Origin of the sequence: Streptomyces sp. NPDC058637 (assembly GCF_042717325.1) — a bacterium.
Classification (GTDB): Bacteria; Actinomycetota; Actinomycetes; order Streptomycetales; family Streptomycetaceae; genus Streptomyces.
On record NZ_JBHXRD010000013.1, the window covers coordinates 112,049 to 197,898 of the forward strand.

Consider the following 85,850-nt stretch of genomic DNA (forward strand, 5'->3'; position numbering starts at 1 on the left):
GGAGAGCGCGACGGCCTTCTACCGGACCGTGTTCGGCTGGACGGTCGACGCGACGGAGCGGTACACCCACTGGGGCGTGGACGGCGCCGAGTTCGGGGGCATGAAGGCGATGGGCGAGGACGAGCAGGCCGATACGCCATCCCGCTGGCTGCCGTACTTCACGGTCGTCGACGTGGAGGCCACGGCGGCCACGGCGCTGGGGGCGGGCGGCGAGCCGATCGTGCCGCCGATCCGCATCCCGCGCGGACCGGCCGTCGCGGTGCTCGCCGATCCGCAGGGGGCCGTCTTCGGCGTCCACGCGCCGTAGGGCCCGCCGCCCTGCGGGGCGGGGTCCGCTCAGCCGAAGCCGCGGGCGTCCTGCTTGAGTGCGGTGTCGACGGTCAGCGCCGTCGCCACGACGAGGCTCAGCAGCGGTTCGGGCAGCTGGTAGTGGATCTGCAGGACGTAGTTGTCCGCCGTGGTGAACATGGTCTTCGCGAGCCCTTCCCAGGTCTTGGTGATCCGGGCGATCTCGGCGTCGTCGTGGTCGACGATGGCGAAGTTCCAGGCGCGCCAGTTCTCCGCCTTGATGGAGCCGACCTGCCGGCCGTCGACCATCATGGCGAAGTTGATCTTGCCGATGGCGTTCTGCTGGACGATCTCACCGACGGGCTGCCCGTCCGGGCGCTGCACGACGACACGGGACTTGATGAACTTCGCGGGGCGGGTCAGGAGCAGCACCGGCTGCCCGTACGCGTCGCGGATCTCCAGCCGGTGCGTCAGGTACTGGTCGATGCTGGAGACGAACCTGAGGACCTTGCGCAGCGCGCTCTGGCCGACCTGGACGACCGAACCGACGGTGGCGCCCTGCTGGTCGAAGACGCGGTACTCGTTGGTGAGCTCGACCAGCTTGGCCTTCTGGTTCACGACGAGGACCTGCTGGTTGAACAACGACCCGGCACTGGGCACACCCTGCTGCGGTGCCGTCTGCCGCTGCGGGACGCCCTGCTGGGGCATGCCCTGCTGCGGGAAGCCCTGCTGAGGCATGTCCTGCTGCGGTGCCGTCTGCTGCTGCGGCACGGCAGCCTGCGCCGGAGCCTGCGCGGCGGCGGCCTGACCCTGGGCCGGATGCGTGTGCTCGGTCCACCGGGAACCGTCCCAGTAGCGCAGCAGCTGGGGCGCGCCATGAGGATCCGGATGCCAGCCCGCAGGTATGTTCGATTGCGTGGTCACCGAGGCACACTATCCTGCCAACCTGTGGCCCCACACTCATTGAATCTTCACGCACCGTACGATGGCGGCGATGACCAGGCGGACTGAGCGGACGGCGCGACGGGGCGGGTTCACCCCGTTCGTCGTGCTGGGTTGGCTCCTCGCGCTGGTGGCCGTGTTCTTCTGCTGCGCCCCCTCCGCCACGGCCGCGCCCAGGACCGAGGCGCCCGCCGCGTCCGCCGTCCGGGCCTTCACCCCGGTGCCGTCCGCCGCCGTGTCGGTCGTCAGGGCCGAGGCCCCGGACGAGCGCGGTCCCGGCAGTTCCTGCCACGGCGCGACGAGCCATTCGACGCCCGTCGTGCTCCCGGGCCCCACCGCCCCTGTCGCGCTCCCCCGCACCTCGGTCGTCGTTCCGGCGGATCCGCCCACCGGAGCCGCCGTCATCAGAGGTCCCTCCCACGACGGTGCGGGTTGTGTCGATCGTCTCCGTCTGCAGGTCCAACGGGTCTAGAGGCCTCCGGGCCCGCCCCTCCCCCGCCATGACCGGCGCCGGGGGCGGCCTCCCCCGTGCCCTTTCCCCCGCCCGCATCGCGCGTGTCCCGCGCCTGCGTTCCGCTGAACCCGAGGACCCTGACATGGCTTCCGCCAAGAACCAGAACAGCCCTGCCGCCGCACGCCGCGCCAAGCTCGAGGAGGCCCGCCGCAAGGAACGGGCCATCGAGCGCCGGAGCCGCGTCATCACCATCACCGCCGCCGTCGTCGTGGTCGCCGGACTGGTCGCCGGGGGCGGCTATCTGATGTCCGCCGCCGACGAGCAGGACCAGGCCGAGGAGCAGGCCAGGACCTCCCCCGTCACCGGCGAGCGGTCCTGGGACAAGCTGGAGCAGGACCATGTCCAGACCCCGGTCGACTACCCGATGAACCCGCCCGTCGGCGGGGACCACAACCCGGTCTGGATGAACTGCGACGCGGACGTCTACACCGAGGCGATACCGAACGAGAACGCGGTGCATTCGCTGGAGCACGGCGCCGTCTGGGTCACGTACAACGACAAGGCGAAGGACGCCGACGTCGAGGCGCTCGCCGAGCGGGTCGGCAAGACGCCTTACTCCCTGATGAGCCCGGTGGCCGACCAGAAGGACCCGCTGATGCTCAGTGCGTGGGGCAAGCAGCTCACGGTGAAGAGCGCCACCGACGCACGGGTCGCGCAGTTCTTCACCAAGTACGTCCAGGGCGCGCAGACCCCCGAGCCGGGTGCCGCCTGCAGCGGCGGGGTCGCCAGGTGACCTCGGCCGTGCGCGCGCCCCGTTCGCTGCTGGTGGCCGGTGCCGTGGTGTTCCTGGTGGCGGTGGGACTGGTGCTGGTGATGGTCGTACGGCCGTCCTCGGCCTCCCCGCCCGCGTCGGGTTCCGGGGCGTCCGCCCCTGCCGAGGCATCGGCCGACGTGGGCTTCGCCCGGGACATGTCGATCCACCATCAGCAGGCGGTGGAGATGTCGTTCGTCGTCCGGGACCGCACGGACGACGAGGACGTCCGGCGGCTCGCGTACGACATCATCAACACCCAGGCCAACCAGCGCGGCATGATGCTCGGCTGGCTGGAGACGTGGGACAGGCCCAAGAGTTCGGACCGGCCGCCCATGGACTGGATGGGGCACAAGGTCACGCCCGCCGACGGTTCCCTGATGCCGGGCATGGCCACCGACACGCAGCTGGACCGGCTGCGGGCGGCCGAGGGCCGGGCCGCCGAGGTGCTGTTCCTCCGGCTGATGACCGTCCACCATCGCGCGGGCGCCGACATGGCGCGGGCGGCGGCCGGTGCTGCGGGCACGGACGAGATCAGGAACCTGGCGGCGGGCATGGTCCGTGGCCAGGAGTCCGAGATCGCCCTCATGGCGGACATGCTGAAGGCCCGGGGCGAGCGGCCCTGAGCCCGTCCGGGCCCGGTCCGGGCCCGGTGGCGCGCGTCGCCGCCGGGGCCGGACCGTCTCACGAGGGGCCCGAATTCATCTTCCGCCCGTTTACCCCACACCGATCCGACATCTGAACACCGCGCCGTCGCCGGACACTTCCTGGCAAGTCATGAACATGCCCCTCTCACGACAGGACGCATCCGTGCGTATGCACCGCTCCCCGCGCCTCACGGCCACCGCCCTGATGGGCGCGGCCCTCATCACGCTCGTCCCGCTGTCCTCCGCCCAGGCGAGGTCGCTGCCGGCCGTCGGCGCCACGGCCGAGACGAAGGCGCTGTACGACGACGAGGCGGGCGGCAACGCCAATGCCGACGACCCGGCGATCTGGCGCAACGGCGCCGACCCCGATCGCAGCCTGGTCGTCGCGACCGCGAAGGAGGGCGGGCTCCGGGTCTACGGCCTGGACGCCGCGCTCGTGCAGTCGATTCCGGCACCGTCGGCGGCCACCGAGGACGACGCGCCGGGCCGTTTCAACAACGTGGACCTCGTCACCGGGCTGCGCACGCCCACGGGCCGCGCCGACGTGGCCGTGGTGAGCGACCGGGGCAACGACCGCCTCCGCGTCTACCGCATCGACCCCTCGCGCCCCGGACAGCCGCTGAAGGACGTCACGGACCCGGCCGCCGCCCCGGTCTTCTCGGCGGACCAGGCCGAGATCAACGACCAGAGGACCGCGTACGGGCTGGCCGCCTGGCAGGACCGCGGCACCGGACGCTCGTACGCCCTCGTCAGCCGGCGCAACACCACCGATCTCGCCCTGCTGGAACTGCTTCCGACGGCGTCGGGCACGGTCGGCTACAAGAAGATCCGCACACTCTCCCTGCCGTCCTCGTTCCGGCTGCCGAACGGCACGTCGTGGACCCCGTGCGGTGAGCCGGGCGAGCTGCCGCAGGTCGAGGGCATGGTCGTCGACCCGGCGAACGGCACGCTCTACGCGGGCCAGGAGGACGTCGGCGTCTGGCGCGTCCCGGCGAGCCTCGACGGCCGCCCGGTCCTGGTGGACAAGGTCCGCGAGTACGGCGTCCCGGGGACGTACGACCCCGGGACCGAGGAGTGCGCGCCCGGCACCGACCCCGGTTTCGGCGGCAAGCGGCTGGCGGCCGACGTCGAGGGGCTGACGCTCTTCCGCGAGTCCGACGGCGACGGCTACCTGATGGCGTCCAGCCAGGGTGACGACACCTTCGCCCTGTACGACCGGGAGATCTCCGAGAACAACGAGTACGAGGGCGGCTTCCGGATCACCGCCGTGTCGGACGACCTCGACGGCAGCGAGGAGTGCGACGGCGCCGCCGTGCTGAACGAGCCCCTCGGCCGCCGCTACCCGAACGGGCTGCTGGTCGTCCAGGACGGGCACGAGACCTCGGCGTCGGGCGACGGGGAAGGCCGGGAGGCGACCGGCTTCAAGTTCGTCGACCTGGGTGCGGTGACGGACGCGGCGGACATGTAACCCTCCGCCCGGCCTACTGCCGGGGCTCGTCGGTGGGGATGAGCCCGCGCACCGCGGGCACCTCCCCACCATGCATCACATAGGCTCGACGATGATATGAAGACCTACCTCACGCCCCTGGGGTCCAAGGCGGACAAGGACACCGTGCGACGCCACAACCTGAGTCTCGTGCTGCGCGCGGTACGGGAAGAGGGCGAGGCCGGTGAGGCGACCAGGGCCGGTGTGTCGGCTCGGGTCGGGCTCACCCGGGCCGCGGTGTCCTCCCTGGTCGAGCAGCTTCTCGACAGCGGTTTCCTCACCGAGTCGGGCAAGACCTTCAGCGGGCAGGCCGGGCGCCCCGGCACCGCCCTGAAGGTGGCACGCACCGGCCCCGCCGGGCTCGGCGTGGAGGTCAACATCGACTACGTCTCGGTGTGCGTCGTGGATCTGGCCGGCACCGGCCGGGTCAGGCAGACCGAGCACCTGGACAATCGCGGCGCCCCGCCCGACGAGGTGCTGGCCAGGGCCGCCCGGATCGCCGCGCGCACCCTGGACTCGGCACGGGAGCAGGAGCTGTACCCGGTCGGAGCCACGCTCGCGCTGCCGGGTCTCGTCTCGGGCGGCTCGGTGCGCCAGGCGCCGAACCTGGGCTGGAACCAGGTCCCGGCCGAGTCCCTGTTCGCCGAGTCACTGGCCGGGCTGCGCCCCGGCACGGACCCGCTGCCGGTGCGCTCGGAGAACGAGGCGAATCTGGCGGCGCTGGCGGAGCTGTGGTTCGGCGGGCTCGACCCGATTCGCACCTTCCTGTATCTGACGGGCGAGATCGGGGTCGGTGGCGCCCTGGTCCTGGACGGCCAACTGCTGCGCGGCGCACACGGTTTCGCCGGGGAGATCGGCCATGTGATGGTCGACCCGACGGGCCCGGAGTGCCGCTGCGGCTCCCGTGGCTGCCTGGAGCAGTACGCGGGTCAGTCCGCACTGCTGCGGGCGGCCGGGGTCGAGGAGTCCGGCGGCGGTGCGGCCGGGGTGCTGGAGCTGGAGCGGCGCGCCCAGGCGGGCGACGCGCGGGCCGTCGCGGCGGTGGGTGACGCCGGACGGATGCTGGGGCGGGTGCTGTCCGGCGCGGTCAATCTGTTCGACCCGGACGCGGTGGTGCTCGGCGGGATGTACCGGGGGCTGATGCCGTGGCTCTCGGCGCCCGCCAACGAGGAGCTGACGGACCGGGTGGTGTCCGGCCTCTGGTCGCGGGGCGGCGGCCGGCTGCGGGCCTCGTCCGTCGCGGGTGACGCGGCGCGGGGCGCGGCGGCCCTGGTGGTGCAGGACGTGCTGGCCGACCCGGTGGCGTACGTCCGGCCGACGGACCGTTCCGAGGGCTGAGGCTCCAGGGCGGGGGCTTCCCGCCGAGGCGGGCCGCGACCGGCACGCCTCGGCGGGGATCCGGCCTGGGCGTATATTTGTTCAGTCGCCTGACTAATCTGGTTCGGGGCGGTCGACCACACCACCTCTTCGCGCGACGAAACACGGGAGACCTCTGTTCCGGACTCCCCCCATCACGTAATTTGTTTGTCGCACGATCAAAATCGGCCTGACCGGAACCGCACACTCACCACCCGCACGAGAAGAGGTAGCCCATGCCGCCGCGTACCGTCGTCATCGGCGTGGACAGCTCCACCCAGTCCACCAAAGCGGCAGTCACCGACACCGAGACCGGTGAGCTGCTCGCCGTCGGCCGCGCCCCGCACGTGGTCACGGGCGAGGGCGGGGCGCGCGAGAGCGACCCCGAGGTCTGGTGGCGGGCGCTGTGCGACGCCGTCGCCGCCGGACTCAAGGAATCCGGCCTCTCCGCGTCCTGCGTCGTCGGTATCGCCGTCGCCGGACAGCAGCACGGCCTCGTGACCCTGGACCGCTCCGGCCGGCCGCTGCGCCCGGCGCTGCTGTGGAACGACACCCGTTCCGCCCCGCAGTCCGCCGCGCTGATCGCCGCCCTGGGCGGGCCGGAGGCCTGGACCGCGCGGACCGGTTCGGTGCCGGTCGCCGCCATGACGGCCACGAAGTGGCAGTGGCTGCGCGAGAACGACCCGGCGAACGCCGAGGCGACCGCCGCCGTGCGACTGCCCCACGACTTCCTGACCGAGCGGCTCGCCGGCACAGCGGCGACCGACCCGGGCGACGCCTCGGGCACCTGCTGGTACTCGACCGACACCGGCGGCTACGACGCCGAGCTCCTCGATCTGCTCGGCCTGGACGTCTCGATGCTGCCCCCGCTCGCCGCCACCGGCGCGACCCGCATCGGTTCTCTGACTGCCTCCGCGGCCGAGGCGCTCGGCCTGCCGGCCGGGATCGCCGTCGCGGCCGGCACCGGTGACAACATGAGCGCCGCCGTGGGCCTCGGACTGGGCGGCGCCGGGCTCCTGGACCACCCCGTCCTCAGCCTCGGCACGTCCGGCACGGTCTTCGCCGCGTCCCGGACCCGGCCGGACTCCACCGCGCTGTCCGGCTTCGCGGCAGCGGACGGTACGTACCTCCCGCTGGCCTGCACGCTCAACTGCACCCTGGCCGTCGACAAGGTCGCCGCCCTGCTCGGCCTGCACCGCGACGACGCGGTTCCCGGCGGCGAGGCCGTCCTCCTCCCCTACCTGGACGGCGAGCGCACCCCGGACGTGCCCACCGCCTCCGGTCTCCTCACCGGGCTCCGGCACGACACCACTCCGCAGCAACTGCTGGGCGCCGCCTACGAGGGCGCGGCCTTCACCGTGCTGCGCGCGCTCGACGAACTCCTGCGGGCGTGCGGCCTCGACCCGGCCGACCCCGAGGTCGCCGGCCGGCCGTTGCGGCTGATCGGAGGCGGCGCCCAGGGCCGCACCTGGGTGGAGACGGTGCGCCGCCTCTCCGGGCGGCCCCTGATCGTGCCCGGCAGCGGTGAACTGGTCGCGCTGGGCGCCGCGGCGCTCGCCGCGTCCGCGGCCGGCGACGGCGACCCGGTGGCCGTGGCGACCCGCTGGAACGCGAAGGCCGAGGACGCCGAACTCCCGCCCGTGGAACGGGACACGGAGGCCTGGGACCGCATCGGTTCGGTGCTGGACCGGGCGGCCGGACCGCTGCTGGGCGGTTGAGCCGAGGGTAGGTGTCACCGTACGCCCGACCGGTTTTGGGGATGGCCGCGGATCTTCAATAGGATCCGTCGATGATCATAAGAAAACGGCTGACGGCCGGGGTGGGCATCCTGCTCGCCACCCTGGCCGCCGGGCTCGGCACCGCGCTCCCTGCCGCCGCCGACGAACCCTCCTCCGCCGCCTCCCCCAAGGTCGAACTCGTCCTGGACGTCAGCGGTTCCATGCGTGCCCGCGACATCGACGGGCAGTCCCGGATATCGGCCGCCAAGCAGGCCTTCAACGACGTGCTGGACGCGGTGCCCGAGGAGGTGCAGCTCGGCATCCGGACGCTCGGCGCCGACTACCCGGGCGACGACCGCGCGACCGGCTGCAAGGACACCAAGCAGCTCTACCCGGTCGGCCCGCTCGACCGCACCGAGGCCAAGGCCGCGGTCGCCACGCTCGCCCCGACCGGCTGGACCCCGATCGGGCCCGCACTGCTCGGCGCGGCCGACGATCTGGAGGGCGGGGACTCCACCCGCCGGATCGTCCTGATCACCGACGGCGAGGACACCTGCGGCCCGCTCGACCCGTGCGAGGTCGCGCGCGAGATCGCCGCCCGCGGGATCCACCTGGTCATCGACACGCTGGGCCTGGTGCCCGACGCCAAGATCCGGCAGCAGCTGACCTGCATCGCCGAGGCAACCGGCGGTACGTACACTGCCGTCCAGCACACCGACGAACTCTCGGGCAGGGTAAAGCAGTTGGTGGAGCGGGCCGCGGAGCCCGTCGTCACCCCGGTGGCCACGGAGGGCGCGGGCAGCTGTTCCGCGGCCCCCAGGTTGGAGCCCGGTCTCTACACCGACCGGCAGGAGTTCGGCAAGCACCGCTGGTACCGGGTGGACGTGCTGCCCGGCCAGGAGCTGCGCGCCGCGGTGAGCGTGGCGGCGGACCGCGCCGTGAACAACGACTACGGCGTTCTGCTGCGCGCGGTGACCGTGCACGGCCGTGAGATCGTCCGGGGCGCGGAGTCCGGCACCGGGCGCACCGATGCCGTCTCCTCCGGCCTGCGCTACCCGAAGGCCGAACAGGACGACGTGGACGGTGACGTCAAGCCCGCCGCCGAGACCGTCTGCCTCCAGCTCAGCAACTCCTTCTCGGCGCCCGAGTCCGTGAAGACCACCCCGGGCATGCCCGTCGAGCTGACCATCGATCTGGTGGGCGCACCCGAAGACGCCGCCGACGTGGCCGCGTTCGGCCTGGGCCGCGGCTGGTGGCTGCTGGGTGTCATGGTCCTGACCGGACTGGTCGCGGGCCTGCTGTTCGGCTGGATCTCGCGCTGGCGTGTCGCCGTATGGAGGACCAACTGATGCGTACCACCATCCGCAGCAACGGCGTGAGGCGCGGCCTCGTGGGCGCTCTCCTCGCCGGCGTCACCCTGTTGACCTCCGCGGGCGGGGCCGTCGCGGACGACCCCTCGGCGAGTGCGAGCCCCGCCGAGGGCGAGGCGGCGGGGCCGACGGAGGCGGGTACGACCTTCCGTACCGCCACGGCGATCCAGCAGGAGCGGACCGCCACCGCGGACGCCTCCACGGGTGACTACCTGTACTGGGTGTTCCCCGCCGACGCCGGCCAACGCCCCACCGTCCGGGCGAAGGTCACCCTGCCCGAGGACGCGGCCCGCAAGGGCACGTCGACCTGGCAGGTCGACGTGTACGACGGACTGCGCCGCCGCCAGGCCTGCGTGTACGGCCACCAGACCAGGAAGGCTGCGCCGGACGCGACCGCCGTCGAGCTGTCCTGTGTGCTGCGCCCGGTGCGTGCCTGGTCCGATCCGTGGGCGAACGACCCGCTGCCCGGCAGCTACTACGTACGTCTGACGGTCGTCGACGCGGCCGAGGAGGACCTGGGCCTGCCGGTGCACGTCGAGACGGAGGTGACCTCCCTCGACACGGGCGGGGCCCACGACGTGGACGGCGCGCTCGCCGAACCGCTGGTGCCCGGCGCGTCCTCGGTCGAGCAGGCCGCCGACGGTGACGACGGTGCGGACGGACCCCGGGTCTCGCTCGGCAGCGAGCCGGAGGACGGCTGGGCCTCCGGCTGGTGGACCGACCGCTGGCTATGGACGGTGGGCGGCGGCGTACTCGCGTCGCTGGCGGCCGTGTTCGGCTACGGCCTGACCCGCGGCGGCGGGCGGCCGTCCCGGGTGCCGCCGGGCGTCTGACTTCGAGGGACGCCGTCCTGAAGGACCGCGTGAGGGCCGCGGGCCGGGGTGTCATCCCCCGGCCTGCGGCCCTTTCGCGTGGGGCGGTCCCGAGGACGGGGGCGGTATCGCGCCACCGCCTCCGCACACCCGTTCCGGCGTGAGAGATTGGCAACGCACCACAGGTGCACGGCGGATGACAGGAGCCCCATGTCCACGGAAACCGGTGCGGATGTCGGAACCGAGCCGCGCGGCCGGCTGCCCGTGCCGGGCCCCAGAGGGCTTCCCCTCCTCGGGAGCCTGCCTCGGTTCGGGAAGGATCCGCTCGGCTTCTTCGAGCGGCTGCGCGGCTACGGGACCATGGTGAGCTGGCGGTTCGGCCGCAACGACTGTGTGTTCATCTCCGATCCCGAGTACATCGGCGAACTCCTCACGGAGACGGAGCGCACCTTCGACCAGCCCCTGCTGGGCATCGCGTTCCGTACGGTGATGGGCAACGGCGTGGTCGTCGCACGGGGTTCCGACTGGCGGCGCAAGCGCTCGCTGGTGCAGCCGTCCGTACGGCCCAAGCAGGTGAAGTCGTACGCCGTGACGATGACGGCGAGCACCATGGAGCTCGCGGACACCTGGGCGGGCGGCGAACGCGTCGACGTCAAGCGGGAGATGGCGGCGCTGACGCAGAAGATCGCGGTCCGCACGATCTTCGGTGTGGACACCCCGGCCGACGCCGAGTCGATGGGCCGGGCCATGGACATCGCCCAGCAGGAGATCGGCAAGGAGTTCAGCGGCCTCGGCGCCGTCCTGCCCGACTGGGTCCCGACGCCGGGCCGGGCCAGGATCAGGAAGGCCGCCGCGGTGATCGACGCCGAGGTGGGCCGGGTGGTGGCCCGTCACCGCGAGGGGGACGGGGAGCGTCCCGACCTGCTGAGCCGGCTGCTCACCGCGGTGGACGAGACGGGGGCGCACCTCACCGACCAGGAGATCCGCGACGAGACGGTCACCCTCTACATCGGCGGCCACGAGACGACCAGCTCCACCCTGGTGTGGGCCTGGTATCTGCTGTCGAGGAACCCCGGGGCGCGGGCCACCCTCGCCGAGGAGCTGGACCGGGTGCTCGGCGACCGGGAGCCCGGCATCGACGACTATGCGCAACTGACGTACGCCCAGGCCGTGGTGAAGGAGACCCTGCGGCTGTACCCGACGATCTGGCTGGTGACCGGGGTCGCCAAGGAAGGGGCCCGGATCGGCGGCGTACCGATGCCGGTGGGCACCCGGGTGTGGAGCAGCCAGTGGGCCACGCACCGGGACGAGCGGTGGTTCCCGCGGCCGGAGGAATTCCGCCCGGAGCGCTGGGACCCCGAGCACGGCGACGAGATCCCGGAGTACGCCTGGTTCCCGTTCGGCGGCGGGCCCCGGGTGTGCCTCGGTACGCGCTTCGCGATGGTCGAGTCGGTCCTGATCCTGGCCGTGCTGGCGCGCCGCTTCGAGCTGGAGGTGGACCCGGGCATCATCAACCCCGTACCGACGCTGACACTGCAGCCGGACCGGGAGGTCATGGCGACGGTGCGGGCGCGCGCCATACCCCGGGGTTGACCTCAAGCTTCCTTGAGGTCATAGCGTGCCATGCGTACGGAACCCGACTCCGGAGGCACTCGCATGGACATGGAAGTCACCGCGTGGACATCGCTCCACAGTGCGATGAACGCGCAGGAGGACCGCAGGCCCTTCACCCGTGCCACACTGCGCCGCATCGCGGCGTTCGCCCGGCCGCACCGGGGGCGGATCGGCCGCTTCCTGCTGCTGAGTGTGGTCACCGCCCTGCTCGCGGTGGCCACACCGGTGCTCGCCGGCCGCGTCGTGAACGCGATCGTGCGGGGCGACGGGAGCGGCACGGTCACCCGGCTCGCCCTGCTCATCGCCCTCATCGCCGTCTGCGAGGCGGGGCTCGGCCTGCTCACCCGGTGGCTGTCCGCCACGCTGGGCGAAGGACTGATCCTCGATCTGCGGACCGCCGTCTTCGACCACGTGCAGCGGATGCCGGTCGCCTTCTTCACCCGGACCCGCACCGGTGCGCTGGTCAGCAGGCTCAACAACGACGTGATCGGGGCGCAGCGGGCGTTCAGCAACACGCTCTCGGGGGTCGTCTCCAACATCGTCACCCTGCTGCTGACCCTGGCCGTGATGCTCACCATCTCCTGGCAGATCACCCTGCTCGCCCTGGTCCTGCTGCCGGTGTTCGTCGTACCGGCACGCCGGATGGGCTCCCGCATGGCGGCGCTCCAGCGGGAGGCCGCGGGCCACAACGCGACCATGGGCACCCAGATGACGGAGCGCTTCTCGGCACCGGGGGCGACGCTCGTCAAGCTCTTCGGGCGTCCCTCCGAGGAGTCCGCCGCGTTCGCCGCCCGCGCGGGCCGGGTCCGTGACATCGGCATCCGGACGGCGATGCTGCAGTCCACCTTCATCACGGCACTCACCCTGGTGTCCGCGCTGGCCCTGGCCCTGGTCTACGGCCTGGGCGGTTACCACGCGCTGAGCGGCAGCCTGGAGCCCGGTGCCGTGGTGGCCCTCGCCCTGCTCCTCACCCGGCTGTACGCCCCGCTGACGGCGCTGGCCGGTGCCCGGGTCGAGGTGATGAGCGCGATGGTCAGCTTCGAGCGGGTCTTCGAGATCCTCGACCTGAAGCCGCTGATCGCGGAGAAGCCGGACGCCCGCCGGGTGCCGGACGGGCCGGTGTCCGTCGAGTTCGACGGGGTGTCCTTCGGCTACCCGGCCGCCGACAAGGTCTCCCTCGCCTCGCTGGAGGAGGTCGCGACGCTCGACACCCGGGGCGGTACCCAGGTCCTGCACGACGTGTCCTTCACCGCCGCACCGGGCCGGATGGTCGCGCTCGTCGGCTCGTCCGGTGCGGGGAAGTCGACGATCGCGCAGTTGCTGCCGCGGCTGTACGACACCGACGAGGGTGCCGTACGGCTGAACGGCGTCGACGTACGCGATCTGACCGCGGACTCGATCCGCGAGACGCTCGGCATGGTCACCCAGGACGGGCACCTCTTCCACGAGTCGGTGCGCGCCAACCTGCTGCTCGCCCGGCCCGACGCGAGCGAGGACGACATCTGGGACGCGCTGCGCCGCTCCCGCCTGGACGGGCTCGTGGCCTCGCTGCCCGCGGGTCTGGACACGGTCGTCGGCGAACGCGGCTACCGGCTCTCCGGTGGGGAGCGGCAGCGGCTGACGATCGCCCGGCTGCTGCTGGCCCGTCAGCGGGTCGTGATCCTGGACGAGGCGACCGCGCACCTGGACTCCACTTCGGAGGCGGCCGTCCAGGAGGCCCTGGCCGAAGCCCTGGAGGGCCGTACGGCCGTGGTGATCGCGCACCGGCTCTCGACGGTGCGGGCCGCCGATCTGATCCTGGTCGTGGAGGAGGGCCGGGTCGTCGAACGGGGCACCCACGAGGAGCTGCTGGCCGTCGGGGGGCGTTACGAGGAGCTGTACCGCACCCAGTTCGAGCGGCCCGGAACGGAGGAGGTGGCCCGGCCCGTCGGCTGACCGCCGCATCCCACGGACTCCGCTCCGTGCCCCCACCGTGCGGCCTGATGTGGTTCAGGTGCGGAGCCGGACCAGGCGCTCCGCACCTCGGTGCTTCCGTCGACCTCGACCACTCTGCCGCCTGATCGCCGCCCTCGGCTCCGGACCCTCACCGCTCGCCTGGGGGCACGCTCATCGCCAGGAGCGCGGTGTCGTCGTCGAGTCCCTCGCCGAAGGAGTCCAGGAGTGCGACAAGGGCTTCGACGGTACCGGCGGCCGAGGTGGGGGCGAGGGACCGCGCGAAGTCCAGGAGCGCCTCGTCGCCGTAGCGTTCACCCGCGTTCCCGGTACGCGCCTCGGTCAGTCCGTCGGTGTGGAGCAGCAGGGTGTCACCGGGGCCCAGGTGCATGGTGGTGGTGGTGAACTGCGCGTCCCGCACGACGCCGACCAGCTGGCCGCCCGGCGTCGGCACGGGGTCGGCGCTGCCGTCGGCACGCAGCAGCACGGCAGGGGGGTGGCCGCCACCGGCCAGGACGACATGGAATCCCGCGTCGTTCCCCACGGGGGTGAGCAGGCCGAAAATCACCGTGCAGAAGGTCGGTTCGTCCGCATGGAAATGCTGGTCGAGCGCGGTGTTGAGGTTGCCCAGGACCGTGGCCGGTACGGGATCGGAGACCGCTGCGGCGCGCAGGGTGTACCGCGCCAGGGACGTCACCACTGCCGCCCCGGCACCCTTGCCGCGCACGTCCCCGATGAAGAACCCCCAGCGTCCGGCGGCCAGCGGGAACAGATCGTAGAAGTCACCGCCCACCTCGTCGGGGGAGGCGAAGTGGTAGTGCGCGGCGACGTCCAGGCCCGGAACCGGTTCGAGAGCCGGCGGGATCAGGGTGCGCTGCAGGGTCGTGGCAAGGCGCTGCAGGCGTTCGCGGTCGTGCTCGGCCTCCTGCCGGGCTCGCAGGAGTTCACGCTCGTAGGCACGCCTGTCCCGGGCGTCCAGGAGGGTGGTGCGGATCAGCAGGGGTTCGCCGTCGCTCCCCTGCTTGACGGTGGAGGTGACCAGGACGGGCAGCCGGCTGCCGTCCGCGGCCTTGAGTTCCAGGGCGATGCCGTTGACCTCGCCCTGCATCCGCAGCAGCGGTGAGAAGTGCGTCTCGTGGTACAGCCTGCCGCCGATGGTCAGCAGGTCGGAGAACTGTCTGTGGCCGACCAGTTCGTCGCGACGGTAGCCGAGCCATTTCAGCAGCGTTCCGTTGACCTTGGCGATCCGCCCGTCCATCAGTGTGGAGAGGTAGCCGCACGGCGCGTTCTCGTACAGGTCCTCGACGCTGTCCTCCAGCAGGGCCGAGAACGACAGCTGCTCCTGGTCACGGTCCCCTGCCGCCCACAGCCCGTCGGTGTCGCCGTCGCCCGGGGACACCGTCACGGCCCCTGCACGAAAGCGATGATCGCCTCGGCCGTCTCCTCGGGGGCGCTCAACTGGGGGCAATGGCCCGTCGAGTCCAGAGTGACCAGTTCACTGCCGGGGATCTGCGCGTGGACGAAGGCGCCCACCTCGCGGGGGGCCATCGTGTCGTGCGCGCTCTCGGCGATGAGCGTCGGAACGGTCACCTCGGCGAGATCCGCCCGGTTGTCGGACAGGAAGGTCGCTCGCGCGAAGACCCGGGCGATCTCCGGATCCGTTCGGCAGAAGCTGTTGGTCAGCTCCTCACCCAGTTCGGGACGCTCCGGGTTCCCCATGATCACCGGTGCCATTGTCGCGGACCAGCCCAGGTAGTTGCTGTCCAGCGACTCGAGCAGTTCGTCGATGTCCTGCTCGCTGAATCCGCCCCGGTAGTCGCCGTCATCGATGTATGACGGCGAGGGGGTGAGGAGGACCAGCCTGTCGAAGAGCCCGGGCTCCTGGACGGCGGCAAGAACACCGATCATGGAGCTGACCGAATGCCCGACGAAGGTCAGGGGACCGAGGCCCAGCTCCTGGCAGATCTCGATCACGTCCTGCGAGTAGCCGTCCAGGGTGGAGTACCGCTCGGGGCTCCACGCGGACACATCGGAATGCCCGGCCCCCACATGATCGAAGCGGACCACACGGAAGTGCTTTTCCAGTGCGGGCGCGACGAGACGCCACAGGTTCTGATCGCATCCGAATCCGTGGGCGAGCATCACCACCGGGCCGCTCTCCCGGCCCGTCACCCGTACCCGGTTCCTCTTCCGCACGTCCATGGGACCATCCTGGCACCCCCGGCACATGACGGCCTGGTCTGCCGGAGGAAGGCCGCCCACCCGTGTGGATCACCCTGCGTGACCGCCGACGTGCGCTCACGACGGGAGCGCGGGTCGGCTGCCGCCCCGGTCACCATCCCGGTCACGCTGCGCGAGGGCGGCCACCGACGCTCCCGCGCTGACCGACCGGGCCCGTGGCCTGCGCCGCTAGGTGAACCGCAGCTCCGCCGGATGTGTCACCCGCCGCAGGAACGGCAACGATGTCGCTGCGGCCAGCAGGCAGGCCGCATAGACGCCCACGGGGACGAGGAGCGGGAGCAGCGGTACTGCCCCGCCGACGACGCCGGCGTAGCACACGTACACCACTGTCCCTCCGAGTCCCGCGAGCAGGAGCGCCGGTGCCAGCGGGAGCGCGGTCTCCAGGAGCGCGGCCCGGGCCAGGACGGCGTGCGGCACCCCGGCCGCGGCCTGGACGGCGAGGCCCTTTCGGCGGGTGGCCAGTGACTCCGCGGTCCCTACGGCGAGTCCGCAGAGGCTGATCGCCAGGGCGACCAGGACGGCGGCTCCGGCCACGCCGATGCCGGCGGTGTAGAACCTCAGGTCCATCGCCAGGTGGTCCTTCGCGTGCAGGTCGGCGAGCAGAACGGCCCGCACTCCCACGAAGCCCACCCCGACGACGGTGACCAGCAGGAGCGCGGCGTGGGTGCGCGCGGCCGCCCAGGGGTCCTGCGCGAGGCGGCTCGCGGCGATGAGAACCGCCGGATGTTGCGCACGCGGGGTGAGCCGTCGGCCCAGGAAGGACGCCGATGCCCCGGCCGTCCAGATGGCGCCCGCCCCGGTGACGAACACCAGGGCCAGGACCAGCAGCGGGAACGCCACGAAGCTGAGGCTGCTGGGGGTGAGCACGAGCAGGCCCGCCACGGCGATCAGTACGCCCGCGAACAGGAAGCCGAACACCGCCCGGCGCCCCCGGTCCGGGCCCGTGCGGCGCATCTGGTCGAGCGGCGAGGCGACCACGTGACGCAGGGCGAAGACACTGACCAGGGCGGCGGCCACGGGCACGGCGAGGACGATCGCCGTGAAGCCCACCCAGGCCACTGGGGGCGGCGCGTACCCCGTGACGGCGAGCAGTACGGCGAAGACGGCGAATGCTGCCAGCGCCCCGGGCAGCGAGGGAAACGTGGACTCGGCCGCGGCGATCCTCCGTACCCGCGCGGAGGACGCCCCGGTGAGCCGCATCGCGGCCGCCCGCCGGTGGCGGTGTACGGCGCCGATGCGGGCGCACTGGCCGAGGAACCCCAGCACGGGGATCAGGAGGAGCAGGAGCGCGAGCACCACACCGGCGCGCTCGCCGGGCCGGTTGAGCAGGCCGTGTCCGTACGGGATCGACACCTGCCCCGGTACGGCGGCGATCGTCACCGCCCCGAGCGCGAATCCCGTCGCAGCCACGGCGCCCAGCGCGGTGAGCAGGATCCTCCACCACTCGCGGCGCTCCGAGCCGCGCGCGAGAATCCAGGCGATGCGGATGTCAGCCTTCATGGCGAGCGACCTCCTGATCGGTGACGGATGCGGATCCGGAACGCACGGTCCCGTCCCGCAGCCACACCTCTCGGTCCGCGTACGCGGCGGTCTGCGCGTCATGGGTGATCAGCAGGACCGCGGTGCCCGATTCCCGGGCGGCGTGCACCAGGGCGGTCATCACCTGTTCGCCGGCGAGCGAGTCGAGGGCGCCGGTTGGTTCGTCGGCGAAGACGGCCTTCGGCCCGGTGACCAGGGCCCGTGCCAGTGCGACCCGTTGGCTCTGGCCGCCACTCATCCCACCGGGGCGCAGGTCCGCCTGGCCGCGGATCCCGAAGCGCTCCAGCCACTCGCCGGCCTGCTCGTTCGCCGGGCCTCGGCGGATCCCCGAGAGCAGCAGGGGCAGTGCCACATTGTCGAGCGCGGTGAGCTCGGGGATCAGCTGTCCGAACTGGAACACCACCCCGAATTCGCCGCGCCGCAGCTCGCTGAGCCGTTCCTCGGACGCCCGGTCGAGCTGCTCTCTCCCGTAGCTGACGACGCCCTCGTCGGGCCGCACGATCCCAGCCAGGCAGTGCAGCAGGGTGGATTTCCCGCTGCCGCTGGTACCGGTGACGGCGAGGATCTCGCCCGCGTGGAGGTCGAGCGAGGCGCCTCGCAGTGCCTCGGTCCGGCCGTACGACTTCTTCAGACCGCGTGCCGTGATCAGCGCGGTCTCCCCCCGGAAGAGCTGTCCGTCCGGTGTTCTCATGATGCGTTGACCTCCGCGGTCAGGGTGTCGATGCGGGCGGCGGTGGTGGTCATCCACCGCACGTCGGCGTCGAGATGGGCAAGCGCGTAGTCGGCCGAAAGCACCGTGCTGAGATCGGCGCCCGGTGTGGTCTTGAGTGCGGTGAGCTCGCGCATCCGCTCCATGTGGGCGGCACGCTGGGCCAGCAGGTGCGTCGCCGCGTCCGGTGTCCGGCCGTCGCGCGCCGGCCGGGTGCCGGCTGCCGCGACCAGGATCGAGACGACGACCTTCGCGAAGATCTCGTTCGTCACGAAGGGGGCCGGAGCGGTGATCTCGCCGGCCCACCGGGCCAGTTCAAGCGATCCCTCGTCCGTGGAACGGTAGAGGGTGCGCTCGGGACCGCCGTCGGAATCGGTGCCCTCGACGGCGGCCAGCCCGTCCCGGACGAGGCGTTGCAGAGTCGTGTAGACCTGCCCGTAGGCGAGCGGGCGGGCCTGCGGGAAGCGTGCGTCGTACTGTCGCTTGAGGTCGTAGCCGTGGCAGGGACCGGCGGCGAGCAGGCCCAGGAGGACATGGCGGGTGCTCATGGCCTGACTATATACTCGGTACATGTACTGAGTGAATAGTCATAGGGGAACGACAACGGGAAGCGGATGGCGGGACGAAGGCCGTGAGCGCGCGGAAGGGCCTCGGCCGCCGTGGCGGCCGAGGCCCTTTCCGATGGGGCTCCCCGGGTCAGGTCACCTGTCCAGCCACTTCTTCCAGGTGTCCGGGTTCTCCTCGATCCAGCGCTCGGCGGCCTCGTCGGGCGCCAGCCGTTCGGAGGCGATCAGTTCGGAGACCTCGTTCTGGTCCTTCTCCGACCAGTTGAACCTCTTGAGGAAGGCCGCCGCGTCCCCGCCCCGCCGGGAGAAGTCCGCGTTGAGGTACTTCTGGAGCGGGGTCGTCGGGTAGGCGCAGTCGATGTCCTCCGGAGCCTTGGCCGCGCACGCGTCGGAGTACTCCGGGAGTTCCACCTCGACCATCGGCACCTCGTTGAACAGCCACTGCGGCTGGTACCAGTAGCTCAGGAAGGGCTTCTCCTCCTTGGCGAACTGCTGGATCTGGGTGATCTGCGCGGCCTCGGAGCCTGCGAAGACGACCTTGTAGTCCAGGCCGAGGTTCTTCACCAGCGCCTTGTCGTTGGTGACGTAGGACGGCGAACCGTCCATCAGCTGGCCCTTGTCGCCGCTCTCGGGGGTGCGCAGCTCGTCGGCGTACTTGTCGAGGTTCTTCCACTCGGTGACGTCGGGGTGCTCGTCCGCCCAGTACTTCGGGACGTACCAGCCGATGTGGCCCGTGACGCCGAGGTCGCCGCCGGGGACGATGGTCTTCTTGTCCTCGATGTACAGCATCTCCTGGTCCGGATGGCCCCAGTCCTCCAGGATGGCGTCCACCCGGCCCTGGCTGAGGGCGTCCCAGGCGGGGACCTCGTCGGTCTGTACGAGGTCGACGCGGTAGCCCAGTTCGTCCTCCAGGAGTTTCCGGGCGACGGCCACGTTGGCCTGGGCGCCGACCCAGGACTGCACGGAGAGCGTGACGGTCCTGATGTCGGCGGGGGCCGCGAACGGGGACGCCTGCTTGGTCATGTCCGCGGCGCCGCAGCCGGTGCCGGCCAGCAGGGCGGCGGCCGAGGCCACGGCCGCGGAGGTGCGCAGGCGTGCGCGGGTCCGGGTGCGAGCCATGTCAGCTCTCCTCATGCCGGCGGCGGGTGGTGGGCTGGGTGACCCGGTCCAGCATCAGTCCCAGGCAGACGATGGCCCCGCCGGCGACGAGGCCGGTGGCGAGGTCGCCCTGGGCGAGGCCGAACACGACCTCGTAGCCCAGCGCGCCGGAGCCGACGAGACCGCCGATGATGACGACGGCGAGGACCAGGACGACGCCCTGGTTGACGGCGAGCAGCAGGGCGGGCCTGGCCAGTGGCAGCTGGACCTGGCGCAGTTGCTGTCCGGGCGTGGCGCCGAGTGAGCGGGCGCACTCCATCGCGGCGGGGTCCACGCCCCGCAGGCCCTGGGTGGTGATGCGGACGACGGCGGGCAGCGCGTAGACGACGGCCGCGGCGGCGGCGGGGGCGCGGCCGACGCCGAAGAGGGCGACGACGGGGATCAGGTAGACGAACTGCGGCATCGTCTGGAAGACGTCCAGGACGGGGCGCAGCATTCGTTCGAGTCGGGAGCTGCGTGCGGCGCCGATGGCGACGGTGAAGCCCAGGACGAGGGTGACGGCGACGGCCGCGAGTACCTGGCTGAGCGTGTCCATGGAGAGTTCCCAGACGCCGAGGACTCCGATGGCGGCCATGGCGAGCACGGCGGTGAGCGCGGTGCGCCAGGTGCCGATGGTCCAGGCGAGTGCGGCGACGATCAGCAGGACGGACCACCAGGGCAGGCCCTGCAGTCCCCCGGCACTGTTCCGCGCCGGTGGACCGGGATGGAGCACACCAGCGGCCTGGACACCTCTCCGGTCCGGCGGAATGTATGCCGAGCGATTCACCCTGGGTGACATGACTCACGAGCGGCACCGGCACCGGTGCGGATGTGTCTCTCACAGGTCACGGCCGCGTCGCCGCGCGTGCCGGGGGAGCACGGCGAACTTGAGGCCTCGGGCTCCGTACGCGTGATCGCCGTCCCGGGCCCGGCGGGCCCACCGATGTGCGGGGCTTCTCACACCCTTCTCCTCCCGGGACCGACGGGCATGGGGGCATGGGGGCCGCGGGTGGGGACCGGCCCCGAAGACCGGACCGGGGACCGAGAATCCGGCTGAGGACCGGCAACACGGCCGGGGCGCGAGTGCGACCGGCTGGCGGCGGGCACGGTGGGAACGGCCGGCGGCCCGGTGTGTCCGTACACACCGGGCCGCCGTCTTCGTGGAACGCCCTGGTCAGGCGACGGTCACCGTCCCCGTCCCCTCCTCCGTCGCGCCGGAGTCCTCGACGCTCACGCGGTACGCACGGTCGGTCCCCTCGGCGGTGACGTGCACCCCGGAGCCGTCCCGTACGACGTGGAACGCCGCGGCACGGGCACCCGTGAGGTCCGGCACGGTGACGGTCCGCTCACCGCCGCCGGAGCCGAACACCCGCAGGGTGAGGCCGTCCAGCCAGTCGCTGTCCGGGCGCTGGTCGTCGGCGCCCCACGGGAGTACGGCGCCGTCCCTGGCCAGCAGGGGCAGGCTGTCGAAGCCGTGCGTCTCGTGCCGCCATGCGGGGCCGGTGATCCGTTCGCCGGTGAGCAGCGAGGTCCAGGTGCCCTCCGGGACGTAGTACTCGACCTCGCCGTCCTCCGTGAAGACCGGGGCGACCAGCAGGTCCGGGCCGAGCATGTACTGCCGGTCCAGGGTGCGGGTGGCCGGGTCGCCGGGGAACTCGACCAGCATGGGGCGCATCATCGGGACGCCCGTGCGGTGGGCCTCGGTGGCCACTCCGTACAGGTAGGGCATCAGACGGTGCTTGAGCAGGGTGAACTTCCGTGTCACGTCCACCGCTTCCTCGCCGAACGCCCACGGCACCCGGTAGGAGACGTTGCCGTGCAGCCTGCTGTGCGAGGAGAGCAGGCCGAAGGCGAGCCAGCGCTTGAAGACCGCCGGGTCGGGGGTCCCCTCGAAGCCGCCGATGTCGTGGCTCCAGAAGCCGAAGCCGGACAGCGACAGGGAGAGGCCACCGCGCAGGGACTCGGCCATCGCGCCGAACGAGGCGAAGCAGTCGCCGCCCCAGTGCACGGGGAACTGCTGGCCGCCGGCTGTGGCGGAGCGGGCGAAGAGGACCGCCTCGCCCGTGCCGCGCTCCTTCTCCAGGAGTTCGAAGACGGTGCGGTTGTAGAGCTGCGCGTAGTAGTTGTGCATGCGCTCCGGGTCGGAGCCGTCGTGCCAGACGACGTCCGTGGGGATGCGCTCGCCGAAGTCCGTCTTGAAGCAGTCGACGCCCTGGTCGAGGAGCATCCGCAGCTTGCTGTCGTACCAGTCGCGGGCAGCCGGGCTGGTGAAGTCGACCAGCGCCATGCCGGGCTGCCACAGGTCCCACTGCCAGATGTCGCCGTTGGGCCGCCGCACCAGGTGGCCGAGCTCGGCGCCTTCCGCGAACAGCACCGACTTCTGGGCGATGTACGGGTTGATCCACATGCTGATGCGCAGCCCGCGCGCCTTGAGCCGGGCCAGCATGCCTTCCGGGTCGGGGAAGACCTCGGGGTCCCAGAGGAAGTCCGACCACTGGTACTCACGCATCCAGAAGCAGTCGAAGTGGAAGACGCTGAGCGGGATGTCCCGTTCGGCCATCCCGTCGACGAAGGAGGTGACGGTCTCCTCGTCGTAGGACGTGCAGAACGAGGTGGTCAGCCAGAGGCCGAACGACCAGGCCGGCGGCAGGGCCGGGCGGCCGGTGAGGGCCGTGTAGCGGGCCAGGACGTCCTTGGGCGTGGGGCCGGCGACGATGTAGTACTCCAGCGTCTGGTCCTCGACGCTGAACTGCACCTGCCCGACGGACTCCGAGCCCACCTCGAAGGAGACCTTGCCGGGGTGGTTGACGAAGACGCCGTAGCCGCGCGAGGAGAGGTAGAACGGGATGTTCTTGTACGCCTGGTCGCTGCTGGTGCCGCCGTCGGCCTGCCAGATGTCGACGGTCTGGCCGTTCTTGACGTACGGGGTGAACCGCTCGCCGAGGCCGTAGACGTTCTCCCCGACGCCCAGCGCGAGTTGGGTGATCATGTGGTGGGCACCGTCGGGCGTGGTGGCGAAGGCCGTGCCCTTGGCGTCGACTCCGGTGAGGCGCCGCCCGTCCGCGTCGAGGAACGAGATGCCCCAGGGCCCGTCGCCGTCCATGCGCAACGTCAGCGGACCGCTGGTGAGTTCGGTGACGGCGCCGTCCCTGCGGGTGCGGGCGGCGGGTGCGGTGCCGTCGCCCGCCCCCGGCAGGAGGTCGAAGTCGGGGCCGCGCCGGGCCTTCCCGGCGTGGTGGGTGGTGCGTACGCCGATGACGCCTTCGGCCGGGGAGAAGCATTCGACGGTGATCAGCGGGGTGTTGAGCGTGTCGCCGCGGGCCGCCACCCGCTTGACTGCGGCGTACGCGGTGAACCGGCCTTCCTCGACGCGCAGATCGCGGATCTCGGTCGCGTAGGAGGCGCTGACGCCCTCACGCATGAGCCAGAAGCCGTCGGTGAACCTCATGAGGACTCCTTGCCGTGTTCACGGGGAAGCGGTCGGGGGGCGGGGGCGTGCCGCACGGCCGTCATGCGGTGAACCCGAGGCCGGCGAGGCGGACGGATCCCCGCAGGGTGACGCGCACGTCGTGCACCCCGGCGATGTCGAGCGGGGTCTCGACGGTGCGGTAGTCGTACGGTCCGGTCGTGGCGGGGACCACGAGCTCGGCCGTCCGCCCGTCCACCGTCAGCGAGACGGACCCGGCACCCGCGGCCAAGGCGGTGACCGCCCGCACGCCGCCGCCGAAGTCGCAGGCACGGAAGAGCAGTTGGCCGGTGTCCTCGACGGGGGTGACGGTGTCGCCCGCCACCTTCGTACGGTCGAGGATCTCCGTGCCCTGCTGCTCGTCGTAGTCGGCGGCCTCCAGGCCGTGCGTCACGACGGGGCGCGGGCCGGACGGCTCGCCGTCGACGACCGTGGTGGTGGTGAGCCGGATGTCGGTGCTGGAGGCGCCGGCCAGGATCTCGTACGTGCCGGGCTCGACGGTCCAGCGGCCGTGCGCCACGCTCCAATGGCCGAGCTCCGCCACGGGCACGAGGAGTTCGACACGTTCGGCGGCGCCCGGCGCGAGGTGCACGCGTCGGTGGCCGACCAGCTTGCGCAGCGGGAGGCCGGCGGCGGGGGCCGCCGCCCGGACGTAGAGCTGGGCCACCTCGTCGGCGGCGCCCGCCCCGTCGTTGGTGACGGTCAGCGACACCCGCAGATCCTCGCCGTCCGCCTCCGCCGTCAGGCCGCTGTAGGTGAAGTTGGCGTAGGCCAGCCCGTGTCCGAAGGGGAAGAGGGGGGTGCCGTCGAAGTACAGGTACGTCTGGCGGGAGCCGATGATGTCGTAGTCGAGCAGGCCCGGCAGGTCGGCGTCGCAGGCGTACCAGGTCTGCGGGAGCCGGCCGGCCGGGGACACGTCGCCGGCGAGGATGCGGGCGAGCGCGGTGCCCGCCGCCTGGCCGCCGTGCGCGGTCCACAGCAGGGCGGGCAGTTCGGCCGCCGCGTCGGTGACCGCGTAGGGGTAGGCGGAGGTGAGGACGAGGACGGTGCGCGGGTTGGCGGCGCGCGCGGTGCGCCACAGCCGGTCCTGCTGTGCGGGCAGGTCCAGGGTCGTGCGGTCCTCGGTCTCGCGGCCGTTGATGTGGGGGTCGTTGCCGGCGACGACGATCACGGTGTCGGCGGCTGCCGCGACCCGGGCCACGGCGTCCTCGCCGCGCTCGACGGTCTGTGTCGTGAAGACCGTGGCGTCGGCGGCGGGAATCTTTTCGCCGGACACGGCAACCTTCGCGCCGTCGGCGGCGACTGTGACGTATCCACCGGTCCCGATGTGCAGAAGGCGGTGCCCGCCGTCGTGTCCCTCCACCGCTTCCAGGCGGAACGTCTCCTGGACGATCCAGCCGCCCGGCTCGTCCGCGGACGCCCGGACGTATCCGTCGTCGGCGACCGAGAGGTAGAGGCCTTCGTCGGTACGGAAGGTGAGGACGCCGTCGCCCCAGTCGACGAGGGCCAGGTCGGTGGCGGTGTCGCCGCAGGTCAGCGGCGGCAGGTCGGTGCGGCCGGCGAGGAGTGCCGGGTCGAGGGCGCCTTCCGCGCCGCGGGCCTCGCCACCCTTGGCGGGAGCGGTCTCGGGTACCCGCAGCCAGCCGTCGGCGCACCGCAGCCGGACGCGGTCGGCGCCTTCGGCGAAGAGGACGTTGTCCGCGCCGTACCGCTCACGGAGCCCGTCCAGCGGGGTGGAGCGGTGCAGCAGCGTGCCGCTGTACCAGTCGAGCTTGCAGGCGTCGGCGAGGAGTCCGACGACGGCGACGGTCCGGCCCTCGCGCGGTTCCAGGGGCAGCAGTCCGTCGTTCTTGAGCAGGACGACGGACTGTTCCGCGGCTTCCAGGGCGAGCGCCCGGTGCCCGGCGGTGTCGAAGTCGGTGACGTCCGCGTAGGGGTCGAGTTCCGGGTCGAACTCGCCGAGCGCGAAGCGCAGGGCGAGCAGTCTGCGGACGGCCGTGTCGATGTCGCTCTCGTCGAGCAGGCCCTTGGCGAGTGCGTCGCGGATCCGGCCGGTCATGACCGTGGAGTCCTGGCCGTGGTCGGTGAAGCTGTCGACGCCGGCCTTCAGGGAGGCGGCGGTGGCTTCCTCGTGGGTGTCGAAGTAGTGCTCGGAGTCGACCAGGTTGGAGGGCGCGCCCGCGTCCGAGCAGACGACGAGCGGCTGTTCGGTCCAGCCGCGCAGCTGCTGTCCCAGGAGCGGGGAGACGTGGTTGGGGCGGCCGTTGACCAGGTTGTAGGCGGGCATGACACCGGCCACCGCTCCGGCCTTCACCGCGTCGCGGAAGGCGCGCAGGTCGTACTCGTGCAGGACGCGCGGGCGGACCGAGGAGGAGGCGGTGTCGCGGTCGGTCTCGTTGTTGTGGGCGAGCCAGTGCTTGAGGACGGGGGCGGTGCGCCAGTAGCGGGTGTCGTCGCCGCGCAGGCCCCGGGTGTAGGCGACGGCGATGGCGGAGGTGAGCGCCGGGTCCTCGGCGTACCCCTCCTCGCCGCGGCCCCACAGCGGGTGACGCAGCAGGTTCACTGTCGGGGCCCAGACGTTGAGGCCGACGCGGTCGTCCTGGGCGCGCTTGGCACGTACCTCGTTGCCGACGGCCTCGCCGACCCGGCGGACCAGCTCGTCGTTCCAGGTGGCGCCGAGCCCGACGGCCTGGGGGAAGACCGTGGCGGGTCCCATCCAGGCGACTCCGTGCAGGACCTCCTGTCCGGTACGGAACGGACCGATCCCCAGACGCTCCACCGCGGGGGCGAACTGGTGCAGCATCGCGATCCGCTCGTCGAGCGTGAGCCGCCCGAGCAGGTCGTCGGTGCGCAGGGCGAAGGAGAGCTGCGGGTCGCGGAAGGGAAGCGGATGGTCCGTCACGTGCGGGTCCCCTTGGAGAGGTGGGAGGTTTTCCGGTCTTCAAGCCGCGAAAGGACCCTCGATCCGAGGAGAAGATCTTTCGAAGCGCTTCGATGCTCTGCGGCCGACCCCGTGGGTGTCAAGGGCACAGCATCCTCAACCGGGTGCATCTCGGGCACGTCGCGCCGGAAACGGTTCGGAAACAGGTCGGAGGAATCTGGAAACGGACTCTTGTGCGACCGGTCCCCTTCACTTAACCTCGCTGCAACATCGAAGCGCTTCGACAGTATCGAACCGCTTCATCTCGGCCGGAGATGTCGCAGCCGGCTCGGCCAGTAACGCCCCACCTCAGACACAGGAACCGAACGGCGGTCGCCCGCCGTGTGTCGTCCTGGTGCGCCTCGAAGGGTTGACGCAATGACGCCGAATTCCTCCCCCTCCTCCACCGCCCCGAGCCGGAGAAGCTTCCTCGCATCGGGTGCCTTCGCCGCAGTGGCCGTGGCCGGCGGAGCGCCGCTGCTCGCCGCGTGCGGCGGCAGCGGTTCCGCCTCGGGGAGCAAGGAGGGCACGACGACGGGCAAGGCACTGAAGAAGGTCATGCCGAGCTACGCCCCGACGAACCTGGTCCAGCCCGACGTGCAGAGCGTCAACGGCTCGAGCCCCGGCTTCACCAAGCTGCCCGACCCGCTGGTCACCTCGGTGAAGTCCGCACCGGGCAAGGGGTCGTCCTTCCGGGTCATGACCCCGCTGTGGGGCACCGTCCCGAAGAAGGACAACCCGTACTACTCGGCCGTGAACAAGGCGGTCGGCGCGAAGCTCAGCTTCGACCCTCAGGACGGCAACACCTACCAGGACAAGATCGGCGCGGTCCTGGCCGGCTCCGAGATCCCTGACGTCATGACCATCCCCGGCTGGAACATGCAGGGGCAGATCCGCAACGCGATCACCGCGAAGTTCGCCGACCTGGGGCCCTACCTGGCGGGCGACGCCGTCAAGAAGTACCCGAATTTGGCCAACATCCCGACCGGCGCCTGGCAGTACTCCGTCTTCGGCGGCAAGCTGCGCGGGCTGCCCATGCCCAACCCGGTCATCGGCAACGCGTTCTTCTACCGCAAGGACCTCGTCGGCTCCGGAGCCCTGCCCGCGAGCGCCGACGACCTGCTCGCCTTCGGCAAGGAGTACACCGCCCCGAAGAGCAAGGTGTGGGCGTTCGACGACCTCTGGACGTGTATCCAGAAGATCTACGGCCTGCTGCCCGACGCCCCGCACTACTGGCAGCTGGAGAACGGCAAGCTGGTCCACAAGATCGAGACGCAGGAGTACCGCGAGGCCCTGGCCTTCGCCCGCAAGCTGCACGACGGCGGGTACGTCCACCCGGACGCCGAGGCCAACAAGGACGCCGACTCCAAGATCCGCTTCACCAGCGGCCACGTCCTCATGTACAACGACGGCACCGGCGGCTGGAAGGGCATGGTCTCCGAACAGGCCGCCGCCAACCCGAAGTTCGACATGCAGGCACTGGACTTCTTCGCCGCGGACGGCGGCAGGCCCACTCTGTGGCAGGACGACCCGGCGGGAATCTTCACCTTCCTCAGCAAGGACCTGCCCAAGGAGAAGATCGAGGAGTTCCTCGGGATCGCCGACTTCGCCGCGGCGCCGTACGGCACCGAGGAGTTCATGCTGACGAACTACGGCGTCCAGGACACCCACTACAAGGTCGAGGGCGGGGTGCCGACCTTCACCCCGAAGGGCATCCAGGAGGCCCAGCCCGCCACCCTCCTCTACATCGCCTCCCCGCCGCACACCATCGCCTTCCCCGACGAGCCGCAGCTCGTGCAGGACTACGCCGGCTGGATGGCCCGCCAGGCCCCGCACATCAAGAAGCCGCTCTTCTTCGGCATGCAGGTCGTGGAGCCCCAGCGCTACGCCTCCCTGTACACGCCCTTCGACGACCTCCAGAAGGACATCCGGCGCGGCCGCAAGAAGGTCAGCGATGTCGACGCCGCGGTGACCACCTGGAAGAACAGCGGCGGCGACAAGCTCCGCGACTGGTACCAGGACCTCCTCGAGAAGAACGGCTCCGGCGTCTGACCCGTACGCCACACCTGCACGCACGCACAACGACAGCAGGCCGCCGGGCGCGAGGAGCCCGGCGGCCGGGGTGGAGAGCACGACATGGGGAGCACAGGGTGAAGCCTCGGGCCACGGTGGCGACCGACGCGGACCGCACGGCGGGGCGGGCGACCGTACCCTCCGGCGAGGACAGCAGCGACGACGACGGCGCGCAGGGCCGCACACGGGCGAGCGGGACACCCGCCCGGCCGCCGAAGCGGAGCGGCAGGAAGACGAAGGCCCCGGCCGCACCGGGCGGCATCACCCGGCGCCTGCGCTTCCGCCGGGACCGCACGCTGATCCTGATGACCGTGCCGGCCATGGTGCTGCTGCTGGTCTTCAACTACATCCCGCTGCTCGGGAACGTCGTGGCCTTCCAGGACTACGACGTCTACGACCTGGGCATCACCGGCAGCCCCTTCGTCGGCTTCGACAACTTCACCCGGATCTTCGAGGACCACCGCTTCTGGGAAGTCCTGCTGAACACGCTGGTCATCTTCATGACCCAGCTGCTCCTCTTCTTCCCCATCCCGATCGCCATCGCCCTGCTGGTCAACACGATCATGAGCGCGAGGGTGCGGGCCTGGGTCCAGGCGATCGTCTACCTGCCGCACTTCTTCTCCTGGGTGCTCGTCGTCACCGTCTTCCAGCAGATGTTCGGAGGCGCCGGTCTGGTCGCGCAGTGGTTGCGCGAGCACGGCCACGAGGGCTTCGACCTGATGACCAACCCGGGCTTCTTCAAGTTCCTGGTGACGTCCCAGGCGATCTGGAAGGACGCCGGCTGGGGCGTCATCGTCTTCCTCGCCGCGCTCGCCGCAGTCAACACCGATCTGTACGAGGCCGCGGCCGTGGACGGCGCGGGCCGCTGGCGCCGCATGTGGCACGTCACCCTGCCCGCGCTGCGCCCCGTCATCGCCCTGCTGCTCGTGCTGCGGGTCGGCAGCGCGCTGAACCTCGACTTCGAGCAGATCCTGCTCCAGCGCGACCAGGTGGGCGCGGGCGCGTCCGAGATCCTCGACACCTACATCTGGTGGACGGGCATCAAAACCGGCGACTTCGGCTACGCGGCCGCCGCCGGAATCTTCAAGGGACTGTTCAGCGTCGCCATGGTGCTGGGAGCCAACAAGGTCGCCCACATGATGGGCGAGCAGGGGGTGTACTCCAAGAAATGACGACTCTCCTGGACATGGAAAAGGACGGCAACCCGCCGGCGCGGCCCACTGCCGTACGGACGCAGACCCCGCTCCAGCGCGCCCTGCGCACCGAACCGCGCCCGGTGTGGGAGGAGGAGCCCACCAAGGCGGGCCTCGCCTTCAAGGGGGTGGGACTCTTCGCGATCTGCGCGGTGATCCTCGGACCCATCTGGGTGGTCGTGGTCACCAGCCTCTCGGACACCAAGGCGATCAACGACGCGGGCGGTCTGGTCGTCTGGCCGAAGAGCATCACGTTCATCGCGTACAAGGAACTGCTCAGCGGTGGCGCGGTCACCCGTGCCGCACTGGTGAGCATCGGCCTGACGGTCGTCGGCACAGTGTTCAGCATGGTGATATCGGTACTGTGCGCCTACGGGCTGAGCCGCAGGGACTCCTACGCGCACCGGCCGCTGCTGATGACCATGATGGCGACGATGTTCTTCGGCGCGGGCCTCATCCCGACCTACCTGCTGGTCACGGGCATCGGCCTGAGCGACAGTTACTGGTCGATGATCCTGCCGAGTGCCATCAGCGTCTTCAACATCCTGGTCCTGCGCGGCTTCTTCATGGACACCGCGCCCGAGCTGATCGACGCGGCGCGCATCGACGGCGCCGGCGAGTGGCGGATCCTGCTGCAGATCATCATGCCGCTGTCCCGTGCGGTGATCGCGGTGATCTCGCTGTTCTACGCGGTGGGCTACTGGAGCCAGTGGTTCAACGCGATGCTCTACATCCAGGACAGCGACAAGTACCCGCTGCAGATGATCCTGCGCCAGCTCGTCCTCCAGCACCAGGTGCCGCCCGGCGCCATGGGCGCGGCGGTCAGCAGCGGACAGATCAACAGCCTGGCTGTGCAGATGGCGGTGATGGTCCTGGCGCTGATCCCGGTGGCCGTGCTGTCGCCGTTCGTCCAGAAGCACTTCCAGAAGGGCATGCTCACCGGCGCCGTCAAGGGCTGATCTCCACCACTCCCCCGCTCCCCACCGGAAGGTGTGTTCGTCATGCGCGCTTCGTCCGACCCGCGGCCCGAACCCGCACAGCCAGACGCGCCCCGGCGCCGGACCGTGCTCGCCGGGGCGGCGGCGGTGGCCGCCACCGCCGCCGTGCTGCCCTCGGCCGCCCCGGCCGTGGCGGCCCGCCGTCCGAGGCGGACCCAGCCGCACCGCTGGCGTACGGCGGTGATCGGCGGGACCGGGTTCGTGACGGGCATCCTCTTCCACCCGGCGGTCCGGGGCCTGGCGTACGCCCGTACGGACATCGGCGGTGCCTACCGGTGGGACGACACCGCGGCCCGCTGGACGGCGCTGACGGACCATCTCGGCTGGGACGACTGGAATCTGCTGGGCGTCGAGGCCCTGGCCGTCGATCCGGCACACCCGGACCGGCTGTATCTCGCGCTCGGCACCTACGCGCAGTCGTGGGCCGGTCCGGGCGCGGTGCTCAGGTCCGAGGACCGGGGCGCCACCTGGACGCGTACGGACCTCGCGGTGCGGCTGGGGGCGAACGAGGACGGCCGGGGCGCCGGCGAACGGCTCCTGGTCGACCCGCGTGACAGCGAGACGCTGTGGCTGGGCACCCGGCACGACGGGCTGCTGCGCTCCACGGACCGCGGGGCGACCTGGGCGGCTGACACCGCGTTCCCGGCCGCCGCGTCGGCGAACGGCCAGGGCGTCACGCTCCTGGTGGCCGCGGGCCGGACGGTGTACGCGGGCTGGGGCGACGGCGGAACCGCTCTGTACCGTACGGACTCCGCCGGTGGCTGGGAGCCCGTCCCCGGTCAGCCGTCCACCGGCACGGCGGCGTCGAAGGTGCCGATCCGAGCCGCGTACGACGCCCAGACCCGTGCGCTGTACGTGAGTTACGCGGACGGCCCGGGGCCCAACAACCAGTCCGACGGCTCGGTGCACCGGCTCGACACGGTGACCGGCACCTGGACGGACGTCACCCCGGTCGCGCCGGGCGGCGGTGACGCGTTCGGCTACGGCGGGGTGGCGGTCGACGCGGGCCGGCCGGGCACGGTGGTCGTCTCCACGAACAACCGCTGGGGGCCGGTGGACACCCTGTTCCGCTCCACGGACGGGGGCGCGAACTGGACCTCGCTCAAGGACTCCGCGGTCCTGGACGCGTCGGAGACGCCGTATCTGAGGTGGGGCGGCGAGACGCCCAAGTTCGGCTGGTGGATCCAGGCCGTGGCCGTCGACCCGTACGACTCCCGGCACATCGTGTACGGCACCGGCGCGACGATCTTCGGTACGCGTGACCTGGTGCGCTGGGCACCGGAGATCCGAGGTCTGGAGGAGTCGGCGGTCCGGCAGCTGATCGCACCGCCGTCGGGGGCCCGGCTGCTCAGCGGGCTGGGTGACATCGGGGTGATGTACCACGAGTCCCTGACCGCCTCCCCGTCGCGCGGCATGGCGTCGAACCCGGTCTTCGGTACGGCGACGGGCCTCGCCCTGGCCACGCTGAAGCCCTCGTACGTCGTGCGGACGGGCTGGCCCTCGGGCGGCGCCGCCGGAGCGTACTCCCGCGACGGGGGCGCGAGCTGGCAGCCGTTCGCCACCCAGCCGGAGCTCGCCGCGTCCGCCCCCGGACCGGTCGCGGTCTCGGCGGACGGGGCGACGCTGCTGTGGTCGTTCATCCACTGGGACGGTACGAAGTACGCCGCGCACCGCTCGACGGACGGCGGCGCGACCTGGGCCGAGGTCGCCACGTTCCCCAAGGGCGGCACCCCGGTCGCCGACCCGCTCGACCCGGCGCGCTTCTACGTGTACGACACGGACACCGGGACGGTGTTCCGCTCCACCGACCGGGGTGCCACCTTCACCCCGGGCGCCGGGCGACTGCCCTCCGGCGACGTGCAGTTCCGCATCGCCGCCGCACCCGGCCGCTCCGGCGACCTGTGGCTGTCGGCCAAGGACCACGGGCTGCTGCGCTCGGTGGACGGCGGTCTGACGTTCACGGTGGTGGCCGGCTGCCAGGCCTCGCACGCCCTCGGCTTCGGCCGGTCCGCGAGGAAGGGCCGCGGCGGATATCCGGCGGTCTTCCAGACCGGACGCGTCCTGGCCACGCACGACGGCGTGGCGGTGCTCCGCTCCGACGACGCGGGCAGGACCTGGGTCCGCGTCAACGACGACTCCCACCAGTGGGGGTGGACCGGCGAGGTCATCACCGGCGACCCCCGCGTCCACGGCCGCGTCTACCTGGGCACCAACGGCCGTGGCATCCAGTACGCGGATCCCGAATGAGGAACGAGAAGTCCATGCCGTCCCTGCACGACGCCACCCGTGGCCGCGTCCTCTTCGGAGGCGACTACAACCCCGAGCAGTGGCCCGAGGAGGTGTGGGCCGACGACGTCCGGCTGATGGAGGAGGCCGGGGTCAACTCCGTCACCCTCGGCGTGTTCTCCTGGGCGAAGATCGAACCACGCCCGGGAGCACGGGAGTTCGGCTGGCTGGACCGGCTGATGGACCTCCTCCACGCGCACGGCATCGGTGTCGTCCTCGCCACCCCGACGGCCTCGCCGCCGCCGTGGATGGGCGCCCTGCATCCGGAGACGCTGCCGCGCGCCGAGGACGGCACGCTCGTGTCGTACGGCTCGCGGCAGCACTTCTGCCCGAGCTCACCGGTCTACCGGCGTTACGCCACCGCGCTCACCGAGGACCTCGCCGCACGGTACGCGGACCACCCGGCGCTCACCGTCTGGCACATCAACAACGAGTACTGCACGCACTGCTGGTGCGACGCGACGGCCGCCCACTTCCGCCGCTGGCTGGCCGACCGGTACGGCACCGTCGACGCGCTCAACGAGGCCTGGGGCACAGCCTTCTGGAGCCAGCGCTACGACACCTGGGCGGAGATCCTGCCGCCGCGCCGCGCGCAGTACATGAAGAACCCGGCGCAGGTGCTGGACTTCAAGCGGTTCACCTCCGACGCCCTGATGGAGTGCTACGTCGCCGAGCGGGACATCGTCGCCCGGCACACCCCGCACATCCCGGTGACGACCAACTTCATGCCGTTGTGGGCCGGCCAGGACGGCTGGGCGTGGGCGGAGCAGGAGGACGTCGTCTCCGTCGACATCTATCCGGACCCGACCGACCCGCTGGGCGGCCAGTACAACGCGATGCTCGCCGACATGACCCGCTCGCAGGCCGCCGGACCGTGGATGCTGATGGAGCAGGCGGCGGGCGGGGTCAACTGGCGGGAGGTCAACCATCCCAAGCCGGCCGGCCTCAACCGGCTCTGGTCGCTGCAGGCCGTGGCCCGGGGCGCGGACGCCGTCTGCTACTTCCAGTGGCGGCAGTCCCGGCAGGGCTCGGAGAAGTTCCACTCCGGGATGCTGACGCACGCGGGCGAGCACGGCCGTACGTTCCGGGAGATCAAGCGGATCGGTGCCGAACTCGCCCTGATCGGCGCCGAGGTGAGTGACGCGGCGGTCCCGGCCGAGGTCGCGGTGCTCCACGACTGGGATTCCTGGTGGGCGAGCACCCAGGAGGGCCGCCCCTCCACACGGGTCGCGTACCCGGAGCTCGTGCAGGCCTGGCACCGGGGGCTGTGGGAGAGCGGGATCGCGACGGAGTTCGCCCGGCCGGAGGCGGACCTGAGCGCCTTCCGCATGGTGGTCGTGCCCCAGCTGTACCTGCTGACCGACGCGGCGATCGACAACCTGGTCACCTACGCCCGGGCGGGCGGCACGCTCGTCTGCGGCTTCTTCACCGGTGTCGCGGACGTGGACGACCGGATCAGGCCGGGCGGCATGGACGGCCGGCTGCGTGAGCTGTTCGGCATCCGTACGGTGCACGAGTGGTGGCCGCTGGACGCGGACGGGTCGGTGGAGTGCGACGGGTTCCGGGGCGGCCTGTGGTCGGAGGAGCTGGAGGTCGACGGCACGGCGGAGACGGTGTCCGCGTACCGGGGCGGTGAGCTGGACGGCCTGCCGGCGGTGCTCCGCAAGGGCACGGCCTGGTACGTCTCCACGCTGCCCGAGCCGGCGGCCCTGCGTGAACTGCTCGGCGGGGCGGCGGCGGGCGCGGGTGTGCGTCCGGTCGTGGAAGGGCTGCCCGACGGGGTGGAGGCGGTGCGCCGCGGCGGTCTGCTCTTCCTCCTCCACCACAGCCGTTCCACGGTCACGGTGAAGCTGCCGGGCCGCCGTCTCGACCTGCTCACGGGCGTCGAGGCCGACGGCGTCGTGGAGCTGGGGCGTTACGGGGTGGCCGTTCTCAGAGACCTCTCCGCATGATCGACGGGACGTGGGAGCCGGCCCCCGCCGCCCGCTGGGAGGACGCCTTCCTCAGCGGCAACGGGCGGCACGGCGCGATGGTGTACGGCGATCCGGCGGACGACCGCGTGATCGTCAACCACCACACGCTGGTGCGGCCCAACGGCAGTGAGGACGTCCGGCCGCCCGAGCTCGCCGACCGCCTCGGGCGCCTCCAGGACGCGCTGCTGTCCGGGGACACCAAGGCGTCGGAGGAGTTCGGCGCGGGCCGCCCGCTGCTGTGGGTGCAGCCCTTCCACCCGGCGTTCCGCACCGGCGTCCGCCGTGGCCGGGGGCTGCACGAGTCGGTCGCCGGCTACCGGCGCGAGGTCGACTTCACGACGGGCGAGGTGACGGCGTCGTACGAGGCGTGGCGCAGCCGTGTCTTCGTGTCGCGGGCCGACGACGTGATCGTGCAGCACATCACCGACCTCGGGCTGAGCGCGGACGTCCTCCTGGACCACGCCCTGCCCGGCGCCCCGGCCCAGCTGGCGGTCGGCCGTTCGACGGTGCTGACCCCGGACGGCGCGAACCTCGCACTGCGGGTGGGCTACCCGGGCAGCGACCTGTCGTACACGGGGGTCACCGTGGTCCGGGCCGACGGCGGAACGGTGACCGTGGCGGGCGAGGGCGTCCGGGTCGAGGGGGCACGGAGCCTCACGCTGACGACCCGGGTGCGGCGCGGGGCGGGCGACCCCGGCCTCGGCGCCCTGTGGGCGGACCTGCCGCACGAGGACTACGCCACCCTGCTGGCCCGCCATCAGCCGCTGCACCGCGCGGCGTTCGGGCGTACGTCCCTCACGCTGCGGGACGCGGCCCGGGACCGGGAGCTGCCGGGCAGCGAACTGCTCCGCAGCCCGAGGAGCCCGGCGCTCCTGGAGCGCCTGTTCGCGGCGGGCCGCTACCATCTGCTGTCCTCCTCGGGGCAGTTGCCGCCCCGCCTGACCGGGCTGTGGACCGGTGACTGGGACACGGCCTGGTCGGGGGCGTTCACCACGAACGCCAACCTCAACCTCCAGATCTCCTCGGCCGCCACGGCCGCCCTCCCGGAGGTCACCGAGGCCCATGCCGCGCTGGTGCACGGGCAGTTGGCGGACTGGCAGGACAACGCGCGGGCGATCTTCGGGGCCCGGGGCATCGTGGCGCCGTCCCACACGGACGGCGAGTCGGGCCACACCCGGCACTTCCAGCGCGCCTATCCGCTGCACCTGTGGACGGCCGGCGCGGACTGGCTGCTGCAGCCGCTCCTCGAACACGCCGAGGTGACCACGGGCACCGCGGACCCCCGCCTGGCCGGCGCCCTGGTCGAGGCGGCGCTGTTCTACGAGGACTTCCTCGGCCGCGAGGACCCGGACGGGAACATCGCGGTCGTCCCCTCCTACTCCCCGGAGAACCGGCCGGCGAACGCGAGCTGGGGCACGGTCAACGCCACGATGGACATCGCGGCGGCCCGGCACGCCCTGACCACGGCAGCCGGTGTCGCCCCGGACCACCCGTCCGCCGGACACTGGCGGGCGCTCGCCGCCCGGCTCCCGGCGTATCTGGTGAACGAGGACGGGGCGCTCGCGGAATGGGCGTGGCCGGGCCTGGAGGAGACGTACGACCACCGCCACCTCAGCCACCTGTACCCGGTGTGGCCGCTGGACGAGATCAATCCGTACGACACCCCGGGGCTGGCGGCGGCGGCGCACCGCGCGCTGGAGCTGCGCGGGTCGGAGAACGACTCCGCGCACGGGCATCTGCACCATGCGCTCATCGCGGCCCGGCTGCGGGACCCGTCGCGGGTGTCGGCGGCGCTGGACGCGGTGCTGGGCGGCGACTTCTTCCACGACTCGCTGATGAGCGCGCACTACCCGTCCCGCAACGTGTACAACGCGGACGCGGCCCACACGCTCCCGTCCGCCGTGATCGAGTCGCTCGTCCAGTCGGCCCCGGAGCGCCTCGTCCTGCTCCCGGCCCTTCCCGCGGCGTACCCGGCGGGTGAACTACGCGGTGTGCGGACCCGGTTCGGCGCCCGGCTGGACCTGAGCTGGTCGGCCGAGGGCGCCACCGCGGTCCTGCACCCCACCCGCGACGCCCGCGTCGATGTGCGTACGGGCGACGGGCTCGCCCTCACCGAGACCCGCGCCGCGAACCTCCGGGTCCCGCTGGACCTGGCGGCCGGCGTGGACCGCGTCCTCACCCTGGGGCCGCGGTAGCTGTTTCCCCCCACCGACCCCCCACCCATGGAAGGGACACCATGGCACGACGCACCCTGACCAAGCTCCTGCTGGCCCCCGCGACAGCGGTGGCCGCTCTGATCGGCTTCGCCGCGGCACCGGCCCACGCGGCGGTCTGGTCCTCATCGGACCAGTGGGGCAACTACACCACGTCCGACAACTACATCCTCTACAACAACATCTGGGGCTCCGGAGCGGGCGCGCAGTCCATCTGGGCCAACTCCTCCAGCAACTGGGGCGTCTGGGCCGACCACCCGAACACCGGCGGCATCAAGTCGTACCCCAACGCCAAGAAGATCGTGAACAAGCCGATCACCTCGCTGTCGTCGCTGACCAGCCGCTACAACGTCACCGTCCCGTCGTCCGGCGCCTACAACACGTCGTACGACATCTGGGACACGGACTACGACTACGAGGTCATGCTCTGGGTCAACCACAACGGCGCCGTGGGCCCGCTCGGCACCTCACAGGGGACGGTGACCCTGGGCGGTCACACCTGGGCCGTCCACAAGGGTGACAACGGGGCCAACGAGGTCTTCTCGTTCCTGCGGACCTCGGACTCCTCCTCGGGCACGGTGAACATCCTGCCGATCCTGAAGTGGATCAAGGACACCAAGGGCTGGTGGGGCAACGAGACCATCGGCGACGTCCAGTTCGGCTACGAGATCACCTCGTCGCAGGGCGGTCTGGACTTCAGGACCAACTCGTTCGACGTCTCGTCGAGCTGATCCCCCGGGCCCTCACGTACGGGCGGAGCCGGTCCCCCAGCGGGGACCGGCTCGTCCTGGTCCGAAGGGGTTCAGGCAGGCGCCGGTCCCGTGCTCGCCCGTACGGTCAGCTCCGGGGCCAGCAGGTCGACCTCGTCGGTGCCTCGGCCCGCGAGCTTGGCCACCACCTGCTCGACCGCCCCGCGCCCCATCTCCTGTGCCGGGATGGCGACGGAGGTGAGCCGCACCGAGGCCTGGGTGGCCACCTGTTCGGGGCAGATCGCCACGACGGAGACGTCCTCGGGCACGGCACGGCCCTGCTGCTGGAGCAGGTTGAGCAGCGGTTCGACGGCGGCCTCGTTCTGCACGATGAAGCCGGTGGTGCCCGGCCGTTCGTCGTAGACCCTGGCCAGGGTGCCGGCCATCGCCGCGTACCCTCCCTCGCAGGGCCGGTGCAGGACCCGCACGCCCGTCTCCTGCGCCTTGGCCCGTATGCCGTCCACGGTCCGCTCGGCGAAGCCGGTGTGGCGCTCGTAGACGGCGGCGGCCTCACCGATCACGGCGATCTCACGGTGTCCGAGGCCGGCGAGGTGTTCGACGCAGAGCGCCCCGGTGGCCTCGAAGTCGAGGTCCACGCAGGTCAGTCCGTCGGTGTCGGCCGGCAACCCGATGAGGACGGCGGTCCGGCCGGACTCCCTGAGGAGCGGAAGCCGCTCGTCGTGCATCTCGACGTCCATCAGGATCATCGCGTCCGCGAGCGAGCTCCCGGCGATCCGCCGGACCGCCGCGGGCCCTTCCTCCCCGGTGAGGAGCAGGACGTCGTAGCCGTGTGTACGGGCGGTGGTGGCGACGGCGATCGCGATCTCCATCATCACCGGTACGTACATGTCGGTGCGCAGCGGCACCATGAGCGCGATGATGTTGGTCCGGCTGCTGGCGAGCGCTCGCGCCCCCGCGTTGGGGTGGTAGCCGAGCTTCTGGATGCTGAGCTCCACGCGCTCCCGGGTGGAGGCGGAGATCGACCGCTTCCCGCTGAGGACATAGCTCACCGTGCTCGCGGAGACTCCGGCGTGCTGGGCGACCTCGGCAAGCGTGACCATTCAGCTCTCCATTGCAGATGAGGACGGTAAAGGAGAGGTGAAGCGCTTCGACAGCACTCCCGACTCTACTCTTCACACTCTGACATGCACAGACAGTGTCGAGCCTAGACTCGCCCACAGGGACTGTCCAGAGTGGAGTCGAAGCGCTTCGATCGACTGCTGCCCTCTTCATCACACCGTGTCTCAGGACGCCGACGGTGTCCAGCCGGCGAGCCAGTCCGCGGTCTCCTGGGCCGTGGCCTGGGAATCCGAGAGCTGCGGCCGGTTGCCGCTCGCCGAACCCGCGCCCGGTCCGGTGTTCTTGTACTCGGCGAAGCGGTCGTCCTTCCAGGAGAAGCCGCTCATGTCGGTCCACGGGGCGGATTTGACCGCGGCACTCAGCGTGGTGTCGCGGAAGGTGGCCATCGGGTCGAGGGAGGCGTCCTGGCCCGCGTGCCAGGGTCGCCCGAGGTAGAAGCTCGCCGCGGAGACGTCCCCGTTGACGGTCGAGTTGTTGATCAGGAAGCCCCTGCGGTCGGCGGCGGTGCTGGGTGCGGTGATGTAGCCGGCGGAGCTGCCGTCCCATCGCTTCTTCAGGGTGATGACGGACTTGTCGATCACCGCGCTGGCCCGTCCGAAGATGAAGTCGACGTTGCCGACGACGTAGGAGTTGCTCATGTACACACGGCCGAGCGTGGCCTTGGACGCGGTGTCGAGCAGCAGGGTGTCCTGGTCGCCGGTGACGATGACGGAGTCGAGGAAGACCTTGTCCGCGGCCGTGCGCAGGGCGACGGCCTGGAGTCCGCTCATGTTCTGGTTGGCGGCCTCGTCGAAGTCGTTGGAGATCGTGAGGTTGCGGGCCTGGAAGCCGTTCGCCTCGGCCGCGACGGTGGCGCTGCCGCCCGTGCCGTAGGGGCCCGAACCGTCGGGCTTCTGGGTGCCCGAGGCGTTGTTGTGGACGATGACGGTGTCGTTGCGGCTCGATCCGCTGCCCTGGAGGGTGACGTTCTGTTTGGTGGAGGGGATCTTCACGGTCCCGCGGTAGGTGCCGGGCTTGACGGAGACGACGACCCGCGCGGTGTTGCCGGCCGGGATCGCGTTCACCGCGGCCTGCACGGTCGTGTACTGCCCGGTGCCGTCCTTGGCGACGGTGAGGGTGGTCGCCGCCACGGCACCGGACGCCGACCCGTGCGCCTGCACCGACACGACGGCCAGGAGCGTCGTCGCTCCAGCCGCCAGGGCGCGGCGCCGTGCGGGGTGGGCCTCGGTACGCCGTCGATTCGCTGCCATGACCTGGTCCGTTCCGTCGGGAAGAGGTGGGGGTTCCTGGCAGTAGTCGCCGCAGCGGCCCGAAAGGTTGCCGGGTTCCGGGAAGCGGCGGATGTCCTGGCCCGGGCCCACTGCCTCACACCCCGCCTCACGCCCCGCCTCAGCTCCTGCGGAAGCGTAGATCCCCCGCCCGGACCCGACTGTGAGACCCCGCCGCCCGCAGCACCACGTCGAGCGCCCCGGCCGGATCGGCCGCGTACACGTTGCTGAACCAGGCCATGTTGGCCTCGACCACCGCCCACCTCTCGGTGTCCCGGCCGCCCGTCCCCCGCATCTGCCCGACGTCGACCACCACCCCGCCGGGCAACGTGTCCCCGCACGCCTCGGCCAGCCGTCGCGCGAAGTCACGGATCCCGGCCTCGTCCGGGTGCCCCGGCAGCGGCGCCGGGTCCAGCCGGCCGAAGGTGGCGTACCGGGAGCCGGTCCGTATCTCCCCGTCGAGCAGGAACAGCCTGAACTCCGCCGCCCAGGTGACCACTTCGCTGACCTGCACCAGCGGGTCGTCCGGGTGGGCGGGCTCCGGGAGCGCGCCGCCGTCCTCGTACACCGCCGCCGGAAAGCTCTTGTCCGTGGGCGGCTTGACGAAGCGGGGTTCCGTCCCGCGGCGGGCCTCCGACAGCCGGACGCGCCTGATCCCGCGCCCGGTGAACGCGTACGGCAGCGCGTCCAGCCAGTCCTCGTCCGGCTCCAGAAGTGTCACGCCCAAGGGTCCGGCCACGCCTGCCGCGAAGTGCGGGCCGCCGTAGTAGTGCGCGTCCCCTCTTTCCCTGAGCCGGTCCGGCACGCCGTCCCGGGGCAGGATCACGACCTCCGCACCCCGGTCGCGCGCCGCCCCGGCCAGGAGGCCGGCGGTGGTGGAACGGTGCGGGGCGAGTGCGAGGAGCGGGGCCATGTGACAGCACCCTAGCCAGGCGGGGTGAACCGGCGACGCGGAGATCCGGACAGCGTCACCGCCCTCGCCGAGATCCTCGGCGTCTCCATCGGCACGCTCTGCGACCACGTCCCGGAGCTGAGATATCTCCCGCGTCCCGAACCAGTTGGAGGGGACCAGCCGGCTGACCCCCACCGCTCCTCGCGGTGGGCGTCAGCGGCACGAGCTCCGACCACGGCCTTCTATTCGGTGCGCAAGGCCGTGGCGGTGCGGGCCCTTGCGGCCCAGCCTGCGGGCAGGAGCGCGCCCAGGGCGGCGATGAGCGGGCCGCCGAGTGCGAGCGGGAGGAGCTCGGCGGCGTCGTAGACGGCGATGACGGAGTCGGGGAGACGGAGCCCCGCGCCGCCGCCCATCGCGGGCATGACCCAGCTGTGCAGGGTCACACCGAGCGGCACGCCCAGTGCGCCCGCGACAAGTCCGGTCACGACGACCGAGGTGAGGACCATCGCGACGGTCTGCCCAGGGGTCATGCCGAGCGCCTTGTGGACACCGATCTCCCGGACACGCTCACGGGTGTCGAGCAGTACGCCGTTGAGCACGCCGATCGCGGCGACGGTGACGAGCATCAGCGTGAGGATCGCGGCCAGCGAGTTCAGCGTGACGACCATGTCGCTGCCGTCTCCGAGCCCGCCGATCCGGGCAGTGGCTCCCAGCGGCGCCAGATCCCTGTTCAGAGCGTCCACGTAACCGGTGACGTCGGTGCCCGACGCCACCGCGATGTGATGACTCGTCTCCGTCAGGTCGGGACGCGCGCCTTCGAGGTTCGCGGCGTCGGTGAAGACCTGCATGCCGGAGTTACGGGGGTCGAGGACCTCGCCGACGATCCGGACCGTGACGGGCCTGTCCAGGCCGTTCACGGTGACGGTGTCACCGATGCGGGTACCTGTGGCGGCCAGGAAGGCGGTCGGGACCGCCGCTTCGCCGGGCCTGTCGATCCAGCGGCCCGAGACCATCGTGTAGCCGCCCCAGGAGGCGTCACCGGTGAAGGCGATCACGTCGACGGTGCCGGTCACGCCGGCCACGGTCGCGCGTACCGTCGCGGCGCTGTAGTGCTTCGCGGTTCCCGCGCCGGCCTCGACGGCCGCGGCGACCGCGGCGGGATCGGCTCCGAGCTCCTTGTCCGAAGCAGGACCCCGCGGGCCGAAGTCCGGCATGGGGGCGGGCACGGTGACATCGGCGGCGTCGTGTGCCTTCGCCTTCATCACCTCGCCGAGCGAGTCCACCATCCCCACGGTGAACGTGACCGCGATGGTGCCGAAGAGCACCGCCGTGCCCATGGCCAGCGCGCGGGCGGGCCGTGCGAAGGGTCTGACCAGGCCGAGCGCGACGGGTCGCGGCAGCGGAAGCCGGCCTGCCGAGCGGGCCGCCCACCGGCCACGCCGCGTCGACGTCCCGCGCCTGACGGCGAGCGCCTCGACCGTACGCAGCCGGCCGGCCCGCCAGGCGCTCGCCCACGCGGTCACCGCGACCAGGCCGAGCACCCCGGCGATCACCACGGCGTCCACCCAGGGGGCGATGGTCAGGGAGGAGGAGCCGTAGACCTCCCCGGTCTCGGCCAGTACGGGGATGGCCAGCAGGTGGCCGGCGACAACGCCGAGTGCCGTGCCGGCCGAGGCCGGGATCAGCGCCTGGCCGGTGTAGGCCCGCACGACTTGGTTCGGAGCGAAACCGACAGCCTTGAGGATGCCGATGCGGCGGGTTCCCGCGCCGACGGCCGCCGCGACGATGTTGCCCACGATCAGCACGGACATGACCAGGCCGAGGGCCCCGAACGCGATGAGGAACGGGACGTAGAGGGCGGTGTCGCGCTCTGCGTTCTTCTTGACGGTGAGCCAGGACTGATTGCCCACGGCGGCTCCCGTCGGCAGGCCTTTCGTCACGGCCTTGCCGCCCGCGCTGATCTGCGCGGCGGTTGCCGCGTCGGTGAAGCGGTAGAGCATCTGGTAGCCGCCGCTGCCCGGCGCGGTGAGCGCGGGCATCTGGGACGGCACCACCCACGCGTCGGCGGTCCGCGTCACCGAGCGGGCCACCCCGACCACCTTCAGCGTCGGCCCGCCGGACAGGGCGGGGAACGTGAGCTTCATGCCCAGGGCCGGCACGAGCGAGGAGTCGACGGACAGCACGATCTCGCCGACGCGCGTGGGCCACCGCCCCTCCCGCAGCGCCACCTCGTCCACGACCCGGCCGGGATCACCCCGGCCGACCACGGTCATCGGCCATCCGTCGCCCGCCCCGTCCGTCTTCGGGGCGACCGTCGCCGTACGGAACGGTCCTGCCGCACGGCTCACCCCTTCGGTGTCGGCCGACTCGGACAGCCGCCCGGCGCCGACCTGCCCCGCGTCGTACTCGACGGACAGGTGCGCGCCGCGCTGCTCGGCGAAGGCATCCGCGAAAGGCGCGCCGGAGACCACGAGCAGCGATCCGCCGAGGACGGAGGCGGCCACCGCCATCATCGTGGCGAGCCCGATCACCAGCGTCTGCACGCGGCGCCGGCCCACCCCCGAGCGCACCACCTGGCCGAGGGCGCTCATCGAACGGCCTCGGGCGACATGAGGTCCTCGGTGATCCGGCCGTCAGCGATCCGGACCGTACGGTTCGTGCAGGACCGGGCCAGGGCCAGGTCGTGGGTGACCACGACGATGGTCTGGCCCTCGGCGTTGAGGTCGGTGAGCAGCTTGCTGACGTCCTGTCCGGCGGCCGTGTCCAACGCCCCGGTCGGCTCGTCGGCCAGGAGCAGCGGCGGCCGGTTCATCAGCGCACGTGCCACCGCGACGCGCTGCCGTTCGCCGCCGGACAGCCTCCCGGGGTAGGCGTGGGCGTGCCGGTCGATGCCGAGGGCTTCCAGGAGTTCCGCTGCCCGACGGCCCGCCGCGCCACGTGCCGTGCCCGCGAGGCGTGCGGGCAGGACGACGTTGTCGGTGACGGTCAGGTCGTCGAGGAGGTTGAAGAACTGGAAGACCATGCCGATCTTCGACCGCCGGTAGCGGGCCGCTCCGGCCTCGCTGAGGCGGTCCACCCGCGTTCCGTCCACGGTGACGGTCCCCGTGTCGGGCCGGTCCAGGCCCGCGATCAGATTGAGCAGTGTGGACTTGCCGCTGCCGGAGGGGCCGAGGACCGCGACGGCCTCGCCGGGCCGCACGGTCAGCGACGCCTCGTACAGGGCGGGCGGGCCGTCGTCGTAGCGGCGGCTCACCTCGCGCAGTTCGATCACCGGCGTGGTCATGGAAGGGCTCCTTCGACAGGGGTGCCGGATGGGGAATCCGGCTCCCGGAACGCTAGGAGCCGGCCCTGCCGCCGCGCGTCGCCCGCTCGGACCCTTTGCCGTACGGCATCGGGATGACCTGCGGAAACGTCATCCTTTCGATGTAGGCGTCCGATGTATGCCGGGCTCCGAGAACGGCCGCTGAGGCGGACTCCGATGAGTCCGACTGCAACGACAATGAACCAGTGATGAACGTACGTACGATGTCGGCGCGGCTGCGGGGCGTGGTCCACGACGCCAGACGTCCGACCGGCCCGCCGCTGCGACTCAGCCGTCGTGCCTGGCAGTTCGACGTGCTCGTGGCGCTGATGCTCGGCGTCACCACGGTCTATTACGGCATCGACAACGCGGACAACGTCGTCGTGCGGGAGATCGCCGGCGTGCGGCACGTCATGCCGCGCCCGTCCGGCCCCGGCGGCATGGCCTTCATGGTGGCCCTCGCGGCCGTGGCCTCGGGCGCCCTGGCGCTGCGCCGCCGCTTCCCGCTCGCCGTGCTGTGCGTCGTGACGGCCGCGGTACTGGCGACACCACAGAGCGTCATGCGGCTGACGTTCTACGCGTTCGTGATCGCCGTCTACAGCGCCGCCGTACACAGCCCCCGTCGGGTGGCGGCCCTGGCCACGCTGCCGGTGTCGGTCCTCCTGGTCGGCACCTCGGGGAACTCGGTGACACCGATCATCCCCAACCAGTACATCGCCCTGCTGATCCTGGTCCCGATGGCAGGAGCCGCTCTCGGGCTGCGCACCTGGAAACTCCGGACCGACGAGGGCCGTACCCGCCTCTCCGCCCTGGAACGCGAACAGGCCGAGGCGCTGCGTCGGGCGGTCGAGCACGAGCGCGCGAGGATCGCCCGCGAGCTGCACGACGTCGTCACGCACAACGTCAGCGTGATGGTCATCCAGGCCGGCGCCGCCCGCAAGATCATGAAGATCTCCCCCGACCAGGCGGGAGAGGCGCTGCTCGCCGTCGAGGCCGGCGGGCGGGCGGCCATGACCGAACTGCGTCACGTCATGGGGCTACTCACCATGCCCGACGAGGACAAGGACGGCGGTCCGGAGGTGGACGGAAGTACGGACCTGACCCCGCAGCCCGGCCTCGACCAGCTGGAATCGTTGGTCGGAAGGGTCCGGGACGCAGGCCTCACGGTCGGTCTCACCGTGGCAGGCCCGCCCTGCCCCCTCCCGCCCGGCCTCGAACTCGCCGCCTACCGCGTGGCCCAGGAGGCACTGACGAACACGGTGAAGCACGCGTCCGGCTCCACCGCCGCCGTCACCGTCGAATACGGCCCGGACCACCTTCGGGTGGAGGTCACCGACACCGGTGGCCACCCGGTTGCCGACGCGGCCGCCGGGAACGGCCGGGGCCTGATCGGCCTGCGCGAGCGCCTCGCCGTCTACGGCGGAACCCTGCATGCCGGCCGGCGCCTGACCGGCGGGTACCGTGTCGAGGCGCTCATCCCCCTGGAGGCACCGTGACCGAGCAGCCGCCGCGTGTGCTCCTGGCCGACGACCAGACCCTGGTCCGTACCGGATTCCGGATGATCCTCGGCGCCGACGGCATCGACGTCGTCGCCGAGGCGGCCAACGGGGCCGAAGCCGTCGAAGCGGCCCGCCGCACCCGGCCCGACGTGGTCCTGATGGATGTACGGATGCCCGAGATGGACGGCCTGGAAGCCACCCGCCGCATCCTCAGGGGCGCCCCCGGCGAACCCCGTGTCATCATCCTGACCACCTTCGACCTCGACCGGTACGTCTACGCGGCGTTGGCCGCGGGGGCCAGCGGCTTCCTCCTCAAGGACGTCACCCCCGAGCACCTGGCCTCGGCCGTCCGCACGGTCCGCACCGGCGACGCCCTACTCGCGCCCGCCATCACCCGCCGCCTCGTGCGGAGGTTCGCCCAGCCCGGCAGCGACACCGCCGCTCTCCACCGCGACCTCGCCCCGCTCACCCCGCGCGAGCTGGAAGTCCTTGGCCTTCTGGCCCGAGGACTGAGCAATGCCGAACTCGCCACCCGCCTTCACCTGTCCGAGGCGACCGTCAAGACACACGTCGCCCGTATCCTCGCCAAGCTCGGACTTCGCGACCGTGTCCAGGCCGTCATCGTCGCCTACGAGACCGGTCTGGTCAGTGTCGGCGCGGGCGAGGCCGCCCAGCAGCCCACCGAGCGGGCGTAGCGGTCGCCCGATGTCGAACGGCTCGCCCAGGCAATCGCCGACGCCGCCCGGCGAGACGGCGAAGCCTGGCCCTCCCCTCCCAGCTCATCTTCGGGAGCTGCCTCACTGCTCACCTGCACCCGGCCACGACGTTGGGCGCATCGTCGGGTCGGGGTGAGATTCACGGTTCCGACTTGACCCTCACGTTGCGTGAGGCCGGAGGGTGGGACGCATGAGTGACTACTACAACGCGTTCGAGATGAGTCCCGTACCCACCCCCGGCCCGGACGCGGTTCCGCCGGAGCCGTTCCGTGGCATCTACGGAATGCCCGCGTTCGTGACGATCCCCACGAGCGATCTGGCGGCGTCGGTGGACTTCTGGACTCGTGGACTCGGCTTCTTCGAACTGTTCAGCGTCCCCGGCACGATCGTGCATCTGCGCCGGTGGGCGTTCCAGGACGTACTTCTCGTCTCGGCGGCGAGCGTTCCGGAGCAGCCTCCAGCGATGAGCTTCAGTTTCTCGGGCGTGCTCAGCCAGGTCGATTCCCTTGCCGAGTCATGCCGCGCGTTGCGCCCGAACTCGGTCGACGGTCCACGGGACACTTTCTGGAACACCCGCGACGTGGAGGTGATCACCCCCGAGAACGCACGGGTCGTCTTCACTGCGGCGAAACCCTTTGATCCGGCCGGCCAGGAGGCGCGGAACCTCGAGGCCATCGGGATCACCCCACCCGGCGACGGTCGCGGCGACAATGGGAAGCATGCCTGATACCACTGACGCCGGGGGCCTGACCGTCGGTCAGGTCTCGACGCGTCTGGACGTGACAGTCCGCGCCCTGCACCACTGGGACGAGATCGGTCTGGCGCGACCGTCGCTGCGCACGGCTGCCGGATACCGGCTCTACACCCCTGACGATCTGGAGCGCCTGCACCGCATCGTCGTCTACCGTGAGCTCGGCCTCGGCCTGGACAGGATCCGGACCGTCCTGGACGACTCGACCGCGGACGTGCCCGGCGCATTGCGCGCGCAGCGCACCCAGGTCGCCGAACGGATCGACCGCCTCCGCCAGCTCGGCGCCGGACTGGACCGGATGATCGACGCCCATGAGCGCGGCCTGCTGCTGACCACCGAGCAGCAGGCCGCGATCTTCGGCCCCCGGTGGGACCCGGACGGGCCGGCCCAAGCCCGTCAGCGCTACGGAGACACGACGCAATGGCGGCAGTACGCCGAACGCTCAGCCTCTCGCAGTCCGGAGGAATGGCAGGCCATCGCCGACGACATCGCCGGCCTCGACCGCGCCCTCGGGGATGCGATGGATGCCGGCGTCACACCTGGCAGCCCGGAAGCGAGTCAACTCGTCGAGCGGCACCGGGAAGTATTCGCTTCGTACTTTCCCCTCACCAGACAGATGCAGGTCTGTCTCGGCCGCATGTACGAGGCCGAGCCGGGATTCGCCGCCCACTACGACGGCATCCGCGCCGGCCTCGCCACATGGCTCCGTCGCATCATCGACGCCGACGCGCGCGCCCACAGCATCGACCCCGACACCGCGACCTGGCACGGGCCTGAGTGAATCGGCTGATGACCGACCCCGTCTCCCATGGCAGCGGCCTCGTCGGATGTCCGAACCTGCCGGTACTCGCTGAGAGGAAAGCTGGATTTCCTCTGCATACCGAAGGCGGGTCAGGTCAGCTCAACGAATCGGTGGACGCGAAAGGACGTCAGCTGGTCGGGTTCTATGCTTGCCGAGTCCACCCGGAAGCGGCCGGCGCCGAGTTCGAGAACGGTGCAGTCCGTGAGTGTCCCGACCTCAGTACCGAAGTAGGCGGCGTCGAACATGATGAGCTTGCCAGTGGTCCTCATCACCGGGCCTTCGTCCCACTCAGCGGTGGGAAGCCCAGCCAGGATGATGTCAGCGACGCCCTCCTCGCTCTCCGCGTGGCACCAGCGGACGAGCACTCGGTGCGCGGGAAGGTAGGTGGTGGAGAGCGGTTCGTCGCCGAGGACGAGCGCCTCGCCTCCGTCGGGTAGTTCGAGGACTCCGACGAGCTTCATGACCGCGCAGGCCCGGTCGTAGTCGCCCTCCGTTCCCGACCAGTGTGACAACGCGTCGGATGGAACCACGATGAACGGGCCGCCCCCCGTCTCCAGCCACGTCAACGACATGCCGCCTCCAACTCCAGGAGCTCGGTTCCGGGGCGACAGCGTATGCGCCGGGTCGGACAGGGCGGCCTGGTAACTCCGTTTGGGTCGGACGTGCCCGCTGACCGGCGTCGAGCAGGTCGCGACGCCGGCGACGGCCGGGGCGGTGTGAACGGCACTGGCGGTCCGGCACAACCTGTCGGACCACGTTCTCCGCGTGGATGGCGGAATCGCACCCCCGCTTTCCCCGCGACGGTCTCGCCGCGCGGTTCGCGGACCACCCCGACGGGAACTACCGTCGGCTGGCCGTCCGGGACCCGGCCGCTACGCCGGTGCTGATCGAACGGCTCAGTCATGACTCCGCAGTCCGGACGCGCCAGGCGGCGGCCGGCGACCCGCGCCTGCCGCTCCACCGGCTCCGCGAAGCCCTTCACATTCCTGGACTGGCCTTCAGCGCGGGGGCCGACGCGGGGCTCCCTGAGGGTGAGATGGCCACCGTCCTGGACCGGGCCGGCGTTCCCGCCTGACCACCGAGCCGGCCCCTCTGGCACCGGGCTTGAATCGAATCCCCGCCCCCTGGAGCAGCACGGGCGTGGACCTCCAGCAGCTCGACACGACCATCCCCGACCGGGCCGTCATCGACCTCATCGGCGCGGCCGGCGCCGGCGCGGCTTCGGTCCGGCTGGGTTTCACCTGGGCGCTGTCTGACAAATGACCACCGCGGTGGACACGGCTCGGCTCCAGCGGTCGGGAGGTTGCGGTGTCGTGCGGGCTCAGGTGTCGTGGCGGTCCAGGGTGTCGGCGATGCGATCGGCGAGGGCGTGGCGTAGTCGGGGGCAGTCGTTCAGCGGTGAGGGCGTCGTACAGCCACAGGCCGTCGGCGGCGGGGCGGGCGATGAACTGGTCGAGCGCTTCCGGGTCGTCGGCGTCGGTGGCGGCCAGGGGCGGGGCCCGTCGCTCCATGACCGCCCCCCACGGGGCCGGGCGGCCCGGGTCCTGGGGCGTCAGGCCGCCGGGGTGAGTTTCCACTGCTGGCAGGTGTTGTTCAGCCAGGTCCACTGCCGTACGTCGGTGCCGTCGGCCGCCGAGCAGTCCGCCACGTCGGCGACCTTCCCGGTGGCCTGGTTGACGATGCGCACCCAGCCGCCGGCGTCGGTGGTGACGAAGCGGAAGCGCTGGCAGGTGTTGTCGAGCCACGACCACTGACGGAGGTCGGCGCCGTCGGCCGCCGAGCAGTCCGCCGTGTCGAGCACCTTGCCCGTCGCGGCGTTCACCAGCCTGCTCGTGTCGTCGCCCCGGTCCTCGACGCGCCACCGTTGCTTCGTACTGCCGTCGCACGTCCACTGCTGGACGTTCGCCCCGTCGGCGGTCGACGCGCCGTTCACGTCGAGGCACTTCCCGGTGGCCCGGCTGACCACCGTGTACGCGGTCGGCGTGGCCGCCGTCTCGCCGGAGGGCCCGGCCAGGGTCGTACCGAGGGCGACGGGTGTGCCGAGGTTCGGGGTGCCGTCGCTGTTCCAGCCGAACTTCTGCGCCCGCGCCGTACGTCCGTTGTCGCAGCCGTCGGACGCCGAGTCGTTGGCGTGGTAGACGATCCAGCTCTCCGTGCCGTCGGGCGAGGTGAAGAAGCCGTTGTGGCCCGGGCCGTACACCCCGGCGGCGTTGTTCCGCTGGAAGACCGGGGTGGGCTTCTTCGTCCAGGAGGACGCGGAGAGCGGGTTCGAGCCGGTCAGGGTGAGCTGCCCCAGCTTGTAGTCGGGGGTCCAGCAGCCGCTGGCGGAGTAGACGACGAAGGTCTTCCCGCCCCGCTGGAGGACCTCTGCCCCTTCGTTGACCGTGCCGCCCGACTTCTCCCAGTCGTGGGTGGGTGTCGAGATCGTCGAGAAGGAACCGCTGAGCGTGTACGGGTTCGACATCGGCGCGATCACCAGGTTCTGCGTGCCGCCGCCGCTCGCGCTGCCCAGCAGGTACATCGAGCCGTTGACGGTGAGCACGCTCGGGTCCAGCATCCAGGTGCTGCCCAGCTGGTTCCGGTACGTGTAGGGCCCCATCGGGTCGGAGCCCGCGCTCTGCAGCACGTGCACCCGTTGCGTGGGGTTGTAGTCGGCGATGTTCTGGCCCGCGACGTGGTACAGGTACCAGCGGCCGCCCGAGTAGTGCAGTTCGGGCGCCCAGATGTTGCAGCAGCGTGAGGCGGCGTCGCCCTGCCACACCTGCACGCTCGGCGCGGTCGCGAGCCCGGCGAGCGTGGGGGACTTGCGCATGGTGATGACGTCGGTCCAACTCGTCGACACCAGGTAGTAGTTGCCGTCGTGGTAGGAGATCCAGGGATCGGCGCCCTTCTGCGCCTTGACCGGGTTGGTGAACGGACGTCCTTCGGCCGCCGACGCCGATGTCGACTGCCCGAGGGCGAGGGCGAGCAGGAGAGCGCTCAGCAGGGTCAGTAGGCGACGGGCCATCCGCTGCTCCAGTTCAGTAGGTTGACGCCGAGTTTCGGGGTGCCGTTGTCCTGGCCGTCGTAGTAGTGGTAGACGAGCAGGTCGCCGTCGGAGTCCGCCAGGATCGACTGGCCGCCGGGGCCGATGTACCGGCCGTGCGACTCCATGACGGGGGTACCGCCGTTGCTGAGCATGCCGACGCCGTTGCGGTCCCTGTAGGGCCCGGTGACACTCGTCGACCTGCCCACCTTGATCTTGTACGTGGAGCCGGTGCCGGCGCAGCAGGTGTCGTACGAGGCGAAGAGGTAGTAGTAGCCGTTGCGCTTCACGATCGAGGGCGCCTCGACGGCCTTGGTCCCGGTGGGGCGGGAGGCGAGGGAGCGGCGCGCGGTGGCCCCGGCGTACTGCTTGCCGGTCGACGGGTCGACGCGGATCATCTTGATCCCGGTCCACCACGAGCCGAAGGACAGCCACCACTTGCCGTCGTCGTCCACGAAGAGATTGGGGTCGATGGCGTTGTAGTCGCTCGACGAGTTCGAGGTGTAGACGATGCCGTAGTCGCTCCAGCTGCCCGCCAGGCCGGTGGTGGAGCCGGCGAGCCCGATGGCCGAGGTGTTGGAGCCGAAGGACGAGACGGCGTAGTACATCAGGTACTTGCCGCCCCGGTAGGAGATGTCGGGAGCCCAGGGGTCCGAGGCGGACGAGTAGTTCTTCCACCAGTTCGGTTTCGTGGTGAAGGCGTTGCCCGACCGGCCGAAGGCGGTGCGGTCGGTGGAGGTGCGGAGCTGGAGGCCTTCTCCGGTGGAGTAGAGCAGGTACTGGCCGGACGAGCTCCGGATCATGGACGGGTCGTGGACGACGATGTCGCCGTTGACGACACCGGGGTTGGGGTACGCGGAGGCGCTGCCCGGCACGAGGGCCATCAGGAGCGCTGCGGGGAGAACGGCGAGGGTCCTTCTCAGGGTGCGGCTCATGAGGAGGTCTCCTCCTTCGGTCGTGGGGTGGGGCGCGAGGGCGGTACAGGCGGGCACCGGTTGGTCGCCACCGCCGACGCATCCGTTGCCATGCCCATGCCATCAATGCGCGTTCGATATACCGAATAACGCTCGGCACTTCGGACGGGACCGTAGAATCGAACACGTCTTGCGTCAACGGATCGCGCACGGATTCGCCGAATACCCGCCCCATGTCCGACATCACGAACAGCGGTGCCCCCAGGCGTGGTTGGTGGGCCGGGCGCGACAGGGTCGTCGCGTCCGGCCCACCGGCCCGCTTGCCCGCCGGCCCGTTAGAGCCCGTAGGACAAGTCCCCGCGGGCGGTGCGCTGCGGGCGGGGCGCCGTGGTCGCGCACAGTGCGCCGCCCTCGGTGCCGACGTTCACCAGCCCGGTGGCCTCACCGTCGAGGCCCACGAACCGCAGCGCGTGCCAGCGCGGCAGCCAGAAGACCCTGCCTCGGTGCCCGGCGAGCAACTCCCGCAGATCCGCGGGGGCGTGCATCCAGACCTCGGGCAGGTCGCCCGCGTGGTCGAAGGCGGCGCGCAGTGCGAGCCAGCCGTCGTCCCGCACATCGCTGGAGGTCAGCAGCAGCTCGACGGCCTGGCCGGGCTCCTGCGCGCACTTCTTGGCGTGGATCCAGTGCACGTGGTGGCCGGGGGCGTACCGCGTGCAGCCGTCGTGGTGAATGAGGTGGGGGAGCATGGGCCGTCGCCCGCCTTCCGGGGTCGTGGACCCCGGGGGCCCGTCCCCGGTGGTCCGCTGTTCCCCGCGCGGTGCCGCGCGGAGCGGGTCGTCACCCGGAGCACCCGCAGCGGAGCGGGGTGCCGTCCAGCGAGCCGGGGCTTACCGCTGGAACTCATGACCCACGGAAAGCGTAACAGGAGCCGAGAGACCGTCAGGATCCCTGCACAGCACCGGCGCACGGACACACACCGCAGGGCTCGGCGCACTCACTCGCCCCGGCCCGCACGCCCCTGCCTGGCTCGGCGCACGCCCTGCCTGGCCCCCCGCGCGCCCCGGCGCACGCACCCGTACCGCCCCGCACGTCCCAGCCCCGGCCGCCCCGTCCCCTCGCACCCCGGGCCGGCACCCGCACCCCCCGCGCTCCCCCGCCCCGGCAGCCCGCGCCTCAGCCGTGCAGCAGCACCGGAAACGCCTCCATGTCGTTCTGCGTCATCACCGGCAGCTTGCGGATCTCCTCGTCCGGTACGGCGAGCTTCAGCCCCGGGAAGCGGCCGAACAGCGCGGGCAGCGCGATGCCCGCCTCCACCCGGGACAGCGCGGCACCTGGGCAGATGTGCGGCCCGTGGCCGAACGTCATGTGCCGGATCGGAGTCGGGCGGGTGATGTCGAAGGCGTCGGCGTCCTCGCCGTGCTGCGCGGCGTCGCGACCGATGGCCCGGTAGGAGATCACCACGCCCTCCCCCTTGGCTATCACCTGCTCACCGACCTGGATGTCCTCCGTGGCGAACCGCATCAGCAGATGCGTGGTGGGGGTGTCCCAGCGCAGCGTCTCCTCGACCACCGTGTCCCAGGGGATCTCCCCGTCCAGTACCTTCCGCAGCTGGTCGGGGTGGGCGAGCAGCGCCCGTACGGCGTTGAGTATGAGCCCGATCGTGGTCTCGTGCCCGGCCGCCACCATGGCCTTGAGGTTGCCGACGACCTCCTCCTCGGTGAGCGGTTCGCCGCCCTCCTCCGCGAGGATCAGCGCACTGGTGAGGTCGTCGGTGGTGCGGGCCTTCTTCTCCCGCACGAGCTCCGCGTAGAAGACGTCCAGTTCCGCGATGAGCGCCATGCGCTCCTCCTGCGGGGTGAGCATGGAGAAGAACGCCTTGTAGCGCTTCGTCAGCATCGGGTGCTGCGCCTCGTCCACCCCCATCAGCAGGCCCACCACCCGCATCGGCAGCGGCTGGGCGAACACCGCCTTGAGGTCGACGACGCCGTCCTTGCCCTGTTCGGCGAGCGCGTCCAGGAGTTCCTCGGTGAACCTCTCGATGGCCGGGCGGATCGCCTCCAGCCTGCGCGGGGTGAGGGCCTGCGAGGTCTTCGTCCGCAGCCGGCGGTGCTCCTCGCCGTCCACGGTGAACATGGAGCGCCCCGCGTCGATCATGCCGATCAGCGGCCAGGCGTGCGTGACCTCACCGTTCTGCCAGAGCCCCCACGCGCCCAGGTCCTTCACCAGCCGTGTGTCGACGAGGAGTTGACGTGCCTCCGCGTGGCGGGTGACGGTCCAGGCGGGCACCCCGAGGAGCTCGATACGGGCCAGCGGGGCGCCGCCCCTGGTCAGCTGTTCGGTCTCACCGTCGAGGTCCTGGACCAGGGGGTCGACGACCACGGTCGCGTGCGGGCAGTTCACAACAGGTCTCCTGTCGTACGTACGGGAACGAACCGGACGGGCAGCGCGTTCATCCCGCGCAGGAAGGCGGAGGGCCGTCGCACGAGTTCCTGGGGCGGTACGGCGAGCTGGAGGTCGGGCAGCCGGTCGAGGATGACCTCGATCCCGGTGCGGGCGATGGTCTCGGCGATCTCCTGCGCCGGGAAGGGGCAGCGGTACTCGCCGTGGCTGAAGGCGAGGTGCGCCGCGTTACTGCCGTGCGACGCGGCGCCGGGGCCCAGGTCCTGGCGTATCAGCGGGTCGGTGTTGGCCGCGCCCAGGCCCAGCAGGAGCATGTCCCCGGCCTTGATCGTCCGTCCGCCGAGCTGTGTGTCACGGACCGCCCAGCGGCCGGCCAGGATCTGGGTGGGGCTCTCCTCCCACAGGACCTCGTTCATCGCGTCGCCGATGCTGCGCCGGCCGCCGGCGAGCGAGTCGGCGAACTGGTCCTCGGTGAGCATCAGGCGCAGCGAGTTGCTGATCCAGTCGGCGGTGGTGAGGTGGCCCGCCGCCGTGATCGCCATCAGGTCGAGCGCGTACTCCTCGTCCGTGAACGGCGCGGGATCCGCGAGCATCCGCGAGGTGATGTCGTCCCCCGGCTCGGCCCGCTTGGCCGCCACGAGCCGCCGCATGTGCTCGCCGAACCGCCCGTACGCCTCCTGCGCCCCGGGCCCTCCGTCGGCCAGGTCCTTCAGGACGCGGGCGATGTCCGCGCCCTCCGCGTCGGGGAAGCCGACGAGCCGGGCGAGGACGAGCACGGGCAGCGGCTCGGCGAATTCGGCGACGAGGTCGGCCGTGCCCCGGCCGCACATGCCGTCGACGAGCCGGTCGGCGAGCTGCTCGCAGTGCCCCCGGATCTCGAACGGGTCCGCACCCTCCAGCGCGGGCACCACCATCTCGGCGTGCCGCCGGTGCTCGGCCCCCGCGGTGAAGTAGATGGACGGCATGGGCCGCCCCACCATGGGGAGCAGCGGCCAGTCCTCGGGGATGTGCTCCCACTGGTTCCACAGCCCGACGTCCCGCGGGAACAGCTCACCGTCGCTGGTGACCTGGTGGAGTTCCCGGTAGCCGACGACCAGCCAGGCGGGGAAGCCGCCGGGGAGCTCGACGGGGACCACGGGCCCGTACGCGTGGCGCATCGTCCGGTACAGGCCCTGCGGGTCGGTGTGGAAGTCCGGCCCGCCGAGCGGCACGGGAGCGGGGGCGGCGTGCGCGGGGCAGCCGCCGGACGCGGGCGCGGTGGATAAGAAGGGGCTCGTCATCGTACGGACTCCTGGCAGACGGCTTCGCGCGTTGCGGCCATACGATCAACGCGCGACCACTATAAGGAGGTTGAGTGAAGCATTGGGTTACAGTCGCGCCCATTTCCCGACTGTTCACGATCACATCGGTGTGGCATGGATCACCGGAACCCCGCGTCCGGTCCGACGGGACAGCTGGTGCGAGCGGACTGTCGGGAGCGCACGCGCGAACGGATCGGGGCGGGCGACCGCGATCCAAGAGCAGAGCACCCTGCTCGGGATCGCCACGAACAGGGCGCGCGACGCCGCGAGAAACCGGCGGCGACGGCCTGACAGCTGCGGGGCCGCGCGGGGTGTACGCCGGGTGCACGCGACATACACCCTGTGAAGGTCTGCTCCTGAATGGTCGGGTTCCTCGTGCTCCCTTGCGGGTGTCGCCGCCCCCCGGCTAACTAGATGATCATGAGCCTCTTCAGCCGTAGTTCCACCCTCCGACGTACAGCGGCACCGACCGTCCCGGCGGCCCCCACGGCCGAGGTGGTCCCGGATCCGGGCCTGGCGGCTCTCACCGGGGAGTGGATGATCGATCCCGCTCACAGCAGGATCGGCTTCTCGGTGCGGCACGCCATGGTGACGACGGTGCGCGGTTCCTTCACGGAGTACGAGAGCCGCCTCCGCTTCGACGGCCGGGACCCGTCCCGTTCCGGGGCCGAGATCGCACTGGCCACCGCGAGCGTCGACACGGGTGTGGGGCAGCGGGACGCCCATCTGGTCGGCCGTGACTTCCTGGACGCGTCGAGGCACCCGCGGATCACCTTCACCAGCACGGCCGTGGACCTCGCGAGCAAGGACGTCTACCGCATGACCGGCGACCTGACCATCAGGGGAACCACCCGCCCCGTGGTCCTGGAGCTCACCTACATCGGCCACGTGACCGATCCGTTCGGGTACGAACGCGTCGGCTTCGACGGGACCACCACCATCAACCGTTCCGACTGGGGCCTGACCTACAACGCCAGGCTGGCCGAGGGCGGAGCCATGGTGAGCGAGAGGCTCCGCCTCCAGTTCGACATCGCCGCCATCCGCGCCACCGGCTGACCGCCCGGCCTCACACCGGCTGACCGCCCGGCCTCACACACCGGCTGACCGCCCGGCCTCACACACGCGTCACCGCACAGGTGGTGACGCGCTCCGCGTCGTCACCGACGGCGAGGCGTGGTCGACAGGTCCGCGACCACGCACGCCTTCCGCCCCGCCGGGGATCCGCGTCGCGTGGTTGTGAGGGCAGGGACAAGACCATGTCCGAATAACGCCTTATGCCTGCGCCTCTCCTCACAACGACCGGCCGTTCCCCGTCAGGCCTGCGGTGCCACCCGGCCCGGTCTGCGCGGCATCCGCAGACGCGCCTTCCCACGCTTCGCTGCGCAGACGGTCTCCGGTGAGGAATCATTCTGATCATGGCTCAGCTCGAAGCGCGCGAATTACCCCTGCACAAGGTCTTCTGCAGTGACTACGACTTCCGGATTCCGGACTACCAGCGCCCTTATGCGTGGCAGACCGAACAGGCCCAGCAACTCCTCGCCGATCTCGAGGAAGCCCTTCTACGCGGCGACGGGGAGCCCTACTTCCTCGGGTCCTTGGTGCTCGTCAAGGACAGCCGCGCCGCCGAGGCCGACGTCATCGACGGCCAGCAGAGGCTGACGACCCTGACCATCCTGCTGGCCGTCATGCGCGATCTGGCTCAGCAGCCCGATGTGGTGACCAACCTGGTGGCGATGATCTCCGAGCCCGGGAACACCGTGCTCGGACTGAAGGCCAAGCCCCGGCTCACCCTGCGCCCCCGGGACGCCGACTTCTTCCACCAGCACATCCAGACTTCCGGTTCCATCAAGACCCTCCTGGAACTGAACCCGCACAACCTGAGAACCGACGCGCAGAGGGCCGTCCAGGCCAACGCGCGGGTCCTGCACACCGCCCTGTCCGGCTGGACCGACGACCAGCGCCTCGCCCTGTGCACGTTGATGGGCGTCCAGACCTTCCTGGTCGCCGTCAGCACCCCGGATCTGGACAGCGCGCACCGGATCTTCAGCGTCATGAACTCCCGAGGCCTGGATCTTTCGCCTGCCGACATCTTCAAGGCGCAGATCATCGGAGAGATCGACGAACAGGTCTCGGAGACCTACGCCAGGCGATGGGAAGACGCGGAGGAGAGCCTCGGCCGCGAGGAATTCTCCGACCTCTTCATGCATATCCGCATGATCTTCTCCGGCGAGCGGGCACGGCAGGAACTGCTCAAGGAGTTCCAGGCACAGGTCCTCACCCACTACAAGGGAGGACGGGCCAAGGAGTTCGTCGACGAGGTACTCGTTCCCTACGCCGAGGCGTCCGCGGTGATCCGCGACAAGACGTATGCGGCCGGGGACGGGTCGCCACAGGTCAACCTGTGGTTCCGCCGACTGCTGCAGCTGGACAACAACGACTGGTGGCCGGCCGCGTTGTGGGCGCTTCGGTCCCACGGGGACGATCCCGTATGGCTGGGTTCGTTCCTCCGTTCGCTGGAACGCCTCGCGGCAAGCATGTTCGTCCGGCGTATCTACACCACTCCCCGGGTGCTCCGTTTCGCCGAGCTGCTGACAGAACTCAACAAGGGCCTCGGCCTGGAGGCCCCGGCCTTCCAGCTCACGGACGACGAGCGGACCGAGACCCTGGCCCGGCTCGACGGCGATGTGTACTACGAGTTGAGGACTCGCCGCTTCATCCTGCTGCGACTGGACGAGCTGGTGGCCGAGGACGACATCGTGACCACGTACCACGCCCCGCGCATCACGGTCGAGCACGTACTCCCCCAGAACCCTGGGCCCCAGTCGCAGTGGCGCGCGGACTTCACCGTGGACCAGCGCAAGGAGTGGACGCACAGGCTCGCCAATCTGGTGCTGCTCAGCCGCACGAAGAACTCCCAGGTCCAGAACCTCGACTTCACGGACAAGAAGGAGCGGTACCTCAGGCGAGGCGTCGTCGCCTTCCCGCTGACCACGCAGGTTCTGGGACAGGACACCTGGACACCGGAACACCTGGAGAAGCGCCAGACCGAACTCCTCGGCCTGCTGGCCGAGGAGTGGCGGCTGTAGCGTCGCACCGTTGTCGTTGTGAGGCTAAGGACGGACGGACTCATGTCCGGTTTACGGCATTACATCTGCCCTCTTCCTCACAGCGACTGGGTGCTCGTCGGCACCACCACCTGTATGCCGAAGCCGTACGAGCCGAGAGCTTCGGCGATGCCCATGAAGAGCAGGCTGTAGTGCTCCTGACCCCGGGCCGTGGCGATGCCCCCGAGGTCGAGAAGCGATTCCGGTGGCCAGCCCAGGTCGTTCAGGAGGGTCTCGACCGTTCGCTTGGCGTCGGTGTCGTCGCCCGAGAGGAAGAGGGTGCTCGGTCCCACCAAGGAGCCGGGCGCCACCATCAGGCCCGCGTCGATGGTGCAGAGCGTTTTGACGACCCGTGTGTCCGGGAACGTCCGCTGGATCTCCTCGCCCAGGCTCTCCACAGGATGGGAGAGCGTGACGCCCTCACCGAAGCCGACAGCCACGTCGAGCAGTATTTTCCCCGCCAGGGCCGAGGACCCGAGCGAGGCCAGGTGCGGCACGGACGCCGTGCCCGGCGTGGCGTTGACCACGACGTCCGCGCCCGCGACGGCCTGACCGGGATCGGCGACCGCCACCCGGTCCCCGACCGACGCCTCCAGTTCCGACCGCAGTTCGAGGTCCTGCGACCGACGTGATCCGAGGACGACGTCATGTCCCGCAGCGGCCCAGCCGTCGGCGAGTGCGCGTCCTACGTTGCCTGTTCCTAAGATTCCGATCTTCATGGGCGCAACGCTAGGGCGCCCTGCCCGTCACCACCTCCGGCCGGGGACCGGTCCCCCGCTCCCCCATCGGTCCTACGCCCGCGGCCCCTCCCGGCGCACGCGCTCCGCGAGGGCGCGCTCCGCGTGCGCGCGGAACGTGCGGGGTGGGCGGCCCGTCATCCGCTCGACGGTCCCGGTGACGCGGTTCTCGGCGCCCCCGGCGATGGAGCGGTCCATGTCGGCCAGCATCGCGGCGAACGCGCCGGGGATGCCTGCCGCGATCAGGCGTTCGCGCATCTGTTCGTACGTGAGCTGCCGGTGCTCGACGGGGCTCCCGGACACCTGCGCCAGCACGGAGGCGACCTCGCGGTAACTCAGCGCCTCGGGACCGGTGATCACCAGATCCGTATCGGGCGCCACCGGGTCGGTGAGGGCCCGTACGGCGACCTCCGCGATGTCGTCGGCGTCGACGAAGCCGACCTTGCCGTCACCGGTCGCGCTCGACACGACACCCGACTCCCGGATGCTCTGGGCATGCAGATGCCCGCCGGTGAAGTTCTGCATGAACCAGGAGGGTCGCAGCACGGCCCAGTCGCCGACGAGACCGTCGGCCAGCGCCGCGTGCACCTGTCCGACTCCGGGTCCGCCCACGGGAATGGCCGAGGAGCTGAGCAGGACGACGCGCCGCACCCCCGCCGCACGGGCCTGCTCCAGGAAGGGCAGCATGACGGCGGCGGGATCCGGATCGCCGACGGGCGGTACGAGGTAGGCCCGGTCGGCCCCGCGCAGCGCGGCTGCGTAGGTGCGGTCGTCGTGCCAGTCGAACCTGACACCCCGGGCACCGGCCGTGTCGGTGGGCCGGCGGGCGGCCGGGGTGACGTCGTGGCCGAGGGCGACGAGCCGGTCGGCAACTCGGCTGCCCGTGTTGCCGGTCGCGCCGGTCACCAGGACGGATGCACGGGTGGTCACGGTCTTCTCCTCTTCTTCTTCCCTCACGTTCGCGTTCACGAGGCGGGGAAGAATTTGACGTCGTCCATGGAGCCGGGGATCGCGAGGGGGTTCCAGTAGTCGCGGTACCGGGTGACGCGGCCGTCCTTGACGGTGACGAAGGCGACGTACGACATCTCGTACGGAGCCCCGGAGGCGACCACGCGCCCCACGCCACGCCACTCGGCGACGACGGTCTCCGGATCGCGCAGGGTGTGGACCTCCAGCTGCGGGATCTCGCGCAGGTCGATGGAGTCGGGGTATCCACGCATGTAGGCGGCCACGGCCTCCTTCCCCTCCAGCTTCGAGGGGAACCCGTCCGGCGCGAACGGGAACTCGAACACCGCGTCGTCGTCGCACAGCGCGATCCAGCCGTCGATGTCCTTTTCCAGCAGGAGGCGCAGGCTGTGGCGGTACAGGCGTTCCGGGCTCATTACTTCACTCATCGGTCACTCACCCCTAGAATGTGGACTGCGAGTCCGCTTAATACTCGAAACCATACGGACCAGCGGTCCGTTTAGCAAGGAGAGGTCATGATCCAGCGCAAAGAGCGCGCCGACGCCCTGCGCAACCGCGAGGCCGTCCTGGCCGCGGCCGACGACCTCTTCGCGCGCAGCCCGAGCCCCCGCGGCGTGTCCATGGACGATGTCGCCGCGGCGGCCGGCGTCGGCAAGGGCACCCTGTTCCGCCGCTTCGGCGACCGGACCGGCCTCGTCCGGGCCTTGTACGAGGCCCGCGTCCAACCCCTGCGCGAGGCCGTGGAATCGGGCCCTCCCCCGCTCGGCCCGTCGACTCCGCCCCACGAGCGCGTACCGGGGCTGCTCGACGCCGTACTCCGATTCAAGCTGGACAACCGTCACCTCGCCCTGGCCCTGGAGGACGCGGGGAGCGGCAGCCCCTACCAGGCGGAGCACTACACGTGGTGGCACCGCACGCTCCAGGAGACGCTGCGGCAGATCCCCTCGGTGCCGGACGGCGACTTCACCGCCCACGCGCTCCTGGCCGCCACCCGTGCGGATCTGGTCGAACACCTGTCAGGGCAGGAGCACATGACGGCGGAGCGGATGAGGTCGGAGTTGGCGGCCTACGTGGCGAGGATCCTGCCCCCCGACGGAGAGGGTGGCGAGGGCGGCTGACTGTCAGACCTGCGCCCTAGGGTGCGGGTATGGACATGAATGACCCACAGCAGACGGGAATCACCTTCGCCGAGATCACCCTGGGCGTCACCGTGAGCAGCGAACCACCGGACCCGTCCTCCCCGTTGGGTCGCGTCAGGGCGTTCACGGAGAAGTACGGCCCGGAGGCACTCCGGCAGGATCACATCGCCGCCGCGGCAGAGGGCCGCCCACTGCTGCCCTGAGCCGTGCGCGGACGCGATTGCAGGTAGGGCCGCGCGCGCCCCGCGGAGCCTGCGCTACAGTAGAAGCGAGACGATACGTCTCGGCTTGTTGCTGTCTGATGTCTGCCCCCAACAGGAGGAGCACCATGGACCACTTCATCGACGCGGCACCCGGCGTGCGCCTGTGGGCGGAGGAGCGGGGCTCCGCGGACGCTCCTCCCCTCCTGCTGATCATGGGCGCGCAGACATCCGGCCTGGGCTGGCCGGACGAACTGGTGGACGCGCTGGCCTCGCACCACCGGGTGATCCGCTACGACCACCGTGACACCGGCCGTTCCACCTGGGCGTTCGACCGACAGCCGTACGCCGTCACCGACCTCGCCGAGGACGCGATCACGGTCCTGGACGGCCTGGGCATCGACCGGGCCCACGTCGTGGGCATGTCCCTCGGCGGAATGCTCACTCAGCTGCTGATTGCCGACCACCCGGACCGCCTGCTGAGCGCGACCCTGATCGGGACGTGCGCCCTGAGCACCACGCCGTACGTGCGGCCGGACGGAGCACGGGTCCCGTCAGGGGAACTTCCCGGTATCGCTCCCCAGGTGCTGGAGATCTGGGCCCGGCCGGCCGAGGAGCGCGGCCCGGAGGGCGAGCTCGACGCGCGCGTCGCACACTGGCGGGCGCTGGCGGGCGAGCAGTTGCCCTTCGACGCGGAGGGCGCCCGTGCGCTGGAACGGAGGATCATCGAGCACACCGGCCACCACGCCTCAAGCACCGCGCATGCCTGCGCCGACAGCTCCGGCATGCTGCGCACCGAGGAGCTGGCGAGGACCGAGGTGCCCACCCTGGTGATCTCCGCCCCCGCCGAACCGGTCTTCCCTCCCCCGCACCCACAACATCTCGCCCAGGTGATCCGCGGGGCACGCACGGTCGAGATCCCCGGCATGGGGCACGCCCTCCCCCGGGAAGTCCTCGCCCCGCTGACCGCCGCGGTCCTGGAACACACCGGCATCTTGGATCATCCCGGCATCCTGGCATCGCGGATCACGGCGCCGGACGCTGAGGGCTGAGGCGCTGAGGCGCTGAGGCGCTGAGGCGCTGAGGCAAGATCACGCACCGACGACGCACGGCCTCGGACTTTTCGGTTCGTGACCGCTGGCGTCCGTCGTGTCGCTGGTCCTGGTCGTGGGAGTGAGCTTCGTGGCGTGATCCCGTAACGCCCTGGCCACAGCCGTTCCGACAACCCGAAGGAAGAAGGACATGCAGCCCCTCCGCGGCATCACCGTCGTATCACTTGAGCAGGCCATCGCCGCTCCCTACGCGACCCGTCATCTCGCCGACCTCGGAGCCCGCGTGATCAAGGTGGAGCGGCCGGGTACCGGCGACTTCGCCCGGGCGTACGACTCGCGTGTGAACGGCCTCAGCTCCCATTTCGTGTGGGTCAACCGCAACAAGGAGTCGCTCACCCTCGACATCAAGGACCCGCGCTCCATGGACGTGCTGCGCAGGCTCCTCGCCGATGCCGATGTCTTCGTCCAGAACCTGGCACCGGGCGCGGCCGCCCGCGCGGGTCTCGGCTTCGACGATCTGACGGCCGCCAACCCGGGGCTGATCGTCTGTGACATCTCGGGCTACGGCGCGGGCGGTCCGTACGCGTCCAAGAAGGCGTACGACCTGATGGTGCAGAGCGAGTCGGGGCTGCTTTCGGTGACCGGAACGGACGACGAGATGGCGAAGGTGGGCATCTCCGTGTCCGACATCGCCGCCGGCGTCTACGCCTACAGTTCGATCCTCGCCGCCCTGCTGGAGCGCGGCCGGACCGGTGTGGGCAGCCATGTCGATGTGTCGATGCTGGAGGCCACGGTCGAGTGGATGGGCTTCCCCCTGTACTACGCCTACGGTGGCGCGGAACCGCCGCCGAGGGCGGGCGCCGCGCACGCGACGATCTATCCGTACGGCCCGTTCGTCGCCGGTGACGGCAAGGTCGTCATGATGAGCATCCAGAACGAGCGCGAGTGGGCGGCGTTCTGTGACCGCTTCCTGGGGCAGCCGGAGCTCGCGGGCCACCCTGACTACGCGGGCAACGCGGTCCGCAACGCCCACCGCGAGGCCCTCGGCAGCATCGTCTCCCAGCGCTTCGCCGAGCTGACGAGCGCCGAGGCCATCGAACTGCTCGGTGCGGTCCCGGCCGCCAACGCGCGCGTCAACACGGTCGCCGAGGTTTGGGAGCACCCGCAGCTGGCGGCCCGCGGACGCTGGCACGAGATTCGGACCCCGGCCGGCCCGGTAGCCTCACTGGCCCCTCCCGGCCTGGTCACAGACGAGCCGCGGATGGATCCGGTGCCGGATCTCGGCGAGCACACCCGGGCCATCCTGGGCGAGCTGGGGCTCACGGACGGCGAGATCGACGAGCTCATGGCGGAGGGCGTCGCATGAGCGGCACCGACGGAGGCCCGGACCGTCTCGACGAGGCCATACGCCCGCTCAGCACCGCGGTGAGCTGGCTCTTCGTGCTCGAGGACAGTGTGACCTCGGACGGCAAGACGGGGGCGAGGGCGAACCTGCGGAATGCCTGGCCCGGCGACGCAGGGGTGCTGTGGCGGTCCGGGTCAACGGCTCACGTACCGCGGAGGTCGCCGACGATCTCGTCGTGTGCCGCAGGGCCGGGCCGACGTCGCGGTCGCCTGCACCCGGGCGCGGGACGGTCTGTACGTGTCGTGGTGGGGCGAGCCGAGCGAGTTCCTGGTCGAGGCCGGAGTCTGAGGCGGACGCACCCGTTCAGCGACCGCCACCGCGTACGCCGTGCCGGGATCACACTGCACCAGCACGTCCTGGACCTCGCCCAGGAACCGGCCGCCCTGCTGTCCGCGGTAGACGGTCTCGCCCGCCGGCTGGAAAACACAGAGGCCCCCGCCACCCCCCTTACCTCCCCCCAGTAATGTCCGCTTGTCCGAAACAGGTCCCGGATCAGGGGCCGTGGGCGGGAGGGGTGTCATGAGTGGTGCGGGGTCGGTCGACGGTACGTGGAGGCTGGGCGTCGAGGAGCGTGGGGCGCTCGCGGGGCGGTGGTGGAAGTGGGCGCTGGCCGCGCCCGAGGACCGGAGTCCGGTGAGGGACACGACGGGCGAGCACGCCGCGTGGGGGCAGCCGGACGATCTCTGGTTCCTGGCCGGTACGTACGGGGGCCGGGTGGTGCGGCGCTGTGTGATTCCGTCGGACCGGCGGTTGTTCTTCCCGGTGCTCAACATGCAGCACGACAGGTCGTATTCGAGGGTCCCCCGGTCCCTGACGGTGGCCGAGGCCACCGCGTCGCTCAACGGCATGCCGTTGCCGCTGCAGGAGTTCTCCGCGCCGTTCAGGACGGGGTTGACCCAGCGCTACGCATGGGGTGTCTGGGGTGGCATCGAGCCGCTGGCTCCCGGCCAGTACGTCCTGGAGATCAAGGGCAGGGCCACGAACGGCTTCTGGGTCGACACGACGTACCACCTGGAGTCGAAGACCCCCTGACTCCACTCCGCGCGTCCGTGCGCACAGGGCAGTCACAGAAGTGCCATACGATACGCACACTTGTTCGCACTTTTCTGTTTGAGGATGCCTACGTCATGTCTCTGGGTGCCACGTCCCGTTCCCTGCGCGGTATTTCCGTTGCCGTCGCCCTTCTCGCAGTCGGTGCGGCGGGCTGCGCCGATGTCGTCGACAGCGCCAAGGACGGCGCCAAGAAGGTCGCCCGCCAGCGCTCGGTGTTCTCCCTCGCCCCCGGCGACTGCTACAACCCGAACAGCGGGGCGACCGAGACCGAGGAGTTCGCGATCGAGATCGTGCCGTGCGCGGAGCCTCACGAGGGCCAGGTCGTCGGTGAGTTCGAGATCGACGACAAGAAGGCCTTCCCGGGTGATGACGCGGTCGCGGTGATCGCCGACGAGCGGTGCCCGGTCGAGGCGCAGAAGTTCGCCCCGGACACCTGGGCGCTGCCCGCCGGGGCGGACGTCTTCTACTACCACCCCACCAAGGAGAGCTGGGCGACGGGCGACCGGGCCGTGAGCTGCGCCTACACCAAGGAGTCGGGCAAGCTGTCCGGCTCGCTGAAGAGCGACGCCATGAACCCCGACCAGCTCGCGTACCTCAAGGGTTCGACCGCCGTCTACGACGCCCTGTGGGCGAACCAGCCCGAGGGGGACCAGATCGAGGACGACCTCCCCGGATACAAGCTGCAGGCCAAGGCTGTCGCCACCGCGCTCGACGCCCATGTACAGGCCCTGGGGGACATCGAGCAGCCCGAGACCGGGAAGCTTCGCGCGCAGTTGGAGAAGGCCGCCGGTGAGTGGAAGAAGGCCGCGTCGGCGGGCGACACCGACACGTTCTACCTGGCGTACGACGCCGCCTTCACCGGCATCGACCCCAACAAGTCGGTAGCCGCCCGCAAGGAGCTGAAGCTCGCCACGACCGTCCCGGCCGCCGAGGCCGAGGTCTGGGCAGGCTGACCTCCTCCCCCACGCCTCACTCACGATGAGGCCGGACCGCGTGAGGCCGAACCCATGAGGCCGGAGCCAGGTGCGTGCGCCGTTCGCACCCGGGCTCCGGCCTCGCCTCGCGCTGTACCCGCGCGGACTACGCCACTTCGAATCCCCCGGAAGACGGGGAGGGGAGGACCAGGATGACGGACAGGACCACGGCCGAGTGGTGGGAGCTCCTGCCTGCCGGTATCCGTCAGCAGGCCGACGGTTACGTCCTCCAGGACGCGTTCCTGGCGGCCGTCCGCGTCGTCTTCCATGCCGGCCGTGCCCACGGCCTCGGTCTCGTCGAAGCCCAGTCGGTCGTCCACGGCCGGTACGTCCACCACGGCGACCGGGTCGCCCGCACCCCCGACAGCCCGCTCGACCTGGAGTCCCTGACCGCCCTGGCGAAGGGTGCGCGGGGGCGGGTCGTGGCGATCGAGGCCGTCTGGGACGGCGACACCGTCCACGACTGGTTCGTGGACCTGCTGGCCGTCACCGCCGATCCGGCGGGCGAGCACCGACTGGCCACCGTCTACCGGAGTGCGGCCGTACGGCACCTCGGCGGCGAGGACTCCGGCCCGCTCCACCCGTCCGCGGTCGCCGCCGACAGGGCGGGCAGGGCCCTGGCCGTCCGGCTCTCCGTACCGTTCCACTTCGCGAGCCCGCACACCCCGGACGACGAAGCGCCGCGCTTCCGGCCCTGAACTCCGGTGCAGCCGGGGCGCCGGCCCCTCACGTGGCGCTCCGTTCGCTCGCCTCGCGCAGGTCGCGGTCCACCGCACGGTCGTACGCCGGGTCCGGTGCGCCCTCCCGGCTGCCGGGCCGGCCGGTGCGCAGGAGTGCGCGCCAGCGCTCCTGGCTCCAGTCGGCGGGGGCCGTGGTCCGCATGAAGTCCTCGACCAGGCCCAGGAACCGGACGGGGTCGAAGTGGTACGGGAAGTGGCCCGCGCCCTCGAAGATCTCCAGGCGGCTGCCGGGCATGGCCGCGTGGGCGCCGTACGCGTGGTGCACGGGGACCACGCTGTCGCGTGAGCCCCACAGCAGGAGCGTGGGCATGCCCTGGGTCAGGTAGCAGCGGTCCAGCATCGTGACCACCTGGCCCCGCCAGTCGACGACCGCCCGCAGGGTGCTGATGAACGCGCTGCGTGAGGTCGCGTCGGGGAGAGCGTCCACGAGGTCGACGAGTTCGTCCGCGTCCTGGCCCAGATCGGTGTCGAGCGCCTTGATCAGGCGGGTGAAGAGGCCGACCTGGCGGCGCATCCCGGGCAGCCGCAGCGTGGACAGCAGCAGGTCGGCGCCCGGCAGGGACACGGCGCGCAGGACGGGGTTGACCTCGCGGCCCACGCCTCCCGCGCTCACCAGGATCAGCCGGTCGGTGCGCTCGGGGTACTGGTACGCGAACTGCATGGCGACACCGCCGCCGAGCGAATGGCCGACCAGGGTGGCGCGTTCGATGCCCAGGACGCCCAGCAGGTCCCGGATGCCGTTGGCGTAGGCGGCCACGGAGTAGTCGGCCCGGGGTTTGTCCGAGGCGCCGTGTCCGAGGAGGTCCGGGGCGATCACCGTGTGGTGGCGGGCGAGGTCGGGGATGAGGTCCGCCCAGGTCGCGGAGGAGTCGCCGATGCCGTGGATGAGGAGGATCACGGGGCCGTTCCCCGCCATCCGGTAGGCCCTGCGGTATCCGTGGATGACCCTGTGCCGCAGTTCCGCCGCCTGCTCGCCTGCTTGCCGTGGTGCGCCGGTCACATGATCGCCCCCTGCTGACGGTCCGTCGTTCCGGGTGGGTGTCGCTGCGAGGATTCCTGGGCGAGCGTAGGAAGCTTCCGCGTACAGGCGGTTTCCGCGGAGTTTCGGACGGTGGCCGGATGGGGTCCGGGGGTGGGACGAGGGCCTGCCTGTCGTTCCGTAACACGCGCGTAGCAGTGGGGGGTCCCGCGCACCCTATGATCGCCCCAGCACACCCGCCGACTTTCTGCCGCGGTTTCGTGCGTCTCCCTCTCCCTGACCGGGTACGGCACCGCGCTGCCCTGCCCGCGAACCCTGGAAGGCGGCCTGAATGGTCTCTCCCGTACGTATCTGGCTCAACCGCACGTACGCGGAGAACGTCTTCTTCATCGATCAGCTCCGACATAATCCTGACGGCCGGCCGGTCGAGGTCCATGCCACGCACGGGGATCCCGACTCGCCCGTACTGGCTGCCGCCGACACCGCGGCGCCGGAGCCGGAGGGACTGACCCCGGCCGCGTACGCCGAATTCGCCCTGGACCAGTGCGCCCGGCGCGGTATCGACGTGTTCGTTCCCGTCCTGCACCAGGCTGCGACAGCCGCGCACCGTGAGGAGTTCGCTGCGCTCGGGACGACGCTGCTGGCCCCGCCCGTCGAGGCCTGTGCTCTCTTCCAGGACAAGGCGACGGCGTACGAGACGGTTTCGGCCGTGGGGGTACCGGTGCCGCCGTGGTGGCGGGTGCGTACCGAGGACGAGCTGGTCGAGGCCGTGGACGCGATCGAGGCGAGTGGCGGCACGGCCTGTTTCAAGCCGGCGGCCGGTGCGGGCGGGGTCGGGTTCCGCATCATCACCCGGGCCCCCTTCTCCTTGTTCCACCTGGGTGGCTTCCCGAGCCCCTACGTACCGTTGGGCCTGGTCATCGAGGCGCTACGGAGCGGCGAGGGCTCCGTCGACTGGCTCGTGATGCCGCGCCTGGACGAGCCGGAGGTCTCCGTCGACTGCCTGACCGGTCCGGACGGTGCGGTCAGGATGGCGGTGGGACGTACGAAGAACGGGCGGCGGCGCGGATTCACGCTGCGGCCGTCGCTGACCGAGCCCGCCCGGCTCATCGCCCGGACGTTCGGGCTGCACTGGCTGACGAACATCCAGTTCCGGATGTACGAGGGGCAGCCGGTCCTGATGGACGTCAACACCCGTCCGGCCGGCGGGCTGCACCAGCTCTCCCAGTGCGGCATCAACGCACCGTGGGCGGCGGTGCGCCTGGCACTCGGCGACGACCCGGGCGATCAGACCCCGGACTTCCTGGGCGCGGACTACTCGGTCATAGCGGGACCGCGGGCGCTGCGGCCGACCGTGGTGCCGGTGCAGCGTCCGGAGGAGCCGGCTGCCGCCCGCCCTGCTCCTGAAGGGGTCGCCGCCGCACTCTGAGGCGTGCGCGGGGTGGTCGTGCCGCAGGGCCGGGTACCCTCTGCGTCGGCGTGCGGACACCGTGCTGTAATGCGTGGCGAAGCCGCCGTGGTGGGTGGCTCGGGGGGACAGGGACATGATGGTTCGGACGGTGCACGTGGCCGGAGTTCTGCTGTCGGCTCTGCTGGTGTCGCTCGTCGGCGGCGACAGTGCCGGTGTCGCGGCGGAGGCGCGGATGGCGGCTGCGGCCGGGGCCGCTCGGAAGTACCAGCAGGCCATGCTGGAGAAGGACTGGAAGACCATCTGCGAGGCTCGGACGGAACTCCTGCGGGGTGGCAGCGTGGCCGATTGCCTGGACCGGACCGAGGGGCTCGCTCTCGACGACTACGGCCATCTCCGCATAAGTATCGGCAGCATCTCCGAGGTTGAAGCCGCTGGTCCGCATCCTGCGGGCGTCGGCCTGCGGATATCGCTCCATGAGGTGGACATGCACTACGCCGTCCGAGTCGTTCCCGGTGGCGGGAGTACCTGGCTCATCGATCAGTCGTTTGTCCTCGACACGAGCGTGGGTGCGGGCGTCGAGGCCATCCGCGAGGGGCTGCAGGCCGGGTGACGGCAGGCACGGGTCCGTTGTGGGCCCGGCTGGTCAGCTGATCGATTGTGAGGTTGAGAAGGCAGGCGCCCGGCCATGCTGCGTGGCGGCGACGAACTCGCCGGTCCGCAACGACCGGACGGGCTCCCGCCCGCGTCCGACTTGAGTGGGGGCGGTCGTGGTGAGGGCCGGCTGCGGCGCAGGGGTCAGCAGGCCGTACCCCGGCCGGCTGCCGTCGCCCGCAGCAGATCCCGGAGGAGTGCGAAGTCGATCTTCTCCGGTCTGCGGAAGCGCAGGCAGCCCTTGCCCATGTCGTGGCCTGCCAGCCGGTCCGCCAAGGCGTCGCGGACGTCGGTGCGCAGCAGGTAGAAGGAGATGTACTGCTTCTGGTTCGCGAAGGCGATCTCCCCGATGCCGTCCCGCTCGTAGGCCGGCATCCCGTAGGCCATCACCTCGGTGAATCCCCGCAGCTCCGACCGGCACAGGTCGCGCAGTCGGGTCAGTGCCTCCTTGCGTTCCCCGGGCACCTCTGCAAGGTAGCCGTCGACATCTTCCGCCTGGCTCCGCACCATGGTCCGAGCGTACGTGACACGCGGCGGGTGGCATCGGTCGACGTCTCCGTGGGGCCCCGGAAGCGCTCGCTCGTCCGATCGGTCTCCCGCTGTCCGTCAGTGCGGGCAGGCGTCCATGCCGGAGCGGATCTCAACCGCCTCGGCGTCGAGCAGCTCGCCGGCTACGGGACGAGGCCGGACGGCAGCGCGGCGGCCCCGCCACGAAAGGCCACGTCGGGGAGGGGCGTTCCCCATGGGACGGATCGAGTCCGAGTGAAACCCGAGCCGTCCGACGACCTGCGGACAAGAGCCTCTCGAGGCCCTTCCTGGACCCTGGGGGTGGAGCCATCCCCCAGGGGTCCCTGGGGGATATCCCCCACGTAAGTCGGGGCCTTACCGGATCGTTCGGGTGACGCGGAATCCCTACGTTGTGGGGTGGAATCGAAGCACAGTTCGCACACCTTCCGGAGGATCCCCCGTGACCGCCCCGACGTACCGCCCGCCGCGCACCGCCCACCCGCTCATCGGGGCCTTCGTGCGCTTCGTGGTGTGCGGAGGCGGTGTCGGGCTCGCCTCCGGCGGTGCGCTCGTGCTGCTCAGTGAGCGGATACCGCTGGTCGTCGCCAATGCGTTGATCACCGTCGTCTCCACCGTGATCGCGACGGAGCTGCACAGCCGGATCTCCTTCCGGAGCGACCGCAGGGGGTGGCGGATCCACCTGCAGTCGGGGCTGACCGTCGCCGTGAGTTACGCGTTCACCACCGGCGCCCTGCTCATGCTGCACGCCGTACAGGACTCCCCCTCCATGGTGGTCGAGCAGACGGTGTACCTGTCGGCGTCGGCGGTGGCCGGGGTGGGGCGGTTCGCGTTGCTGCGGTTCGCGGTCTTCACCGGGCCGGCCGTCGTACCGGCGGAAGGCGGCACGCCCCTCGGCAAGTCGTGCGTGGCCATCGCGGCGTGAGCGACCCGTGCGCCGGGCGGGCGTCCCGGAGGGCCGCCCGGGCCATCCGGCTCCCCGAGGAACGATGACACACCCATCATGACAGGTCAGGGCGTGTTTTCGTAGGACGAACAGCACGTCCGTGAAGCCTTGTTGAGCACCCTGCGCGACTCCCAGAATCGCCGTCATGAATCACTCCGAGAACATCGATCACGATGCGGTGCTGCGCGCACGGACGCTGCTGCTCGGATCCGGCGGAATCACCGTCCACCAGGAGGCCGACGCGTACAGGATTCTCGCCCGGGTGAGCCCGGCCGCCTATCTGCCCCGCCTCGCCCGGACGCTGCTGACGTTCAGTTACCGGCAGTTGGTGATGCCGGAGTTGCGGCTGCCAGTCCTGACCGAAGCCGTCGCCGCGGCCCGGCGGATCGACGGGGCCGAGCCGAACCGGGCCAAGCTGCTCACGGACACGCTGGACGCGTGCCGGCACGAGCTGTACACGCTCGGGCGACGGGCGGAGGCCTTCGCCCTGTGCGAGGAGATGGCACACGAGGGACGCAGGGCGTTCGAGGCGGGCCATGTGGCGAGCCCTGTGTACGCGCACGATCCGCTGGCCACCGCGCTCGCCGAGGAGGGACGGCATGAGGAGGCGGCGCGCCTGTTCGGGGAGATCGCCCGGGTCGCACGGGCGGAGGGGGACCCGTCCGCGGTGCCCTTCTGGCACACGGTCGCGTGGGTGGCGGAGCTGGATGCCGCCGGACGGCACGGGGAGGCCGTCGACGCCTTCGCCACCCTCGTCGAGGCGGGCCGTGAACGGCTGGACCGTGACGGCACCTCTCTCGCCATGCTGGTGTGGAAGCTGGTGCGGCTCGCCGGGATGCTCGATGCTGACGGGCGCCGCGACGAGGCCCGCACGGCCCGGAAGGAGGTCCTGGGCCTGCTGACCGAGCTGGCCGACAGCGGGGAACGCAAGGGCTGGAGCAACATCCTCTCCTGGTGGCGTGTCCTGCTGGCCCTGTCCGGACGTACGGACGAACAGCCCGTGCCCGGTGAGCCCGCCCCGGCCTTCGGCGTGAACCTCGGGTGGTCGCCCGACGTCAGGAAGGCGTACCTCGACGGCCGGGAACCCCTCATGGAGGCGATCGAAGCCCTGTCACCCCCGGTCGGATCCGTGCCGGTCCGTGACCGCCTCGCCGAAATGGTCCTGCTGCAACGAAAGCTGACACACCGTTCGGTCATGTACTGGGAGTCCCGCACCCATCTGATCCTCGATCCCCTGCGCCCTCTGTTCGACGAGGGGGTCGCCCTCGCCCGCCGGCTGGCCGCCGTGGACGACGACCGGGGCCCGGCCGTCCTCGCCCGCGCGCTGACCGACCGTTCGACCCTGCTCGTCGCCGGCAAGCGGTACGGCGAGGCACTCGCCGACTTCCGGGAGGCTGTGGACCTCGGGTGACCTGGGAGGCCGTGGAACTCGGGTGACCCGGGAGGTCCTGGACCTGCTCGTCTGACCCGCCTGACCCGGAGGCGTGGTCAGGGGCTCCTCTACGATCGTCCGCGTGTGCGCACATGTGATAGTCGCGGAAGACGACCCGAAGCAGGCCGAGCTCGTACGCCGCTACCTGGAGCGCGAAGGACACGCGGTCACGGTGGTGGGGGACGGTCTCGCCGCCCTTGAGCAGGTCCGGCAGGGCACGCCGGACCTGCTCGTCCTCGACGTGATGATGCCGCGGGCCGACGGGCTGGACGTGGTACGCGTACTGCGCTCCGAGGGACGGGAGTTGGCGGTGCTCATGCTGACCGCCCGGTCCACGGAGGACGATCTGCTGCTCGGGCTCGACCTGGGGGCGGACGACTACATGACCAAGCCCTACAGCCCGCGCGAGCTGATGGCGCGGGTGCGCACCCTGCTTCGGCGCACCCGGCGCGACGCGGATCCGGACCCGGTCGACGGCCACGTGCTGCGGGTGGGGGCGCTCGCCGTCGATCCGGTACGTCACGAGGTGGCGGTGGAGGGCGTGCGGGTCGAGTGCACGCCCGGTGAGTTCCGGCTGCTCGCCGCGATGGCCGCCGAGCCCGACCGTGTCTTCGCCCGGGAGCAACTGCTGGAGGAACTGCACGGGTTCGACCGGTACATCAGCAGCCGGACCGTCGATGTGCACATCATGAACCTGCGCAAGAAGATCGAGCGCGCGCCTCGCCGGCCGGTCCGGCTGCTCACCGTCTTCGGGGTCGGCTACAAGCTGACGGACCCGGCGAAGGGTGGCGCGCGTGCGTCAGCGCGACGATAGCGGCGGCAGCCGTCACCACCGGCTGCCGCTCCGCAAGAGCCTCCTGGGCCGCCTGCTGGCCGTGTCGGCGCTCGTCGCGGCGTGTTCGGTCGCCGCGACGGCCTGGCTGGCCGTGCAGACCACTTCCGGCGCGATCAAGCAGGAGCAGGGCCAGAACCTCACCGCGGACAGCCGTGTCCACGACACCCTGCTCGGATACGCGGCGGAGCACCCCACCTGGGACGGTGTCGCGACGACCCTGCGCGAGCTGGCGGACGACTCCGGCCGGCGGATCACGCTGACGACGCAGACCCGGGAGATCCTCGCCGACACCGCGGGGGCCTCCCCTCCCCCGCCGGCGCTGCCGTCCCAGCCGTCGGCGGTCGTGGACCCCATGTCCGTGGACGCCGCCCTGTCGTCCGGGGCGGGATCCGTGAGCGGGTCCATCACCGGGTCCGTGACCGGTTCCGTGACGACCGACGTGGGCGCACGGTCGGGCACCGACCGGATCGATCCCCGCGCCGTCGGCCCGTTCCGCCTGCCGCCGGCCGAGCGCACGTCACTGATGGACATCGCCACGAAGGCGGCAGCCTGCCTCGACCGGGAGGGCATCGCCTCGGACGTCGTGGAGGGGCCCAGCGGGCGGCCCCGGCTCGAGGTCGTGGGCAATGATCCCGACCGTGTGCAGGGCACCCTGTGCCCCACGGCCGCGCTGGGCACCCCGACCCCGACCGAGGAGAAGGCGCTCGCCGCGCTCAACGAACTGGTCGACGCGTGCCTGGACCGCCAGGAGCGGGAATCCGTACATCTCGACCTGGATCTCTCGTGGGGCCCGGACGCGGGCCCGGACGCGGGCCCGGAGCCGGAGGTGGCCCCCGGCGCGACGGCGGAACCCACTCCCGTACCCCGTGAGGTCACCCGGCCGACCCCGTCGCCCTCCTTCACCGTGAACGCCCTCACCAGTGAGAACGACCGGGCCATCGCCTCCTGTGTCGGCATCGCCCGCCAGGAACAGCTCAGCTCGTACGTCGCCTCCCCCGCACTGCTGTTCATCAGCGATCCGAGCGGCGGCGCGGTCCCCGGCTTCGAACTGTCCCCCGCGAACACGGCTCGGATCACGGGGGTCGCGGCGCTCGTCCTGGCACTCACCGTGGGCGCGTCGGTGCTCGCCGGGGCCAGGCTCGTACGGCCACTGCACGCACTCACGGGAGCCGCCCAACGCATGCGGGACGGCGAGGACTCGGCACCCGTCGTGGTCACCACGGACAACGAGATCGGCAGGCTGGCCGTCGCCTTCAACGACATGGCCGCACACCGCGCGCGGCTGGAGGAGCAGCGCAAGGTGATGGTCAGCGACGTCGCCCACGAGCTGCGCACCCCGCTGAGCAACATCCGTGGCTGGCTGGAGGGCGCCCAGGACGGGATCGCCGATCCCGACGCCGTGTTCATCTCCTCGCTCCTGGAGGAGGCGGTGCAGTTGCAGCACATCATCGACGACCTCCAGGACCTGTCCGCGGCGGACGCGGGCGCGCTGCGTCTGCACCCGGAGCCGGTTCGGATCGGGGATCTGCTCGCCCACGTCGCGGCGGCCCACCAGGCACAGGCCGACATGGCGCGGGTGGCTCTGACGGTGGACGCGGCCGGGGCCCCCGTCCCCACGCTCACCGCCGATCCGGTGCGGCTGCGGCAGGCGGTGGGCAACCTGGTCTCCAACGCCGTACGCCACACCCCGGCGGGCGGCCGGGTGACGTTGCGGGCGTACGTCACCGGGGCCGGGGAAGAGGTGGCGGTGGAGGTCGCCGACACCGGCAGCGGCATCCCGGAGGAGGACCTGCCCTACGTCTTCGACCGCTTCTGGCGTGCCGAGAAGTCCCGTAACCGCCGCACGGGCGGCAGCGGTCTGGGCCTGTCCATCGTCCGTAAGCTCACGGAGGCACACGGGGGGACGGCCCATGTGGTCAGCACGGTGGGCGAGGGTTCCGTCTTCACCCTGTGTCTGCCGCCGGCCGGCCCCGAGGGTACGGGTCCCGGTGCTGTGCCACGGGTTCCGCCCGGCTCCGGCGGCGACCATCGGTTCGGGCCCTGATGCGATGAACACAGCGCCCTGACAGCTTCCTCATAACTCCACTCCAGTCTGGAGCCATGCCCGGCGCCCGCCACGCACCCGCAGGCGGGCTCCACCAACGCCGGGCCGGAATCGGAGTCACTCAATGTCCCCTCGTGCGTCCCTGCGCGCCGCTGTCCTGACCGCCGTCGCGGTCGGCGCGGTCCTCCTCCCGTCCGCCGCGGCCTTCGCGGACGACTCGGCGAAGCCGAAGCCCACCCCCGAGGTCAGCACCCCCGCGACCGCCGAGCCCAGCCCCGTGCCCACGGAGGCCGGCACCGGTGCCGCCGAGCCGACGCCGGTGCCGGCCGAGTCCGTTCCCGCGGGCACGCTGCCGCGGGGCGGTGTCGCGGCCGGTGAGCGTGCGGCCGAGCAGGGTGGCGGCGGCACCGCGCTGTACGGCTCGGCGGCGGGCGCGGTCCTGCTGGCCGGCGCCGGCACCTTCGTGCTGCGCCGCCGTTCCGCCGCGCACCGCAACGGCTGACCTGGGCACGCGTGGCGCCGCTCCGCACGACGGGGCGGCGCCACTTCCCGTGACCCGACGCCCCATGCCCCGTACGCACCTCCGTACGCCCAGAGCCCCTACGCCCGGAGCCATCATGTCCCGTACCGCACGCGCCTTCCGGCGGACCGTCATAGCGAGGGCCGCCGCCTCCCTGTTCCTGGTGCCGCTCACCGGCTGTTCGTCGTCCGGTGCGGCGGAGCCCTCCGCCGCGGTCCAGGCGTCGGGTTCGACCGTCGAGAAGTCCGGGGAGGCCGGGGAGTCAGAGGTATCCGGGGAACGTCTGAAGGCACCGGCGCCCGCGCAGGTCACCATTCCGTCGATCGGCGTGACCAGCGAGCTGATGCGGCTGGGGCTCAACGCGGACGGCACCGTGGAAGTGCCGCCCGCGGAGAAGGGCATGACGGCCGGCTGGTACGCGGGCGGGGCCGTCCCCGGTGAGCCCGGGGCCGCCGTGCTCATCGGCCACAACGACACCCGGTTCGGGAAGGCCGTCTTCCATGACCTGAAGAAGATCACCAAGGGGGCGGTCATCACCGTCCTCGGCGGGAGCGGCGAGCGTACCCACTTCACCGTCACGGACACCGAGACGGTGAGCAAGAACTCCTTCCCCACGGAGAAGGTCTACGAGTCGACGACCGAGCGGGTGCTCCGGCTCGTCACGTGCGACGGTTCGTTCGACGCCGACGGGCATCCCGTCGACAACCTCATCGTGTACGCGACGCTCCGCTGAACCGGCGGGCCAACAGGCCGGCGGCCCGTGCGCCGGGCAGCCGCGCGGCTCGCGTTCCACGCGTTCGATGTCGCTACAACTACCCGACGTACTCCCGGCATCCGATGTCTACCCACGGGTAACTCCTGCTGCTTTGATGGGCGTCACCGGCCCGACTGCCCACACCCCACAGCAGGAGAACCCGTGCTGCACACCGTGATCCGCCGCGCCTCCGGCGCGACCCTGGCCCTGGCCGCCCTCGCCGCCCTCACCGCGGCCGCACCGGCGGCGCACGCCGCGGAGGCGGCGGCCGAGACCCCGTCGCTGCGCGTCCTCACCTACAACGCGTTCCTCTTCAGCAAGACCCTCTATCCGAACTGGGGGCAGGACCACCGGGCCGCGGTCATCCCCGAGGCGGACTTCTTCCGGGGCAACGACGTCGTCGTACTCCAGGAGGCCTTCGACAACGCGGCCTCGGACGAGCTGCTGCGGAACGCCGCCGGCCAGTACCCGTACCGCACCCCGGTGGTGGGCCGGAGCAGGAGCGGCTGGGACGCGACGGGAGGTTCCTACTCGGCGACGACGCCGGAGGACGGGGGGGTCGCCGTGCTCAGCAAGTGGCCGATCACCCGCCAGGAACAGCACGTCTACAAGGACGCCTGCGGCGGCGACTGGTGGTCCAACAAGGGTTTCGCGTACGCCGAACTGAACGTGAACGGCTCCCGGGTGCACGTCGTGGGAACGCACGCCCAGTCGACCGATCCCGGGTGCGGTGCGGGTGAGGCGGCCCGGAAGCGCAGCCTGCAGTTCCGGCAGATCGACGCCTTCCTCGACGCGAAGAACATCCCCGCCTCCGAACAGGTCGTCGTGGCGGGCGACTTCAACGTCGATTCGCACTCCCCCGAGTACGCGTCGATGCTCGCCGATGCCGGACTGACTGACGCCGACGCCCGTACGGGACACCTGTACTCCTTCGACACCCGGGACAACTCGATCGCGGCCGAGCGCTACCCCGACGACCCCCGCGAGGACCTCGACCACGTGCTGCACCGCGCCGGGCACGTGAAGCCGTCCGGGTGGACCAACGAGGTGGTCAAGGAGGAGAGCGCACCCTGGACGGTGACCAGCTGGGGTACGGACTACACCTACACGAACCTCTCCGACCACTACCCGGTGGTGGCGTCCGGACGGTAGGGCACGGACCGTCCGGCGGGGCGACAGGACGGGTGGTCGTACGCGTATCCGGTCCCGGATGCCCCGCCTGCGCGGCCGGTAAAGTGAGCGAATGCGCCCCGTTTCCCGCACCGTCGACCCACGCCCATGACCAGGGAGACCAGGACCCTTCCGGCTCTGGCACCGGGCTCGACGGACACGACCTTCGTGATCAAGGGGTACGACGAGGTCGTCCCGCACGACATCGTCTGGGGCGACCACTCGCACCCCTTCCACGAACTGCTGTGGAACGAGCGGGGCGCCACCTCGGCGGTGGTGGGTGCCCGGGTGTGGACGGTCACCCCTTCGCTGGGGCTGTGGATGCCCGCGGGCACGCTGCATTCCGGCTCGGCCGCGGCGGGCACCTGGTTCCGTGCGAGTTTCTTCGACTTCCGCACCACGGCGTCGATATCCGACACACCCGTGGCAGTCGAGATCACGCCGCTGCTGCGGCTGCTGCTGGAACGACTGGGTGAACCCGGCCTCCCCGCAGCCTCGCGCGCGGCGACCGAGGTGCTGGTGCTCGACGTGCTCCGGCCGTCGCCGCGCGAACTGCTCGTCCAGGTGCCGGCCTCCGCACTGCTGCGCCCGATCGCCGAGGCGGTACGCACGGACCCGGGCGATCTGCGGACGCTGACGGACTGGGCGTCCGAGCTCGGGGTGAGCACCCGCACGATCACGAGGGCGTTCCACACGGAGACGGGGACGAGCTTCGCGCGCTGGGTGGCGGCGGTGCGCGCGCAGCACGCGGTCACCCTGCTCTCTCGGGGCTGGGACGTCGAGAGTGTGGCGGAGCAGGTCGGCTACCGGTCGGCGAGTGCGTTCGGCGCGGCCTTCCGGCGGACGACCGGCCTGACGCCGGGCGCGTTCCGGCATAACTGAGCGGTCACGACGCGATCAAGGCGTACGAGCACCTCGCGCGCGGTGCCTTCGGGAAGATCGTCATCCGCGTCGCCAACTGAGCCGCCCGCCTGGTGGGCCCGGTCTCTGTGGTCACCTCCTCACCCGGCGACGCACCGACCTGCACCGAATACCGGGCCGACCTCGCGAGGTCCGTGTCTGCACCGCTCGGGGCGACCGGGCCGGACGCGTCGGGCGGTATGGCACCGACAGTCCTCGACTGCGGCAGGATATGGACCACTCAGCGCCCTGCGTCAGGCGCTGGTGAAGCCGGCTGTTCTCGGCCGTGAACTGGTGCAGGGCGCCGACCAGCGCCTCGACGTCAGCTCCGAGGCGGGCGATACCCACCACCTGCGCTCGATCGGCTGCTGTGGGGCCGGAGGGAGAGGCCGGTCGAGCGGATACACGAGCGGGCGACTCTGTCGATCCCCCGCGAGCAGGACAGTCCTTTCCGTCGAAAGCTCTGCCGACCGCACCGTCTCCCCCGTGTTCCGCAGGATGGCAGGAGCTCAAACATCGACTTACCGGCTTGTTTGTTATCAAGACAAGCGTTCACGCACTTTATTGCCTCATCCGGCCATAGAGGATGGCCGCACCAACGGTTCGAGGGAAGGTGTTTCGGCATGGCGGATTGGGTGAAGGTCGCGGGTGGCCTCTCGGCTGTCTCTGCAGGCTCCAGGACGACGGTGTGGGGTGTGAACGCGGGGAGCGCGATCTACCGGTACACCAACTACGACGCCAACCCCTGGATCAACATCCCCGGCGGGCTGAGCGACATCGGCGCGGGCGCGGACGGCACCGTGTGGGGCGTCAACAGCGGCAACCAGATCTTCCGGTACGCCGGAGACCAGGGTGCCTCGAACCCGTGGCCGAGTATCAACGGCAGTCTCGTCCGCATCGACGCGGGTTCCCGGACGAACGTATGGGGGGTCGACTCAGCCGACGCCATCTACCGGTACACGAACCACGACGCCAACCCCTGGATCAAGATCCCTGGGGCGCTGAGCGACATCGGCGCGGGCGCCGACGGCACCGTGTGGGGCGTCAACGCCGCCGGAGGCATTTACCGGTACACCGGGGACCAGGACAGCTCGAACCCGTGGAAGAACATCACCGGCGGCCTCAGCCGCATCGCGGTGGGCTCCCGGACCAACGTGTGGGGCGTCAACGCGGCCGGAGCCATTTACCGGTACACCAACAACGACGCCAACCCGTGGGTCAACATCCCCGGCACCGCCACCGACATCGCCGCCGGCGCCGACGGTACCGCTTGGCACGTCAACAAGAACGGTGACATCTACCGCTACACCGGCGACCAGCCGAGCTGACCCGGCACCGCGCCCTCCCGCCGACTACGCTGTCCGCCACAGTCGGCAGGAGGGCGACGGGCATGAGCCAGTACTTCGAGAGGGGCGACCGGACGCTGTGGAACCCGTCGAACGGTGCCGCCCGGCTGTTCGTCAGTCACCTCGCCGTCTACGAGGCCGAGTTGGGTATGCCGTCCGGCATCGGACCCCAGGATGCGGACGCGTACCAGGTGGACCCCGACGCCTTCGCCGCGTTCGTACACGCCCTGCTGCGGTGGCACCGCGACACCGGCCACCGGGTCATGCGCGCGCTGTCGGACGGTTTCGTCGCCACGGCACTGGCTCTCGCGGAGCGGGCAGGCATCGAAGTGGACTTCGGTTCCCCCGACTTCGACCGGGACACCGCCTGCCACGACGGCCGTGCCCGGCCCCACACCCCGGCGCGGGACGAGTGGTCGTCCGCCCTGCGCCGGGATGCGCACGAGATGGTCCGCTCCATGGCGTGCTGAGCCGGCCCGGCCCACGTGCGGGCCGTGGCTCCTACGGCCGGATGTAGGGCCGGGTCATGATCTCCATGTTGTGGCCGTCCGGGTCGTCGAAGTACACGCCGCGACCGCCGAAGAGCCCGTTGATCCGACCGGGTTCCGTGTGCCTGGGGTCCGCGTAGTAGGTGACGTCGAGCGCCCGCAGCCGGCCGATCATGGCGTCGAACTGCGCGTCGGGCACGAGGAACGCGTAGTGCTGCGCCTGGACGGGCTCGTCCCGCTTCTCGTAGTAGTCGAGCGTCACCCCGTTGCCGAGGTCGAGGGGCAGGAAGGGGCCGAACGGTGCGCCCACCTCCAGGCCCAGGACCACGGCCAGGAACTCGGCCGACAGAGACCGGTCGTAGGCGTACACGGCGTGGTGGTTCAACTGGACGGTGGTGACACCCTCGTCGAGGGTCTGTTCGTTCCGCATCTGTGGCAACTCTCCGGGTCTTGGGTTCCGTTGGGACGGTGCCGCACAGGGCACCGGACGGTACGACTCGGAGATCGGGCGGGCCTCGGGCCCGCCGCGCGGTCATGCCAGGGCCGGGCGCCTCTCTCGTGCATGGCTCGAGGCCGACCCGGTAGTCACCCGTCGATCGTAGCGTGCGTCGCCCCACACCTGCCGGCCGACGGATATCTTGCGTCCATGGACGACTTGGCCTCACTCCGGCGCGCGCACGGCCCCGTCACCGTCAGCCGGCTCGTCCGGGACCTGACCGCGCTCGGGCTGGAGGAGGGCGACGTCGTCATGTTCCACACGCGGATGTCCGCCATCGGATACGTGGCAGGCGGCCCCAGGACGGTCATCGACGCACTCGACGACGTCGTCGGGAAGCACGGGACACTGATGGTGACCTGCGGCTGGAACGACGCCCCGCCGTACGACTTCACCGACTGGCCGCAGGCCTGGCAGGACGCCGTGCGCGCCGAGCATCCCGCGTACGACCCCGGGCTGAGCGAGGCGGACCACAGCTTCGGCCGTCTGCCGGAAGCACTGCGCCGGCTGCCGGGCGCCGTCCGCAGCCGCCATCCCGACGCCAGCTTCGCGGCTCACGGCATCGCCGCCCGGTTCCTGACGGCGGACCACCCCTGGGACGATCCGCACGGCCCCGGCAGCCCGCTGGCGAAACTGGTCGCCCTGGGCGGGCGGGTCCTTCTTCTGGGCGCCCCGCTGGACACCCTCACGCTCCTGCACCACGCCGAGGCGCTCGCCGTGGCGCCGGGCAAGCGGTTCGTGGACTACGAGCAGCCGATCCGCGTGGACGGGCAGCGGGTCTGGCGGCGGTTCCGTGACATCGACTCCGAGCACGGCGCCTTCGACTACTCCTCCGTGGTGCCGGAGGGACAGGATCCGTTCGAGGCCATCACCCAGGACATGCTGGCCGCCGGCATCGGCCGCCGGGGCAGCGTCGGCGCGGCCACCAGCTATCTGTTCGAGGCCGACGAGGTCGTGCGCTTCGGCGTCGGGTGGATCGAGGAGAACCTGGGTGCGGGTGCCCGGTGGCCCGACGCCCGCGACCCGGCCGTGTCCGAGGACAGAAACCCTCGGTAGGGCCCGGAGCCCCGTGTGTACGGCAGGGGTACGGAGCGCCAGGCACGGGCGAAGCCGGGTGGCTCCGCGCGACCGGTCACGAGGACGGCCACCGGTGTCCGGCGGGCGGCGGCCCTGATCCCTTCCGGGGTGGTGCTCGCGTCGTGCCCGCCGGTCTGCCGGGAGGAGCAGCCGGCGTAGTACGCGATGGGGACGGCCTGCTCCCCGCTGACCACGCACGGCGGACGCACCCCGAGCCGGTTCAGCGCACCGGCGACGGCCGCGTAGTCGGCACTCGTGGAGTGGCTGCTGGCGGACACCCGGCTGAGGACCTGGAGCTGGACGGCGAAGTGTCCGGTCAGGACCAGGGCCAGCAGTGTGACGCCGACCGGCCGCCCCGTCGCCCTCGCCCGCTGCCTCGCCCGTGCGAACAGGTGGGTCACGCTCTCGGCCACGGGTACGGCGAGCAGCGCGTAGGCGGGGAGGAGGAACCGCGGTGCGGCGTACTCGATCAGGAACAGGTACGGCACCGCCAGTGATCCCGCGGTCGCCGTCGCCACCAGGGCGGCGGTCCCCCGGCCCGCACGGCGGGCGACCACGACCCCGCCGGCCGTGAGGAAGGGGACCGCTGCCCACCACACGGCGGTGCCCGGACGGTTCCACGGGATGTCGCAGGGGCGGCACAGGGTGCGCCCCTCCAGGGACCGGATCTGGTCGTCGACGGCCATGTTCCATCCGAGGCCGCCCTGGATCGCGCCGGCCCGGTGCAGCCGGGCACCCACGCCTCCGTACTGTGCGTACGCCTCGGCCACCCAGGGCGCGCAGCCCGCGAGCAGCCCGGCCACGAGGGCGGCGCACAGGTCGGGCCGCCTCCGGCCGGGGACCAGCACCGCCGCGAGGATCAGCGGCAGGGTCAGCCAGACACCGTCGGCGGGACGCATCAGGGCGACCAGTGCGACGGCGGCCCCCGCCCCGATCAGTTCGGCCCGGCCCCTCGCGCCGCCCACCGCTCTCACGGCCCAGCCCGCGGCGGCCAGCGCTCCCAGGGCGCACCAGAGGTTCGGCATCGCCATCGGGCCGTAGAACAGGGTGGGCCACAGCCCGGCGAACAGCGCGCCCGCACATACGAGTACGGGGGTGGGGAGCACCTTGCGCCAGATCCACAGGGCGACGACCAGTGCGGCGGCGGAGAGCAGTACGAGGTAGATCCGCAGCAGGGTCGTGGAGGTGGTGAGGGCTGCGGCCGGGGCGACGAGGTAGGTGATGCCGCGGGCCCGTGGGGCGCTGAAGAAGGCCGGAGGCGCGTTGCCGCCGACCTGGCTGACGTACACGGTCTCGTCCCAGGCAGGCCCCGATCCCGGTACCACGAGGGTCAGTTGGACGAGGGCGAGGGCCGTGGCTACCGCTGCCAGCCAGGGCAGCGGGCCGCGGATCCGTCTGCGGGGCCGTACGGGTACGGCCTCCGGTGCCGGGCGTGCCGGCCGGCACTCCTGCGTGCCCTGCATGACCGCTCCCTACCGATACAGATGGGTCCGAATGCGACAGATGCCACCCTGCCCGACGTCAGGGTCCGGACCTTCGGGACGCGCCGCCCGGCATGTCAACCGGTGGGGAGGCAGTGCCGCTTGGGTCTTCCGGAGGGGCGGCGACACGCCTTCACGCACCGGCGGGCCCCCATGCGGCCGCCCGGACCTGGCCGAACCGGCCGCGTCCCCCTTCAGCTTCGACGTGGGCCGGGCGTACCTCGTCGAGGGGGCGCACCTGGTGTCCGGTGGGACGCCGGAGCCGATCGCCGGTGACGACATCGGCGGCACGTTCTTCCTGTGCGGGGGGCTCGCGCGTGCGGCGCCGGCCCAGGGCAGGCTCCTGCCGGACAGGATCGGCAAGGGGCCGGCGAAGGCGCTCAGCCCGTCGTCCACCGCCTGCGTTTTCGCGCCGACGACAACCCGCATTGCATGGCCATGCGAAATAACGCATACTCTTCCTATGTCTAAGGTTCTCACCTCCCTGCCCACCGGCGAGCGCGTCGGCATCGCCTTCTCCGGCGGACTCGACACCTCCGTCGCGGTCGCGTGGATGCGCGACAAGGGTGCCGTCCCGTGCACCTACACCGCCGACATCGGTCAGTACGACGAGCCCGACATCGCGTCGGTGCCCGGCCGTGCGACGGCGTACGGCGCCGAGATCGCGCGCCTGGTCGACTGCCGCGCGGCGCTGGTCGAGGAGGGCCTGGCCGCACTCACGTGCGGCGCGTTCCACATCCGCTCGGGCGGGCGCGCGTACTTCAACACGACGCCGCTGGGCCGTGCCGTCACCGGCACCCTGCTGGTCCGGGCGATGCTCGAGGACGACGTGCAGATCTGGGGCGACGGCTCCACGTTCAAGGGCAACGACATCGAGCGGTTCTACCGCTACGGCCTGCTCGCCAACCCGCACCTGCGGATCTACAAGCCGTGGCTCGACGCGGACTTCGTCACCGAGCTCGGCGGCCGCAAGGAGATGTCCGAGTGGCTGCTTGCCCACGACCTCCCCTACCGTGACAGCACCGAGAAGGCGTACTCCACCGACGCCAACATCTGGGGCGCCACCCACGAGGCCAAGACCCTGGAGCACCTCGACACCGGTGTCGAGACCGTCGACCCGATCATGGGTGTGCGGTTCTGGGACCCCTCGGTCGAGATCGCCACCGAGGACGTCACGATCGGCTTCGAGCAGGGCCGCCCGGTGACGATCAACGGCAAGGAGTTCGGCAGTCCGGTCGACCTGGTGATGGAGGCGAACGCCATCGGCGGCCGCCACGGCCTGGGCATGTCCGACCAGATCGAGAACCGGATCATCGAGGCCAAGAGCCGCGGTATCTACGAGGCCCCCGGCATGGCGCTGCTGCACGCCGTGTACGAGCGTCTGGTCAACGCGATCCACAACGAGGACACGGTCGCGCAGTACCACAACGAGGGCCGGCGTCTCGGTCGCCTCATGTACGAGGGCCGCTGGCTCGACCCGCAGGCCCTGATGGTCCGCGAGTCGCTGCAGCGCTGGGTGGGCGCGGCGGTCACCGGCGAGGTGACCCTGCGGCTGCGGCGCGGCGAGGACTACTCGGTCATGAACACCTCCGGCCCGGCGTTCAGCTACCACCCGGACAAGCTGTCCATGGAGCGCACCGACAACTCGGCGTTCGGCCCGGTCGACCGGATCGGCCAGCTCACCATGCGTAACCTCGACATCGCCGACTCCCGCGCCAAGCTGGAGCAGTACGCCGGTCTCGGCATCGTCGGCAACGCCCACGCGGCGCTCCTCGGTGCGGCCCCGGCGGAACCGACGGGCCTGATCGGCGCGATGCCGGAGGGCGGCGCCGAGATCATCGCCTCGCGCGGCAGGACCGAGGACGACGACGAGATGCTGGACCGCGCCGCGATGGAGTTCGGCACCGACTAGCCGGGCCGGTCAGCCGCACCGGAGGGTGGCGCCCCCCCGGCGCGGACCCGCCCGGGGGGGGCCCCCCGCCG

73 protein-coding genes, 3 pseudogenes and 1 riboswitch (1 of these 77 cut by a window edge) are annotated in these 85,850 nt (G+C 71.2%); of the genes and pseudogenes, 48 read left to right on the forward strand and 28 right to left on the reverse strand.

Annotation, left to right across the window (positions count from 1 at the left end; all coding sequences use genetic code 11):
• Positions 1 to 307 carry the 3' end of a VOC family protein gene (locus ACFWVP_RS15870; protein ID WP_384497029.1) on the forward strand. Its footprint begins 446 nt before the window's first position, so only the last 307 of its 753 coding nucleotides appear in the window; the start codon falls outside the window, past its left edge; the stop codon is at positions 305 to 307.
• Positions 308 to 336: 29 nt separating this feature from the next.
• Here ACFWVP_RS15870 and ACFWVP_RS15875 read toward each other — a convergent pair whose 3' ends face one another.
• Positions 337 to 1,212, reverse strand: a complete 876-nt coding sequence (locus ACFWVP_RS15875; protein ID WP_384497031.1) for a phospholipid scramblase-related protein — start codon at positions 1,210 to 1,212, stop codon at positions 337 to 339.
• Between the two features lie 61 nt (positions 1,213 to 1,273).
• Here ACFWVP_RS15875 and ACFWVP_RS15880 point away from each other — a divergent pair, with 61 nt between their 5' ends.
• The 10 genes from ACFWVP_RS15880 to ACFWVP_RS15925 all read left to right on the forward strand — a co-directional run bounded on the left by ACFWVP_RS15880 (position 1,274) and on the right by ACFWVP_RS15925 (position 13,433).
• Positions 1,274 to 1,702, forward strand: coding sequence for a hypothetical protein (locus ACFWVP_RS15880; protein ID WP_384497033.1), 429 nt, complete (start codon positions 1,274 to 1,276; stop codon positions 1,700 to 1,702).
• Positions 1,703 to 1,826: 124 nt separating this feature from the next.
• Positions 1,827 to 2,477, forward strand: coding sequence for a DUF3105 domain-containing protein (locus ACFWVP_RS15885; protein WP_384497034.1), 651 nt, complete (start codon positions 1,827 to 1,829; stop codon positions 2,475 to 2,477).
• On the forward strand, positions 2,474 to 3,121 hold the full coding sequence (locus ACFWVP_RS15890) for a DUF305 domain-containing protein (protein ID WP_384497036.1): 648 nt from the start codon (positions 2,474 to 2,476) through the stop codon (positions 3,119 to 3,121). The genes ACFWVP_RS15885 and ACFWVP_RS15890 overlap by 4 nt, the downstream gene beginning before the upstream one ends.
• A 190-nt stretch (positions 3,122 to 3,311) precedes the next feature.
• Positions 3,312 to 4,610 carry a phytase gene (locus tag ACFWVP_RS15895; protein WP_384497151.1) on the forward strand — a complete coding sequence of 433 codons (1,299 nt, stop codon included), beginning with the start codon at positions 3,312 to 3,314 and terminating at the stop codon, positions 4,608 to 4,610.
• A gap of 96 nt (positions 4,611 to 4,706) precedes the next feature.
• Positions 4,707 to 5,966, forward strand: coding sequence for an ROK family protein (locus ACFWVP_RS15900; RefSeq protein ID WP_384497038.1), 1,260 nt, complete (start codon positions 4,707 to 4,709; stop codon positions 5,964 to 5,966).
• Positions 5,967 to 6,220: 254 nt separating this feature from the next.
• Positions 6,221 to 7,702, forward strand: coding sequence for a xylulokinase (gene xylB / locus ACFWVP_RS15905; RefSeq protein WP_384497039.1), 1,482 nt, complete (start codon positions 6,221 to 6,223; stop codon positions 7,700 to 7,702).
• 71 nt (positions 7,703 to 7,773) lie between these two features.
• On the forward strand, positions 7,774 to 9,051 hold the full coding sequence (locus ACFWVP_RS15910) for a VWA domain-containing protein (RefSeq protein ID WP_384497040.1): 1,278 nt from the start codon (positions 7,774 to 7,776) through the stop codon (positions 9,049 to 9,051).
• On the forward strand, positions 9,051 to 9,905 hold the full coding sequence (locus ACFWVP_RS15915) for a hypothetical protein (RefSeq protein WP_384497041.1): 855 nt from the start codon (positions 9,051 to 9,053) through the stop codon (positions 9,903 to 9,905). Before ACFWVP_RS15910 ends, ACFWVP_RS15915 begins: the two co-directional genes overlap by 1 nt.
• 189 nt (positions 9,906 to 10,094) lie before the next feature.
• Positions 10,095 to 11,477, forward strand: coding sequence for a cytochrome P450 (locus tag ACFWVP_RS15920; RefSeq protein ID WP_384497043.1), 1,383 nt, complete (start codon positions 10,095 to 10,097; stop codon positions 11,475 to 11,477).
• Positions 11,478 to 11,540: 63 nt separating this feature from the next.
• Positions 11,541 to 13,433, forward strand: a complete 1,893-nt coding sequence (locus tag ACFWVP_RS15925) for an ABC transporter ATP-binding protein (RefSeq protein ID WP_384497045.1) — start codon at positions 11,541 to 11,543, stop codon at positions 13,431 to 13,433.
• Between the two features lie 148 nt (positions 13,434 to 13,581).
• Here ACFWVP_RS15925 and ACFWVP_RS15930 read toward each other — a convergent pair whose 3' ends face one another.
• The 9 genes and pseudogenes from ACFWVP_RS15930 to ACFWVP_RS15970 form a co-directional block, all read right to left on the reverse strand.
• Positions 13,582 to 14,835 (reverse strand): PP2C family protein-serine/threonine phosphatase, encoded by a 1,254-nt coding sequence (locus ACFWVP_RS15930; RefSeq protein ID WP_384497046.1) that lies wholly within the window; start codon positions 14,833 to 14,835, stop codon positions 13,582 to 13,584.
• Entirely contained in the window at positions 14,832 to 15,632 is an 801-nt protein-coding gene (locus ACFWVP_RS15935; RefSeq protein WP_384497048.1) for an alpha/beta fold hydrolase, read from the reverse strand. Before ACFWVP_RS15935 ends, ACFWVP_RS15930 begins: the two co-directional genes overlap by 4 nt.
• Positions 15,633 to 15,839: 207 nt before the next feature.
• Positions 15,840 to 17,171: an FtsX-like permease family protein gene (locus tag ACFWVP_RS15940; protein WP_384497049.1), complete on the reverse strand. Its 1,332-nt coding sequence runs from the start codon at positions 17,169 to 17,171 to the stop codon at positions 15,840 to 15,842.
• Positions 17,161 to 17,901, reverse strand: a complete 741-nt coding sequence (locus ACFWVP_RS15945; protein ID WP_384497050.1) for an ABC transporter ATP-binding protein — start codon at positions 17,899 to 17,901, stop codon at positions 17,161 to 17,163. The genes ACFWVP_RS15940 and ACFWVP_RS15945 overlap by 11 nt, the downstream gene beginning before the upstream one ends.
• Positions 17,898 to 18,467, reverse strand: a complete 570-nt coding sequence (locus ACFWVP_RS15950; RefSeq protein WP_384497051.1) for a PadR family transcriptional regulator — start codon at positions 18,465 to 18,467, stop codon at positions 17,898 to 17,900. The genes ACFWVP_RS15945 and ACFWVP_RS15950 overlap by 4 nt, the downstream gene beginning before the upstream one ends.
• Positions 18,468 to 18,620: 153 nt before the next feature.
• Positions 18,621 to 19,604, reverse strand: coding sequence for an ABC transporter substrate-binding protein (locus ACFWVP_RS15955; RefSeq protein WP_384497052.1), 984 nt, complete (start codon positions 19,602 to 19,604; stop codon positions 18,621 to 18,623).
• A gap of 1 nt (position 19,605) precedes the next feature.
• Positions 19,606 to 20,316 (reverse strand): annotated as a pseudogene (locus tag ACFWVP_RS15960) (ABC transporter permease); the annotation flags it as partial.
• A gap of 480 nt (positions 20,317 to 20,796) precedes the next feature.
• Positions 20,797 to 23,070: an alpha-xylosidase gene (yicI, locus tag ACFWVP_RS15965; protein ID WP_384497053.1), complete on the reverse strand. Its 2,274-nt coding sequence runs from the start codon at positions 23,068 to 23,070 to the stop codon at positions 20,797 to 20,799.
• A gap of 61 nt (positions 23,071 to 23,131) precedes the next feature.
• Positions 23,132 to 25,990, reverse strand: coding sequence for a glycoside hydrolase family 3 C-terminal domain-containing protein (locus tag ACFWVP_RS15970; RefSeq protein WP_384497055.1), 2,859 nt, complete (start codon positions 25,988 to 25,990; stop codon positions 23,132 to 23,134).
• A 396-nt stretch (positions 25,991 to 26,386) separates the two neighbouring features.
• Between ACFWVP_RS15970 and ACFWVP_RS15975 the strand changes: the two genes are divergently transcribed.
• The 7 genes from ACFWVP_RS15975 to ACFWVP_RS16005 all read left to right on the forward strand — a co-directional run bounded on the left by ACFWVP_RS15975 (position 26,387) and on the right by ACFWVP_RS16005 (position 37,475).
• Positions 26,387 to 28,060 carry an extracellular solute-binding protein gene (locus ACFWVP_RS15975; protein ID WP_384497056.1) on the forward strand — a complete coding sequence of 558 codons (1,674 nt, stop codon included), beginning with the start codon at positions 26,387 to 26,389 and terminating at the stop codon, positions 28,058 to 28,060.
• A 98-nt stretch (positions 28,061 to 28,158) separates the two neighbouring features.
• Positions 28,159 to 29,253 (forward strand): ABC transporter permease, encoded by a 1,095-nt coding sequence (locus ACFWVP_RS15980; protein ID WP_384497058.1) that lies wholly within the window; start codon positions 28,159 to 28,161, stop codon positions 29,251 to 29,253.
• Positions 29,250 to 30,233, forward strand: a complete 984-nt coding sequence (locus tag ACFWVP_RS15985; RefSeq protein ID WP_384497059.1) for a carbohydrate ABC transporter permease — start codon at positions 29,250 to 29,252, stop codon at positions 30,231 to 30,233. The genes ACFWVP_RS15980 and ACFWVP_RS15985 overlap by 4 nt, the downstream gene beginning before the upstream one ends.
• 42 nt (positions 30,234 to 30,275) lie before the next feature.
• Positions 30,276 to 32,519, forward strand: a complete 2,244-nt coding sequence (locus ACFWVP_RS15990) for a 1,4-beta-glucanase (protein WP_384497060.1) — start codon at positions 30,276 to 30,278, stop codon at positions 32,517 to 32,519.
• A gap of 14 nt (positions 32,520 to 32,533) precedes the next feature.
• The gene (locus ACFWVP_RS15995; protein ID WP_384497152.1) at positions 32,534 to 34,510 is read left to right on the forward strand and encodes a beta-galactosidase; all 1,977 of its coding nucleotides are present in this window, start codon (positions 32,534 to 32,536) and stop codon (positions 34,508 to 34,510) included.
• Positions 34,507 to 36,726: a glycoside hydrolase N-terminal domain-containing protein gene (locus ACFWVP_RS16000; protein WP_384497061.1), complete on the forward strand. Its 2,220-nt coding sequence runs from the start codon at positions 34,507 to 34,509 to the stop codon at positions 36,724 to 36,726. Before ACFWVP_RS15995 ends, ACFWVP_RS16000 begins: the two co-directional genes overlap by 4 nt.
• Before the next feature lie 41 nt (positions 36,727 to 36,767).
• Positions 36,768 to 37,475, forward strand: coding sequence for a hypothetical protein (locus ACFWVP_RS16005; protein ID WP_384497063.1), 708 nt, complete (start codon positions 36,768 to 36,770; stop codon positions 37,473 to 37,475).
• Between the two features lie 71 nt (positions 37,476 to 37,546).
• Here ACFWVP_RS16005 and ACFWVP_RS16010 read toward each other — a convergent pair whose 3' ends face one another.
• From ACFWVP_RS16010 to ACFWVP_RS16030, 5 genes are all read right to left on the reverse strand, one after another.
• Positions 37,547 to 38,554: a LacI family DNA-binding transcriptional regulator gene (locus tag ACFWVP_RS16010; RefSeq protein ID WP_384497064.1), complete on the reverse strand. Its 1,008-nt coding sequence runs from the start codon at positions 38,552 to 38,554 to the stop codon at positions 37,547 to 37,549.
• Between the two features lie 183 nt (positions 38,555 to 38,737).
• The gene (locus ACFWVP_RS16015) at positions 38,738 to 39,823 is read right to left on the reverse strand and encodes a pectinesterase family protein (protein WP_384497066.1); all 1,086 of its coding nucleotides are present in this window, start codon (positions 39,821 to 39,823) and stop codon (positions 38,738 to 38,740) included.
• A 139-nt stretch (positions 39,824 to 39,962) separates the two neighbouring features.
• On the reverse strand, positions 39,963 to 40,754 hold the full coding sequence (locus ACFWVP_RS16020; RefSeq protein WP_384497068.1) for an ATP-grasp domain-containing protein: 792 nt from the start codon (positions 40,752 to 40,754) through the stop codon (positions 39,963 to 39,965).
• A 221-nt stretch (positions 40,755 to 40,975) separates the two neighbouring features.
• The gene (locus tag ACFWVP_RS16025; protein WP_384497070.1) at positions 40,976 to 43,324 is read right to left on the reverse strand and encodes an ABC transporter permease; all 2,349 of its coding nucleotides are present in this window, start codon (positions 43,322 to 43,324) and stop codon (positions 40,976 to 40,978) included.
• Positions 43,321 to 44,016: an ABC transporter ATP-binding protein gene (locus tag ACFWVP_RS16030; protein WP_384497071.1), complete on the reverse strand. Its 696-nt coding sequence runs from the start codon at positions 44,014 to 44,016 to the stop codon at positions 43,321 to 43,323. The genes ACFWVP_RS16025 and ACFWVP_RS16030 overlap by 4 nt, the downstream gene beginning before the upstream one ends.
• A gap of 227 nt (positions 44,017 to 44,243) precedes the next feature.
• On the opposite strand from ACFWVP_RS16030, the gene ACFWVP_RS16035 reads away from it, so the two are divergent.
• The 4 genes from ACFWVP_RS16035 (at position 44,244) to ACFWVP_RS16050 (ending at position 47,781) form a co-directional block, all read left to right on the forward strand.
• Positions 44,244 to 45,530: a sensor histidine kinase gene (locus tag ACFWVP_RS16035; protein ID WP_384497072.1), complete on the forward strand. Its 1,287-nt coding sequence runs from the start codon at positions 44,244 to 44,246 to the stop codon at positions 45,528 to 45,530.
• Complete coding sequence (locus ACFWVP_RS16040) at positions 45,527 to 46,228, forward strand: response regulator (RefSeq protein ID WP_384497074.1); 702 nt, start codon at positions 45,527 to 45,529, stop codon at positions 46,226 to 46,228. The genes ACFWVP_RS16035 and ACFWVP_RS16040 overlap by 4 nt, the downstream gene beginning before the upstream one ends.
• Before the next feature lie 211 nt (positions 46,229 to 46,439).
• Positions 46,440 to 46,976, forward strand: coding sequence for a VOC family protein (locus ACFWVP_RS16045; protein WP_384497075.1), 537 nt, complete (start codon positions 46,440 to 46,442; stop codon positions 46,974 to 46,976).
• Positions 46,969 to 47,781, forward strand: a complete 813-nt coding sequence (locus tag ACFWVP_RS16050) for a MerR family transcriptional regulator (RefSeq protein WP_384497077.1) — start codon at positions 46,969 to 46,971, stop codon at positions 47,779 to 47,781. Before ACFWVP_RS16045 ends, ACFWVP_RS16050 begins: the two co-directional genes overlap by 8 nt.
• 110 nt (positions 47,782 to 47,891) lie before the next feature.
• On the opposite strand, the gene ACFWVP_RS16055 is transcribed toward ACFWVP_RS16050, so the two are convergent.
• Positions 47,892 to 48,374: an Imm21 family immunity protein gene (locus tag ACFWVP_RS16055; protein ID WP_384497079.1), complete on the reverse strand. Its 483-nt coding sequence runs from the start codon at positions 48,372 to 48,374 to the stop codon at positions 47,892 to 47,894.
• A gap of 197 nt (positions 48,375 to 48,571) precedes the next feature.
• On the opposite strand from ACFWVP_RS16055, the gene ACFWVP_RS16060 reads away from it, so the two are divergent.
• Together ACFWVP_RS16060 and ACFWVP_RS16065 are read left to right on the forward strand one after the other, a co-directional pair.
• Complete coding sequence (locus tag ACFWVP_RS16060) at positions 48,572 to 48,877, forward strand: hypothetical protein (protein ID WP_384497081.1); 306 nt, start codon at positions 48,572 to 48,574, stop codon at positions 48,875 to 48,877.
• Positions 48,878 to 48,942: 65 nt separating this feature from the next.
• Positions 48,943 to 49,065 carry a hypothetical protein gene (locus tag ACFWVP_RS16065; RefSeq protein ID WP_384497083.1) on the forward strand — a complete coding sequence of 41 codons (123 nt, stop codon included), beginning with the start codon at positions 48,943 to 48,945 and terminating at the stop codon, positions 49,063 to 49,065.
• Positions 49,066 to 49,354: 289 nt separating this feature from the next.
• Here ACFWVP_RS16065 and ACFWVP_RS16070 read toward each other — a convergent pair whose 3' ends face one another.
• From ACFWVP_RS16070 to ACFWVP_RS16090, 5 genes are all read right to left on the reverse strand, one after another.
• Positions 49,355 to 50,809 carry a family 43 glycosylhydrolase gene (locus ACFWVP_RS16070; protein WP_384497085.1) on the reverse strand — a complete coding sequence of 485 codons (1,455 nt, stop codon included), beginning with the start codon at positions 50,807 to 50,809 and terminating at the stop codon, positions 49,355 to 49,357.
• Positions 50,791 to 51,762: an arabinan endo-1,5-alpha-L-arabinosidase gene (locus ACFWVP_RS16075; protein ID WP_384497086.1), complete on the reverse strand. Its 972-nt coding sequence runs from the start codon at positions 51,760 to 51,762 to the stop codon at positions 50,791 to 50,793. The genes ACFWVP_RS16070 and ACFWVP_RS16075 overlap by 19 nt, the downstream gene beginning before the upstream one ends.
• A gap of 314 nt (positions 51,763 to 52,076) precedes the next feature.
• Complete coding sequence (locus ACFWVP_RS16080; protein WP_384497088.1) at positions 52,077 to 52,487, reverse strand: hypothetical protein; 411 nt, start codon at positions 52,485 to 52,487, stop codon at positions 52,077 to 52,079.
• 51 nt (positions 52,488 to 52,538) lie between these two features.
• Positions 52,539 to 52,649: riboswitch (SAM riboswitch) on the reverse strand.
• Between the two features lie 265 nt (positions 52,650 to 52,914).
• Positions 52,915 to 54,141: a cytochrome P450 gene (locus ACFWVP_RS16085; RefSeq protein ID WP_384497090.1), complete on the reverse strand. Its 1,227-nt coding sequence runs from the start codon at positions 54,139 to 54,141 to the stop codon at positions 52,915 to 52,917.
• Positions 54,138 to 55,421: a cytochrome P450 gene (locus ACFWVP_RS16090; protein WP_384497092.1), complete on the reverse strand. Its 1,284-nt coding sequence runs from the start codon at positions 55,419 to 55,421 to the stop codon at positions 54,138 to 54,140. The genes ACFWVP_RS16085 and ACFWVP_RS16090 overlap by 4 nt, the downstream gene beginning before the upstream one ends.
• 441 nt (positions 55,422 to 55,862) lie before the next feature.
• On the opposite strand from ACFWVP_RS16090, the gene ACFWVP_RS16095 reads away from it, so the two are divergent.
• Positions 55,863 to 56,498: a YceI family protein gene (locus ACFWVP_RS16095; RefSeq protein WP_384497094.1), complete on the forward strand. Its 636-nt coding sequence runs from the start codon at positions 55,863 to 55,865 to the stop codon at positions 56,496 to 56,498.
• 359 nt (positions 56,499 to 56,857) lie between these two features.
• A complete protein-coding gene (locus tag ACFWVP_RS16100) occupies positions 56,858 to 58,528 on the forward strand; it encodes a DUF262 domain-containing protein (RefSeq protein WP_384497095.1) in 1,671 nt (556 codons plus the stop codon).
• Positions 58,529 to 58,605: 77 nt separating this feature from the next.
• Here the strand turns inward: ACFWVP_RS16100 and ACFWVP_RS16105 are convergent, their stop codons facing one another.
• The 3 genes from ACFWVP_RS16105 to ACFWVP_RS16115 all read right to left on the reverse strand — a co-directional run bounded on the left by ACFWVP_RS16105 (position 58,606) and on the right by ACFWVP_RS16115 (position 60,677).
• Positions 58,606 to 59,265: an NADPH-dependent F420 reductase gene (locus ACFWVP_RS16105; protein WP_384497097.1), complete on the reverse strand. Its 660-nt coding sequence runs from the start codon at positions 59,263 to 59,265 to the stop codon at positions 58,606 to 58,608.
• A 72-nt stretch (positions 59,266 to 59,337) separates the two neighbouring features.
• Positions 59,338 to 60,213: an NAD(P)H-binding protein gene (locus tag ACFWVP_RS16110; protein ID WP_384497098.1), complete on the reverse strand. Its 876-nt coding sequence runs from the start codon at positions 60,211 to 60,213 to the stop codon at positions 59,338 to 59,340.
• Between the two features lie 35 nt (positions 60,214 to 60,248).
• The gene (locus ACFWVP_RS16115; protein ID WP_384497099.1) at positions 60,249 to 60,677 is read right to left on the reverse strand and encodes a nuclear transport factor 2 family protein; all 429 of its coding nucleotides are present in this window, start codon (positions 60,675 to 60,677) and stop codon (positions 60,249 to 60,251) included.
• An 87-nt stretch (positions 60,678 to 60,764) separates the two neighbouring features.
• Between ACFWVP_RS16115 and ACFWVP_RS16120 the strand changes: the two genes are divergently transcribed.
• From ACFWVP_RS16120 to ACFWVP_RS16155, 8 genes and pseudogenes are all read left to right on the forward strand, one after another.
• Positions 60,765 to 61,367: a TetR/AcrR family transcriptional regulator gene (locus ACFWVP_RS16120; protein WP_384497101.1), complete on the forward strand. Its 603-nt coding sequence runs from the start codon at positions 60,765 to 60,767 to the stop codon at positions 61,365 to 61,367.
• A gap of 29 nt (positions 61,368 to 61,396) precedes the next feature.
• On the forward strand, positions 61,397 to 61,591 hold the full coding sequence (locus tag ACFWVP_RS16125) for a hypothetical protein (RefSeq protein ID WP_384497102.1): 195 nt from the start codon (positions 61,397 to 61,399) through the stop codon (positions 61,589 to 61,591).
• Between the two features lie 125 nt (positions 61,592 to 61,716).
• Positions 61,717 to 62,640: an alpha/beta fold hydrolase gene (locus ACFWVP_RS16130; RefSeq protein WP_384497103.1), complete on the forward strand. Its 924-nt coding sequence runs from the start codon at positions 61,717 to 61,719 to the stop codon at positions 62,638 to 62,640.
• A gap of 190 nt (positions 62,641 to 62,830) precedes the next feature.
• Positions 62,831 to 64,006 (forward strand): CaiB/BaiF CoA transferase family protein, encoded by a 1,176-nt coding sequence (locus tag ACFWVP_RS16135; RefSeq protein WP_384497105.1) that lies wholly within the window; start codon positions 62,831 to 62,833, stop codon positions 64,004 to 64,006.
• A 243-nt stretch (positions 64,007 to 64,249) separates the two neighbouring features.
• A pseudogene (locus ACFWVP_RS16140) lies at positions 64,250 to 64,333 on the forward strand (DNA helicase); the annotation flags it as partial.
• Positions 64,334 to 64,564: 231 nt separating this feature from the next.
• Positions 64,565 to 65,077, forward strand: coding sequence for a hypothetical protein (locus tag ACFWVP_RS16145; RefSeq protein ID WP_384497106.1), 513 nt, complete (start codon positions 64,565 to 64,567; stop codon positions 65,075 to 65,077).
• A gap of 95 nt (positions 65,078 to 65,172) precedes the next feature.
• Positions 65,173 to 66,051, forward strand: a complete 879-nt coding sequence (locus ACFWVP_RS16150; protein ID WP_384497107.1) for a septum formation family protein — start codon at positions 65,173 to 65,175, stop codon at positions 66,049 to 66,051.
• A gap of 173 nt (positions 66,052 to 66,224) precedes the next feature.
• The gene (locus tag ACFWVP_RS16155; RefSeq protein WP_384497109.1) at positions 66,225 to 66,770 is read left to right on the forward strand and encodes a hypothetical protein; all 546 of its coding nucleotides are present in this window, start codon (positions 66,225 to 66,227) and stop codon (positions 66,768 to 66,770) included.
• 28 nt (positions 66,771 to 66,798) lie between these two features.
• Here ACFWVP_RS16155 and ACFWVP_RS16160 read toward each other — a convergent pair whose 3' ends face one another.
• Positions 66,799 to 67,812 (reverse strand): alpha/beta fold hydrolase, encoded by a 1,014-nt coding sequence (locus ACFWVP_RS16160; RefSeq protein WP_384497110.1) that lies wholly within the window; start codon positions 67,810 to 67,812, stop codon positions 66,799 to 66,801.
• Between the two features lie 310 nt (positions 67,813 to 68,122).
• Between ACFWVP_RS16160 and ACFWVP_RS16165 the strand changes: the two genes are divergently transcribed.
• Together ACFWVP_RS16165 and ACFWVP_RS16170 are read left to right on the forward strand one after the other, a co-directional pair.
• A complete protein-coding gene (locus ACFWVP_RS16165; protein WP_384497111.1) occupies positions 68,123 to 69,220 on the forward strand; it encodes an ATP-grasp domain-containing protein in 1,098 nt (365 codons plus the stop codon).
• 115 nt (positions 69,221 to 69,335) lie between these two features.
• Positions 69,336 to 69,812: a hypothetical protein gene (locus ACFWVP_RS16170; RefSeq protein WP_384497113.1), complete on the forward strand. Its 477-nt coding sequence runs from the start codon at positions 69,336 to 69,338 to the stop codon at positions 69,810 to 69,812.
• Positions 69,813 to 69,997: 185 nt separating this feature from the next.
• On the opposite strand, the gene ACFWVP_RS16175 is transcribed toward ACFWVP_RS16170, so the two are convergent.
• Positions 69,998 to 70,363, reverse strand: a complete 366-nt coding sequence (locus ACFWVP_RS16175; protein WP_384497115.1) for an iron chaperone — start codon at positions 70,361 to 70,363, stop codon at positions 69,998 to 70,000.
• A gap of 457 nt (positions 70,364 to 70,820) precedes the next feature.
• Here ACFWVP_RS16175 and ACFWVP_RS16180 point away from each other — a divergent pair, with 457 nt between their 5' ends.
• From ACFWVP_RS16180 to ACFWVP_RS16225, 10 genes are all read left to right on the forward strand, one after another.
• A complete protein-coding gene (locus ACFWVP_RS16180; RefSeq protein ID WP_384497117.1) occupies positions 70,821 to 71,303 on the forward strand; it encodes a GtrA family protein in 483 nt (160 codons plus the stop codon).
• Between the two features lie 166 nt (positions 71,304 to 71,469).
• Positions 71,470 to 72,735 carry a hypothetical protein gene (locus ACFWVP_RS16185; protein WP_384497119.1) on the forward strand — a complete coding sequence of 422 codons (1,266 nt, stop codon included), beginning with the start codon at positions 71,470 to 71,472 and terminating at the stop codon, positions 72,733 to 72,735.
• Between the two features lie 115 nt (positions 72,736 to 72,850).
• On the forward strand, positions 72,851 to 73,570 hold the full coding sequence (locus ACFWVP_RS16190) for a response regulator transcription factor (RefSeq protein WP_384497154.1): 720 nt from the start codon (positions 72,851 to 72,853) through the stop codon (positions 73,568 to 73,570).
• On the forward strand, positions 73,551 to 75,635 hold the full coding sequence (locus tag ACFWVP_RS16195; protein ID WP_384497121.1) for a sensor histidine kinase: 2,085 nt from the start codon (positions 73,551 to 73,553) through the stop codon (positions 75,633 to 75,635). The genes ACFWVP_RS16190 and ACFWVP_RS16195 overlap by 20 nt, the downstream gene beginning before the upstream one ends.
• Positions 75,636 to 75,759: 124 nt before the next feature.
• Entirely contained in the window at positions 75,760 to 76,137 is a 378-nt protein-coding gene (locus tag ACFWVP_RS16200) for a hypothetical protein (RefSeq protein ID WP_384497123.1), read from the forward strand.
• Positions 76,138 to 76,252: 115 nt separating this feature from the next.
• Positions 76,253 to 76,888 carry a class F sortase gene (locus ACFWVP_RS16205; RefSeq protein WP_384497125.1) on the forward strand — a complete coding sequence of 212 codons (636 nt, stop codon included), beginning with the start codon at positions 76,253 to 76,255 and terminating at the stop codon, positions 76,886 to 76,888.
• Positions 76,889 to 77,071: 183 nt separating this feature from the next.
• Complete coding sequence (sph, locus tag ACFWVP_RS16210) at positions 77,072 to 78,061, forward strand: sphingomyelin phosphodiesterase (protein ID WP_384497126.1); 990 nt, start codon at positions 77,072 to 77,074, stop codon at positions 78,059 to 78,061.
• A 126-nt stretch (positions 78,062 to 78,187) separates the two neighbouring features.
• On the forward strand, positions 78,188 to 78,961 hold the full coding sequence (locus ACFWVP_RS16215; protein WP_384497128.1) for a helix-turn-helix domain-containing protein: 774 nt from the start codon (positions 78,188 to 78,190) through the stop codon (positions 78,959 to 78,961).
• Positions 78,962 to 79,602: 641 nt separating this feature from the next.
• On the forward strand, positions 79,603 to 80,307 hold the full coding sequence (locus ACFWVP_RS16220) for a tectonin domain-containing protein (RefSeq protein ID WP_384497130.1): 705 nt from the start codon (positions 79,603 to 79,605) through the stop codon (positions 80,305 to 80,307).
• A 62-nt stretch (positions 80,308 to 80,369) separates the two neighbouring features.
• Complete coding sequence (locus tag ACFWVP_RS16225; RefSeq protein WP_384497132.1) at positions 80,370 to 80,795, forward strand: DUF6086 family protein; 426 nt, start codon at positions 80,370 to 80,372, stop codon at positions 80,793 to 80,795.
• A 31-nt stretch (positions 80,796 to 80,826) separates the two neighbouring features.
• Here ACFWVP_RS16225 and ACFWVP_RS16230 read toward each other — a convergent pair whose 3' ends face one another.
• Positions 80,827 to 81,243, reverse strand: coding sequence for a VOC family protein (locus tag ACFWVP_RS16230; RefSeq protein ID WP_384497134.1), 417 nt, complete (start codon positions 81,241 to 81,243; stop codon positions 80,827 to 80,829).
• A gap of 216 nt (positions 81,244 to 81,459) precedes the next feature.
• On the opposite strand from ACFWVP_RS16230, the gene aac(3) reads away from it, so the two are divergent.
• Complete coding sequence (gene aac(3) / locus ACFWVP_RS16235) at positions 81,460 to 82,365, forward strand: aminoglycoside 3-N-acetyltransferase (protein ID WP_384497136.1); 906 nt, start codon at positions 81,460 to 81,462, stop codon at positions 82,363 to 82,365.
• Here aac(3) and ACFWVP_RS16240 read toward each other — a convergent pair.
• Positions 82,317 to 83,849 (reverse strand): annotated as a pseudogene (locus ACFWVP_RS16240) (hypothetical protein); the annotation flags it as partial. The gene aac(3) and the pseudogene ACFWVP_RS16240 sit on opposite strands and share 49 nt — an antisense overlap.
• Positions 83,850 to 84,330: 481 nt before the next feature.
• On the opposite strand from ACFWVP_RS16240, the gene argG reads away from it, so the two are divergent.
• Positions 84,331 to 85,779 (forward strand): argininosuccinate synthase, encoded by a 1,449-nt coding sequence (gene argG / locus ACFWVP_RS16245; protein ID WP_384497138.1) that lies wholly within the window; start codon positions 84,331 to 84,333, stop codon positions 85,777 to 85,779.
• Positions 85,780 to 85,850 lie beyond the last annotated feature (71 nt).

What these genes read in the sequence shown, in the direction of transcription:
- ACFWVP_RS16035 (WP_384497072.1), top strand. Translation starts at nt 44,244, where the DNA reads ATGAACGTACGTACGATGTCGGCGCGGCTGCGGGGCGTGGTCCACGAC.
- ACFWVP_RS16055 (WP_384497079.1), bottom strand. Translation starts at nt 48,374, where the DNA reads ATGTCGTTGACGTGGCTGGAGACGGGGGGCGGCCCGTTCATCGTGGTT.
- ACFWVP_RS15955 (WP_384497052.1), bottom strand. Translation starts at nt 19,604, where the DNA reads ATGGCTCGCACCCGGACCCGCGCACGCCTGCGCACCTCCGCGGCCGTG.
- ACFWVP_RS16145 (WP_384497106.1), top strand. Translation starts at nt 64,565, where the DNA reads ATGAGTGGTGCGGGGTCGGTCGACGGTACGTGGAGGCTGGGCGTCGAG.
- ACFWVP_RS15915 (WP_384497041.1), top strand. Translation starts at nt 9,051, where the DNA reads ATGCGTACCACCATCCGCAGCAACGGCGTGAGGCGCGGCCTCGTGGGC.
- ACFWVP_RS16175 (WP_384497115.1), bottom strand. Translation starts at nt 70,363, where the DNA reads ATGGTGCGGAGCCAGGCGGAAGATGTCGACGGCTACCTTGCAGAGGTG.
- ACFWVP_RS15880 (WP_384497033.1), top strand. Translation starts at nt 1,274, where the DNA reads ATGGCGGCGATGACCAGGCGGACTGAGCGGACGGCGCGACGGGGCGGG.
- ACFWVP_RS16170 (WP_384497113.1), top strand. Translation starts at nt 69,336, where the DNA reads ATGATGGTTCGGACGGTGCACGTGGCCGGAGTTCTGCTGTCGGCTCTG.
- ACFWVP_RS16205 (WP_384497125.1), top strand. Translation starts at nt 76,253, where the DNA reads ATGTCCCGTACCGCACGCGCCTTCCGGCGGACCGTCATAGCGAGGGCC.
- xylB (WP_384497039.1), top strand. Translation starts at nt 6,221, where the DNA reads ATGCCGCCGCGTACCGTCGTCATCGGCGTGGACAGCTCCACCCAGTCC.
- ACFWVP_RS16045 (WP_384497075.1), top strand. Translation starts at nt 46,440, where the DNA reads ATGAGTGACTACTACAACGCGTTCGAGATGAGTCCCGTACCCACCCCC.
- ACFWVP_RS15920 (WP_384497043.1), top strand. Translation starts at nt 10,095, where the DNA reads ATGTCCACGGAAACCGGTGCGGATGTCGGAACCGAGCCGCGCGGCCGG.
- argG (WP_384497138.1), top strand. Translation starts at nt 84,331, where the DNA reads ATGTCTAAGGTTCTCACCTCCCTGCCCACCGGCGAGCGCGTCGGCATC.
- ACFWVP_RS16125 (WP_384497102.1), top strand. Translation starts at nt 61,397, where the DNA reads ATGGACATGAATGACCCACAGCAGACGGGAATCACCTTCGCCGAGATC.
- ACFWVP_RS16230 (WP_384497134.1), bottom strand. Translation starts at nt 81,243, where the DNA reads ATGCGGAACGAACAGACCCTCGACGAGGGTGTCACCACCGTCCAGTTG.
- ACFWVP_RS16220 (WP_384497130.1), top strand. Translation starts at nt 79,603, where the DNA reads ATGGCGGATTGGGTGAAGGTCGCGGGTGGCCTCTCGGCTGTCTCTGCA.
- ACFWVP_RS15990 (WP_384497060.1), top strand. Translation starts at nt 30,276, where the DNA reads ATGCGCGCTTCGTCCGACCCGCGGCCCGAACCCGCACAGCCAGACGCG.
- ACFWVP_RS16130 (WP_384497103.1), top strand. Translation starts at nt 61,717, where the DNA reads ATGGACCACTTCATCGACGCGGCACCCGGCGTGCGCCTGTGGGCGGAG.
- ACFWVP_RS16070 (WP_384497085.1), bottom strand. Translation starts at nt 50,809, where the DNA reads ATGGCCCGTCGCCTACTGACCCTGCTGAGCGCTCTCCTGCTCGCCCTC.
- ACFWVP_RS16200 (WP_384497123.1), top strand. Translation starts at nt 75,760, where the DNA reads ATGTCCCCTCGTGCGTCCCTGCGCGCCGCTGTCCTGACCGCCGTCGCG.
- ACFWVP_RS16005 (WP_384497063.1), top strand. Translation starts at nt 36,768, where the DNA reads ATGGCACGACGCACCCTGACCAAGCTCCTGCTGGCCCCCGCGACAGCG.
- ACFWVP_RS15885 (WP_384497034.1), top strand. Translation starts at nt 1,827, where the DNA reads ATGGCTTCCGCCAAGAACCAGAACAGCCCTGCCGCCGCACGCCGCGCC.
- ACFWVP_RS16020 (WP_384497068.1), bottom strand. Translation starts at nt 40,754, where the DNA reads ATGGCCCCGCTCCTCGCACTCGCCCCGCACCGTTCCACCACCGCCGGC.
- ACFWVP_RS16165 (WP_384497111.1), top strand. Translation starts at nt 68,123, where the DNA reads ATGGTCTCTCCCGTACGTATCTGGCTCAACCGCACGTACGCGGAGAAC.
- ACFWVP_RS16050 (WP_384497077.1), top strand. Translation starts at nt 46,969, where the DNA reads ATGCCTGATACCACTGACGCCGGGGGCCTGACCGTCGGTCAGGTCTCG.
- ACFWVP_RS16000 (WP_384497061.1), top strand. Translation starts at nt 34,507, where the DNA reads ATGATCGACGGGACGTGGGAGCCGGCCCCCGCCGCCCGCTGGGAGGAC.
- ACFWVP_RS16015 (WP_384497066.1), bottom strand. Translation starts at nt 39,823, where the DNA reads ATGGCAGCGAATCGACGGCGTACCGAGGCCCACCCCGCACGGCGCCGC.
- ACFWVP_RS16030 (WP_384497071.1), bottom strand. Translation starts at nt 44,016, where the DNA reads ATGACCACGCCGGTGATCGAACTGCGCGAGGTGAGCCGCCGCTACGAC.
- ACFWVP_RS16215 (WP_384497128.1), top strand. Translation starts at nt 78,188, where the DNA reads ATGACCAGGGAGACCAGGACCCTTCCGGCTCTGGCACCGGGCTCGACG.
- ACFWVP_RS16095 (WP_384497094.1), top strand. Translation starts at nt 55,863, where the DNA reads ATGAGCCTCTTCAGCCGTAGTTCCACCCTCCGACGTACAGCGGCACCG.
- ACFWVP_RS15985 (WP_384497059.1), top strand. Translation starts at nt 29,250, where the DNA reads ATGACGACTCTCCTGGACATGGAAAAGGACGGCAACCCGCCGGCGCGG.
- ACFWVP_RS15945 (WP_384497050.1), bottom strand. Translation starts at nt 17,901, where the DNA reads ATGAGAACACCGGACGGACAGCTCTTCCGGGGGGAGACCGCGCTGATC.
- ACFWVP_RS15900 (WP_384497038.1), top strand. Translation starts at nt 4,707, where the DNA reads ATGAAGACCTACCTCACGCCCCTGGGGTCCAAGGCGGACAAGGACACC.
- ACFWVP_RS16155 (WP_384497109.1), top strand. Translation starts at nt 66,225, where the DNA reads ATGACGGACAGGACCACGGCCGAGTGGTGGGAGCTCCTGCCTGCCGGT.
- ACFWVP_RS16100 (WP_384497095.1), top strand. Translation starts at nt 56,858, where the DNA reads ATGGCTCAGCTCGAAGCGCGCGAATTACCCCTGCACAAGGTCTTCTGC.
- ACFWVP_RS16075 (WP_384497086.1), bottom strand. Translation starts at nt 51,762, where the DNA reads ATGAGCCGCACCCTGAGAAGGACCCTCGCCGTTCTCCCCGCAGCGCTC.
- ACFWVP_RS16150 (WP_384497107.1), top strand. Translation starts at nt 65,173, where the DNA reads ATGTCTCTGGGTGCCACGTCCCGTTCCCTGCGCGGTATTTCCGTTGCC.
- ACFWVP_RS16090 (WP_384497092.1), bottom strand. Translation starts at nt 55,421, where the DNA reads ATGACGAGCCCCTTCTTATCCACCGCGCCCGCGTCCGGCGGCTGCCCC.
- ACFWVP_RS16010 (WP_384497064.1), bottom strand. Translation starts at nt 38,554, where the DNA reads ATGGTCACGCTTGCCGAGGTCGCCCAGCACGCCGGAGTCTCCGCGAGC.
- ACFWVP_RS16080 (WP_384497088.1), bottom strand. Translation starts at nt 52,487, where the DNA reads ATGCTCCCCCACCTCATTCACCACGACGGCTGCACGCGGTACGCCCCC.
- ACFWVP_RS16025 (WP_384497070.1), bottom strand. Translation starts at nt 43,324, where the DNA reads ATGAGCGCCCTCGGCCAGGTGGTGCGCTCGGGGGTGGGCCGGCGCCGC.
- ACFWVP_RS16135 (WP_384497105.1), top strand. Translation starts at nt 62,831, where the DNA reads ATGCAGCCCCTCCGCGGCATCACCGTCGTATCACTTGAGCAGGCCATC.
- yicI (WP_384497053.1), bottom strand. Translation starts at nt 23,070, where the DNA reads ATGAGGTTCACCGACGGCTTCTGGCTCATGCGTGAGGGCGTCAGCGCC.
- ACFWVP_RS16115 (WP_384497099.1), bottom strand. Translation starts at nt 60,677, where the DNA reads ATGAGTGAAGTAATGAGCCCGGAACGCCTGTACCGCCACAGCCTGCGC.
- ACFWVP_RS15910 (WP_384497040.1), top strand. Translation starts at nt 7,774, where the DNA reads ATGATCATAAGAAAACGGCTGACGGCCGGGGTGGGCATCCTGCTCGCC.
- ACFWVP_RS16185 (WP_384497119.1), top strand. Translation starts at nt 71,470, where the DNA reads ATGAATCACTCCGAGAACATCGATCACGATGCGGTGCTGCGCGCACGG.
- ACFWVP_RS16105 (WP_384497097.1), bottom strand. Translation starts at nt 59,265, where the DNA reads ATGAAGATCGGAATCTTAGGAACAGGCAACGTAGGACGCGCACTCGCC.
- ACFWVP_RS15940 (WP_384497049.1), bottom strand. Translation starts at nt 17,171, where the DNA reads ATGAAGGCTGACATCCGCATCGCCTGGATTCTCGCGCGCGGCTCGGAG.
- ACFWVP_RS15950 (WP_384497051.1), bottom strand. Translation starts at nt 18,467, where the DNA reads ATGAGCACCCGCCATGTCCTCCTGGGCCTGCTCGCCGCCGGTCCCTGC.
- ACFWVP_RS15895 (WP_384497151.1), top strand. Translation starts at nt 3,312, where the DNA reads ATGCACCGCTCCCCGCGCCTCACGGCCACCGCCCTGATGGGCGCGGCC.
- ACFWVP_RS16225 (WP_384497132.1), top strand. Translation starts at nt 80,370, where the DNA reads ATGAGCCAGTACTTCGAGAGGGGCGACCGGACGCTGTGGAACCCGTCG.
- ACFWVP_RS15925 (WP_384497045.1), top strand. Translation starts at nt 11,541, where the DNA reads ATGGACATGGAAGTCACCGCGTGGACATCGCTCCACAGTGCGATGAAC.
- ACFWVP_RS16060 (WP_384497081.1), top strand. Translation starts at nt 48,572, where the DNA reads ATGGCGGAATCGCACCCCCGCTTTCCCCGCGACGGTCTCGCCGCGCGG.
- ACFWVP_RS16120 (WP_384497101.1), top strand. Translation starts at nt 60,765, where the DNA reads ATGATCCAGCGCAAAGAGCGCGCCGACGCCCTGCGCAACCGCGAGGCC.
- ACFWVP_RS15935 (WP_384497048.1), bottom strand. Translation starts at nt 15,632, where the DNA reads ATGGACGTGCGGAAGAGGAACCGGGTACGGGTGACGGGCCGGGAGAGC.
- ACFWVP_RS15995 (WP_384497152.1), top strand. Translation starts at nt 32,534, where the DNA reads ATGCCGTCCCTGCACGACGCCACCCGTGGCCGCGTCCTCTTCGGAGGC.
- ACFWVP_RS15975 (WP_384497056.1), top strand. Translation starts at nt 26,387, where the DNA reads ATGACGCCGAATTCCTCCCCCTCCTCCACCGCCCCGAGCCGGAGAAGC.